This window comes from Aeromonas sp. FDAARGOS 1403 (genome assembly GCF_019047325.1).
Taxonomy (GTDB): domain Bacteria; phylum Pseudomonadota; class Gammaproteobacteria; order Enterobacterales; family Aeromonadaceae; genus Aeromonas; species Aeromonas dhakensis.
Genome location: NZ_CP077249.1, coordinates 3,794,017 through 3,909,359 on the forward strand (window position 1 = coordinate 3,794,017; position 115,343 = coordinate 3,909,359).

94 protein-coding genes and 2 tRNA genes (1 of these 96 running past the window's edge) are annotated in these 115,343 nt (G+C 62.4%); 45 read left to right on the top strand and 51 right to left on the bottom strand.

What is annotated here, in order from left to right:
- Positions 1–150, top strand: the 3' end of a protein-coding gene (locus I6L33_RS17535) for a nucleobase:cation symporter-2 family protein (protein WP_216973017.1). The gene continues 1,266 nt to the left of window position 1, outside the view; 150 of the gene's 1,416 nt are visible here — the last part of the coding sequence; its start codon lies beyond the left edge, outside the window; the stop codon is at positions 148–150.
- 52 nt (positions 151–202) lie between these two features.
- On the opposite strand, the gene I6L33_RS17540 is transcribed toward I6L33_RS17535, so the two are convergent.
- The 4 genes from I6L33_RS17540 to I6L33_RS17555 all read right to left on the bottom strand — a co-directional run bounded on the left by I6L33_RS17540 (position 203) and on the right by I6L33_RS17555 (position 5,122).
- On the bottom strand, positions 203–2,011 hold the full coding sequence (locus I6L33_RS17540; RefSeq protein ID WP_216973018.1) for a M3 family oligoendopeptidase: 1,809 nt from the start codon (positions 2,009–2,011) through the stop codon (positions 203–205).
- Positions 2,012–2,103: 92 nt separating this feature from the next.
- Positions 2,104–3,882: a M3 family oligoendopeptidase gene (locus I6L33_RS17545; RefSeq protein ID WP_216973019.1), complete on the bottom strand. Its 1,779-nt coding sequence runs from the start codon at positions 3,880–3,882 to the stop codon at positions 2,104–2,106.
- Positions 3,883–4,062: 180 nt separating this feature from the next.
- The gene (locus tag I6L33_RS17550) at positions 4,063–4,980 is read right to left on the bottom strand and encodes a DUF808 domain-containing protein (RefSeq protein ID WP_216973020.1); all 918 of its coding nucleotides are present in this window, start codon (positions 4,978–4,980) and stop codon (positions 4,063–4,065) included.
- 1 nt (position 4,981) lies between these two features.
- On the bottom strand, positions 4,982–5,122 hold the full coding sequence (locus I6L33_RS17555) for a hypothetical protein (protein WP_017764238.1): 141 nt from the start codon (positions 5,120–5,122) through the stop codon (positions 4,982–4,984).
- Between the two features lie 204 nt (positions 5,123–5,326).
- Between I6L33_RS17555 and I6L33_RS17560 the strand changes: the two genes are divergently transcribed.
- Complete coding sequence (locus I6L33_RS17560) at positions 5,327–5,929, top strand: DUF924 family protein (protein WP_216973021.1); 603 nt, start codon at positions 5,327–5,329, stop codon at positions 5,927–5,929.
- A gap of 49 nt (positions 5,930–5,978) precedes the next feature.
- Here the strand turns inward: I6L33_RS17560 and I6L33_RS17565 are convergent, their stop codons facing one another.
- The 10 genes from I6L33_RS17565 to hinT all read right to left on the bottom strand — a co-directional run bounded on the left by I6L33_RS17565 (position 5,979) and on the right by hinT (position 16,055).
- Positions 5,979–7,598, bottom strand: a complete 1,620-nt coding sequence (locus I6L33_RS17565) for a methyl-accepting chemotaxis protein (RefSeq protein ID WP_017784064.1) — start codon at positions 7,596–7,598, stop codon at positions 5,979–5,981.
- Positions 7,599–7,905: 307 nt separating this feature from the next.
- Positions 7,906–8,820 (bottom strand): protein translocase subunit SecF, encoded by a 915-nt coding sequence (gene secF / locus I6L33_RS17570; protein WP_005302136.1) that lies wholly within the window; start codon positions 8,818–8,820, stop codon positions 7,906–7,908.
- Positions 8,821–8,932: 112 nt separating this feature from the next.
- Positions 8,933–10,735, bottom strand: a complete 1,803-nt coding sequence (gene secD / locus I6L33_RS17575; protein ID WP_216973022.1) for a protein translocase subunit SecD — start codon at positions 10,733–10,735, stop codon at positions 8,933–8,935.
- Positions 10,736–10,882: 147 nt separating this feature from the next.
- Positions 10,883–11,389, bottom strand: a complete 507-nt coding sequence (locus tag I6L33_RS17580; protein WP_254204944.1) for a hypothetical protein — start codon at positions 11,387–11,389, stop codon at positions 10,883–10,885.
- Positions 11,390–11,456: 67 nt separating this feature from the next.
- Positions 11,457–12,314 (bottom strand): DUF6279 family lipoprotein, encoded by an 858-nt coding sequence (locus I6L33_RS17585; RefSeq protein WP_216973024.1) that lies wholly within the window; start codon positions 12,312–12,314, stop codon positions 11,457–11,459.
- A gap of 62 nt (positions 12,315–12,376) precedes the next feature.
- On the bottom strand, positions 12,377–13,231 hold the full coding sequence (locus tag I6L33_RS17590; RefSeq protein WP_216973025.1) for a choline kinase family protein: 855 nt from the start codon (positions 13,229–13,231) through the stop codon (positions 12,377–12,379).
- On the bottom strand, positions 13,221–13,817 hold the full coding sequence (gene lpoB, locus I6L33_RS17595; RefSeq protein ID WP_005302153.1) for a penicillin-binding protein activator LpoB: 597 nt from the start codon (positions 13,815–13,817) through the stop codon (positions 13,221–13,223). Before lpoB ends, I6L33_RS17590 begins: the two co-directional genes overlap by 11 nt.
- Positions 13,817–14,215, bottom strand: a complete 399-nt coding sequence (locus tag I6L33_RS17600; RefSeq protein ID WP_017764229.1) for a YcfL family protein — start codon at positions 14,213–14,215, stop codon at positions 13,817–13,819. Before I6L33_RS17600 ends, lpoB begins: the two co-directional genes overlap by 1 nt.
- A 68-nt stretch (positions 14,216–14,283) precedes the next feature.
- Positions 14,284–15,705 (bottom strand): COG3014 family protein, encoded by a 1,422-nt coding sequence (locus I6L33_RS17605; RefSeq protein ID WP_216973026.1) that lies wholly within the window; start codon positions 15,703–15,705, stop codon positions 14,284–14,286.
- Complete coding sequence (gene hinT, locus I6L33_RS17610; protein WP_005302161.1) at positions 15,705–16,055, bottom strand: purine nucleoside phosphoramidase; 351 nt, start codon at positions 16,053–16,055, stop codon at positions 15,705–15,707. Before hinT ends, I6L33_RS17605 begins: the two co-directional genes overlap by 1 nt.
- 262 nt (positions 16,056–16,317) lie before the next feature.
- Between hinT and I6L33_RS17615 the strand changes: the two genes are divergently transcribed.
- Positions 16,318–18,318, top strand: a complete 2,001-nt coding sequence (locus I6L33_RS17615) for a methyl-accepting chemotaxis protein (protein WP_247656432.1) — start codon at positions 16,318–16,320, stop codon at positions 18,316–18,318.
- 69 nt (positions 18,319–18,387) lie between these two features.
- Here I6L33_RS17615 and I6L33_RS17620 read toward each other — a convergent pair whose 3' ends face one another.
- Entirely contained in the window at positions 18,388–19,272 is an 885-nt protein-coding gene (locus I6L33_RS17620) for a 6-carboxytetrahydropterin synthase (protein WP_216973027.1), read from the bottom strand.
- Positions 19,273–19,351: 79 nt separating this feature from the next.
- Here I6L33_RS17620 and I6L33_RS17625 point away from each other — a divergent pair, with 79 nt between their 5' ends.
- The 4 genes from I6L33_RS17625 (at position 19,352) to I6L33_RS17640 (ending at position 23,078) form a co-directional block, all read left to right on the top strand.
- Positions 19,352–20,695: a dihydroorotase gene (locus I6L33_RS17625; protein WP_213343586.1), complete on the top strand. Its 1,344-nt coding sequence runs from the start codon at positions 19,352–19,354 to the stop codon at positions 20,693–20,695.
- Between the two features lie 226 nt (positions 20,696–20,921).
- A tRNA-Pro gene (locus I6L33_RS17630) sits at positions 20,922–20,998 on the top strand.
- 138 nt (positions 20,999–21,136) lie between these two features.
- Positions 21,137–21,613, top strand: coding sequence for a hypothetical protein (locus I6L33_RS17635; protein WP_048018426.1), 477 nt, complete (start codon positions 21,137–21,139; stop codon positions 21,611–21,613).
- A 205-nt stretch (positions 21,614–21,818) separates the two neighbouring features.
- The gene (locus I6L33_RS17640) at positions 21,819–23,078 is read left to right on the top strand and encodes a dicarboxylate/amino acid:cation symporter (RefSeq protein ID WP_213343587.1); all 1,260 of its coding nucleotides are present in this window, start codon (positions 21,819–21,821) and stop codon (positions 23,076–23,078) included.
- Between the two features lie 72 nt (positions 23,079–23,150).
- On the opposite strand, the gene I6L33_RS17645 is transcribed toward I6L33_RS17640, so the two are convergent.
- Positions 23,151–23,597 carry an isoprenylcysteine carboxylmethyltransferase family protein gene (locus I6L33_RS17645; protein WP_213343588.1) on the bottom strand — a complete coding sequence of 149 codons (447 nt, stop codon included), beginning with the start codon at positions 23,595–23,597 and terminating at the stop codon, positions 23,151–23,153.
- A gap of 190 nt (positions 23,598–23,787) precedes the next feature.
- On the opposite strand from I6L33_RS17645, the gene alr reads away from it, so the two are divergent.
- Positions 23,788–25,014, top strand: a complete 1,227-nt coding sequence (alr, locus tag I6L33_RS17650) for an alanine racemase (RefSeq protein ID WP_005302179.1) — start codon at positions 23,788–23,790, stop codon at positions 25,012–25,014.
- Positions 25,015–25,070: 56 nt separating this feature from the next.
- Here the strand turns inward: alr and I6L33_RS17655 are convergent, their stop codons facing one another.
- The 7 genes from I6L33_RS17655 to I6L33_RS17685 all read right to left on the bottom strand — a co-directional run bounded on the left by I6L33_RS17655 (position 25,071) and on the right by I6L33_RS17685 (position 32,884).
- Complete coding sequence (locus I6L33_RS17655) at positions 25,071–26,015, bottom strand: TerC family protein (RefSeq protein WP_025201519.1); 945 nt, start codon at positions 26,013–26,015, stop codon at positions 25,071–25,073.
- A gap of 295 nt (positions 26,016–26,310) precedes the next feature.
- Positions 26,311–27,306: a murein tripeptide/oligopeptide ABC transporter ATP binding protein OppF gene (gene oppF / locus I6L33_RS17660; RefSeq protein WP_005302185.1), complete on the bottom strand. Its 996-nt coding sequence runs from the start codon at positions 27,304–27,306 to the stop codon at positions 26,311–26,313.
- Positions 27,307–28,287 (bottom strand): ABC transporter ATP-binding protein, encoded by a 981-nt coding sequence (locus I6L33_RS17665; RefSeq protein ID WP_025201518.1) that lies wholly within the window; start codon positions 28,285–28,287, stop codon positions 27,307–27,309. It abuts the gene before it with no gap.
- A gap of 118 nt (positions 28,288–28,405) precedes the next feature.
- Positions 28,406–29,317 carry an oligopeptide ABC transporter permease OppC gene (gene oppC, locus I6L33_RS17670; protein WP_005302192.1) on the bottom strand — a complete coding sequence of 304 codons (912 nt, stop codon included), beginning with the start codon at positions 29,315–29,317 and terminating at the stop codon, positions 28,406–28,408.
- 14 nt (positions 29,318–29,331) lie between these two features.
- On the bottom strand, positions 29,332–30,252 hold the full coding sequence (oppB, locus tag I6L33_RS17675) for an oligopeptide ABC transporter permease OppB (protein ID WP_005302198.1): 921 nt from the start codon (positions 30,250–30,252) through the stop codon (positions 29,332–29,334).
- A gap of 97 nt (positions 30,253–30,349) precedes the next feature.
- Positions 30,350–31,969, bottom strand: coding sequence for an ABC transporter substrate-binding protein (locus I6L33_RS17680; protein WP_201989375.1), 1,620 nt, complete (start codon positions 31,967–31,969; stop codon positions 30,350–30,352).
- 279 nt (positions 31,970–32,248) lie between these two features.
- Positions 32,249–32,884 carry a YchE family NAAT transporter gene (locus I6L33_RS17685; RefSeq protein ID WP_005302204.1) on the bottom strand — a complete coding sequence of 212 codons (636 nt, stop codon included), beginning with the start codon at positions 32,882–32,884 and terminating at the stop codon, positions 32,249–32,251.
- Positions 32,885–33,153: 269 nt separating this feature from the next.
- Here I6L33_RS17685 and I6L33_RS17690 point away from each other — a divergent pair, with 269 nt between their 5' ends.
- The 11 genes from I6L33_RS17690 to I6L33_RS17740 all read left to right on the top strand — a co-directional run bounded on the left by I6L33_RS17690 (position 33,154) and on the right by I6L33_RS17740 (position 47,935).
- The gene (locus I6L33_RS17690; RefSeq protein WP_043169558.1) at positions 33,154–33,786 is read left to right on the top strand and encodes a 2OG-Fe dioxygenase family protein; all 633 of its coding nucleotides are present in this window, start codon (positions 33,154–33,156) and stop codon (positions 33,784–33,786) included.
- A gap of 295 nt (positions 33,787–34,081) precedes the next feature.
- A complete protein-coding gene (gene adhE, locus I6L33_RS17695; protein ID WP_005302211.1) occupies positions 34,082–36,745 on the top strand; it encodes a bifunctional acetaldehyde-CoA/alcohol dehydrogenase in 2,664 nt (887 codons plus the stop codon).
- A 109-nt stretch (positions 36,746–36,854) separates the two neighbouring features.
- Positions 36,855–38,090, top strand: a complete 1,236-nt coding sequence (locus I6L33_RS17700) for an HD-GYP domain-containing protein (RefSeq protein ID WP_042050674.1) — start codon at positions 36,855–36,857, stop codon at positions 38,088–38,090.
- Positions 38,091–38,443: 353 nt separating this feature from the next.
- The gene (locus I6L33_RS17705; protein WP_017782973.1) at positions 38,444–40,114 is read left to right on the top strand and encodes a sensor histidine kinase; all 1,671 of its coding nucleotides are present in this window, start codon (positions 38,444–38,446) and stop codon (positions 40,112–40,114) included.
- Positions 40,115–40,166: 52 nt separating this feature from the next.
- Complete coding sequence (btsR, locus tag I6L33_RS17710; RefSeq protein ID WP_216973028.1) at positions 40,167–40,871, top strand: two-component system response regulator BtsR; 705 nt, start codon at positions 40,167–40,169, stop codon at positions 40,869–40,871.
- A 140-nt stretch (positions 40,872–41,011) separates the two neighbouring features.
- The gene (locus tag I6L33_RS17715; RefSeq protein ID WP_005302222.1) at positions 41,012–42,433 is read left to right on the top strand and encodes a carbon starvation protein A; all 1,422 of its coding nucleotides are present in this window, start codon (positions 41,012–41,014) and stop codon (positions 42,431–42,433) included.
- A gap of 288 nt (positions 42,434–42,721) precedes the next feature.
- Entirely contained in the window at positions 42,722–43,054 is a 333-nt protein-coding gene (locus tag I6L33_RS17720; RefSeq protein ID WP_005302225.1) for a DUF3302 domain-containing protein, read from the top strand.
- Positions 43,055–43,056: 2 nt separating this feature from the next.
- A complete protein-coding gene (locus I6L33_RS17725; RefSeq protein WP_005302227.1) occupies positions 43,057–44,094 on the top strand; it encodes an HlyD family secretion protein in 1,038 nt (345 codons plus the stop codon).
- A gap of 113 nt (positions 44,095–44,207) precedes the next feature.
- A complete protein-coding gene (locus I6L33_RS17730; RefSeq protein WP_216973029.1) occupies positions 44,208–45,968 on the top strand; it encodes a DEAD/DEAH box helicase in 1,761 nt (586 codons plus the stop codon).
- A 124-nt stretch (positions 45,969–46,092) separates the two neighbouring features.
- On the top strand, positions 46,093–47,529 hold the full coding sequence (gene dacB, locus I6L33_RS17735; RefSeq protein ID WP_126881612.1) for a D-alanyl-D-alanine carboxypeptidase/D-alanyl-D-alanine-endopeptidase: 1,437 nt from the start codon (positions 46,093–46,095) through the stop codon (positions 47,527–47,529).
- 142 nt (positions 47,530–47,671) lie between these two features.
- The gene (locus tag I6L33_RS17740; protein WP_010633640.1) at positions 47,672–47,935 is read left to right on the top strand and encodes a GrxA family glutaredoxin; all 264 of its coding nucleotides are present in this window, start codon (positions 47,672–47,674) and stop codon (positions 47,933–47,935) included.
- A gap of 57 nt (positions 47,936–47,992) precedes the next feature.
- Here I6L33_RS17740 and I6L33_RS17745 read toward each other — a convergent pair whose 3' ends face one another.
- Positions 47,993–48,205, bottom strand: a complete 213-nt coding sequence (locus tag I6L33_RS17745) for a DUF1653 domain-containing protein (protein WP_065017984.1) — start codon at positions 48,203–48,205, stop codon at positions 47,993–47,995.
- Positions 48,206–48,582: 377 nt separating this feature from the next.
- Here I6L33_RS17745 and I6L33_RS17750 point away from each other — a divergent pair, with 377 nt between their 5' ends.
- Complete coding sequence (locus I6L33_RS17750) at positions 48,583–49,797, top strand: pyridoxal phosphate-dependent aminotransferase (RefSeq protein WP_126881611.1); 1,215 nt, start codon at positions 48,583–48,585, stop codon at positions 49,795–49,797.
- Between the two features lie 130 nt (positions 49,798–49,927).
- Here I6L33_RS17750 and I6L33_RS17755 read toward each other — a convergent pair whose 3' ends face one another.
- The 3 genes from I6L33_RS17755 to fabV form a co-directional block, all read right to left on the bottom strand.
- Entirely contained in the window at positions 49,928–51,559 is a 1,632-nt protein-coding gene (locus tag I6L33_RS17755; protein ID WP_139397835.1) for a mechanosensitive ion channel family protein, read from the bottom strand.
- A 432-nt stretch (positions 51,560–51,991) separates the two neighbouring features.
- On the bottom strand, positions 51,992–53,467 hold the full coding sequence (locus I6L33_RS17760; protein WP_054544673.1) for a YfcC family protein: 1,476 nt from the start codon (positions 53,465–53,467) through the stop codon (positions 51,992–51,994).
- 163 nt (positions 53,468–53,630) lie between these two features.
- Positions 53,631–54,824: an enoyl-ACP reductase FabV gene (gene fabV, locus I6L33_RS17765; RefSeq protein WP_017764212.1), complete on the bottom strand. Its 1,194-nt coding sequence runs from the start codon at positions 54,822–54,824 to the stop codon at positions 53,631–53,633.
- Between the two features lie 325 nt (positions 54,825–55,149).
- On the opposite strand from fabV, the gene I6L33_RS22150 reads away from it, so the two are divergent.
- Positions 55,150–56,448: a PAS domain-containing methyl-accepting chemotaxis protein gene (locus I6L33_RS22150; RefSeq protein ID WP_005302254.1), complete on the top strand. Its 1,299-nt coding sequence runs from the start codon at positions 55,150–55,152 to the stop codon at positions 56,446–56,448.
- Positions 56,449–56,543: 95 nt separating this feature from the next.
- On the opposite strand, the gene I6L33_RS17775 is transcribed toward I6L33_RS22150, so the two are convergent.
- A complete protein-coding gene (locus I6L33_RS17775; RefSeq protein WP_216973030.1) occupies positions 56,544–57,440 on the bottom strand; it encodes a DMT family transporter in 897 nt (298 codons plus the stop codon).
- A gap of 112 nt (positions 57,441–57,552) precedes the next feature.
- Here I6L33_RS17775 and rsxA point away from each other — a divergent pair, with 112 nt between their 5' ends.
- The 8 genes from rsxA (at position 57,553) to gloA (ending at position 65,140) form a co-directional block, all read left to right on the top strand.
- Positions 57,553–58,134 carry an electron transport complex subunit RsxA gene (rsxA, locus tag I6L33_RS17780; RefSeq protein WP_005302262.1) on the top strand — a complete coding sequence of 194 codons (582 nt, stop codon included), beginning with the start codon at positions 57,553–57,555 and terminating at the stop codon, positions 58,132–58,134.
- A gap of 4 nt (positions 58,135–58,138) precedes the next feature.
- Positions 58,139–58,702: an electron transport complex subunit RsxB gene (rsxB, locus tag I6L33_RS17785; protein WP_005302265.1), complete on the top strand. Its 564-nt coding sequence runs from the start codon at positions 58,139–58,141 to the stop codon at positions 58,700–58,702.
- A gap of 2 nt (positions 58,703–58,704) precedes the next feature.
- Complete coding sequence (gene rsxC / locus I6L33_RS17790) at positions 58,705–61,398, top strand: electron transport complex subunit RsxC (RefSeq protein ID WP_216973031.1); 2,694 nt, start codon at positions 58,705–58,707, stop codon at positions 61,396–61,398.
- Between the two features lie 3 nt (positions 61,399–61,401).
- Entirely contained in the window at positions 61,402–62,454 is a 1,053-nt protein-coding gene (rsxD, locus tag I6L33_RS17795) for an electron transport complex subunit RsxD (protein WP_216973032.1), read from the top strand.
- A 112-nt stretch (positions 62,455–62,566) separates the two neighbouring features.
- Positions 62,567–63,199 (top strand): electron transport complex subunit RsxG, encoded by a 633-nt coding sequence (gene rsxG / locus I6L33_RS17800; RefSeq protein WP_010633633.1) that lies wholly within the window; start codon positions 62,567–62,569, stop codon positions 63,197–63,199.
- Positions 63,200–63,215: 16 nt separating this feature from the next.
- Positions 63,216–63,974 (top strand): electron transport complex subunit E, encoded by a 759-nt coding sequence (locus I6L33_RS17805; RefSeq protein ID WP_017764207.1) that lies wholly within the window; start codon positions 63,216–63,218, stop codon positions 63,972–63,974.
- 14 nt (positions 63,975–63,988) lie between these two features.
- A complete protein-coding gene (gene nth, locus I6L33_RS17810; protein ID WP_017778817.1) occupies positions 63,989–64,630 on the top strand; it encodes an endonuclease III in 642 nt (213 codons plus the stop codon).
- Between the two features lie 96 nt (positions 64,631–64,726).
- On the top strand, positions 64,727–65,140 hold the full coding sequence (gene gloA / locus I6L33_RS17815) for a lactoylglutathione lyase (RefSeq protein ID WP_021467004.1): 414 nt from the start codon (positions 64,727–64,729) through the stop codon (positions 65,138–65,140).
- A gap of 68 nt (positions 65,141–65,208) precedes the next feature.
- Here gloA and I6L33_RS17820 read toward each other — a convergent pair whose 3' ends face one another.
- Positions 65,209–66,084 (bottom strand): OmpA family protein, encoded by an 876-nt coding sequence (locus tag I6L33_RS17820; protein WP_005302285.1) that lies wholly within the window; start codon positions 66,082–66,084, stop codon positions 65,209–65,211.
- Between the two features lie 68 nt (positions 66,085–66,152).
- Positions 66,153–68,126 carry a methyl-accepting chemotaxis protein gene (locus I6L33_RS17825; protein WP_216973033.1) on the bottom strand — a complete coding sequence of 658 codons (1,974 nt, stop codon included), beginning with the start codon at positions 68,124–68,126 and terminating at the stop codon, positions 66,153–66,155.
- Positions 68,127–68,274: 148 nt separating this feature from the next.
- Between I6L33_RS17825 and rnt the strand changes: the two genes are divergently transcribed.
- Both rnt and I6L33_RS17835 read left to right on the top strand, forming a co-directional pair.
- Positions 68,275–68,934: a ribonuclease T gene (gene rnt / locus I6L33_RS17830; protein WP_010633628.1), complete on the top strand. Its 660-nt coding sequence runs from the start codon at positions 68,275–68,277 to the stop codon at positions 68,932–68,934.
- Positions 68,935–69,204: 270 nt separating this feature from the next.
- Positions 69,205–70,527 (top strand): Na+/H+ antiporter family protein, encoded by a 1,323-nt coding sequence (locus I6L33_RS17835; RefSeq protein WP_216973034.1) that lies wholly within the window; start codon positions 69,205–69,207, stop codon positions 70,525–70,527.
- Positions 70,528–70,907: 380 nt separating this feature from the next.
- On the opposite strand, the gene I6L33_RS17840 is transcribed toward I6L33_RS17835, so the two are convergent.
- From I6L33_RS17840 to I6L33_RS17855, 4 genes are all read right to left on the bottom strand, one after another.
- Positions 70,908–72,803, bottom strand: a complete 1,896-nt coding sequence (locus I6L33_RS17840) for a DEAD/DEAH box helicase (RefSeq protein ID WP_005302298.1) — start codon at positions 72,801–72,803, stop codon at positions 70,908–70,910.
- Positions 72,804–72,983: 180 nt separating this feature from the next.
- Positions 72,984–73,445 carry a hotdog fold thioesterase gene (locus tag I6L33_RS17845; RefSeq protein ID WP_017784872.1) on the bottom strand — a complete coding sequence of 154 codons (462 nt, stop codon included), beginning with the start codon at positions 73,443–73,445 and terminating at the stop codon, positions 72,984–72,986.
- A 126-nt stretch (positions 73,446–73,571) separates the two neighbouring features.
- Positions 73,572–74,060: a hypothetical protein gene (locus I6L33_RS17850; RefSeq protein ID WP_201883668.1), complete on the bottom strand. Its 489-nt coding sequence runs from the start codon at positions 74,058–74,060 to the stop codon at positions 73,572–73,574.
- Positions 74,060–77,116 (bottom strand): FAD-binding and (Fe-S)-binding domain-containing protein, encoded by a 3,057-nt coding sequence (locus I6L33_RS17855; protein ID WP_208200967.1) that lies wholly within the window; start codon positions 77,114–77,116, stop codon positions 74,060–74,062. The genes I6L33_RS17850 and I6L33_RS17855 overlap by 1 nt, the downstream gene beginning before the upstream one ends.
- A 169-nt stretch (positions 77,117–77,285) precedes the next feature.
- Here I6L33_RS17855 and I6L33_RS17860 point away from each other — a divergent pair, with 169 nt between their 5' ends.
- The 3 genes from I6L33_RS17860 (at position 77,286) to I6L33_RS17870 (ending at position 81,353) form a co-directional block, all read left to right on the top strand.
- Positions 77,286–78,212 (top strand): cation diffusion facilitator family transporter, encoded by a 927-nt coding sequence (locus I6L33_RS17860; protein WP_010633622.1) that lies wholly within the window; start codon positions 77,286–77,288, stop codon positions 78,210–78,212.
- A 297-nt stretch (positions 78,213–78,509) separates the two neighbouring features.
- The gene (locus tag I6L33_RS17865) at positions 78,510–80,045 is read left to right on the top strand and encodes a TerC family protein (RefSeq protein WP_017764197.1); all 1,536 of its coding nucleotides are present in this window, start codon (positions 78,510–78,512) and stop codon (positions 80,043–80,045) included.
- Positions 80,046–80,231: 186 nt separating this feature from the next.
- The gene (locus I6L33_RS17870; protein WP_216973035.1) at positions 80,232–81,353 is read left to right on the top strand and encodes an alkene reductase; all 1,122 of its coding nucleotides are present in this window, start codon (positions 80,232–80,234) and stop codon (positions 81,351–81,353) included.
- 81 nt (positions 81,354–81,434) lie between these two features.
- Here the strand turns inward: I6L33_RS17870 and I6L33_RS17875 are convergent, their stop codons facing one another.
- Positions 81,435–82,454, bottom strand: a complete 1,020-nt coding sequence (locus tag I6L33_RS17875) for an adenosine deaminase (RefSeq protein ID WP_216973036.1) — start codon at positions 82,452–82,454, stop codon at positions 81,435–81,437.
- A gap of 212 nt (positions 82,455–82,666) precedes the next feature.
- Between I6L33_RS17875 and I6L33_RS17880 the strand changes: the two genes are divergently transcribed.
- The 5 genes from I6L33_RS17880 to I6L33_RS17900 all read left to right on the top strand — a co-directional run bounded on the left by I6L33_RS17880 (position 82,667) and on the right by I6L33_RS17900 (position 88,089).
- Positions 82,667–83,416: an HAD-IIA family hydrolase gene (locus tag I6L33_RS17880; protein ID WP_005302324.1), complete on the top strand. Its 750-nt coding sequence runs from the start codon at positions 82,667–82,669 to the stop codon at positions 83,414–83,416.
- A gap of 56 nt (positions 83,417–83,472) precedes the next feature.
- Positions 83,473–85,047, top strand: coding sequence for a cation:proton antiporter family protein (locus I6L33_RS17885; protein WP_010633618.1), 1,575 nt, complete (start codon positions 83,473–83,475; stop codon positions 85,045–85,047).
- A 125-nt stretch (positions 85,048–85,172) separates the two neighbouring features.
- Positions 85,173–85,538, top strand: a complete 366-nt coding sequence (locus I6L33_RS17890) for a cupin domain-containing protein (protein WP_216973037.1) — start codon at positions 85,173–85,175, stop codon at positions 85,536–85,538.
- Between the two features lie 206 nt (positions 85,539–85,744).
- Positions 85,745–87,409 (top strand): asparagine synthase B, encoded by a 1,665-nt coding sequence (gene asnB / locus I6L33_RS17895; RefSeq protein ID WP_216973038.1) that lies wholly within the window; start codon positions 85,745–85,747, stop codon positions 87,407–87,409.
- Positions 87,410–87,588: 179 nt separating this feature from the next.
- Entirely contained in the window at positions 87,589–88,089 is a 501-nt protein-coding gene (locus I6L33_RS17900) for a thioredoxin family protein (RefSeq protein WP_017782993.1), read from the top strand.
- An 81-nt stretch (positions 88,090–88,170) separates the two neighbouring features.
- On the opposite strand, the gene maiA is transcribed toward I6L33_RS17900, so the two are convergent.
- The 6 genes from maiA to I6L33_RS17930 all read right to left on the bottom strand — a co-directional run bounded on the left by maiA (position 88,171) and on the right by I6L33_RS17930 (position 93,760).
- The gene (gene maiA, locus I6L33_RS17905; RefSeq protein WP_041203201.1) at positions 88,171–88,809 is read right to left on the bottom strand and encodes a maleylacetoacetate isomerase; all 639 of its coding nucleotides are present in this window, start codon (positions 88,807–88,809) and stop codon (positions 88,171–88,173) included.
- A gap of 73 nt (positions 88,810–88,882) precedes the next feature.
- Complete coding sequence (locus tag I6L33_RS17910) at positions 88,883–89,881, bottom strand: fumarylacetoacetate hydrolase family protein (RefSeq protein WP_216973039.1); 999 nt, start codon at positions 89,879–89,881, stop codon at positions 88,883–88,885.
- Positions 89,882–89,892: 11 nt separating this feature from the next.
- Positions 89,893–91,053, bottom strand: a complete 1,161-nt coding sequence (locus I6L33_RS17915; protein ID WP_216973040.1) for a homogentisate 1,2-dioxygenase — start codon at positions 91,051–91,053, stop codon at positions 89,893–89,895.
- A 47-nt stretch (positions 91,054–91,100) separates the two neighbouring features.
- A complete protein-coding gene (gene hppD, locus I6L33_RS17920) occupies positions 91,101–92,198 on the bottom strand; it encodes a 4-hydroxyphenylpyruvate dioxygenase (protein ID WP_005302356.1) in 1,098 nt (365 codons plus the stop codon).
- 237 nt (positions 92,199–92,435) lie between these two features.
- Positions 92,436–93,104 carry an HAD family hydrolase gene (locus I6L33_RS17925; RefSeq protein WP_216973041.1) on the bottom strand — a complete coding sequence of 223 codons (669 nt, stop codon included), beginning with the start codon at positions 93,102–93,104 and terminating at the stop codon, positions 92,436–92,438.
- Positions 93,101–93,760: a TIGR01621 family pseudouridine synthase gene (locus I6L33_RS17930; protein ID WP_216973042.1), complete on the bottom strand. Its 660-nt coding sequence runs from the start codon at positions 93,758–93,760 to the stop codon at positions 93,101–93,103. Before I6L33_RS17930 ends, I6L33_RS17925 begins: the two co-directional genes overlap by 4 nt.
- Before the next feature lie 86 nt (positions 93,761–93,846).
- Between I6L33_RS17930 and I6L33_RS17935 the strand changes: the two genes are divergently transcribed.
- On the top strand, positions 93,847–95,430 hold the full coding sequence (locus I6L33_RS17935; RefSeq protein ID WP_216973043.1) for a GGDEF domain-containing protein: 1,584 nt from the start codon (positions 93,847–93,849) through the stop codon (positions 95,428–95,430).
- Positions 95,431–95,496: 66 nt separating this feature from the next.
- Here the strand turns inward: I6L33_RS17935 and I6L33_RS17940 are convergent, their stop codons facing one another.
- The 4 genes from I6L33_RS17940 to I6L33_RS17955 form a co-directional block, all read right to left on the bottom strand.
- Entirely contained in the window at positions 95,497–97,050 is a 1,554-nt protein-coding gene (locus I6L33_RS17940; RefSeq protein WP_216973044.1) for a PAS domain-containing methyl-accepting chemotaxis protein, read from the bottom strand.
- A gap of 156 nt (positions 97,051–97,206) precedes the next feature.
- Entirely contained in the window at positions 97,207–97,893 is a 687-nt protein-coding gene (locus I6L33_RS17945) for a virulence factor (RefSeq protein ID WP_216973045.1), read from the bottom strand.
- 9 nt (positions 97,894–97,902) lie between these two features.
- The gene (gene mprF / locus I6L33_RS17950) at positions 97,903–100,452 is read right to left on the bottom strand and encodes a bifunctional lysylphosphatidylglycerol flippase/synthetase MprF (RefSeq protein ID WP_211029994.1); all 2,550 of its coding nucleotides are present in this window, start codon (positions 100,450–100,452) and stop codon (positions 97,903–97,905) included.
- A gap of 455 nt (positions 100,453–100,907) precedes the next feature.
- Positions 100,908–102,533, bottom strand: coding sequence for an MCR-3-related phosphoethanolamine--lipid A transferase (locus I6L33_RS17955; RefSeq protein ID WP_216973046.1), 1,626 nt, complete (start codon positions 102,531–102,533; stop codon positions 100,908–100,910).
- A 398-nt stretch (positions 102,534–102,931) separates the two neighbouring features.
- On the opposite strand from I6L33_RS17955, the gene I6L33_RS17960 reads away from it, so the two are divergent.
- Together I6L33_RS17960 and I6L33_RS17965 are read left to right on the top strand one after the other, a co-directional pair.
- Positions 102,932–103,711, top strand: coding sequence for a hypothetical protein (locus I6L33_RS17960; RefSeq protein WP_216973047.1), 780 nt, complete (start codon positions 102,932–102,934; stop codon positions 103,709–103,711).
- A 121-nt stretch (positions 103,712–103,832) separates the two neighbouring features.
- Positions 103,833–105,047: an MFS transporter gene (locus tag I6L33_RS17965; RefSeq protein ID WP_216973048.1), complete on the top strand. Its 1,215-nt coding sequence runs from the start codon at positions 103,833–103,835 to the stop codon at positions 105,045–105,047.
- Positions 105,048–105,116: 69 nt separating this feature from the next.
- On the opposite strand, the gene I6L33_RS17970 is transcribed toward I6L33_RS17965, so the two are convergent.
- Positions 105,117–105,204: transfer RNA gene (locus I6L33_RS17970), tRNA-Ser, on the bottom strand.
- A gap of 184 nt (positions 105,205–105,388) precedes the next feature.
- Between I6L33_RS17970 and I6L33_RS17975 the strand changes: the two genes are divergently transcribed.
- The 3 genes from I6L33_RS17975 (at position 105,389) to I6L33_RS17985 (ending at position 108,727) form a co-directional block, all read left to right on the top strand.
- Positions 105,389–106,045, top strand: a complete 657-nt coding sequence (locus I6L33_RS17975) for a Bax inhibitor-1/YccA family protein (protein WP_010633601.1) — start codon at positions 105,389–105,391, stop codon at positions 106,043–106,045.
- A gap of 163 nt (positions 106,046–106,208) precedes the next feature.
- On the top strand, positions 106,209–108,362 hold the full coding sequence (gene yccS, locus I6L33_RS17980) for a YccS family putative transporter (RefSeq protein WP_025201498.1): 2,154 nt from the start codon (positions 106,209–106,211) through the stop codon (positions 108,360–108,362).
- 20 nt (positions 108,363–108,382) lie between these two features.
- Positions 108,383–108,727: a TusE/DsrC/DsvC family sulfur relay protein gene (locus tag I6L33_RS17985; RefSeq protein WP_011706490.1), complete on the top strand. Its 345-nt coding sequence runs from the start codon at positions 108,383–108,385 to the stop codon at positions 108,725–108,727.
- A gap of 57 nt (positions 108,728–108,784) precedes the next feature.
- Here I6L33_RS17985 and dedD read toward each other — a convergent pair whose 3' ends face one another.
- From dedD to I6L33_RS18010, 5 genes are all read right to left on the bottom strand, one after another.
- The gene (gene dedD, locus I6L33_RS17990; protein ID WP_216973049.1) at positions 108,785–109,585 is read right to left on the bottom strand and encodes a cell division protein DedD; all 801 of its coding nucleotides are present in this window, start codon (positions 109,583–109,585) and stop codon (positions 108,785–108,787) included.
- Positions 109,586–109,659: 74 nt separating this feature from the next.
- Complete coding sequence (gene folC, locus I6L33_RS17995; RefSeq protein WP_216973050.1) at positions 109,660–110,919, bottom strand: bifunctional tetrahydrofolate synthase/dihydrofolate synthase; 1,260 nt, start codon at positions 110,917–110,919, stop codon at positions 109,660–109,662.
- A 2-nt stretch (positions 110,920–110,921) separates the two neighbouring features.
- Complete coding sequence (gene accD / locus I6L33_RS18000) at positions 110,922–111,785, bottom strand: acetyl-CoA carboxylase, carboxyltransferase subunit beta (protein ID WP_005302503.1); 864 nt, start codon at positions 111,783–111,785, stop codon at positions 110,922–110,924.
- Between the two features lie 119 nt (positions 111,786–111,904).
- On the bottom strand, positions 111,905–112,714 hold the full coding sequence (truA, locus tag I6L33_RS18005; RefSeq protein ID WP_029305766.1) for a tRNA pseudouridine(38-40) synthase TruA: 810 nt from the start codon (positions 112,712–112,714) through the stop codon (positions 111,905–111,907).
- Between the two features lie 163 nt (positions 112,715–112,877).
- Positions 112,878–115,073, bottom strand: coding sequence for a FimV/HubP family polar landmark protein (locus I6L33_RS18010; protein ID WP_216973051.1), 2,196 nt, complete (start codon positions 115,071–115,073; stop codon positions 112,878–112,880).
- Between the last annotated feature and the right edge of the window lie 270 nt (positions 115,074–115,343).

A 115,343-nucleotide genomic window follows, 5' to 3' on the forward strand; every position in this document is an offset into this window, starting at 1 on the left:
AGTGGCATCCTCTTGGCCACCCTCAGCTCGGTGCTGCTCAACCTCTTTTTCAACGGCTACCAGCCAGATCTGCGCCACCAACCGAGGCCCCTGCTGGTGGGGCCGGTGCGCCCTCCCGTTCAGCCGCAGCCAGGCAAACCCGCCCCATAAAAAAACCGCCGGACAGCATGGCTGCCCGGCGGTTCCATTCAGCAAGCCAGTGTTAACCGCGGGTCTGGGCGAAGCGCTCCACCGCCGCTTCCACCAGCGCCAGGCTCCCCTGCCAGAAGGCGGGCTCGCGAATGTCCTCCCCCAGGTGCTTGGCCACCAGCTCTTCTGCGCTCATGCGGCCGGTATCGCGCAGCAGGTCGCGGTAGGCCTGGGCCACATTCTGTTCTCCCGCCTTCTGGCGATGCATCAGCTGCTGATAGACGCCGAGGCTGAACAGATAGCCGAACAGGTAGGGGTAGTTGTAAAAGCCAAACCCGGCGATGGAGAAGTGCGCCTTGGCCGCCCAGAACAGGGGGTGATAGCGGCACAGACTCTGCTCGTACCAGCGGCCCCAGGCCTCGTCGGTCAGCGCCTTGAGCCGGGCCGGCGAGACATAGCCAGACGCCCGTTCCGCCACCAGGGCGCGCTCGAAATCGAAGCGGGCCGGGATGTTGACCAGGAAGGTGGCGGCGCCATCGGCTTCGGCCCAGGCGATGGCCTGCTGCTCTTCCGAGCTTTGCGCCTGCTCGAACAGGGCGCTGCGTACCAGGGTTTCGGCGAAGATGGAGGCGGTCTCCGCCAGCGTCATGGGGTAACGACGCTGGCTCATGGGCAGATCGCGAATGAGCCAGTTGTGCCAGGCGTGGCCCAGCTCGTGAGCGAGCGTGATGACGTTGTCCATGGTGCCGGCATAGGTGATGAAGACCCGCGGCTCCACCGGCTCGGCAAACTTGGTGCAGTAGGCCCCGGTGCGCCGGTTGGGGGTGGGCGCAGCATCGATCCACCCCTTCTCGGCCATCATGCGGGCAAACTCGCCCATCTCGGGATCAAAACGAGAGAACGCCTCGGCGATGATCTCGATCGCCTCCTCGAACGGGATCTCGCGGCTCACCGCGGCCGGCGGCGGGGCAAACAAATCCTCCGGCCCCAGCTCCTCGATGCCGAGGCGCTCGGCCATCAGCCCCAGCGCCCGCTGACCCAGCCCGCGTGCGCGCCAGGTCTCCTGCATCAGGGTATCCAGGGTCGCCCGCTCGATGTGGCTCTGGTGACAGGAGAGGTCGAGCGCATCGAGCTGGCGGCTGCGGCCGCGCTGGCGCGAAAGCTCAAGCCGCCAGCCATTGAGGGCGTTCAAGATGGCGGCCACCGTCTCCTGCTCCCCCTCCCAGCCGGCACTGATGGCATCGAACGCTTCCCGGCGCAGGGCCCGCAGCGGGCTGGAGAGCAGGTTGCTCGCCTCGGCCAGCCCCATCTCGCGGCCATCGATCAGCAGCCGGATCTTGCCCACCAGATCGTTGTAGAGATTGCCCCAGGCGTGCAAGCCGTCGGTGCCAAGGCCGATCACCAGCTGCTCCGCCTCCACCGGCAGGCGCTGATCCTGCAAGAGGCGCTCGTGGCGCAGCCGGTACGCCTCCTCCCCCAGCAGGGAGTCAGCCATCAGCTGTTCAAATTCGGGTTCCGGCAGGGCCAGCATCAGATCCTCGACCGGCGCCAGGGTCTTGAACAGATCGGCATTGAGGGCGCGGGCACGGGAGGCCAGCTGCTTGGCCAGCTCGTCGCGGGCATCCTGACTGCCACGGCAGGCCGCCAGCACGGCCAGGTTCCAGCCAATGTTGTGAATGTCCCGAGTCCGCAGCCGCACCTCGCGCAGGAAATCCTGCAGCGCCTGCGCATTGGCCCGGGCGGCGCCAAGCCCCTCGATAAACTGGCCGAGCTCGTCCAGACTGGCGCGCGCCAGGGCGAGATCCGCGCTCACCTGCGGGCAGTCGAGGGCGGGATAGATATGCTGGTTTTGCCACTGTTGTGGGTAGATTCGTTGCTGCATCAAACGCTCGTCATCAGGTTGCGGGGCCGGGCCCCGTTGAATGCGCGTGGCGAGCCACAGGCCCGCCACCAGGATAAAAACGGCCGGGCTACCTACACCAGCCGCTCGAGGCGGGCGACCGCCTCTTCCACATAATCGAGGCTCTCCTGCCAGAAGGCGGGCTCACGAATGTCGACCCCCAGGTGCTTCTCCACCAGCTCTTCTGCGCTCATGCGGCCGGTGTCGCGCAGCAGCTCCCGATAGGCGTGGACGAACTCGCGCCCCGCCCGCGCCTGCTGGGCATAGAGCCCCAGGCTGAACAGGTAGCCAAACAGATAGGGGTAGTTGTAGAACCCGAGCTCGGCGATGGAGAAGTGGCCCTTGCTGGCCCAGAACAGCTCGTCATATTGACTCAGGGTGTCACCATACCACTGCTGCTGCGCCGATTTCATCATCTGCCGCAGCTGGCCGGCCCCCACGTAGCCCTCCTCCCGCGCCGCCACCAGGGCCCGTTCGAAGGTAAAGCGGGCCGGCACGTCGAGCAGCAGGCTGGCGGCCCGCTCCCCGTCCAGCCAGGCGATAGCCCGGCGCTGCTCCATGTTGTCGGTGGCCGCCAGCAGGGCATCGCGCACCAGCGCCTCGGCAAACAGGGAAGCTGTCTCCGCCAGCGTCTTGGGGTAGTCACGCTGCTCCAGCGGCAACTCCCGCATCAGCCAGCTGTGCCAGGCGTGCCCCAACTCATGAGCGAGCGTGATGACGTTGTCCAGGGTCCCCTCGAAGGTGAGAAACACCCTTGGCTCGGGCGGCTCGGCATACTCGGTGCTGTAGGCGCCGCTGCGCCTCTGTTCGCTCGGGGCAGCGTCAATCCAGCCATTGGCCGCCATCATGCGGGCAAACGCCCCCATCTCGGGATCAAACCCGGCGAAGGCATCGGCCACCAGGGTCAGCGCCTGCTCGAAGCTGATGAGGCTGCTCGCCCCGACAGGCGCCGGGGCATAGAGATCCCAGGGGGCGAAGTCGTTGATCTGCTGGGCGCAGGCCATGGCACGCAGGGCGCGCCGCCCCAGCTCCTTGTGCTCGCCGGCCGCCGTCATCAGGGTCTCCAGGGTGGCCCGCTCCAGGTGCCCCTGATGGCAGGAGAGATCGAGCGCATCCCACTTGCGTTCCTTGCCGCGCTGGCGAGCCAGCTCGTTGCGCCAGCCGTTGATGGCGTTGAGGATGGCGGCCACCGTCTCCTGCTCCGCCTCCCAGGCCGCCTGGATGGCGTGCCAGGCCGCGGCGCGCCGAGACCGCTGCGGGTGGGCCAGCAGGTTGTCCGCCTGGGCCAGCCCCATGGGCTGCCCCTCCACCACCGGCCTGAGCCTTCCGACCAGGCTACCGTAGAGATCCCCCCACCCCTGCAGGCCATCCACGCTCAGCCCCGCGATCAACTGCTCGCTCTCGAGCGACAACCACTGATCTCGCTGGCGCCGGTCGTGGCGAATGGCGTAGGCGAGCTCGAACAGCTCGGGATCCTGCAGCAGGGCGCGCACCTGCTCCTCGGAGGCACGCACCCAGAACAGGGCCACCGGTTTGCAGAGCTGGGCCAGGCTTGCCTGCAACTGCTGGCCGCGGGAGAGCAGCAGCCGGGCCGCCTCGTCGCGCCCGTCCCGGCTGAGCCGGTTGTAACCGTAGGTCTGCCAGTTCCACTCCAGCAGGCGTACCTCGCGCCAGCAGGCCCGGATGGCCCGCAGCAGATGGCGCAAGGCATTGATGTCGTTGGTCTTGGGCAGTTCATCCAGCAGGGGTTGCAGGCGCTTCATGGCCTCGCTGACACGCTGAAAATCGGCATCGATCGCCGGGCAGTCGGGGGCGGCATAGATGTGATCATCCTGCCAAACGGGTGGTTTCATGACGTTCCTTGTCTGTTTGCATCCATGTGGGTTGACCCCGCCTCTGTGAGCGGGTGTCAACCGGATAGTACGAAAGGAGGCCGGCCCTTGCCTAGCCCCCATCCGAGGCAACAGACGAGACAGTATCTGACGGGATGACCCGCTATCGCGGAAATGCCCGCTGACAGTCAGGCCCCGGCACTATTTGGCGGGCTTGAGCTTACTCACCAGGGTCATGGCCAGCACCAGCACCAACCCGGCCACCACGCCGGCCACGGCGTTGAGCAGGGTCGGCGTCACCAGTGCGAGGGCGGCGCCGACCGCAGGCAGAGTGGCCACGGCAGCGGCAGCCCCTTCAATCAGGTGGTGCACGAAAGGCCAACCATGCACCAGGATGCCGCCCCCCACCATGAACATGGCGATGGTGCCGACCAGCGCCAGCAGGTGCATCAGCCGTGGCGCCGTCACCAGCAGCCCCTGCCCCACCGCCCGGCGCAGGGCGCCACCATCGGGCTTTTGCAGCAGGTGCAGGCCGATGTCGTCGAGCTTGACGATGAGCCCCACCAGGCCGTAGACCCCCACTGTCATCAATACGGCAATGCCCGCCACCACCGACAGTTGCAGTGCCAGGCTGGCTCCCTGCACGGTGCCGAGGGCGATGACGATGATCTCGGCCGAGAGGATGAAATCGGTGCGAATGGCCCCCTTCACCTTCTGCTGCTCAAAGGCAACCAAATCATCGGGAATGAGTGCAGTGTGCGCCTCCCCCTCGCTCGCCTCATGGGGCAGAAACTTGTGGGCCAGCTTCTCGGCCCCCTCGAAACAGAGGTAGGCGCCCCCCAGCATCAGGAGCGGGGTGATGAGCCAGGGCACCAGGGCGCTGATGGCGATGGCAGCAGGCACCAGAATAAGCTTGTTGCGAAACGACCCCTTGGCCACCGCCCACACCACCGGCAGCTCCCGCTCGGCGCGCACCCCGGAGACCTGCTCGGCGTTGAGAGCCAGATCGTCCCCCAGCACCCCGGCCGTCTTCTTCGCCGCCACCTTGGTCATCAGCGCCACGTCGTCAAGTACGCTGGCTATATCGTCGAGCAGGGCCAACAAACTGGTTCCGGCCATATCAGAGAATCCTTATGTCAGTAGAAGAGAGCTTCCCGCGGCACACCACGCCCTTGTTGGCCACGACGTTGGTCATCAACGCCACGTCGTCGAGTACGCTGGCAATATCGTCAATCAGGGCCAACAAACTGGTTCCGGCCATATCAGAAAATCCTCATCAGGGTAGTCAGGGTCCCACGGTTCACCGGCGGCAACTGCCGATGTCGAGAGCGATGCCGGCCGAAGGGGGATCCCTATTGCGGGAAAAGATGGCACAGTGTAACCAGAAGCCGCCCGTTCGGCAGCAACCACATCAGGGTCATTTGGCCTTGTTTCATCCGGTGCCCGCAGGCCCAAGGAGTGTTTCATGCAACCCTGGCAACCGCTGCTCACATTCTGGTTTGGCGAAGAGAGTGACGACGTCACCCGCGCCAAACGCCAAGCGCCCCTCTGGTGGGGCAAAAACAGCGATACCGACGCCCTGCTCGCCAGCCGCTTCGGTGACCTGGCCGCGGCAGCCGCCGCCGGTGAGCTCGCCCACTGGGCCGACGCGGCCGAGGGCCGGCTGGCCCTTATCCTGCTGCTGGACCAGCTGCCGCGCAACATCCATCGGGGCACCCCAGCCGCCTTTGCCCAGGATGCCAAGGCGCGGGATCTCTGCCTCAAGGGGCTCTCGCTGGGAGCGGATCTGGCGCTGCCACCGCTGGAACGGGTCTTTTTCTACCTGCCGCTGGAGCACGCCGAATCCCGCGAGCAGCAGGCCAGAAGCGTGACCCTGTTCGAGGGACTGGCAGCCGAGCAGGCAGCCGGCCCGGCGCGGGAAACCTTCGCCGGCTTTGCCGACTTTGCCCGCCGCCATCAGGTGATCATCGAACGTTTTGGTCGCTTCCCTCACCGCAACGCCATCCTGGGCCGCGCGAGCACAGAAGAAGAGGCCGCCTTCCTGCTGCAACCGGGTTCAGGTTTCTGACCCATAAAAAAATCCCCGCCAAGTGGCGGGGAGCTAGCACCCATCGTGATCACTGGATGCGATAACGAGAGATCTGCTGGTGAATATTCTCGGTGGTCACATTCAACTCTTCCGCCGCAGCCGATGTCTCTTCCGCCGTGCTGCTGGTCTGCTGAACCACCTGGGCGATCTGCTCCACCTGATGGGCAATGGACTCCGCCGCCGAGCTTTGTTCGCGAATCGCGATGGTGATCTCACCGACCTGATCCATGACGCGATGGGAAGCATGACGGATCTGGGTAATAATCTCCCCGCTTTCAGTGGCCATGGCCACCCCCTGCGCCACTTTCTCTTCCACCTGAACCATCTTGGTCACCGTGAGCTGGGAGCCCTGTTGAATCGCCTCCACTGTCTCCGAGATCTCCCTGGTCGATTGGGCCGTCCGCTCCGCCAGTTTGCGTACCTCGTCAGCCACCACGGCAAAACCTCGACCTTGTTCACCCGCTCGCGCGGCTTCAATGGCCGCATTCAACGCCAGCAAGTTGGTCTGCCCCGCCACATCGCTGATCACGTTCACCACGCCACCGATCCGGGAAATGCCATCACCCAATGCCGACACTTCACTGGAAGCCTGACGAATGGCCTCTGCGATCTCGTTGATGGCTTTCACCGTTCTGTCTATCGTGGTCCCCCCATCGCTGGCGAGCTTGCCGGATTCATTGGTGATGCGGCTGGCCTCCTGGGTTCGCTGGGAAATATCCGTGATGCTCACCGTCATCTCCTCCACCCCGGCGGCAATGAGACTGGTGGCATCGTTGGCCTGGCTCGCCGACGAGGCAAGGTGATGAGCCGCCTGGGAGAGCGACTCGGCCGTGCTCTTTATCTGCAGGCTGCCCACTGAAAACTCGGTAAAGGTTTGCTGCAAGGTGTCCAGCAGACGGTTGACGGCCGAGAGGGTCAGGCCAATCTCATCTTGCTGGGCCACCTTGGCCCGCAAGGTAAAGTTCAAATTGTGCTGAATATCGGAGAGCGTCGCCATCGCCAGCCGCAGTGGATTGGCGACCTGTCTGAACAACCAGATAAACAGCACCAGGGTCAATATTCCGGTACCGCAAGAAATAAACAGCATGGTCTGGAGGCTATTGTCGTAGTTCTTTTCACCCTGCAGTTTGACTGCAGCCCCCAAATCAATGTTGAATTTCACATGTTTATCTATGGCCTTGGAAAACTGTTCGAACAGTGGCATGACATTGCTGGCGATAAAGTCTCTGGCCTCGGTGTTTTTATTATCGCGAGACAATATCAGGACCTTTTCTATCTCCTGATAATATTGCTCAATGATGCGCTGATCATCCGTCGTCAGTTGCCGATCCTCTTCATTGGAGAGCATCTCTGCTTGGTATTTTTGCAACAGAGAGCGGATTTCAGTACGCAGATCTGCAATGCCCGTCTCAATCTGATTCATCTTGCTGTTGTCGGTATTGAGCACATGGGTCTGGATCAAGGCGTGCAATGCGTAAAAATCGGCTTGTACCTGTTTGATGAGGGAGATGCTGGGCACCGTATTGTCGGTGACATAACCGAGATCAGTGTCGGCAGCAGAGAGTCGATTGATGCTGAACCAGCTGAGAAAGGTCAGGGCCAGCATAACCAGCAGGGCAATGAGTTGAAGCCGGCGAGCAATGTTCATAAAGGCATACTCCGTTAATAAACTCCATTGCAGTGTAGACGATGGGCAACCTCCGGATGGCCCGTAAAATGTGCGCTTCCTTGCACATCTGTCACTGCTGCCAGCCCTCGCGCTTCACCCGCTGCCGATGGTCAGATCCAGGCCCGAAAATAACCTCGCTGGCTGAATGTGAATGCGAAAAAGACCCGGCTACGACTGCGCCGGCCAGCCAATAAAAAAGAAGGAAGACATGTCGTCTTCCTTCTCGCTACTTATATCCACTCGGGATGACCCGGCCGGCCCACGGTGTGACGGCCGTCGATGAAGGTCACGCCGCCTCCGCCAGCTCCTCTTCTTTTTTCTGGTAAGCCTGCGGCGTGAGCCCCAGCAGCTCCTGCACGGTGGAGGCCACGGTGATGGAGGAGATGGTGCCCACCAGGATGCCGGCAAACAGGGTGAAGGAGAAACCGTAGAGAGCGTCGCCGCCGAACAGCAGCAAGGCCCCCACCGTGAACAGGGTGGTACCCGAGGTGATCATGGTGCGGCTGAAGGTGGCCTTGATGGCCACGTCGGAGCAGTCGTGGATCCCCATCTGGGTGCGCGAACTGAGCAGGTCCCGCAAGCGGTCGGAGATGACGATGCTGTCGTTGAGGGAGTAACCGATCACCGCCATCAGGCCGGCGATGACGTTGAGATCGAACTCGATGTTGAACAGCGCAAGCAGCCCCAGCGCCACCAGACCATCGTGCAGCACCGACACCAGGATGCCGATGGCTTGGCGCCACTCGAAGCGCACCGCCAGGTAGGCGGAGATGGCGAGCGAGGCCACCAGCACCGCCAGCATCCCCTGCTGGAACAGCTCGGCGCCCACCTGGGGGCCGACAATGGTGGTGCGCAGCAGCTCCACCGGCAGGTTGAGCTGCTGGCCCAGCATCACCGCCAGCTCCTCGGCCGGCCAGGGCAGCTCGTGGGGCGGCAGCTTTATCAGCCACTCGCCGGGCACGCCGGCGCCATGCAGCTCGACTACGCCCGCCAGGGGGGCCGTCAACAGGGCGTTGAGCTCATGGGCCTCCTTCAGGGTCTGGATGCGAAACTCCAGCAGGATGCCGCCGGTGAAGTCGAGACCGAGGGAGAGGCCGTTGATGGCAAGCACCGCGATGCTCGCCACGGTCAGCAGCACGGAGGCCCACAGGCCGATGTAACGCCAGCGGGTCAACCCCATGGCAATGATCATTCTCAGCATTCTTCTTCCCTCGACAGCAGATGGCTCTGGCTTCCCGCAGGGAAGCGCGTGACGCGGGCGCGGAGCAGGCTCGAACGCGCGGCGCGATGACACAGGTGGTGATCCGTCATGGTCACACCCTCAGCAGCTTGGCGCTGCTCTTGCCCCACAGGGGGTTGATGATGGCGCGCGTGCCCCAGATGCCGGTCACCATGCTGGAGATGAGGCCCAGGATCAGGGTGATGGAGAAGCCCTGCAGCGGCCCGGAGCCGATGGCATAGAGCACCACGGCGCAGATCAGGGTGGTGATGTTGGCATCGAAGATGGTGCGAAACGCCGAGCGATAACCAAAGTCGATGGCGTTGGCCAGCGAGCCCCCTTCCCGCAACCGGTCCTTGATCCGCTCAAAAATGAGCACATGGGTATCCACCGCCATGCCAACGGTGAGCACCAGGCCGGCGATCCCCGGCAGGGTCAGCACGGCCCCCGGCAGCACTGCCAGCATCCCAACCTGCATCAAGAGGTTGGCGATGAGCGCGGTGATGGCGACCCAACCGAACTTGCGATACCAGGCCATCATGAACAGCATCATGCCCGCCATGCCAAACGCCAGCGCGGTGAAGCCCGCCTCTATGTTCTGCAGACCCAGGGTCGGGCCTATGCTGCGCTCTTCCAGGATCTTGAGGGGCGCGGTGAGGGCGCCGGCCCGCAGCAGCATGGCAAGCTCCTGGGCTTCCGGTACGCTGCCAATCCCGGTGATGCGGAACTGGTTGCCAAGGGCGGTCTGGATGGTGGCGACGTTGATCACCTCGCTCTGGGCCCGCAGTTTGCCCTGGGCGTTGGTCTTGTACTCGGTGAAGACGGTGGCCATCGGCTTGCCCACGTGCTGGCGGCTGAACTGGTTCATCTTGCTGCCGCCCAGGCTGTCGAGCACGATGTTGACCTGGGGTTGCCCCATCTCGCCCATGTTGGCGCGGGCATCGACGATGTGCTCGCCGGTCAGCACCGGCTTGCGGGCCAGCCCCACCGCCTGACCGCTGCGATCCGCCATGAAGAAGCGGCTGTCGGCCTGGGCTTCGTAGAAGGCCAGCGAGGCGGTGGCCCCGATCACCTCTTTCGCCTGCTTGGGATTGTGCACCCCCGGCAGTTCGATGCGAATGCCGTCCTGGCCCTGGCGCTGTACCGAGGCCTCGACGATGCCAAGCTCGTTGATCCGCTTTTTCAGGATCGACAGGTTCTGGGTCACCGCGTTGTTGGCCAGCAGGGTGCGCTCGGCCTCGCTCATCACCAGCCGCAGCTCGTTGCCGCTGCGCTTGAGGGTCCACTGATCCTGGCGGGTGCCGGCGGAATCCTTGATGATGGTGAGCCAGGGCGCCTGATCGGCCACCTCAGGCAAAATCACCCTCACCTCCCCTTCGCTCACCCGGGCCACGTTGGCGCCGCGCAGGCGCGCCTCGCGAAACTGGGTACGCAGCATGTCCACCAGGTTCTTGGTCTGGTTGTCGATAACGAAGCTCAGATCGACCCCGATCAGCAGCTGGGAGCCGCCGCGCAAGTCCAGTCCGAGCTTGATGGGGGCGGCGCCGAGCTGGCTGATCCAGCCGGGGGCGTTGGAGTAGAACTCCAGGGTCAGCGCCGAGCTGTCATAGCCCTGCTGCTCAAGCAGCTGCTTGGCGCGCTGCTGCTCGGCCTGACTGGCAAACACCAGCTCGACCCGTTCGCCCTGCTGCACCAGCTTCTGCGGCTCGATGCGGTTGTCGGCCAGCAGGGTACGCTGCGCCTCGGTCAGGCTGGTCTGGCCGTGCAGACCGAGGGAGGGCTGCTCACCGAAGAAGGTGGGCAGGGAGTAAAAGGTAAAGGTGAGCAGCATGAGCAGCAGCAGGGCGTACTGCCACATGTTCATGCGGTTCAAGGTGATACGACTCTTTTTTCTCATGAAATCAGCCTCTGTCAGGAGAAGGCGGCGCACTCGCCACGCTGGCGGCACGCAAAAAAACAGGAATAAGACAGTGGCCCGTTCACGCGCGGTGAGCAGGCATCAGGAGGCGATGAGGTGGTGCGAAAGGACCGGACCCCATCGGGATCAGGCGAGGTAACTCTGACAGAAACGGTATTGCAGGTGCTGGCGTTGCAACCGGTGCCGATGGATGGTGGCAAACCGATCGCGGAAACTGTGTCTGCGATAGAAGAGGGCGGCATAGAACAGCAGGCCGCACAGCAGCAGCAGGATCGCCTGCTGGGACCAGCTGGTGACAAGCTCGTACACCACGCTGCCGGGCTGGTTATCGCTGCGCAGGGAGTGCTCGAGCCGCAGCAGGTGATTCTGGTACGAGCTGACAAACTTGACGATGCCGTCGTCGCTGTCGCTGGCACTGTGGATCACCTGGCCTGCGTCGGACGGCGCCGCGGCGTCATCCATCAACTGACCATGCTGGGCGTGATGCTGGGATACGGGCAGGGAAAACCCCTCCACCGAGAGGGTGGAGAACAACAGAGCGAGGGTGATGAGCAGGGTCATCAGCGCCAGTTTCACTTTGTCGGTCAGGTTCAAAAAGTTAATTCCCGCATAATAGAAAGGGCAAACTACCACAGGGGGTCCGTTGGAACAAGGATGAAGGGGGTCGCCAACCCCCTTCCCCACAGGCTGGCCGCAACCATTACCCCTCAGACATCTGCCTGAAATCGCGGGCATATCCCTTGAGCAGGCTGTAGAGATGGGCCCGCTGGGAGATGTCCAGCGACTGGCTGAGATCGCTCAGCCAGTTGACGGTGCGCTGGCGCGACTGATCGGTATAGCCGGTGAAGCGACCATCCATCAGACCGTCCCCCTGTTGCAGCAGGGCGGCGAGCTGGGCGCCGAAGTCCTGGCTCTGGCGCTGCTTCATCAGCCGGTCCAGCTCCTTGGTCCAGGCGGTCTGAAACTCAAGCCAGGGGGCCTGCAGTTCGTACTGCCACTGGGCCCACTGGGCCACCAGCGGAGCCTGGGCCGGTTTCACCTCGCCAATCCAGAACACCAGCCGCTCGTTCATCTTGTCGCGAAACTCCTTGAGCATCTCCTCCCTGGGCTTGTCGGCAAACTCCTTTTCCCGCTCGGCCTGACGGGTCAGCCTGTCCTTCATGAACATGGCCACCTGCGCCTCGGTCAGGGTGCGCGCCAGCCGCACCGCCCGCGGCACCGTGTCCTCCAGGGTACGGGTCAGGCTTTGCTGGGCCGCATCCAGATGGCGGGAGACCTGGGCCGGGGTCATGGGGCTCGCCACCGCCTTGGCCAGCGCATCGAGATCGTTGGCGTAGCGCGGCACCTCATACTGGCGGTGCCAGGCCATCAGCCCCTTCACTTCGTTGTCCAGCAGCCGCTTCTGGCTGCGATCCAGCGAGAAGTAGTCGTCCAGCTGCCAGACGATGGCCACGTCGAGCCAGTAATAGACGACCCGGGTGGAGCAGCCGGCCAGCAGCAGACAGAGCAGCAGCAGACTCCAGCTACTGGGCTTGCGCCAGGAAAAGGTGGTCACCATGCAGGGCTCCAATGTTGATGAAACAAAGTTGACGAAACGGATGATTCACAATGCCTGACCCTCTACTCCAGCCGCTGCCGGTTGAGATCGATCAGCGCCTGATAGTCGGGCCCCGGCTGCTGCTCGGCCATCAGCAGCGCCCACAGCAGACCTATGTAGTCGACCCAGGGCAAAAAGGCCCGGCTCTGAAAGCCGCGCGGGCCGACTGGCTGCCCTGCCCGCTCGCAGTAGGCCTGCTCCAGCGCCTCGCGCTGGGCCTCCTGCCAGTTGTGGGTGCGCTGGATGCTGGCCACCTCGAAACCGGGATGCCCGGCGGCGCCATACTCCCAGTCGATGACCCAGGGCCGGCTCCCCAACAAATTAGCCGGATTGAGATCATGATGGCAAGGGAGCCAGCAATCGGCAGGCTCGCGGCTGGCCAGCAGCCCCCGCTCCAGCGCCGGCAACCAAGCCGGCACCCGGGCCAGCCGGCCACGATAGCCGGCGCTGTGAGCCCGCACCGCCATCACCACGCTCGGCACCGGCAACCGGTGCAGCCGCGTCAGCACCCCGGCCAACAGCGCTGGCTGCACCTCGGCCGGGGGCGGCGCCACCAGCCAGTTCGGCTCGTCGCACCAATCCAGCAGCATCAGGCCAGTGGCGGGATCGCTGTGATGGCAGGGCAAGGCCAGCCCCTGTCCCACGGCCCCCTGATAGAGCTGCCATTCGGTGGCCCGATCGATGCCAAGGCGCACCGGATCTGGGTGGCCCTGGCGCAAAAAGTGACTGCGCCCCGAGGGGAGGCGCAGTCGATAGTTGCAGTTGGTCAGGCCACTGGCCAATGGCGCCAGCCGGCCCGAGCGCCAGGGTGGCGGCAGACGGGCCAGCAGGGCGCGCTCGGCGGCCTCCGGAGAGGCCTCGCTCGACTTACCAGCCAAAGGTGGACTTCTTGGCCTGCTTGCGGATCTCCTTCTGATCGGCCCACAGCAGCTCGCCGTTTTGCAGATCCATCAGGTTCATGGTCATCTGGTAGTAGACATCCTTCACCTTGCCGTTGTCCTTGACGATGCTGGCGAGGTTGCCATAGACCATGTAGCGGGCGCCGGTCTGCTTGCCCAGGCGCACCATGGAGGCAGGATCCACCATGCCGCTGCTCTGCTGATATTCGAGCTGCTGCTTGACCGCCGCCACCTTGCTCATGTCGACGAAGCGGAACTTGCCGGCGCGCAGCAGCTTGGTGCGGATGGTGTCGGTGATGGCCTCGGTGTCGATGTGCTCGGAGGTCTTGTTGCGGATGGAGTCCATGAACATCACCGGACGGCCGCCGGCGGTGATCTCGCTGGTGGCCGGCGACGCCAGCATGGAATCCGCCATCTTGTCGGCGATGGCCTGCAGATCGCTTGAACCGTAATCGACGGTCACCGTCTCGGTTTCGGTCGGATCGCCATAGCTGACGGTGGTGCTGGAGCAGCCGCCCAGCAGCAGGGCGCCAGTCAGGATCAGCAGGGCATGATTCATTTTCATCAGTAGGATTCCTCAATTACTTCGCGTACGTAAATCCGGTAGCCCCGGGCGGCCGGGCTCGGCGCCAGGGCAGACAGGGTGCGGGTCTGATAGCCGTGCAGCTTGAGCGGCGTCCAGCCGCGGCCATCGCTGGCCACCTCCTGCCCCGCCTCATCATACCAATAGAACAGGTACTGCAGCTTGTTGTCACCGCGCTGGGTGCTGGCCGCCGCCACATTGACCTGCAGCAGGCCGTTTTGTTCGCGCCGGCTGAGCTCGGTCAGGGTGACATTGACGTTTTGATGCTGCTCCGCCACTGGCGCGGCGCCCGGTGCCCCATAGAGCGCCACGCCGGAGGTATTGGTGGCGCAGCCCGCCAGCAGCAGAACTAGGCCCAGAGCCAACCCGTGTGCTTTCATCTTGCTCTCCTTGCCGGCGACCCCGATGGGCCCGACCGGTCACTCATGTGTATTGCCATCGTTCGCCGTTACAGCGGCATCACCCGCGTCGTCAGCCCGGCACCGAGCCGCTGCACCCACACCAGGGTGGTACGTCCCTGGTGAATGGTGAGCGGCAATTGCCGCTGGGCTGCCCCCGCCCCCAAGGTGAGCTTCACCTCGCCCGCCGGCAGCATCCCCTGCCAGCTCGCTGCCTGGGCCGGCAGCGTCAGCCAGCTGCGGGTATCCGCCCGCTCCGAGAGGGTATTGAAGATGCCGACCAGAATATTGCCCACATCGCCCCCCTCCTTGGCGGCGGTACGCCGCACCTGCTCCTTGGCCACCAATCGCAGCGCCTGGCGGGTCAGCATGCCGGGCAGCCGCTCCTGCAGATCTTTGGCCGCCAGCGCCTCCAGCCTGACCAGCTCGCTGGTCTGCTCGACCCGCTTGCCCACCGACACCGTGAGCGGCCCGGTGTCGCTGGCCCGATTATCGTAATAGGGGATGGCGACGGTAAAGGTGCGAAAATCGCCGCCGGAGGTGGAGATAGGCAGCGGCAGGAACAGCTCGCGCCGTGCCGGGATCAGCCCATCTTCAAACAGTACCACCAGCTGGCCCTGATCCTTGGCCAAGGGCGGTGCCTTGCGGCCCACCTTTTTCTCGGTTTCTCGTATCTCGTCCGCGGCACCACGAAGCACAGCCAGGCGCAGCAAGGCATCCTGCAGGCTCCGGTTGTCCGGTGCTATCTGGTAGCCACGCTGATAGTCGACCCAGGCATCGTTGAGATCGCCAGCCGCCTCATAGAGCACGCCGGAGAAATAGAAGGTGTAGGCGTTCTGGAAACCGTTCTTGACCCGCCCGATCAGCCGGTCCAGCTCGGGGGCGCCGCGCGACATCAGCTGGCGCATCTCCCCTTCTGCCTCGGCCTCTTCGCTCTTTTGCTTTGCCTTGCGCACCTCGTCGGCTCGCCGTTTGAGGGCCTGCTCCTGCACCTGGTTGGCACGGCGCACCTCCACCAGGGCGCCCTCGGCATCCCCGCGCTGCAGGTAGTTGAGAGCCAGATAGTGGTGCAGCATGGTGCGCTCGTAATCGGGCGCCCGGTAGGCCATGGTCTGGTCGTTGGTGAGCAGGCTGCCCGCCTGGGCCAGCCCCTGGCTGACCCGGTACTCGGCCTGATTGTCTTCCCACGCCAACCGGCTGTCAGCGGCTGCAAAGGCCTGCTTGCTGGCGGCATCCTGACTCGCCAGCCAGGCGATACGCCCCTGCTCCAATCGGTCCAGCACATAGGTATCGTCCCCCGGCGTGGAGTCGCGCACCTCGGGCAGCGCCTCGGCGGCATGACCCAGCAACAGCTGGTTGCGCAGCGGCACCATCTGATCGGAATAGGAGACGAACATGTCTTGCCAGTGGGAGGCACAGCCCCCCAGCAGGGAACCGGCCAGCAGCAGACCGGCCAGTGGCAGGCGCGGCATCACAGGCTGAGCAGGGGTCCCAGCGGCTGGCCGCCGACCAGATGCAGGTGGATGTGGTAGACCTCCTGCCCGCCGTGGCGGTTGCAGTTCATGATGAGGCGATAGCCATCCTCGGCAATGCCCGCCTCGCTGGCCAGCTTGCGGGCCACGGTGAACATCCGGCCCAGCGCCAGCTCGTGATCCGGCTCCACGTCGTTGACGGTGGGGATCAGCACGTTGGGGATGATCAGGATATGGGTCTTGGCCTTGGGCTGGATGTCGCGAAAGGCGGTCACCAGGTCGTCTTGATAAAGGATGTCGGCGGGGATCTCTTTGCGGACGATTTTGCTGAAAATGGTTTCTTGCGCCATGGATAACTCCTTTATATGAAAAAGAAAATTCAATGCCTGTCTCAAGCGGTTCCAACGCCCATCATCGAGGCCCGGCAAGTGTGACACAAGCCGACATTTGACACAGCCGTTGTCCCATTCTCTTCAGTTATTGTTAAAAATACCGATAGCCGGAAGACGTCTGCCGACGTTGCTCGCCCACAGTGGTAGCAGGGTATCAAATGGACGGGGTATTCAGGCAAGGGACTTTTGCATATACAGCGGGACAATAATGAAACAAACAATGTCAGACCTCTCCATCTTGCAGAGGGTCTATCTTGGCTTTGCCATCCTGGTGGCCGTGATGGCGGCCACCTCGGTACTCACCTTCCGCAGCCAGAGCGAGCTCAATCAGGCGCTGGATCAGGTTACCCGGCAGACCATGCCGCTGGTGATCGCCAGCAGCCAGACCCAGATCAGCCTGCTCAGCGCCAACAAGTGGCTCACCGACGTGCTGACCGAGCAGGATCTCAAGCAGATCCCGGCCGAAGTGGCCGAGCTGCAGCAGGCCAAGGCGCAGGTCGACAAGACTCTCGCCACCCTCGCCCAACAGGCGGCGGAACACCCGGAGCTGCAGAGTGAGCTCGGCGCGCTCAACCAGCTGGTCAAGGACTACCTGCAGCTGACCGAGACCCTGCCCACCGAACACCAGGCCCTGCTCACCCGGCTCTACAAGGTGAACCAGGCCAAGGGCCAGTTCCAGGTCAGCCTGCCCCAGTTCAAGAAGAACCTGGGAGACATGATGATCACCATCGACGACAGCTTCATCAAGATGCTCTCCGAGACCCTGACCACCAAGCTCTCCGCCATTGAACTCTCCACCATGGATGCCCTCAACCAGAGCATCCCCGCCCCCATCGAGGCGGCGCTCAAGCGCAACAAGATGCAGATCGAGGGCTTCAACAGCACCATCAAGGATCTGCAGGGGGAGCTCAAGGATTTTGACAACAACATGGGCCACTACGTGCATGGCTTCGTGCGCGACACCACCGCCAGCGACGGCGTGCTGGCCCAGTACCTGGCGCTGATGCAGCAGCAGGAGCGGATGCGCGAGCAGAGCAAGCAGGCCGGCAAGCTCATCGTCAACATCCAGAGCAAGCTCGAGCAGATCACCGCCCAGAGCCAGCAGCTGATGAACAACAGCATCCGCGCCTCCGGCAAGGTGCAGACCCAGAGCACCCTCACCCAGGGGGTGGCGCTGGTCATCGCCATCACCATCGCCATCCTGGTGGCCTACACCCTCGGCAAGGCCATTCGCCGTCCGCTCAAGGAGCTGCTGCGGGTGCTGACCGAGGTGACCCAGGGCGACATGACCCAGCGCATCGGTTTTCGCAGCAACAACGAATTTGGCCGGCTCGGCAGCCAGGTCAACCTGCTGATCGAGCAGATGGGCGAAGTGCTGAGCCAGCTCTCCCAGGCCTCCAACCAGCTCAACAACGCCGCCCATGACAACCGCCACACCACCGAATCGGTGCGGGCGGATCTGGAGAAACAGCGCCAGGAGACCGCCTCGGTCGCCGCCGCCATGACCCAGATGGAGGCCTCGGTGCGCGAGGTGGCCCAGGCCGCCAACCAGACCCTGGAGCGGGTGATGGACGTGGAGAAAGCCTCCGAGACCGGCCGCAAGGTGATGGCCGGCAACATCACCACCACCCACCAGCTGGCGGGCAAGCTGCAGCAGACCGGCAAGGTGATTGGCGATGTGAGCGCCATGAGCGGCCAGATCGGCAACATCCTCGACGTCATTCGCGGCATCGCCGAGCAGACCAACCTGCTGGCCCTCAATGCCGCCATTGAAGCGGCGCGGGCCGGCGAGCAGGGGCGTGGCTTTGCGGTAGTGGCCGACGAGGTGCGCAGCCTGGCCGGGCGCACCGCCCAGTCCACCAGCGAGATCCAGACCATGATCGAGAACCTGCAGCAGGGGGTCGCCAAGGCGGTCACCGTGATGCAGGAGTGCTCCCGCGAGATGGACAGCTGCATGGATCAGAGCTCCCACGCCAACAACGCCATGGAGGAGGTGCAGGGCATAGTGGTGCTCATCAGCGACATGTCGAGCCAGATTGCCTCCGCCGCCGAGCAGCAGCAGGCCACCAGCGCCGACATCGCCACCAACCTCAACCGCATCTCCGATATCTCGGATCTCAACTACCAGGGGATCGAGCGGGTGGCCGAGACCAGCCAGCAGCTCGACTCGCTGGCCGAGCAGCAGGAGAGCCTGGTCAAGCGCTTTAGGCTCAGCGCCTGACGCCAACCCCGGCAACGACAAGGCCCCGCAGATGCGGGGCCTTGTTTTTTACTGGCAAGCGGTGGGGGATCAGGCGTAGGCGATGGCGCCCTTGCCCACCCCCTCATAAGCCACGATCTTGACGAACTTGTCGCCCACGCTCTTCTTCACCTCGCGGGCGATGTAGTGGGCCAGCAGCTCGATGGTGGTGTCGGTGTCGATCATCTCCACCTCCGCCGCCGGCATGGCCAGCTGGAACAGCCCTTGCGGCGCCACATACTTGAAGCCGACGTAGTGTTCGCCAGCCTCTTGCAGGATGGCCCTGGCCTGCTCGCTCAACGCTAGATCGCCGAGGGCCACCCGATCCTCGTCGGTCCCCAGATAGATGTCGGCCCAGCGTTCGGCCCAGTTGAGCTCAAGCTCCTGGTCGCGCTCGCCGTCCACGTGGATCTCGATGGGAGAGCGGTGGCCGTGGGCGATGCGCTGGCAGTTACCGTCGTGCTTCTTGAGGCCGTGGCTGTAGTGATAGAAGGCGCCGTCGATGGCCTCCTGGCGCAGGGTCAGCGACAGATCCTTGATGTTGCCAGGCAGCCGCTTGGCCAGCACCGCCAGCAGATAGCGGGTGACGGACTCCTTGTCCACCTGGGGCGCCGGAATGAAGGCGAAGCCCTGGCTCGGGCAGCGCAGGTGGATGGAGCGACCGGGCCGCAGCAGATCGACGGTGCTCTCGTCATCGTCCAGCTGGGCCACCTGCACCAGGGGGCACTCGGTCGGCACCAGCAGCTTGTGATCCACCTCGTCGTCGATGATCGACTTGATCAGCTTCTTGACCCGGCCGAAGTCCAGCAACATGCTCATCTCGTTGAGCTCGCCGCTCATTTCGATGTCCACCAGCCAGCTCTCCCCCACCATACCGCGGCGTTCGCACAGGTAGCTGGAGTCGATCACGGTCAAATCTTTTACAAATAACTTCATCAGTCAGGCCTTGCTACAGAGAAAGGGCGGTTTGCGCTATTATGACCCGCGATTATCGGCAAAGGAACTGGAACCCCCCATGAACAAATTGCTTATCAAGAATGCCACCCTGGTCAACGAAGGCCGCATCTATGCCTCCGACGTGCTGATCGAGGGGGAACGGATCGCCCGCATCGCCCCGGATATCCAGGCGCCCGATGCAGTGGTGATCGATGCCGCGGGCCGTCATCTCATCCCAGGAATGATCGATGATCAGGTCCATTTCCGGGAACCGGGGTTGACCCACAAGGGGACCATCGCCAGTGAATCCCGGGCCGCCGTGGCCGGTGGCACCACCAGCTTCATGGAAATGCCCAACGTCAATCCCCAGACCACCACCCTCGACGCCCTCGAAGCCAAATACCAGATAGCCGCCAACTCCTCCGCCGCCAACTACAGCTTCTACCTCGGCGCCACCAACGACAACCTGGAAGAGATCAAGAAGCTGGATCCCAAGCAGTCCTGCGGCATCAAGATCTTCATGGGTGCCTCTACCGGCAACATGCTGGTGGACAACCAGGAGACCCTGGCTGCCATCTTCCGCGAGAGCCCGGTGATGATCGTCACCCACTGCGAGGACACCCCCACCATCAAGGTGCTGGAAGACGAAGCCCGCGCCAAATGGGGCGAAGATGTGCCGATGCGCGAGCACGGCCTCATCCGCAGCGCCGACGCCTGCTACAAATCCTCCAGCCTGGCGGTCTCCCTGGCCAAGCAGTACGGCGCCAAGCTGCACGTGCTGCACCTGACCACGGCGAAAGAGCTGTCGCTCTTTACCGCCACCCCGGATCTGAAGGATCTCAAGGACAAGAACATCACCGCCGAGGTGTGCGTTCACCATCTGTTCTTCAACGAGGCGGACTACGACACCCTGGGCAGCCAGATCAAGTGCAACCCGGCGGTGAAGAGCGCCGCCGACCAGCACGCCCTGCTGGATGCGGTGCGCAATGACGTGCTCGACATCATCGCCACCGACCACGCCCCCCACACCTGGGAAGAGAAGCAGAACAGCTACTTCAAGGCGCCGTCCGGCGTGCCGCTGGTGCAGCACTCCCTGCTGGCCCTGCTGGAGCTCTACCACAACGGGGTATTCTCGCTGGAGACCATCGTCAAGAAGACCTCCCACGCGGTAGCCGAGCGCTTCCAGGTGCAGGATCGCGGCTACATCCGCGAGGGTTACTTCGCCGACCTGGTGCTGCTGGATCTGGGCAAGCCCTACGTGGTCAACGACAGCAACCTGCTCTACCTGTGCGGCTGGTCGCCCTTCAACGGCTACCGTTTCCACAGCACGGTGGAGATGACCCTGGTCAACGGCCAGATCGCCTGGCAAAACGGCCAGGTCACCAACGAGGTGCTGGGCAAGCGGCTCACCTTCAACCGCTGATCCCTCTCAATCGGTGCCACCGTCACCATCACAGGCCGCCCACCCGGGCGGCCTGCTTGTTTTAAGGGGTTCTCAACCCCGCGATGGGCGGTTTTTGGGCAAGTGGCGGCACTTTGAGCGCCGATTGTTCGCAAAGCAGGCGAACGCACCGCCGCCGCGGTTTCCTTGTTGACAGGTCGGGTCCATCTCCATAAACTCAGCCCCCGTCAGCTCAGACTGACTTCGTCGGCGTGTAGCGCAGCCAGGTAGCGCACTGTCATGGGGTGTCAGGGGTCGGAGGTTCAAATCCTCTCACGCCGACCATCATTCCCCGAGAAAGGCCTTGTCAAACGACAAGGCCTTTTTTCTTTCAGGCGCGCCATCGTAGGAAGCGGCCCCCCGATTGTGCCCCCCATGGCTTTGTGCTGTAGTGAAGCCCTCTGCTGCCAACCGGTGATCGAGATGCCCTCTCCCCGTCCCTCCGTGCCCGTCCTGCTGCTGGCCTGCCTCTGCGCTGCCCTGCTGCTCGGCTGTGCCACCCCCTATCACAGCAAGCCCTCGTTCTGGAACGGCCAGACTGGCTTCTCCCAGACCCGGCTCGGGCCGGACAAGTGGCAGCTGGAGTTTGTCGGCAACGATCTGGTGAGCCGGGAAACCGCCCGCAAGTACGTGCTGAAACGGGCGGGTGAAGTGGCGCAAGCCGAAGGTTATCAGTGGCTTGAGGTCAATGAATTGACCCTGCAGCGGGATGCGGTCAGGGTAACCCCGAGCCGCCCCCTGTTCGGGTTCGATGATGACGAACCGGACCCCTTTCTGGATCAGCGCACCGTGGAGCATCGCATCTCGGCGCTGCTGGTCTTCACCCTCGCCAAACGGGCAAGAAACGACCAAAGCCTGAAAGCTGATTATCTTGCCAATATCAAAATAAACAGCGATTAATATAGACAAATTGCAAGATCCATATCACATACACCTAATGACAAGATAAAATTCTGCTACAAGGCGCTGGATTTACCCCCCCGGATTAGGCATGCTGCCAGCACACCGGCTGTCAGGAATCTACGGCTCGGATCACAAAAACGGACTGAAGTGGCACCCTTGCCGCTTGAAATGCGCTGCACTTATCAAAACTGGGACCCACCCCATGAAAATGAACAAACTGACGGTTGCCATCCTCATCGCAATGCTGGTTGGCATCCTCACCGGTCAGGGCTATCGGATGTTTGCCCCTGACCAGGCCGCCGGCTTTGCCAGCGACATCACCCTGCTGACCGACATCTTCCTGCGTCTCATCAAGATGATCATCGCCCCCCTGGTGTTCACCACCCTGGTGGTCGGTATCGCCAAGATGGGCGACACCCGTACCGTGGGCCGCATCGGCGTCAAGACCCTCGGCTGGTTCATGCTCGCCTCCCTGCTGTCGCTGACCCTGGGGCTGGTGATGGTTCACCTGATGCAGCCTGGGGTGGGGCTCTCCCTCTCCCTGCCCGATGACACCGCCAACTCCGGCGTGGTCGCCAGCGCCATCTCCCTCAAGGACTTCGTCACCCACGCCATCCCGAAAAGCGTGGTCGAGGCGATGGCCACCAACGAGATCCTGCAGATCGTGGTGTTCTCCCTCTTCTTCGGGCTGGCCGCCGCCGCCCTGGGGGACGCCGCCAAGCCAGTGGTGATGCTGATGGCCAGCGGCGCCGAGATCATGCTCAAGGTGACCGGCTACGTGATGAACTTCGCGCCGTTCGCGGTGTTTGGCGCCATCGCCGCCATGGTCGCCAAGGAGGGGCTCGGCATCCTCGCCACCTACGGCACCTTCATGGCCCAGTTCTACCTGGCACTGGGTTGCCTCTGGCTGCTGCTGATCGCCATGGGCAGCCTGTTCATCCGCCGCCGCATGCTGACTCTGCTGGCCCTGATCCGCGAGCCCATCCTGCTGGCCTTCTCCACCGCCAGCTCCGAGGCCGCCTATCCCAAGACCCTGGACAGGCTGGAGAAGTTCGGTTGTGACAAGCGTATCGCCAGCTTCGTGCTGCCCATGGGCTACTCCTTCAACCTGGACGGCTCCATGATGTACTGCACCTTCGCGGTGATGTTCATCGCCCAGGCCTACGGCATCGAGCTCTCCATGGCCCAGCAGATCACCATGCTGCTGTTGCTGATGGTCACCTCCAAGGGGATGGCCGGCGTACCGCGCGCCTCTCTGGTGGTGATTGCCGCCACCCTCAACCAGTTCCAGATCCCGGAAGCGGGCATCCTGCTGCTGCTCGGCATCGACCACTTCCTCGACATGGGCCGCTCCGCCACCAACGTGCTGGGCAACGCCATCGCCGCCAGCGTGGTGGCCAAGAGCGAAGACAGCCTGGGGGAAACCGCGCCGCTCGGCGAAGTGGATACCGCCAAGGCGTGATCCCCGCCATCCCATCAAAACGGCCCGCATCTGCGGGCCGTTTTCTTGTGCCTCATGGCAACAGCACGCTCCCTAGCACCAGCGCCGCACCCGCCGGCAGTAATCGGCATAGGCCTCGCCAAAGCGCCCCTGCAGCGCCCGCTCCTCCGGCACTATCTGCCAGCGGCTGAGCCAGCCCCACAGCAGCAGCGGACCGAGCCACACCAGCAGCCCGCCCAGATAACAGGCCAGCGCCATGGTCCAGCAGAGCAGCCCCAGGTACATGGGGTTGCGGCTGACACGAAAGATCCCCCCGGTGACCAGTGCACTAGCCTGCGCCGGGCGCAGCGGCGTCACCGTGGTGCCCTGGCGGCGAAAGCGCAGCACGCCTCCCAGCCCGAACAGGCTGCCGAGCATGGCCAGCAACAGGGCCGGTAGCGGCCAGCCACCGTTCACGTCACCCGCGCCCCATCCCAGCATGGCCGCCACGATCAGGCCAAACAGCAGCAACGGTGGTACCCGACACTCAAGACTCATCATCTATTGGCTCCCGGAAGGTGCCACGATCGGCACCTTGCGTTACACTCCCCGGCGGGAAAGCGCCGTGGAAAATTGACAAAGTTCATAACGATAACAATGCCTTGGCTACACTTTATCCCATCTGCATGAAAACGGTCACCCGCTGACCGTCATGCACCTCAACCCAAACAATAAAGAAAGGAACCACCCCATGCACAAGAAGACACTGCTGGCCACCCTGATCCTGGGCCTGCTGGCCGGTCAGGCCGTCGCAGCCCCCTATCTGCCGCTCGCCAGCGATCACCGCAACGGCGAAGTGCAGACCGCCAGCAATGCCTGGCTGGAAGTTGATCTCGGCGCCTTCGAGCACAACATCCAGACCCTCAAGGATCGCCTCGGCGACAAGGGGCCGAAGATCTGCGCCATCATGAAGGCGGACGCCTACGGCCACGGTATCGACCTGCTGGTCCCCTCGGTGGTCAAAGCCGGCATCCCCTGCATCGGCATCGCCAGCAACGAAGAGGCCCGTGTGGCGCGCGAGAAGGGCTTCACCGGCCGCCTGATGCGAGTGCGTGCCGCTACCCCGGATGAGGTTGAGCAGGCCCTGCCCTACAAGATGGAAGAGCTGGTTGGCAGCCTGGTGAGTGCCCAGGGCATCGCCGACATCGCCCAGCGCCACCACACCAATATCCCGGTGCACATCGCGCTGAACTCCGCCGGCATGAGCCGCAACGGCATCGATCTGCGTCTGGCTGATTCCAAGGAAGACGCGCTGGCCATGCTCAAGCTCAAGGGGATCACCCCGGTCGGCATCATGACCCACTTCCCGGTGGAGGAGAAAGAGGACGTCAAGATGGGTCTGGCCCAGTTCAAGCTGGACTCCCAGTGGCTGCTGGAAGCGGGCAAGCTGGATCGCAGCAAGATCACCATCCACGCCGCCAACTCCTTCGCCACCCTGGAAGTGCCGGACGCCTACTTCGACATGGTGCGCCCGGGCGGCCTGCTGTACGGTGACTCCATCCCCTCCTACACCGAGTACAAGCGGGTGATGGCGTTCAAGACCCAGGTTGCCTCCGTCAACCACTACCCGGCCGGCAACACCGTCGGTTATGACCGCACCTTCACCCTCAAGCGCGACTCCTGGCTCGCCAACCTGCCGCTGGGCTACTCCGACGGCTATCGCCGGGCGCTGAGCAACAAGGCCTATGTGCTGATCCAGGGCCAGAAGGTGCCGGTGGTGGGCAAGACCTCCATGAACACCATCATGGTGGACGTGACCGATCTGAAGGGGGTCAAACCCGGTGACGAGGTGGTGCTGTTCGGCCGCCAGGGTGAGGCCGAGGTGAAACAGGCGGATCTGGAGGAGTACAACGGCGCCCTGCTGGCGGACATGTACACCATCTGGGGTTACACCAACCCCAAGAAGATCAAACGCTAAGCTACTCTTTGCCATAAAAAAGGGCTCCCGCGGGAGCCCTTTTGCTTGTTTGCCAATTATGCCGTTTTCTTGCGGGTCACCCAGAGGCTCAGCCCCATGGAGGCCAGCAGGATCAGCGCGACCACGCCGAGCGCGATGCCGGTGGGGATCTTGAACACATCCAGCAGCAGCATCTTGACCCCGATGAACATCAGGATCAGCGCCAGGCCGTATTTCAGCAGAGCGAAGCGCTCGGCCACACCAGCCAGCAGGAAGTACATGGCACGCAGACCCATGATGGCGAAGATGTTGGAGGTCAGCACGATGAAGGGATCCGTGGTCACCGCGAAGATGGCCGGGATGCTGTCCACCGCGAAGATGAGATCGCTCACCTCCACCAGCACCAGAATGAGCAGCAGCGGCGTGGCGTAGCGCACCCCATCGCGCCAGACGAAGAAGTTCTCCCCCTCCAGGGTCTCGGTCACCTTGAAGCGGCGACGCATCCAGCCCAGCAGCGGGTTGTTGGCCAGATCGGGCTCCTTGTCGGCCGCCCACAGCATCTTGACCCCGGTCAGCAGCAGGAAGGCGCCAAACAGGTAGAGGATCCAGTGGAACTGCTCGATGAGCCAGCTGCCGGCGAACACCATGCCGGCCCGCATCACGATGGCACCCAGAACCCCGTACAACAGTACCCGGCGCTGCAGCTCGGCCGGAATGGCAAAGTAGCCGAACAGCATCAGCCAGACGAAGACGTTGTCCACCGCCAGTGCCTTCTCGATGAGGTAGCCGGTGAGGAACTCCAGCCCCTTCTGGTTGGCAATCTCACGCCCGGCACTGTGATCCAGCCAGAACCAGATGGCCAGGTTGAACAAGAGCGCCACGCTGATCCAGATGAGGGACCAGATGCCTGCCTCTTTCAGCGACACCTTGTGCGCCTTGCCACCGCCGACAAAGCGGATATCAATCCACAGCAGGACCAGCACTATGCTGAAGAAACCGGTCCACATCCACCATTCACCCATTTTCACTTCTCCCAAAAACGACAAAACCCACGGCCGGGAGGCAGTGGGTTCGCGTCTGGAGCAGATACACCTTGCCTCTCGGCAAGGTCTCACTTACAGCCGATTTTCATCGACTGCCCGGCTGCCGGGTGCACTGCAGGATATGGGTGCACCGTAATGACGACAAACCGGCGAGAAGTTACTCCCCTTGTTGCGCGGATAGTAACAGCGGAAAAAGATAACGCCAAGAGGCATCTTCATGCCGGCTGCAAAAAAACAGGGCGCCACCCGGGCGCCCTGTTTTGCCTGCTCATCCTCAGAGCGGATCTGCCTTGAGGCAGGAGACCGCATGGTCGAAGTTGCCCTCGAGCTGGGGCCGGGTCTTGGCACACTCCGGACCGGCCACCGGACAGCGGGTACGAAACACGCAGCCTGAGGGCGGATTCATCGGCGATGGCAGCTCCCCTTCCAGGATCTGGATGGTCTTGCTGCGCTCCAGATCCGGATCCGGAATGGGCACCGCCGACATCAGCGCCTTGGTATAGGGGTGCAAGGGGTTGGCGAAGATCTCCTTGCCGGTCCCCAGCTCCACCGCATTGCCCAGATACATCACCAGCACCCGATCCGAGATGTGCTTGACCACCGACAGGTCGTGGGCGATGAAGATGAGCGACAGCCCCATCTCCTTCTGGATGGATTTGAGCAGGTTCACCACCTGGGCCTGGATCGACACATCCAGCGCCGACACCGGCTCGTCACAGATGATCATCTTGGGCTCTAGGATCAGCGCCCGGGCGATGCCGATGCGCTGGCACTGGCCACCGGAGAACTCGTGGGGGTAGCGGTTGACCAGGTTGGGCAAGAGCCCCACCTTGCTCATCATGGCGCGCACCTTCTCCTTCACCTCCTCCTTCGGCAGAGCCGGGTAGAAGGTGATGAGGGGCTCGGCGATGATGTCGCCGATGGTCATGCGCGGGTTGAGGGAGGCCAGCGGATCCTGGAAGATCATCTGGATCTCCTTGCGTTTTTCGCGCAGCGCCTTCTGGTCGAGCTTGGTCAGATCATTGCCAAGCCACACCACCTTGCCGTCGGTGGCCGGCACCAGGCCGATCAGCGCCCGAGCAAAGGTGGACTTGCCGCAACCCGACTCCCCCACCACGCCCAGGGTCTCCCCTTCGTAGAGGCGCAGAGTCACCCCGTCCACCGCCTTCAGGGCGGAGGGTTTGGCCCAGGGCCAGGCCTTGTCACTCTTGATGCTGAAGTGGACCTTGAGGTCAGACACTTCCAGCAGCAGTTTCTTGTCAGTCCCCATTTAGTTCACTCCCTTGATAATGGCATCCGATACCCAGTGGCAGGCCCGCTCCCGGCCGTCGTTGAACGGCGTCAGAACTGGAGATTGCCGGCCGCAAATCTCGCTCACCCGATGGCAGCGCTCCTGGAAGGGGCAGCCGGTGGGCAGACGCAGCAGGTTGGGCGGGTTGCCCGGGATGGTGGGCAGCACTTCCCCTTCGGTATCGAGGCGGGGAATGGCGCGCAGCAAGCCTTCGGTATAGGGGTGGCTCGGGCGATAGAAGATGTCGTTGACCTTGCCGTACTCCATGGTACGGCCGGCGTACATCACCAGCACCTTGTCGCAGATGCCGGCCACCACGCCAAGGTCATGGGTGATCATGATGATGGCGGTGTTGAACTCGCGCTTGAGCTCGTTCATCAGGGTCATGATCTGGGCCTGTACCGTCACGTCCAGCGCCGTGGTCGGTTCATCGGCGATGAGCAGTTGCGGCCGGCACAACAGCGCCATGGCGATCATCACCCGCTGGCGCATGCCGCCGGAGAACTCATGCGGATACATCTCCATCCGCTTGCGCGCCTCGGGGATCTTCACCGCATCCAGCATGCGCACCGACTCCTCGAACGCCTCGGCCTTGCTGACCCCCTTGTGCAGCATCAGCACTTCCATCAGCTGATCCTTCACCTTCATGTAGGGGTTGAGCGAGGTCATGGGGTCCTGGAAGATCATGGCGATCTTCTCGGAGCGGATCTTGTTGAGCTTGTGCTCCGGCAGATTGAGGATTTCGTCGCCCTGAAACTTGGCAGACCCTGTGATGATGCCGTTCTTGGCCAGCAGCCCCATGATGGCGAACGCGGTCTGGGACTTGCCCGAACCGGATTCCCCGACGATACCCAGGGTCTCGCCGGCAGAGAGGGAGAAGTTGAGGTCGTTGACCGCCACCACATTGCCGTCTGGGGTCTTGAACTCGACCCGCAGATCTTTTACATCCAGTAACTTCATAAAAACTCCTTATCGATCTTTCGTGACGTTTTCCTGTCGATCCGATGCGCTGTCCGCCCGATTGAGCCGCACTGTGCGGCCCTTCGGCGCGTTGTTCCAACGCTCTTTCGCCGCTTTCTCAGCGATCCTTCGGATCGAGGGCGTCACGCAGACCATCCCCGAGGAAGTTGAAGCAAAACAAGGTCACCACCATGAAGCCGGCGGGGAACAGGAGTTGCCAGATGGCCACTTCCATCGACTTGGAGCCTTCATCCAGCAGGGCGCCCCAGCTGGTCATGGGCTCTTGCACCCCCAGCCCCAGGAAGCTCAGGAAGGATTCGAACATGATCATGCCCGGCACCAGCAGGGTGGCGTAGACCGCCACTATTCCCAGCACGTTGGGCACGATGTGACGGGTGATGATCTTCCACTTGGAGACGCCGCAGACATGGGCCGCCTCGATGAACTCCTTGCTCTTGAGGCTCAGGGTCTGACCACGGACGATCCGCGCCATGTCGAGCCAGCTCACCGCACCGATGGCGATGAAGATGAGCGCCAGGTTGCGGCCGAAGAAGGTCACCAGCATGATCACGAAGAACATGAAGGGGAAGGCGTTGAGGATCTCCAGTACCCGCATCATCAGGCTGTCGACCCGACCGCCGATGAAACCGGATGCCGCGCCATACAGGGTGCCGATGATGACGGCCACCATGGCCCCCATGATGCCGACCATCAGCGAGATGCGCCCGCCAAGCAGGGTGCGCACGAACAGATCGCGCCCCAGGCTGTCGGTGCCGAACCAGTGGCCGGTCTCCATGTCGGGGCCGGTCTGCATGGCGCCCCAGTCAGGATCGTCGAAGGTGTACTGGGACAGATGGGGCCCCACTATTACCGCCAGGCCGATGATGGAGAGAATGATAAGGCTGGTCAGGGCCGCCTTGTTGCGCAGGAAACGGCGACGGGCATCCTTCCACAGGGAGCGTCCTTCCACCACTTCCACTTTCTGGGCGAACGCCTCGATGGCTTCGCGTTTTTCAGTTGTGACAACCATGATGTACTCCCGACTTAGTAACGGATCTTGGGATCGATAAAGGCATAGAGAATATCGACCACGGCGTTAAAGGTGATGGTGAGGGCGCCGACCAGAATGGTCAGACCGAGCACCATGGAGTAATCACGGTTGAGGGCACCGTTGACGAACAGCTGGCCAATCCCCGGCAGACCGAAGATGGTCTCGATCACCACGGAACCCGTGATGATGCCGACGAAGGCCGGGCCCAGGTAGGAGACCACCGGCAGCATGGCCGGGCGCAGCGCGTGTTTCAGGATGATGTGGCGCAGCGGCAGTCCCTTGGCGCGGGCGGTACGGATGAAGTTGGAGTTCATGGTCTCGATCATGCTGCCCCGCATGATCCGCGAGATGGCGGAGATGTAATACATCATCATGCCGAACACAGGCAGCACCATGAACTGCACGCCACCACCCTGCCAGCCACCGGCCGGGAACCAGCCCAGATGGATACTGAAGAACAGCACCAGCAGGGGCGCCAGCACAAAGCCCGGGATCACCACCCCGGCCATGGCCGACGACATCAACAGGTAGTCGATGACGGTATTCTGTTTGAGGGCGGCAATGGTGCCGAAGGTGACCCCCAGCGTCACCGCAAACAGAAAGGCGAAGGAGCCTATCTTGGCGGAAACCGGCAGTGCCTGGCTCACCAGATCATTGACGGTGAAGTCCTTGTACTTGAAGGAAGGACCGAGATCCCCCTGCACCAGGTTGCCCAGATAGGTGAGATATTGCACCCCGATCGGCTTGTCGAGGCCATATTTGGCTTCGATGTTGGCCATCACTTCGGGTGGCAGGGTGCGTTCGCTGCTGAAGGGGTTACCCGGCGCGAAACGCATCATGAAGAAGGAGACGGTGATCAAGACCAGCAGAGTCGGGATCGCTTCCAGTAGACGTTTAAAAATGAATTTCAACATAGACAATTCCTGTCCTGTACTGCTTCCAAAGGGTCGCGGTTGTAATAAAGGCCCGCCGTCTGGCGGGCCCTGCTTGTTATGCGACTTGTAACGAAAATCAGTGGGCGATGATGTACATGTCTTTGCTGTACAGGTTGTCCAGCGGGTTGGCCGGATAGCCGCCCACGTAGGGCTTGACCATACGGGAAGTCACGTACTGATAGATGGGGGCAATCGGCATGTCCTTGGCCAGGATCTCTTCAGCCTGGACGTAGAGCTTGTTGCGCGCCTCGGCATCCACCTGGTTGCGCGACTCGTTCATCAGCTTGTCGAACGCCAGGTTGGAGTATTTGCCGTCGTTGTTGCCGTGGGTGGTCTGCATCAGATCCAGCATGGAGGAGGCTTCGTTGTAGTCGGCGATCCAGCCGGCACGGCCCACGTCAAACTGACCCTGTTTCTTGGTCTCCAGATAGGTTTTCCACTCCTGGTTGACCAGGCTCACCTGCACGCCCAGCTTCTTCCACATGGAGGCCACGGCAACCGCCACCTTCTTGTGGTTGTCGTCGGTGTTGTAGAGCAGCTCGAACTTGAGCGGTTTGCCCGGGCCGAAACCGGCTTCGGTCAGCAGCTCTTTCGCCTTGGCATCACGCTCTGCCTGGGTCAGCTTGGACCAGGCCGGCGCCACCGGCTTGAAGCCATCCACGAAATCAGGGACCAGGGTGTAGCCCGGGGTTTCCCCCTTGCCCATCACCTTGTCGGCGATCACGTTGCGGTCGATGGCATAGGAGAGCGCGGTACGCACCCGTACGTCATCAAACGGCTTCTTCTTGAAGTTGTACTGGTAGTAGTAGGTACCGACGTAGCCGCTCACCTTCACCTCGTTCGGCAGATCCTTCTTCATCTGCTTGAAACGCTCGATGGGCATGTTGTAGGTGAGATCCACTTCGCCGGCCAGATAGCGGTTCAGCTCGGCGTTGGTGGACTGGATCGGCAGATAGGTCACCTTGTTGATGACGGTATTGGAGTCGTTCCAGTAGTTTTTGTTGCGCTCGACGTCGACGCGCTCGTTGACCACCCAATCCTTCAGCACATAGGCGCCGTTGGATACCATGTTGCCGGGCTGGGTCCACTTGTCACCGAACTTCTCGATCACCTTCTTCGGTACCGGGTAGGTGGTGGTGTGGGAGAGCATGCTGACGAAGTAAGGCACCGCCTTCTCCAGCTGCACCTCGAAGGTGTAGTCGTCCACCGCCTTCACGCCCAGCGTATCTGACGGCTTCTTGCCGGCAATGATGTCGGAGGCGTTGACGATGGTCGGGATCTCCAGATACCAGGAGTAGGGAGATGCGGTTTTCGGATCGACGGCCCGTTTGAAGGCATATTCGAAGTCGTGGGCAGTGACCGGATCACCGTTGGACCACTTGGCGTTTTTACGCAGGTGGAAGACGAAGTGTTTGTTGTCCTTGGTTTCCCAGGACTCGGCCATGGCGGGGAGCACTTCACCCTTGGGGCCGGAGGAGACGAGACCTTCGAACAGGTCACGCAGAATATTGGATTCAACCGTTCCTTCGGTTTTATGCGGGTCGAGAGTTGCGGGCTCGGAGCCGTTGCCTTTCACCAGCTGCTGAACCTCAGCCAGCTTGGTACCTGCGGGCACATCGGCGGCTTGTGCCGCGTTGACACCGCCAAACAGAGCTGCCACCAATAGGGTATTAATCATTGTTTTTTTATGAGTCATTTCCATACTCCACAAGAACATTCCATGCATTTTTCCATCAACGAGATAAGTACCCCGCTGCCAGCATAATTCCCTGACATTTCTGATAATGCAATAGATATCGTCAGGCAGGACTGGACTTCATGGTCAAAAAAGCAGCTTTTGACCAATTATTCAGAATTTAAATATCCCATGATGGACGTTTTTTATACAAACCCGCTCGATTCTAGGAAATGACCAACAAAAAAGAAACAATAAAAAGCCGGTCACAAGGACCGGCTCCAACAAAACAGACCTGAATCACATCAATCCGGGGAAGACCCCCTTGATCCCCGCCACCATGATCTCGATGCCCAGCGACATCATGATGAGACCCATTATCCGGGTCACCACGTTGATGCCGGTGTTGCCCATCACCTTGAACAGCAGGGGGGCGGCGCGGAATATCAGCCAGGAGCAGAAGGCAAACACCATCACCACCAGCGACATGCCCAGCATCTGGGACCAGGTGCTCTGGCTGGCGTAGACGATGGAAGAGGAGATGGCACCGGGGCCCGCCATCAACGGCAGCGCCAGCGGCACCACAGCGACAGATTCCCGCGCGGCCAGTTCCCCTTTCTCCTGTTTGTTGTGCTTCACCTCCCCCAGCTTGCCCTGCAGCATGGACCAGGCGATCAGGGTGATGAGCGAGCCGCCGGCGATGCGAAAGGAGGCCAGCGAGATGCCAAACCCGTCCAGGATCAGTTGCCCCATGGACATGGAGACCAGCAGGATGATCATCACCGCAATGTTGGCGGTGGTGTTGGTCTTCATCCGCTCTTCCGGCGTCTGATGGCTGGTCAGGCTGACGAACACCGGCAGCAAGCCGAGCGGGTTGATGATCGCAAACAAACCGATGAAAAACTTCAGATATAAAGAGACGTCAATCGCTGCCATAGGCGCCATCCAGAAGTAGTACGAGGCCCTGTGGGCCACCCCGATAAACCGAGCGTAAATTTACATCATGCCCGAAACCTTCACCAATCAAATAATCTCACCCTTTCCGTGGCTTTTCAGTTAGTTCCTCTAATGCATCGACAAAATTCGACAGATTGAGTTGTTAATAAAGATTGTCGCGATTTAACACTCTGATAAAATCGCTTCGAGTTTTATCTGGCCATGGAGTTTGGCCGCAACATTTCATCTCAGCAAACAAGGATTTCGTGATGATTGATACGGACATCGAGTTGCAGTGGCACCTGGATGCACTGCCCGCAGGCACCCTGAACCCATTGCTTAGCTTCTTCGGGCGACTGCCGGTTGATCCCTACATTCAGGGCAGCTTTCGCCAGCGCCGCTACGGCCGGGTGGAGAAGGAGGGCTCCCGCTTTCAGCCCCTCGACAACGGCGTCTTCTTTCAGGCGGCCGCCATCAACAAGTTTCTGGGGGATGTGCCCAGAACCTATGCCGAGCTGGAGCCTGCCTTCGTCGCTCACCCCTCCTTTATACAGCTGCTGAAACTGTTCGCCCGCCACACCCGGCTGGAAGACGGTCAGGCCATCGGCATTCACCAGATGCGCATCGTCACCGGCGAAGGGGAGAGCGTCCCGCCCGCGCCGGAGGGGGTGCACCAGGATGGCTTTGACTTCATCGGGGTCTTCTTCTGCGGCAGTGAAGGGGTCAGCGGCGGCGCCTTGCAGCTCTATCATGGATTAAAAGAACAACCATTTTTCCAACAACAATTAAACGTCGGTGAGTATCTGATCCTGGATGATCGCCGTTTCTATCACAATGCCGCCCCCATTCTGCCCCTGGGCCCGGACCGGGGACATTGGGACGTGATCGTGCTAACTGCTTGAAAAATGGTGCGTGAACCCCTGTTCACGCACCATTCATCCCACCTCTGGCTCACTAAACAACCGCGCAACATCTGGCAAACATGTATTGTGAAACAAAATTTCTTTTGTTCTTTTGTTACACATGATCCAGATCAAGTTTTTCTGAGTCAGCCCCGCTCTATAATCGACTCAGAAAGCGATTTAGTAAGGCATGTAAATACCCCGTTGTGGTGATTCTGTTCTTGACAGGGCATCTATAATTGCCGGGCATTGCCAAGGTCTTACTAAACAGTTTTCAAATCATCAGGAGATAAACATGGCAGTAACCAATTTGGCTGAACTGGATGCACTGGTTGCCCGCGTCAAAGAAGCGCAGCGTGAATTCGCCAGCTTCTCGCAAGAGCAGGTAGACAAGATCTTCCGTGCCGCCGCCCTGGCCGCCAACAACGCCCGTATCCCCCTGGCCCAGATGGCCGTGGAAGAGTCCGGTATGGGTATCATCGAAGACAAGGTTATCAAGAACCACTTCGCCTCCGAATACATCTACAACAAGTACAAAGAAGAGAAGACCTGCGGCATCCTCAGCGAAGATGACGAGATGGGTACCATCACCATCGCCGAGCCGGTAGGCATCATCTGCGGTATCGTACCGACCACCAACCCGACCTCCACCGCGATCTTCAAGTCCCTGATCTCTCTGAAGACCCGCAACGCCATCATCTTCTCCCCGCACCCCCGCGCCAAGAACTCCACCAATACCGCAGCCAAGCTGGTACTGGATGCAGCCATTGCCGCCGGTGCCCCGAAAGACATCATCGGCTGGATTGACCAACCCTCTGTTGAGCTCTCCAACGCCCTGATGAAGCACAACGACATCAACCTGATCCTGGCCACCGGTGGCCCGGGCATGGTGAAGGCCGCCTACTCCTCCGGCAAACCCGCCATCGGTGTAGGTGCCGGTAACGTACCGGTCGTCATCGACGAAACCGCCGATGTGAAGCGTGCCGTCGCCTCCATCCTGATGTCCAAGACCTTCGACAACGGCGTGGTCTGTGCCTCCGAGCAAGCCGCCATCGTGGTCGACTCCGTCTACGACCAGGTGAAAGAGCGTTTCGCCACTCACAATGGTTATGTGCTGTCCAAGGAAGAAGCCGACAAGGTCCGCAAGGTCATCCTGATCAACGGCGCCATGAACGCCAACATCGTGGGCCAGCCTGCGGTCAAGATCGCTGAAATGTCTGGCGTCACCGTGCCTGCCAACACCAAGATCCTGATCGGTGAAGGCGTGAAGATCTGTGAAGAGGAAGAGTTCGCTCACGAGAAGCTCTCCCCGACCCTGGGTCTGTTCCGTGCCAAGAACTTCGAAGAAGCCGTCGAGATGGCCTGCGACATGGTCAACCTGGGTGGTATCGGCCACACCTCCGGTCTCTATACCGACCAGGATCGCAACGCCGACCGCATCAAGTACTTCGGCGACAAGATGAAGACTGCCCGTATTCTGATCAACACCCCGACCACTCAGGGTGGTATCGGTGACCTGTACAACTTCGCGATGGCACCGTCTCTGACGCTGGGCTGCGGCTCCTGGGGTGGCAACTCCATCTCCGAAAACGTGGGTCCCAAGCACCTGATCAACAAGAAGACAGTCGCAAAACGGGCAGAAAACATGCTGTGGCACAAACTTCCGAAATCCATCTACTTCCGTCGTGGCTCCCTGCCGATCGCCCTGGGCGACCTGGAAGGTAAGAAACGCGCCATGATCGTGACCGACCGCTTCCTGTTCAACAACGGCTACGCCGACGAAGTGGTTCGTCTGCTCAAGGGCCTGAAGATGGAAGTGGAAGTGTTCTACGAAGTCGAAGCCGACCCGACCCTGTCCGTGGTGCGCAAGGGTGCCGAAATGGCCAACTCCTTCAAGCCGGACGTGATCGTCGCCCTGGGCGGTGGTTCACCGATGGATGCGGCCAAGATCATGTGGGTGATGTACGAGCACCCGAACACCGCGTTCGAAGATCTGGCCATGCGCTTCATGGACATCCGCAAGCGTATCTACAAGTTCCCGAAAATGGGCGTGAAGGCCGAACTGGTCTGCATCACCACCACGTCCGGTACCGGTTCTGAAGTGACCCCGTTTGCGGTCGTGACCGACGACGCCACCGGCGTGAAATACCCGCTGGCCGACTACGAGCTGACCCCGAACATGGCCATCGTCGACGCCAACCTGGTGATGGGCATGCCCAAGTCCCTGTGCGCCTTCGGTGGTATCGATGCCGTGACCCACGCCATGGAAGCCTATGTTTCCGTGCTGGCCAACGAGTACTCCGACGGTCAGGCACTGCAAGCCCTGAAACTGCTGAAGGACTACCTGCCCTCCAGCTACCTGAACGGTGCCAACGACCCGATCGCTCGTGAGAAGGTACACAACGCGGCCACCATCGCCGGTATCGCGTTCGCCAACGCCTTCCTGGGTGTGTGCCACTCCATGGCCCACAAGCTGGGTGCCGAGTTCCACATCCCGCACGGCCTGGCCAACGCCCTGCTGATCAGCAACGTCATCCGCTACAACGCGAACGACAACCCAACCAAGCAGACCGCGTTCTCCCAGTACGACCGTCCGCAGGCTCGTCGTCGCTACGCCGAAGTGGCCGACCACCTGGGTCTGACCGCCGCCGGTGACCGTACCGCCGCCAAGATCGAGAAGCTTCTGGTATGGCTGGACGAGCTGAAGGCGACCCTGGGTATCCCGGCCTCCATCCGTGAAGCCGGCGTCGCCGAGGCCGACTTCCTGGCCAAGGTTGACCAGCTGGCCGTGGAAGCCTTCGATGACCAGTGCACCGGCGCCAACCCGCGCTACCCGCTGATCAGCGAGCTGAAAGCCATCCTGCTGGACACCTACTACGGCCGTCCGTTCACCGAGGAGGCCCAGGTTGCCGCCAAGGTTGATGCCAAAGTAGAAGGCAAGAAGAAGTCCAAAGCCTGATAAGCTGAGTCGACTCGAGAGCCCGCGCACATGCGCGGGCTTTTTTGTTTGTCTATCTGCTTAATTTTGCTAGCTTGTTCATAGGCATTCATGAAATGCGAGCGAGCGTATGGCGCTGATACAGGCATCCATAGAACAGTTGCGGGTCGGTCACTATATCCATCTTCCCACGGGATGGACCAATCACCCTTTTATGTTCAATGCCTTCAAGATCAAGGATCAACAGCAACTCGACATCATCCGCCACCTTGACCTCAATCTGCTGATGGTCGACCCCGACAAGAGCGACCTCCCTCTCGAGCCCCTGTTGCGTGGCGATATTCCGAGCCCAGGCCCCGATCTCTCCGTTGTCGAAGAGCCGGAGGATAGCGGCCCTCCCCCGTTTGACGAGAAGGCATTTCGCCGCTCCCTGCGCGCCGCCGACAAGGCCTTCGGCCAGTCCATGTCCGAGCTGCGCGATGCCCTGGGCGCCCTCAACCTCAAGCCGGACGAAGGGCTTGCCAACACGGCGCAGATAGTGCGCAACGCCGCCGCCCGCATCAGCGCCCACGAGGGCCCCCTCGGGCTGCACCTCATTCGCAGCCCCCATACCGACATCCTGCTGCAGCACAGCCTGAACGTGGCCTTCATCGCCATGTTGATGGCACGGGAGCTGGGCATGACTCCCATCGAGATCGAGGAGACCGGCCTGGCCGGGCTGGTGCACGACATTGGCGAGCTGAAGATCCCGACCCAGATCACCCAGAAGCGGGGGGAACTCAACAAGTCGGAGCAGAACTTCCTCAAGATGCACCCCCAGTACGGACTGGAGATGCTGACCCAGTTGCAGGCCTTCGAGCCCAAGATCCGTCAGGTGGCCCACCTGCATCACGAGCGGCTCGACGGCAGTGGCTTTCCCCTTGGCATCAAGGGGGGGGAGATCCCGCCGCTGGCACGGATCATCGGGTTGGTGGATTACTATGACGAGCTGCTGCACCCGCGCAACAGCGCGACACCGGCGGCGCCGAGCCAGGCCATCAGCCAGCTCTACAAGCTGTCGCAAAAGAAATTCGACCAGGATCTGGTCAAGCTGCTGATCAAGGTACTGGGGGTCTATCCGCCGGGCTCGCTGGTGCAGCTCTCCGACGACTCGGTAGCTCTGGTGCTCTCCACCGAACCCACCATGCCCCTCAAGCCCAAGGTGTTGCCCTACATCAAGGCACAACGACCGGAAGGAGTGGCCATGGTCGACCTGCGGGAGGATGAGCGCACCATCAAATCCTTTCTCAAGCAGGAAGATCTGGACGAAGGGCAGCGGCTGTTTTTCAACCTGACCCGACGCTTCTGTTACTATTTTGCATTCTGAGTTATCCCCAGAAGCTGGGGATAACTCATTGGACAAACCTGAATAATTGCCCGATTACCCTCAAAATGGTTTGCCACGTCCCCTGGATAAAAAACGCCCGACCTGCTGGTCGGGCGGAGCATGCCACCTCCGTGTGGCGTATCCAACGGATACATTCATGCTCAATTCAGCAATATCAATCCTTGGGCAATTACACAAATATCAATTTAACATGCTGATTTGATATGGTTTTATTCCGCGTTTCTGGCACACTTCGCCGGCGTTATGGCCAGAATGGCCCACAGAACAAGATCCTGATCACATTTATTCAAGACTGCCGCTTTTTTCGGCACGGACTCTGAGGAACGTTTTTTATGCAGTTGGTCCTCTCCCTGCTTCAACAGATGAGCGTCAGTCTGGTCATCGCCTACCTCTTTTCCAAGAGTCCGCTGCTGCGCCCACTGACCAACTATTCGGTCAGGCTGCCCCACAAGGTACTGATCTACCTCATTTTCTCCTGCTTCTGCATTCTGGGTACCTATGTGGGGCTGGATATCGACGACGCCATCGCCAATACCCGCGCCGTGGGCGCCGTGCTGGGGGGGCTGCTGGGGGGCCCGCTGGTGGGATTTCTGGTGGGACTGACCGGCGGGATACACCGTTATACCCTGGGGGGGTTCACCGATCTCGCCTGCGCCATCTCCACCACCTGCGAAGGCTTGCTGGGCGGGCTGGTGCACTGGCGACTGATGCGGGCAGGCAAGATGGATGCGCTGTTCGAGCCACGCATCGCCTTCTTCACCACCCTCTACGCCGAGATCATGCAGATGGTGATCATCCTGCTGGTGGCCAGCCCGTTCGACAAATCCCTGCTGCTGGTGCGCACCATCGCCACCCCCATGATCCTCGCCAACTCCTGCGGTGCGGCCCTCTTCATCAGCATGATCCGCGACCAGCAGCGGATGTACGAGAAGTTCTCCCGGGTCTTCTCCGCCAAGGCGCTCACCATCGCCAACCGCACCGTGGGGATCATGAGCCAGGGCTTTACCCCCGAGGCCAGCACCCGCATCGCCCAGATAGTGCAGGAGGAGACCGGGGTCGGCGCCGTCGCCATCACGGATACCGACAAGATCCTCGCCTTCATCGGCATCGGCGAGGATCACCACAAGCCGGGGACCCCCATCACCTCCGCCATCACCATGCAGGCCATCGCCCAGAACAAGGTGCTGTTTGCCGACGGCAACAGCCAGCCCTACCGCTGCAGCATCTCGCCCCAGTGCCAGCTCGGCTCTGTGCTGGTGATCCCGCTGCACGGCGACGAGGGGGTGATCGGCACCATCAAGCTCTATGAACCCAAGAAGCGGCTGTTTCTCAAGATCAACCACACCCTGGGGGAAGGGATCGCCAACCTGCTCTCCCAGCAGCTGCTGACCGGCCGGCTGGAGCAGCAGCAGCGGCTGCTGGTGCAGTCCGAGCTCAAGCTGGTGCAGGCCCAGATCAACCCCCATTTTCTGTTCAACACCCTCAACACCATCAGTGCCATCACCCGGCGCGAGCCCGAGCGGGCGCGCCAGCTGCTGCTCCACCTCTCCCTGTTCTTTCGCAAGAACCTCAAGCGCCAGAGCGGGCTGGCCACCCTGCAGGAGGAGCAGGAGCACTGCCAATCCTATCTGGAGATCGAGCTGGCCCGCTTTGGCGACCGGCTGACGGTGCAAAACGACATCCCGCCCGACCTCGCCGGCCTCAAGCTGCCGAGCTTCACTCTGCAGCCACTGATTGAAAATGCCATCAAGCACGGCATCTCCACCCTGCTGGAGCAGGGGCGCATTCGCCTCTACACCGAGCAGACGACGGATCGGGTTACCATTCACGTCGAAGACAATGCCGGCACCTGGCAGGAGAAACCGGCCGGTGACGGGCTCGGCATGACCCTGGTGGATCGGCGCCTCAAGAGCGCTTTTGGCAACCGTTATGGCCTGAGCGTCAGCTGCGAGCCCGACTGCTGGACCCGGGTCTCCGTCACCCTGCCCAGGGAGGCGTCATGATCCGGCCGTTGCACCAAGCCAGCTTTGTCCCCCAGCCACGCAGGAGAACCCCATGATCCGCACCCTCATCGTCGATGACGAGCCGTATGCCCGCGAGGAGCTGATGCAGCAGCTGGCCGCCGAGTCCGATATCGAGCTGCTGGGGACGGCCGCCAACGCCATCGAGGCGCTGCCGCTCATTCAGCGGCTCAGACCCGACGTGGTGTTTCTCGACATCCAGATGCCAAAGCTGAGCGGCATGGAACTGGTGGCCATGCTCGATCCCCTGCCCCGCATCGTCTTCGTCACCGCGTTTGACGACTACGCCATCCAGGCGTTCGAGGAGAACGCCTTCGACTACCTGCTCAAGCCGGTGGAGCCGGCCCGCCTCGCCAAGACGCTGGCGCGGCTGAGACAGGATCTCAGCCCGCAGCCCATGACGGCGATCGCCCCCGCCATTCGCCACATTCCGGGCTACCTGCACAACCGGGTGCGGCTGCTGCCCATCGAACAGGTGGAGTACGCCTTCTCCGATCTCGGCGGCGTGCACGTCGCCAGCCAGGGTGAGCTGTTCCACACCCAGCTCACCCTCAAATCGCTGGAAGAGAAGACCCCGCTGCTGCGCTGCCACCGCCAGTATCTGGTGGCCCCGACCGCCATCTTTGAAATCCGGCTGCTGGAGAATCAGCTGGCGGAGATAGTGACCCCGAGCGGTGCCCAGGTACCGGTCAGCCGCCGCTACCTGAAGGAGTTGAAGGAGCAGCTCGGGCTGGAGTGAGCCGCGTGGTGTGAGCCGGATCACGAGCGCCAACCACTCGGGTCGCCATACGGCCGCTCGCCCTTTTTTACCTGCCGTTAACAGTGCAAGCCCCTACACTGGCCGCGCACACCAAAAAATAACAAAGCAGGAGCGTAGCAATGATCTGGTTCTTCCTCTGTGTCGGCTTACTTGTGGCCGGCTACTTCGTATACGGCAAATTCATCGAGCGGATATTCGGGCCAAAACCCGAGCTGAAAACCCCCGCCATCACCATGGCGGACGGGGTGGACTATGTCCCCATGTCGGACAAGAAAGTCTACCTGGTGCAGCTGCTCAACATCGCCGGCGTCGGCCCCATCTTCGGCCCCATCCTGGGTGCCCTCTACGGCCCGGTCGCCATGCTCTGGATCGTCTTCGGCTGCATCTTCGCCGGCGCGGTTCACGACTACTTCTCCGGCATGCTGTCGGTACGCGCCAAGGGCGCCTCTGTACCGACCGTGGTTGGTGAGCACCTGGGCACCGCCGCCAAGCACTTCATGAACCTGTTTGCCGTGGTGCTGTTGATGCTGGTGGGCGTGGTGTTCGTGCTGAGCCCGGCGGGCCTCTTGGCCAACCTCACCTCCACCGACCTGGTCTACTGGATTGTGGCCATCTTCGCCTACTACATCTTGGCGACCATAGTCCCCATCGACAAGATCATCGGCCGCTTCTACCCCATCTTCGGCGCCCTGCTGGTGTTCATGTCGGTCGGCCTCATCATTGGCCTCATCGTCTCCGGCAAAGGCTTCTACAACACAGGGATGGACTTCTCCAACCTGCACCCGACCGAGCTGCCGCTCTGGCCGCTGCTGTTCATCACCATCGCCTGCGGCGCCGTGTCCGGTTTTCACGCCACCCAGTCCCCGCTGATGGCGCGCTGCATGCAGAACGAGAAATCCGGCCGCTTCATCTTCTACGGAGCCATGATCGGTGAAGGCATCATCGCCCTCATCTGGTGCACCCTGGGGCTCTCCTTCTACGACAGCACAGAAGCGCTCAACGCCACCCTGGCGAGCGGCGGCCCCTCCGCCGTGGTACACGAGGTCTCCACCAGCCTGCTCGGCACCGTTGGCGGCATCCTGGCCATCCTCGGTGTGGTGATCCTGCCCATCACCTCCGGTGACACCGCGTTTCGCAGCGCCCGCCTCATCGTGGCGGACTTCCTCAACCTGACCCAAAAGCCGATGGCCAAGCGACTGCTCATCGCAATCCCCATGTTCATCCTCGGTTTCATCATCTCCAAGGCCGAATTCGGGGTGATCTGGCGCTACTTCGGCTGGGCCAACCAGACCACCGCCGTGATGATGCTGTGGGCCGCCGCCGCCTACCTCGCCAAAGAGGGCAAGCTGCACTGGGTCTGCACCCTGCCGGCCATGTTCATGACCGCCGTGGTGTTCACCTATCTGGCCAACGCCCCCATCGGGTTCGGGCTGGAGATGGGCGTCTCCACCCTCATCGGTCTTGCCAGCACCCTGGTGGTGACCGTCGCCTTCCTGATGAAGTTCAGACCCGCCCTGATCGGCAAGGCCAGCGAAAGCTGATCCACGCCAAACATGTCAGAAAAGGAGCCATAAAGGCTCCTTTTTTTGCTGCTAATTTCCCCTCACTGATGCCATACTCCCTGCGTAAGTCCTTGTCATGGATACGACTTTATGGACTCGCCCCAATAATACCGTCATCTATCTTGACGATTTCGAAGCCACTTAAGCTTCAGTACAACAAGATTGCTTAAGATTTCGGGCCCAACAGGATGGAAACCCGGTTGCTGGTTGTGTTGCAGAACCCGGGATCCAATGACAATGCTGTGCGTCACGCCGGTGGAGGCATAAATGACACTCGATTATTTTGCTCTTGGTCTGCTTTTTTTTGTGGGTTTGGTCATCTTTTACGGGGTCATCGTCATTCACGACATTCCCTATGAAATAGCCAAGCATCGTCAGCATCCCCATCAGGATGCCATTCACGTGGCCGGCTGGGTCAGCCTGTTTACCCTGCACGTGCTGTGGCCCTTCCTCTGGATCTGGGCGACCCTCTACCGGGAGGATCGGGGCTGGGGCTTTACCCAGCGTATCGAGCGCGACGAGAAGCATCTCGCCGAGCTCAAGGATGAGGTCGCCGCCCTGCGCAGCCGCCTCGATCAGCTGACCCAAGAGAAGGAGTGATCATGGATCTCTTGCTGGTACTCACCTACACCGCCATCTGTGTAGCTGTCTTCAAAATCTTCCGCATCCCACTCAACAAGTGGACCGTGCCCACCGCCGTGCTCGGCGGCGTGCTGCTCATCGGCACCCTCATCATGCTGATGAACTACAACCACCCCTACTCCGAGATGGCGCGCAACTACTACGTCTCCACCCCCATCGTTCCCCTGGTCAAGGGCCGGGTCAGCGAGGTCGCGGTCAAGCCGGACCAGAAGGTGAAGAAGGGTGACGTGCTGTTTCGTATCGACGACGAGCCGTTCCGCCAGCGCGCCGCGAGCCTGGAGGCCAGGGTCAGCTCCAACGAGGAGCACCTCAAATCCATCGAGGCGCGCATGCGCTCGGCCAAGCTCGACCGGGATCGCGCCGCCGAACTGATGCGCCGCGGCATCGGCAAGCAACGTGATCTGGACGTGACCCAGGCCAATGTCGACGATCTGGTCGCCCAGCTCGATCAGCAACAAGCCACCCTGGACGATGTACGGGCCCAGCTGCGCGAAGCCAAGTATCAGCTCGACCAGACCGTGGTCTATGCCCCGAGCGACGGCCATGTGGTACAGCTGGCCCTGCGCCCGGGCATGATCGCCACTCCCTTCATGTATCGCCCTGTGATGACCTTCATCCACGAGGACGACAATGCCTACGTCGGCTGGTTCTGGCAAAACAGCATGCAGCGCCTGGCGGTAGGGGACGAGGCCGAAGTGGTGATCGACGGCATCCCCGGCAAGATCTTCAAGGGTGAAGTAGAAGCAGTGATCCCCGCCATCGCCTCGGGCAACGTGCAGGCCAATGCCGCACTGATCGACCAGAGTTCGGCGGTGATCCCCGGCCGCCTGCCGGTGCGCATCAAGATCACCGACCCGCGCTGGCAGGAGTATCAGGTGATAGCCGGCTCCAGCGGTCAGGCTGCCATCTACACCAAGCATTTCCATCACGTGGCCATCATGCGCAAGGTACTGCTGCGCATGGCCAGCTGGATGAACTACATCTTCCCCTTCCACTAAGCCGCAACGACGCAGCCAGCGGGCCGGCACCATGCCGGCCCGCTGTTTTTTGGCGCCAAGTTCCCTATAATGGCGCCACCCTGCTCCGCCCCTCGTCGATGTACCCAGCCTGCATGTTCGTTCTCAGACCCTACCAGACCGACGCCGTCAACGCCGTCATCAGCCACTTTCGCAAACACCCGGATCCCGCCGTGGTGGTGCTGCCCACCGGGGCCGGCAAGAGTCTGGTGATCGCCGAGCTGGCCCGCAAGGCGCATGGTCGGGTGCTGGTGCTGGCTCACGTCAAGGAGCTGGTGGAGCAGAACCACGCCAAGTACGAAGCCTGGGGGCTCAAGGCCGACATCTTCGCCGCCGGGCTCAATCGCAAGGAGGCGGGTGCCCAGGTGGTGTTCGGCTCGGTGCAGTCGGTGGCGCGCAATCTGGACGCCTTCGACGGCGCTTTTTCGCTGCTCATCATCGACGAGTGCCACCGGGTCTCGCTCGATGATGACAGCCAGTACCATCAGGTGTTAGGCCACCTCAAGGCCGCCAACCCGGCCCTCAAGATCCTCGGCCTCACCGCCACCCCCTATCGGCTCGGTCTGGGCTGGATCTACCGGCGCCACTACCACGGTATGGTCAAGAGCCACGGCGAGCGGCTGTTCGGCGACTGCGTGTTCGAGCTGCCGCTGCGCTTCATGGTCAAGAACGGCTACCTGACGCCGCCGCGCATGGTGGATGCCCCCATCGTCCACTACGACTTCAGCCGGCTGGTACCGCGGGAGAATGGCCTCTTCAGCGAGGCGGATCTCAACGGCGAGCTCAAGCGTCAGGAGCGGGTCACCCCCCATATCCTGAGCCAGGTACTGGAGTATGCCCGCGAACGGCAGGGGGTGATGATCTTCGCCGCCACCGTCGAGCATGCCCGGGAAATTCACGGCCTGCTGGGTGCCAGAGGGGAGCAGGCGGCCCTCATCACAGGTGACACCCCGGGGCCGGAGCGCGATGCCCTCATCAGCGCCTTCAAGGCGCGCAAGCTCAAATTTCTGGTCAACGTGGCGGTGCTCACCACCGGCTTCGATGCCCCCCACGTCGACCTCATCGTGATGCTGCGCCCCACCGAGTCGGTCTCCCTCTACCAGCAGATCGTGGGCAGGGGCCTGCGCCTGTCGCCCGGCAAGACCGATTGTCTGGTGCTCGACTATGCGGGCAACAACTTCAACCTGTTTGCTCCCGAAGTGGGGGAGCCCAGGCCCCATGCCGGCACCGAGCCGGTGCAGGTGCCCTGCCCCGCCTGCGGCTTTGCCAACACCTTCTGGGGCAAGACCGACGAGGATGGCAAGGTGATCGAGCACTACGGCCGCCGCTGTCAGGGGCTGTTTGAAGATGACGAGGGCAACCGCGAGGAGTGCGACTACCGCTTTCGCGCCAAGATCTGCCCCGCCTGCGGCAGTGAAAACGACATCGCCGCCCGCCGTTGCCAGAGCTGCGATCAGTTGCTGGTGGACCCTGACGACAAGCTCAAGGAGGCGCTCAATCTCAAGGACTGCATGGTGATCCGCTGCGCAGGGCTGACCTTGACGGCCGGGCGCGGCAAACAGGGGGAGCGGCTGGAGGTGGTCTATCACGACGAGGATGGTCTCACCCTCAATGAGTACTTCGGATTTCACTCGGCAGGCGCACGGCGCTTGTTTCAACAGCACTTTGTGCGTCATCATTGGCCCGCCCCGGGGCTGGAGCCCGAATTTGCCACCCTGGCGAGCGTGCTGGCGGCAGAAAGCCAGTTTCGCTACCCCGATTTTGTCATCGCCCGCAAGTCAGGGCGCTTCTGGCAGATCAAAGAGAAGATTTTTGATTATGACGGCCGCTATCGCACCGCCAATTCACTGGCGTGATGGCGACCGGCATAAGGCGTATGAATTGCGTTGCCACGGCCGAACAGGCATCGGCGGGTACAACAAGGTTTGAGTTATTAGGGCCGGCCCACTGCCGGGCCCCTTCGTCACGTTAGAGGATGTTATGCAGCGGCTGTTGATTGGTTTTTGTGCTCTCTTTTCCCTGGCGGCCCAGGCCGCCCCGCTGACGCCCCCCCAGGGGGGCCAGTACGCCATCGTGGTGCAGGGCAACAACGGCATCGAGTTTGCCCGCCATGCGGATCAGATGATCGCCCCCGCCTCCACCATGAAGGTGCTCACCGCGCTGGCGGCCCGTCTCGAGCTCGGCGCCGACTTCCGCTTCGCCACCGACATCCAGGCCCAGCCTGGCGCCAAGCAGGGCAGCGTCATCAACGGCGATATCTGGATCAACTTCGTCGGTGACCCCACCCTGTCACGGATGGATCTGCTGGCCCTGTTCAAACAGCTCGGGGTCAACCAGATCAAGGGCAACGTCTACGTCAACACCGGCGCCTACAACGGCTACGAGCGCGGCAACGGCTGGTCCTGGGGGGATCAGACCCTCTGCTTCGCCGCGCCCGTCTCCTCGGTCATCATCGACAAGAACTGCGCCTACGCCACCATCACCGCCACCCAGATCGGCAAGCCGGCGGTGGGCAACGTGGCCACCGGGGTCCCTATCGGGGTCGGTGCCGACAACGTGGAGGTGATGAGCTATGGCGACATGGCGCGCCAGTTCTGTGCGCTGGAAGTGGACATGGCCAAGGGCAACTTCTACGAGCTCAAGGGCTGCATCACCCCGAACAAGGAGCCCCAGGGGCTGCGTTTCGCCATCCACGACGTGGAAGCCTGGGGCTGGGACAACATCCGCTGGGCCATGGACCGGGCCGGCATCAAGCATGACGGCCTGCTGCGCGTTACCCACAAGTCGCCGGACAATGCCGAGACCCTGGGTACCCACTACTCGGTCTCCCTGCCGGTGATGCTGGCCAAGATGTTGAAGAAATCGGACAACCTCTACGCCGATACCTTCCTCAAGACCGTCGGTCGTCACTACTACAACAAGCCGGGCAGCTATCGCAGCGGCACCATGGCGGTGCGCGCCATCCTGACCAAGCACGGCATCGATCTGGGCAACGCCACCCTGGCCGACGGCTCGGGCCTCTCCGCCCACAACCTCATCAGCGCCCGCCAGATGCTGTCGGTGCTGAACTTCATCCAGAAAAATGACGCGGAGCTCGGTCTCATCAAGCTGCTGCCAAGCTCCCAGGTGGACGGCACCCTGGCCTGGCGGCGCAGCGTCACCGCCCCCATGATGAAGAACAAGGTGCACGCCAAGACCGGCACCATCACCGGCACCTCCAACCTGGTGGGCTTCATCGACACCGCCGGCGGCCAGCGCAAGGCGTTCGTGATGTTCCAGCGCGGCCTGTCGCAGGATCCGGCTACCCACGAGCGTTACCGCGCCAGCAAGGCCCCCTGGCCCTGGACCGTGTTCGAGAAAGGGGTGCTGGAGAGCATCTACCAGCAGCAGCCGATCCAGATCGCCGATGAGGGGTGATCCGCTGCGAGGTGAGTGACGATGACGGCCGGCGCAGTGCGCCTTATCGAAGATGGCGAACGGCCGTATCGACAATTTCCACTTTGACTAGCCACGAGGCGGGGCTATCCTGTGCCCAGCCTCAAATGAATGGAGAGAGAACATGTTTGCAGTGATTTTTGGTCGTCCCGGTTGCCCCTATTGTGTCCGTGCCAAGCAGATTGCCGAGCAACTGGTCGAACAGCGTGACGATTTCAAATTCCGCTACGTGGACATCCACGCCGAGGGCATCACCAAGGAAGATCTGGCCAAGAGCGCCGGCAAGCCGGTCAATACCGTGCCGCAAATCTTCCTGGACGAACAGCACATCGGTGGCTGCACCGATTTCGAAGCCTATGCCAAAGAGAACCTGGGTCTCTACCAGTAAGCTCACGTTGTAAAAAAGGCGCCATCAGGCGCCTTTTTTCATGGTCGTTCCCCAGCGTCACTCCGCCACCGGGCTGAAGCGGCTCACCACCTGACCCTGATGCTCGATCCACTCCATGAACATGACCATGGGACGGGCATAGACGGCGCCATCCTGCTCCGATTGATAGACCACCAACTGCTCCCCGGTCTCGGTGTGCAGGGCCAGGGTCAGCACCTGATAATAACCACCCTTGAAGTGACGATAACGACCGGCAGCGGGGGCTTGCATGATGACTTCTCCATGGTGTGGGTACGGGGTCCGGACAGGCCTGGCAGCGCGCGTCAGCTCCTGTTTTTGGCCGCCGTGGGCAAAAAGAACGGCATTTTTCACGCAAGCCAATCGTGCCAGCGAGCGTGAATATTTCAACACAGTCGGGTAGCTTTGTTAATGAGCCCCTCATCTTTCACTGGATAACCTTGGTTAACACAAACGATCGTGCTGAATTTAACGTTTTAGCAACCCTGTTTCAGGGCTAAAAATCAGGGAATTCTACTAAAAAGAGGATTGTTCTAGCATTCAATTCTGTGAAGAATAGGGGCAGAGAAATTTGATACTAAAAACAGCTTTTCTGCCAACGCGCCCCACGGGGAAGGAATCACGCTCACATGTTCACCATCGACAAGTCGCACAAGCTCGACGATGTCTGCTATGACATCCGCGGCCCGGTGCATAAAGAAGCCCGCCGTCTCGAGGACGAAGGGCACCGCATCATCAAGCTCAACATCGGCAATCCGGCACCGTTTGGCTTCGAAGCACCGGAGGAGATCATCAAGGATGTGATCCTCAATATGCCCCAGAGCCAGGGCTACTGCGACTCCAAGGGGCTCTTCTCGGCCCGCAAGGCGGTGATGCAGTATTACCAGCAGAAAGGGATGCGCAAGGTCGACATCGACGACATCTACATCGGCAACGGCGCGAGCGAGCTCATCGTGATGGCGATGCAGGCGCTGCTCAACAACGGCGACGAGATGCTGGTGCCCTCCCCCGACTACCCGCTCTGGACCGCCGCCGTCACCCTCTCCGGTGGCCATGCGGTGCACTACCGCTGCGACGAAGGGGCCGACTGGTATCCGGATCTCGATGACATCCGCGCCCGCATCACCCCGCGCACCCGCGGCCTGGTGCTGATCAACCCCAACAACCCGACCGGCGCCGTCTACGGCAGCGAGTTCCTGCTGGAGGTGATCGAGATCGCCCGCCAGCACAACCTCATCATCTTCGCCGACGAGATCTACGACAAGATCCTCTACGACGACATCGCCCACACCAGCGTTTGTACCCTGTGTGACGATGTCATGGTGGTGACCTTCAACGGCCTCTCCAAGGCCTACCGCGCCTGCGGCTTCCGCCAGGGCTGGATGGTCATCACCGGACCAAAGGGCCGTGCCAAGGGCTATATCGAAGGGCTGGAGATGCTGGCCTCCATGCGGCTCTGTGCCAACGTGCCCATGCAGCACGCCATCCAGACCGCCCTGGGTGGCTACCAGAGCATCAACGAGCTGATCCTGCCGGGCGGGCGCCTGCGCCGCCAGCGTGACAAGGCCTGGGAGCTTTTGAACGAGATCCCCGGGGTCTCCTGCGTCAAGCCCAAGGGGGCGCTCTACATGTTCCCGCGCCTCGATCCCAAGGTGTATGACATTCGCGACGACCAGAAGATGGTGTTCGACCTGCTGCAGCAGGAGAAGCTCTTGCTGGTGCAGGGCACCGGCTTCAACTGGCCGGCGCCGGATCACTTCCGGCTGGTGTTCCTGCCCCGGGAAGAGGAGCTGGAAGAGGCCATCGGCCGCCTCGCCCGCTTCCTCAAGGGTTACAAGCAGTAACCGCAACGCGGCGTCTGCCCCGGCCTGCGGCTCGCCAGCAGCAGGCCGATCATAAAAAATCCGAAGCGGTCTGCACCGCTTCGGATTTTTTTATGGCGAGAGAGTCCCGTCGCAAGGCCCGCGTTGTGGGCTATTTCTCCCCGGTGGCCACTTCGACAGGCGGCACGGCGGGGGCCTGATACCACTGATCCCGAGGCACCAGCACGGCCTGCTCCGGCTGAGCCACGAAATTGGGGGACATGATCTGCACCCCGAACTCGTTGAACACATCCTGGATATGGCCGTGCAGCTCGGTTCTGACCGGGCCGGGCAACAGCCCCTCTTTCATCCGTACCTGCAGCTCGTACTCCACGTACCAGTCCTGCAGATTGAGCTGGCGTACCAGCGGGGCCTGCTCCTGATTGATCAGCTGGCAGCGCCTGGCCGCCAGCTCCAGCATGGCGTGCACCTGACGCCAGGGGGTGTCATAGCCGATGGTGACCTTGGTGAGCAGGGCAATGCCCTTGTCGCTTGCCAGTCGGCTCAGGTTGGTCACCTTGCCCCCCACCACCACGGCGTTGGGCAGGGTCACCTCGTGATCGTGGCGGGTCACCAGCTTGGTCGAGAGGGCGCTCAGCTCGGTGACGACCCCCTCCACCTCCCCAATCTGCACCAGATCCCCCGGCCGCAGGGCCCGCGAGTAGATCAGCACCAGGCCGCTCATGGCATGATTCATGATCCCGGCCGAGCCCAGGGTCACCATCAGACCGAAGAAGACACTCACCCCCTTGAAGGCGTCCGAATCGGCCCCCGGCAGATAGGGATAGGCAACGGTCAGGGCAAACAGCCAGATCACCACCGAGAGCAGACGGCGGGTCGCCCCTATCGTCTCGGAGTGCAGCCCCTGCACCCGGAAATGGCCGCGCTCGATGCGCGCGAAGATGACCGCCAGCATGCGGATGAACAGCTTGGTCAGCACGAAGATGACCAGCACGGTCGCCAGCCCCGGCATGGCGGCGATGATCCCGCCCAAGATGTTGCTGCACAGCTCCAGCAGGGAGGAGCCCAGCTGATCGCTCCAGATCCGGGTATGCGGGAACAGCCCCAGCACATAGGTGAGCCAGCCATAGGTGAGCAGCAGGATCACCAGCCAGGTGAACACGCCGATGACGCGGATCTCCAGGTTGCCGAGCACCTGGCGCCATTGATGGGGGATCAGCCCCTTCTGTTGCAGCAGGTTGTTGGCGAACCAGCGACGTGCCCGCTGGAGCCCCCGTCGCAGCAGCTGGACCACCATCAGAAACAGCAGAGTCACCAGCAGCGTCTTGCCCGCCGCCTTGAGCAGGTAGGTATTGGAGTGCAGCTCCAGCACTTTGACCCGCACATTTTCCAGCCGCAGCCGCACCCGCTCTGCGGCCTGATCCAGGGTCAGCTCATCGAGCCACTCCAGATCTTTTTCCAGCAACACCAGCAGGTGCTTGTCATTGAGTCTGAACTCTCTGGCCTCCTGACCGAGGCGGGTCGAGCTGACCACGGTCACCGGATGGGTCAGATCCTCGGGCTGCAGTTGCCTTACCCGCTCCTTGACGATCCGCACCCGGGCCGCCCCGTCCAGGCGACCAAACTTCGCCTGCAGCATCACTATGGGTTCGTGAAACAGGGTCAGGGTCTGGGCCTGCTCCTGCTCGGTCGGCTCCAGTCTCGGCTCCGCAGCCCACCCGCTATCGACCATGAGCAGGGCCAGCAGCATCCCTGCCAGCCTGATGATCCCTCTGTGCCCCATAACCTCTCCCTCGTGACCGTCCGGTTTCATCATGATGACCACGTTCGGCAACGGACGGGGCAACGGCCCCCTATCCCTCTCCTGGCGTCATCCATGACACATAGGGCTCATCGCCCTCGCTTGCAAAAAATCGAGTCATAACAAAGATCACCAGCAGTAATAGCACTGCCGTCGCGGCGGCGAAAGGGGCGACATCGCATTCTGCCACTGTGCTCACTTCGCCTGTCTGGCGCCTCAGTCAGGACTCATATTGGTATGCTGCCAGAGGCACGCATAAAAATGAACGCCATGGCATCCTCTTCCTGATCCATCGCGCGTCAAGGTGGCGAGCCAGCGGCTGCCTCTCTCTCTGCTCTGCGCGACATGAGTAAACAACAGGGCCGCTCAACCCTGGCTGAGCGGCCCTGTTTCATCGAGACGGTGGTCTGCTTATCACCCCTGCAGCAGGGCCCCGGACACCAGCACCGCCATGGTGATGAGGGCCACCCCTATGATGAAGGGCAACACCCAGCGCACGAAGCGATCGTAGGGGATCCTGGCGAGCGCCAGCCCCGCCACCAGGTGGGCGGCGGTGGGGGCGAACAGGTTGATCCAGCCGGAGGCGGACTGGTAGGCGGTGATCACCAGATCCCGCGAAATGCCGGAGAAGTCAGCCAGCGGCCCCATCAGCGGCATGGAGACAGTCGCCAGCCCCGAGGTGGAGGGGATGAAGAAGCTCAGGATGATGTGCACCAGATAGGCCATCAGGATGAACACCGACGAGGAGAGCCCGCTCACCAGCCCCTCGGCCCAGTGCAGTATGGTGTCGATGATGACCCCATGCTCCATCACCACATAGATGCCGCGCGCCACCGCTACCACCAGCGCCACCCCGATGAGATCCCGCGCCCCGTTCAGGAAGGTTGCCACATAGTTGGACTCCGGCATCCGGTTGATCAACGCAATCAGGATGGAGGCGCTGAAGAACAGGGTGGAGAGCTCGTCGAACCACCAGCCCAGGGTAGGCAGCAGGTCGATCCCCAGATCCGACCAGGGCACCACCGCATAGATCATCAGCAGGAAGGTGCCGAAGAAGACCAGCATGGTGAGCTTCTGCTTGCCGCTGAAGGCGAGGTTGCCGCTCTTCATCTGGGAGAACTCGTCGTCATAGGCGATGTCGGCCAGCACGGAGCGGGACTTGTCCTGCTGCACCTGCTTGGCGTAGCGCATCACGAACCAGGAGGCGAAGATCACCAGCAGCAGCCATTGCACGACCCGCAGGCCAATCCCCTCACCGATGGGGATGCCGGCAAAACCGGAGGCGATGCCGGTGGCAAACGGGTTGACGGTAGAGGCGAGCACCCCGACCCCGGAGCCGAGCAAAATGATGCCCGCCGCCACCATGCGATCGAAGCCCGCCGCCATCATCACCGGCACGATCAGCGCCCAGAAGGCCACCGTCTCCTCCGCCATGCCGAAGGTGGAGCCGCCAAGGGCAAACAGGGCGATCAGTACCGGGATGAGCAGCCGCTCGCGTCCGGCAAAGGCACGGACGATGGCCCCTACCCCGGCATCCAGTGCCCCGCTCTGCATGGTCACCGCCAGAAAGCCGCCGATGATGAGCACGAACAGCGCCACGTCCGCCGCCTTGTGAAAGCCCTGAATGGGTGCCTTGAGCACATCGAATACCCCCTGCGGCTGGGAGGGGAGCTCGGTGTAGCTGCCTGGCACCGGCAACAGCCGCTCATCGCCGCTGTAGTCGGCCACGGCCGCCGCCGCCACCGGCTGCTGGCTCTTGGCAGTCACATAGTTGTATTTGCCCGCCGGCAGCACCCAGGTAAGGGCCGCCATCAAGGCGATGATGATGAAAAGCAGGGTGTAAACCGTGGGGAGTTGGCGCTTCTTGGGTGCGTCATTTGGAGTGGTCATAGCTTCCGTACCTCGGCAATGCCGTCATGTGATCCGATCACCGCCAGACTAGCGGGTTTGATATGGGAAAAAGGTGATCGTGGATAATAAAATTTCGCAACCTGGCGGGATTTTTGCCAAAAAAACAGGGCCCCGCGGGGCCCCGTTTTCACTTGGGTCAGACTCAGAGTTCGACCACGTCGAACTGCACGTCCGGATTCACGTCCGCGTCGTAATCCACCTCGTCCAGCCCGAAACCGAACAGGCGCAGGAACTCCTGCTTGTAGCCGGTGTAATCGGTCAGATCCGAGAGGTTCTCGCTGGTGATGGACGGCCACAGGTCGCGGCAGGTCTGCTGTACGTCTTCGCGCAGCTCCCAGTCATCCATGCGGATGCGGGCCTGCTCGTCCAGCGCCAGATCGGCGCCGTACAGACGGGTGCGCATCATGCGATCCACCTGCTCCATGCAGCCCTCGTGAATGCCCTTCTCCTTCATGATCTTGAAGGCCATGGAGATGTAGAGCGGCATCACCGGAATGGCGCTTGATGCCTGGGTCACCACGGATTTGAGCACGGCCACGTGGGCGGTGCCGCCCTTGGCGGCCAGATCGCCACGGATGGCGGCGGCGGCGCGGTCCAGATCTTCCTTGGCGCGGCCCAGGGTGCCATGCCAGTAGATGGGCCAGGTCAAGTCGGTACCGATGTAGGAGTAGGCCACAGACTTGGCGCCGTCGGCCAGCACGCCCGCATCGCGCAGGGCCGCCATCCACAGCTCCCAATCCTGACCGCCCATGACGGTGATGGTGTTCTGGATCTCTTCCTCATTCGCCGGCTCGACGGTGGCGGTGATGATCTGATCCTTGTTGGTGTCGATGGCGGTGGTGGTGTAGACCTCGCCGATGGGTTTGAGGGCGGAGCGCACCACTTCACCGGTTTCCGGCATCTTGCGCACCGGCGAGGCCAGGGAGTAGACCACCAGATCAATCTGACCCAGATCCTGCTTGATGAGCTCGATCACCTTGGCGCGGCATTCGTTGGAGAAGGCATCGCCGTTGACACTTTTCGCGTACAGACCTGCCTCTTTGGCGGCCTTGTCGAAGGCGGCGGAGTTGTACCAGCCGGCGGTACCGGTCTTGGTTTCGCTGCCCGCTTTTTCAAAGAAGACGCCGAGGGTGGCGGCGCCGGAGCCGAAGGCGGCGGCAATGCGAGACGCCAGGCCATAACCTGTGGAGGCACCGATCACCAGCACCTTCTTGGGACCATTCTCGATGGTGCCCTTGGCCTGGGTATAGGCAATCTGACGACGAACATTGGCTTCGCAACCGACCGGGTGAGTGGTGGTGCAGATAAAGCCGCGAACCTTGGGTTTGATGATCATGTGTTGTCTCTTATCCGTTTGATGGATGAAATCGGGGCATAAGATACCTCATCTTGCCGCGATAAGGTGCTCTGATGTGTTGAATCGCAGGGAAAATGAGCAAATGGAGGGACAAAAACCGCCGCCGCCCCTCCTACCGTCACGCCCTCAGGCGGACTTGCCCCATTCCCCCTGTTGCCGCTCCCCCACATGGAACAATAAATAACGACAAAACAAGCAGTTCCCCCCAATGGCCAAGGCGATGGCCAAAGAACCTGTACTAGTATTCAGACGGTCGGTTATTGTCATGAAGAGCCTCACAGGGGTCTTAACAAGGAGCTCCGCCATGTTTTGGAATCGCACGGGAAATCACGACAAGAGTGAACAAGCGGCAAAGATCGCAGCACTCGGCGCCTTTGAGCAAGCCATCCAGTCACGGCTGCCCTATATCGAATTCACCCCGGAGGGGGTCATCACCTTCGTCAACGATCGCTTTCTCGCCATCGTGGGCTACGGCCGGGAGGAGGTGATCGGCAAGCACCACAGCTCCCTCTGCTTCCCCGACGATGTCAACACCCGGGAATACGAGCAGCTATGGCAGGAGCTGCGGCGGGGAGAGTCGCGCAGCGGCCGCTTCATTCGTCAGGCCAAATCGGGCAAGGCGGTCTGGCTCGAAGCCAGTTACTTCCCGATCCTCCTCGATGGCAAGGTGAGCAAGGTGGCCAAGGTCGCCTCCAACGTCAGCGAGCAACAATCCACCCTGGAGCGCACCCAGGCGCTGCTGACGGCACTGGACAAGTCACTGGCCGTCATCGACTTCCAGCCCGATGGCACCGTCATCACCGCCAACCAGAACTTCCTGCACTGTTTTGGCTACCGGCTGGACGAGGTGGTGGGTCAGCCCCACCGCATGTTCTGTGACGAGGAGTTTTATCAGCAGAATCCCAACTTCTGGCGGGATCTCGGATCCGGCGCCATCCAGTCCGGGCTCTTCATGCGCCGCGGCCGCCACGGCGAGAAGATCTGGCTGGAGGCCACCTACAACCCCATCTTCAACCACGAGCGCAAGGTGGTGAAGATCATCAAGCTGGCGAGCGACATCAGCGAGCGGGTGGAGAAATCCATCTCGGTGCGCGAGGCGGCCCAGAAAGCCTGCGCCATCGCCGGTGAGACCGTTTCGAGCGCCGCCAAAGGACGGGAGGTGATCGACAAGGTGCTGGAAACCTCGGCCCACATCAACAGTTCGGTCAGCGAGGTCACCCGGCAGATAGAGAACCTCAACCAGCAGTCGAGAAGCATAGAGTCCATCATCTCCACCATCAGCAGCATCGCGGATCAGACCAACCTGCTGGCGCTCAACGCCGCCATCGAGGCGGCCCGCGCCGGCGAGCAGGGGCGCGGATTTGCGGTGGTGGCCGATGAAGTGCGCCAGCTGGCGGCCAGAACCTCCACCTCCACCGGCGAGATCGTCTCCGTCATCCGGCTTAACTCTGACATCACCTCCAGGATCACCCAGACCGTCTCTGTGGTATCGGACAAGGCGATGGCAGGTCAGGCCCAGGCCGACATCATCGCCGGCGTCATTCAGGAGATCATCGAGGACGCCAACTCCGTCTCGGAGACGGTCAAAGGGCTCTCAATCTAGCCATTTCGTCCACAACAGACAGGCGACGCCGGTGCGTCGCCTGTTTGCTTTGTCTCCTGTGTTACCCGCCTGCATTCGATGGGGTGCTCCGCCCGTTACCCCTCGGCGGTGACGGCCTGCGCCCCCTTGCGCCTGGCCGGCAGTTGCCCCAGCGCGATGCCCAGCAGCACGGCGCCGCAGGCCACCCATTGCAGGGCATTGAGGGTCTCCCCCAACAGCAGGTAGGCCAGCAGCAGGGTAAACACCGGGATGAGATTGACGTAGGCTGCCGCCAGCGTCACCTTCACCTGGGTCACCGACCAGTTGTAGAGCAGGTAGGCCCCGAGCGTCACGCAGGCACCGAGAAAGACGATGACCGCCATATCCTGCCAGGCCCAGCCTGCAGGCCAGGGCTCGCTGAGGGCGAAGGGGGCAAAAAAGAGGGTGCCGACAAAGGCCTGCAGGGCGGTCAGGGTCAGCACGCTGTAGCGGCTGCAGAGCTTCTTGAACACCACCGAGTAGGTGGCGGCGCAGAACATGGCCGCCATCTCCAGGCTGTTGCCAAGCAGGGCGTTGGGGGCAAACTCATCGGCTCCGCTGCCAAAACCGAGCAGGGCAATGCCGAAGATAGCCACGGCAAAGCCGAGCAGTTGGCGGCGGCTCACCCGCTCCCCGATCAGCAAAAAGGCGACCAGGGCCACCACCAGCGGCAGCAGGGCACAGACCATACCCGCCTGGCCGGCGCTGGTGTAGCGCAGGGCGTTGACCTCCAGCAGAAAATAGAGACAAGGCTCCAGCGCCCCCATCAATGCCAGCCAGCGCCAATCCCCTGGCTGGTAGCGAAAATTGCCGAGATAGCGGTAGCAGCACAGCCAGCAAAAGGCCGCCACGCTCATGCGCATGAAGAGCACCTGGCCGAAACCCCAGACCCCCAGCACGTGCTTGAGCGCGATGAAGGAGCTGGACCAGAGCAGCATCGCCAGAGTCAGGGTAAAAATGGGTAAAGGGCGCACGTTTCCTCCATGAAATTGGCTATTTGAATAATAACCATGCGGCCTTGCGGTTGTTAAAAGGCACCTAAAATCAGATAATACCGCCGCCTTCAAACCGGATAACCAACCTGCAATGACTGAGTACCTGCTTTTACTGGTCGGCACCGTGCTGATCAACAACTTCGTGCTGGTGAAGTTTCTTGGCCTGTGCCCCTTCATGGGCGTCTCCGGCAAGCTGGAAACCGCCATCGGCATGGGGTTGGCGACCACCTTCGTGATGACCCTGGCCAGCGCCTGTTCCTATCTGATGGAACACTATATCCTGATCCCGCTGAACATCGCCTACCTGCGCACGCTCGCCTTCATTCTTGTGATCGCCGTCGTGGTTCAGTTTACCGAGATGGTTATCCGCAAGAGCAGCCCCACCCTCTACCGTCTGCTTGGCATCTTCCTGCCGCTCATCACCACCAACTGTGCCGTGCTGGGGGTGGCGCTGCTCAGCATCAACGAGCACCACAACTTCATCCAGAGCATCATCTACGGCTTTGGTGCCGCCACCGGCTTCTCGCTGGTACTGATCCTGTTTGCCGCCATGCGTGAGCGCCTGGTGGCCGCCGATGTTCCCACCCCGTTTCGCGGCGTCTCCATCGCCATGATCACCGCCGGCCTGATGTCGCTGGCCTTTATGGGCTTTACCGGCCTCATCAAGATATAGCGCTATGATTCACATTCTTTTTGCCGTTCTGGTGTTGGCTCTGCTGGCCCTGGCTTTCGGCATCATTCTGGGCTTTGCCGCCGTCAAGTTTCATGTGGAAGCCGATCCCATCGTCGATCAGCTCGACGCCCTGCTGCCACAAACCCAATGCGGCCAGTGCGGCTACCCTGGCTGCAAACCCTACGCCGAGGCACTGGCCAACGGCGATCAGATCAACAAGTGCGTGCCCGGTGGCGATGCCACCATGCGCAAGATTGCCGATCTGATGGGGGTCGAACCCCAGCCGCTGGGCGGCGCAGAAGCCGCCGTACCGGTCAAGAAAGTCGCCTTCATCCATGAAGATCAGTGTATCGGCTGCACCAAGTGCATCCAGGCCTGCCCGGTCGATGCCATCGTCGGTGCCACCAAGGCGATGCACACCGTGATCAAGGACGAGTGCACCGGCTGCGATCTCTGCGTCGATCCCTGCCCGACCGACTGTATCGAGATGATCCCGGTGCCCACCACGGTCGACAACTGGAAGTGGGATCTCAACAACGTCACCATTCCGGTCAAGATAGTGGAGTAACCATGCAGTCCTTACTCGAACGCATCAAAGCCGGCACCCTGTGGGATTTTCACGGCGGCATTCATCCTCCCGAAAACAAGGAGCAGTCCAGCCTCACCCCAGTGGTGGACGCGGGTCTGCCGCCCCAGCTCATCATTCCGGTGCGCCAGCACGCGGGCCCGGCCGGCGATCTGCTGGTGCGGGTCGGCGACCGGGTCAAGAAGGGTCAGCCACTCACCCGTCATGAGAAGGGGCGGATCGTGCCGGTGCACGCCTCTACCTCCGGCACCATCACCGCCATCGGCCACCATACGGTGGCCCACCCCTCCGGTCTCGACGATCTCTGCATCACCCTCACCCCGGATGGCGAAGATGCCTGGGGCGAGCGCAAGGGCCAAGCCGACTACTGGAATCTGGAGCGGGGTGAACTGCTCGAGCGCATTCAGCAGGCCGGTATCGCGGGCCTTGGCGGCGCCGTGTTCCCGACTCACAGCAAGCTCGATGGCCGCGGCCAGCTCACCGAGATCCTCATCGTCAACGGCCTCGAATGCGAGCCCTACATCACCACCGATGACCGGCTGATGCAGGAGTATGCCGACGAGATCATGGACGGCATCCGGGTGCTCAAGCACCTGCTCAAACCCAAGCTGACCCTGATCGGGGTGGAAGACAACAAGCCGGCCGCCATCGGCGAGCTGACCCGTCACGCCACCGACGAAGACGTACTGGTCAAGACGGTCCCCACCAAGTACCCCTCGGGCGGCGCCAAGCAGACCATAGAGCTGCTCACCGGTCGTCAGGTACCCAAAGGCGGCCGTGCGGTAGACATGGGCATCATGGTGCTCAACGTGGCCACCGTGTTTGCCATCAAGCGCGCCATCATCGATGGCGAGCCGCTCATCTCCCGCATCGTCACCCTCACCGGCGACGCCTTCAAGAAGCCGGGCAACGCCTGGGTGCTGCTGGGCACGCCGGTGCGCTGGCTGCTGCAGCGCTTCGAGCTGCAGCCCGAGGCGGATCAGCGGGTCATCATGGGGGGCCCTATGATGGGCTTCACCCTGCCCCACGCCATGGTACCCGTGGTCAAGGCCACCAACTGCCTGCTCTCCCCCACCCGGGCCGAGCTGCCGCCGCCCGGTCCGGAGCAGGCCTGCATTCGCTGCAGCGCCTGTGCCGACGCTTGTCCGGCCAACCTGCTACCGCAGGAGCTCTACTGGTACAGCCGGGCCAAGGAGTACGACAAGGCCGAAGGGCTCAACCTGTTCGACTGCATCGAATGCGGCGCCTGCGCCTGGGTCTGCCCGAGCGAGATCCCGCTGGTGCAGTACTACAAGATTGCCAAGGATGACATCCGCGAAGCTCGCGCCGAGGCCGAGAAGGCCGAGCGCGCCAAGCAGCGCTTCGAGGCCAAGCAGGCCCGCTTCGAGCGGGAGAAAGCCGCCCGCGAAGCCCGCCATGCCGAGGCAGCTGCCCAGCGCCGCCAGGCCATGACAGCGGCCGGCGGAGAGGATCCGGTGGCTGCGGCCCTGGCCCGTCTCAAGGCCAAGCAGGAGGCTCCCGTCACGGCCGTTGCCGCCACTGCCGAAGGTGGGCCCGACAACAGCGCGGTGATCGCCGCCCGTGAGGCCCGCAAGCGGGAGGCGGAAGCCCGCCGCGCCGCCAAGGCGCTCGACACGGCGCCAGCCATGCCGGGCGATGCCACTGCCACCACAGAGGCGGATCCGAAAAAAGCGGCCATCGCCGCCGCACTGGCGCGGGCCAAGGCCAAGAAGGCAGCCCAGAGCGGTGACACCGAAGCGGCACAGGCCACCCCGGAGGATGCCACAGCGTCAACCAGTGCTGCTGCCCAGAGCGATCCCAAGAAGGCCGCCATCGCGGCAGCCATTGCCCGCGCCAAGGCGAAGAAAGCGCAAGCTGGCAGCGAGGCAGATGCCACCGAACCAGGCGCTGGCAGCAGTGCGGCAACAGCCGAGCCGACCGGTGCGGGGGACGATCCCAAGAAGGCGGCCATCGCCGCAGCTATCGCTCGTGCCAAGGCCAAGAAGGCCGCGGCTCAGGCGCAAGGCGACACAACCGTGAGCGAGGGTGAAGAGGCCGTTGCGGCGGCCCCTGCTACCGCCCCGCAACCTGACGCTGCCGATGTGGATCCCAACAAGGCAGCCATTGCCGCCGCCATCACTCGGGCCAAGGCCAAGAAGGCCGCGGCTCAGGCGCAAGGCGACACCGCCGTGAGCGAGGGTGAAGAGGCCATTGCGGCGGCCCCTGCTACCGCCCCGCAACCTGACACTGCCGACGCAGATCCCAAGAAGGCAGCCATCGCCGCCGCCATCGCCCGCGCCAAGGCCAAGAAGGCCGCGGCTCAGGCGCAAGGCGACGCAGCCGTAAGCGAGGGTGAAGCGGCTGTTGCAGCCGCCCCTGCCGCCGCCCCGCAGCCTGATGCCGCCGAGGTGGATCCCAAGAAGGCAGCCATTGCCGCCGCCATCGCCCGCGCCAAGGCCAAGAAGGCTGCGGCTCAAGCGCAAGGCGACACAGCCGTGAGCGAGGGTGAAGCGGCTGTTGCGGCGGCCCCTGCTACCGCCCCGCAGCCTGATGCTGCCGAGGCGGATCCCAAGAAGGCGGCCATCGCTGCCGCCGTGGCCCGTGCCAAGGCCCGGAAACTGGCGGCCGAGGCGGCAGCCCAGGCCTCCCCTTCTCCATCGACCGACAAGAGCCACTGATCCATGTTCAATATCGCGAGTGCGCCGTTTGCCCATAACCGCAGACAGACCCAAACCCTGATGTTGCTGGTGATGCTGGCCTGTCTGCCCGGTTTTCTGGCGCAGAGCTGGTTCTTTGGCTGGGGCACCCTGATCCAGATCCTGCTGGCCCTGGTCACGGCGCTGGCCTCCGAAGCCTTGGTGCTGCGCGTGCGCCAACGCCCCGTCAAGCCAGCCCTGCTGGATGGCAGCGCGGCGCTCACCGCCGTGCTGATCGGTCTCTCCCTGCCGCCGCTGCTGCCCTGGTGGATGCTGGTGCTGGGCACCGCGTTTGCCATCATCATCGCCAAGCACCTCTACGGCGGACTGGGCCAGAACCTGTTCAACCCTGCCATGGTGGCCTACGTGCTGCTGCTGGTTTCCTTCCCGGTGCAGATGACCAGCTGGCTGCCGCCGTCTAGCATCGCCGCCTACGACATCGGCTTTGGTGATGCGGCCTCGGTGATCTTCACCGGCTTCAGCCTGGATGGCTACAGCATGGCCCAGCTCAAGCAGGGAGTGGACGGACTGACCATGGCCACACCGCTGGATACCCTGAAAACCGGGCTGACCCAGAGCCTCACCGCCGGCGAGGTGATGACCCACAAGGTGTTCGAGGGCTGGGGCGGCATCGGCTGGAGTTGGGTCAACCTCGGCTACCTGCTGGGCGGTCTGTTCCTGCTGCAACAGAAGGTGATCAACTGGCGCATCCCGGGGGCCATCCTCGGCGCCCTGCTGCTGGCCGCCACCCTGGGTTATCTGGTGACGCCGGATGCCACCGCCACCCCCATGTTCCACCTGTTCAGCGGCGCTACCATGCTGGGGGCCTTCTTCATCGCCACGGATCCGGTGAGTGCCAGCACCACACCGCGCGGCCGCCTGGTCTATGGCGTGCTCATCGGGGTGCTGGTCTACCTCATCCGCCGTTTTGGCGGCTACCCGGATGCCTTCGCCTTTGCCGTGCTGCTGGCCAACCTGTGCGTGCCGCTGATCGACAGCCTGACACGCCCCAAAGTCTATGGAGCCCGCCGCAAATGATCTCGACAGCCAACGCCTGCATGGCTTGCTGGACAGACAGCCTGAGCTGTCCCAGCGCCCATGGCGCCCGTCGTATGAGCGTCGCGCACACCTCACTCTCAGGAACGATGCAATGTTAAAGAGCATGCGCAAGAACGGCGTCACCCTGGCCATGTTCGCCCTGGCCTGTACCGCCCTGGTGGTGCTGACCAACGAATTGACCCAGGGCCGGATCGCCCATCAACAGCAGCTGGAGAAGCTGCGCACCCTCTCCGCCCTATTGCCGGAGGGGAGCTATGACAACGATCTGGTGGCCAGCTGCAAGCTGGTGCAGAGCAAACGCTATCTGGGCAGCGACCAGCCGATGCCCCTCTACACCGCGACCCTGCAGGGCACCACCACCGGCTATGCGCTGGAAACCGTGGCCCCCGACGGCTACAGTGGGGCCATTCGCCTGATCGTCGGCACCGACGCCAAGGGCACCGTCAGCGCGGTGCGGGTGTTGACCCACAACGAGACGCCCGGTCTTGGCGACAAGATAGAGTTGAAAAAATCTGGCTGGATCAACAGCTTCGTCGGCAAGTTTCTCAACCGCGACAACGAATCCAGCTGGGCCGTGAAGAAGGATGGCGGCGAGTTCGACGCCTTCACCGGCGCCACCATCACCCCCAGGGCCGTGGTCAAGGCGGTGAAGAACCTGCTGTTGCTGCAACAGGAGCACCCCGAGCTGCTGCGGGACGCCCCCGCCTGTGACGCCACCCCCTAACGCCGGAGCACAAGCTATGGAACAAGTTGATGTGATTGACGGGCAGAGCCCGATCAGCGAGAGCAATGGCCGCCGTGAAGAGCTCAAGGAGCTGATGCTGCAGGGGCTGTGGAAGAACAACCCCTCCCTGGTGCAGGTGCTGGGGCTCTGCCCCACCCTGGCGGTCTCCTCCACCTTCACCAATGCGCTGGGGCTCGGCCTTGCCACCATGGCGGTACTGGTCAGCTCCAACCTCGCCATCTCCCTGGTGCGCAACTGGGTGCCCAAGGATATCCGCATCCCGGTCTACGTGATGATCATCGCGGCCCTGGTGACCAGCGTGCAGCTGTTGATGAACGCCTACACCTACGGCCTCTATCAGGCGCTCGGCATCTTCATCGCCCTCATCGTCACCAACTGCGTCATCATAGGCCGGGCCGAGGCCTATGCCTCCAAGAATCCGCCACTGCTGGCGGCCATCGACGGCTTCATGATGGGACTGGGCTTTACCCTGGTGCTGCTGGTGCTGGGGGGCCTTCGCGAGATCATCGGCATGGGCACCCTGTTTGACGGTGCCGACCTGCTGCTGGGTGAGTGGGCCAAGTCCCTGCGCATCGAGCTGTTCCACGCCGACGCCAGCCTGCTGCTGGCGATCCTGCCCCCTGGCGGCTTCATCGGCCTCGGCCTGATGATCGCCGGCAAGAACGCCATCAACGACTGGATGGGCCGCAAGCAGAGTGCCGAAAAGGCCCATTGCAGCGTGCCGGCCGCGGGCGCCCGCGCGACCCAGCTCTGAGCCAAGAGGGAGCCATGAACAACCAGAAACGCAGACTGATCCTGGAGCGACTGCGGGACGACAATCCCCACCCCACCACAGAGCTCAACTTCACCACGCCGTTCGAGCTGCTGATCGCCGTGCTGCTGTCGGCCCAGGCCACCGACGTGAGCGTCAACAAGGCCACCGACAAGCTCTACCCGGTGGCCAACACCCCGCAGGCCATGCTGGATCTGGGGGTGGACGGGCTCAAGGAGTACATCAAGACCATTGGCCTGTTCAACACCAAGGCCGAGAACGTCATCAAGACCTGCGCCATCCTGCTGGAGCGCCACGGCGGCGAGGTGCCGGAGAATCGCGAGGCCCTCGAGGCCCTGCCCGGTGTCGGCCGCAAGACTGCCAACGTGGTGCTCAACACCGCCTTCGGCTGGCCCACCATCGCCGTCGATACCCATATCTTCCGGGTCTCCAACCGCACCGGTTTTGCGGTGGGCAAGAACGTCGATCAGGTGGAGGAGAAGCTGCTCAAGGTGGTTCCGGCCGAGTTCAAGCTGGATGTGCACCACTGGCTGATCCTGCACGGGCGCTACACCTGTCTGGCCCGCAAGCCGCGCTGTGGCTCCTGCATCATCGAAGATTTGTGTGAGTACAAAGAAAAAGTCTACCCCGAGAGCTGATCCGCAGGGCGAGGCCTGGCTCACAGGCGTCTGCGGACCCAGGCCGAGGGCCATGGATTCAAGGCAGTACCAATCACCAACCCGGAGAATTGAGCAATGAGAATTCTGCATACCATGTTGCGCGTCGGCGATCTGCAACGTTCCATCGACTTCTACACCCGTGTGCTGGGCATGAAACTGCTGCGCAAGAGCGAGAACAGCGAATACAAGTACACCCTGGCCTTCGTCGGCTACGGCGACGAGAAGGATGAGGCCGTCATCGAGCTCACCTACAACTGGGGCGTGAGCGAGTACGAGCTGGGCTCGGCTTACGGCCACATCGCGCTGGAAGCGGACGACATCTATGCCACCTGCGATGCGCTGCGCGCCGCCGGTGCCAAGATCACCCGCGAGCCGGGTCCGGTCAAGGGCGGTACCACCGTCATCGCCTTCGTCGAGGATCCGGACGGTTACAAGATTGAACTGATCGCCAAGAAAGATGCCGGCAGCGGCCTTGGCGAGAGCTTCTGATCCAGGCTTGTCCCCGAAAAAACCAAAAAGAGCGCCGAGGCGCTCTTTTTTTATGGCAAAGATATCACTCAGATGGCGCCGTTGCGGCCCATGTTGATCACCACCCGCCGGTTCTTGGCACGGCCACCCTCGGTCTCGTTGGAGGCGACGTGCTGCTTCTCGCCGTGCCCTTCCACCGAGATCTTGCCGGGATCGATGCCCAGATCCACAAACACCTTCTTGATGGCATCGGCCCGCTTCTCCGAGAGCTTCTGGTTCGGCCAGCGGCCGCCATAGCTGTCGCTGTAGGCGTCGATCACCACCACGTCGATGCTCTTGTCCACCTTCACATACTCGCCGATCATCGCCAGCCGCCGCTTGGAAGCCAGCGACAGCTGATCGCTGTTCTTGTCGTAGGTGAGCACGCTGAAGGCGATGTCGTTGAAACTGTAGGGCAGCAGGCCGTTCACGCAGTCCATGAAGGCCTGGTACTTGACCCGGAAATTGACCGAGGAGAGGGAGACCCGCACCGGCCGGTTCTGGCGATACCAGTCGCGATACTGGAAGGTCGGCATGCGCCCCCCCTCCAGCTCGTCCAGCATGGTCCAGGCGGTCTGCCCCTCCACCAGGCCATCAAACTGCTGGTAAAAACGCAGTTGGCTTATCTCCCGACCGGCCAGACCAGGGCGCCAGATGGGCGGCATGATGCCCAGACTCACCGTCTGGGTCTGGGCCTGCTGGCGCAGCCCCTTGAGCTCGAAATCCAGATTGATCTTGCGACCGGCGCGGCTGACGAAGGCTCCCGTGCCCCAGCTGGGGATGGGATGCTCGAGCCGGCACTCCACCTGGGTATCAGAGGTCAACCGCCAGACGGATTGATCCAGGCCGGCACCGAATTCGGTGACCCCCGCCTGCAACTGCATACTCACTGATATGCTGACCAACCCCAACACCCAAGCGTTCAACTGCCTGCCCTCCACACGATCTCTGGTTAGGTATCGGCAGGGGCAGGACAAGCTTTAGGTCAAAGCGCTCAATGGGGTGAAGATCCGCCCATCAGCTTGAAGCTGGCGATGCGGCCCGCCAGCTCTCGTGCCAGCTGATCCAGCTCAACGCTGTTCTGCTGCAGGGTCTCCGAGTGCTGGCGATGCGCCTCGTATACCTCGCGGATAGTCATCACGTTGTGCTGGATATCATCGGTGACATAACGCTGCTCCTCGGTGGCGGTGGCCACCTGGGCTGTCATGTCGCTCACCTTGCGCACCTCGTTGACGATGTCGGTCAGCTCGCTGCCCGCCCGTTTGGCTTCGGTCACGCTCAGCCCCGCCTGCTCGGTTCCCAGGTGCATGGCCGTCACCGCCTGATTGGCCCCCTGACGCAGACGCGCCAGCATCCGTTCGATGTCGTCGGCGGCCTGCTGGGTGCGCGATGCCAGCGCCCGCACCTCTTCCGCCACCACCGCAAAGCCGCGGCCGGATTCACCGGCACGGGCCGCCTCGATGGCCGCGTTGAGGGCCAGCAGGTTGGTGCGATCCGAGATCTGCTTGATCAGGTTGAGGGCCTCCCCCACCGACTCGGTATCCTGATGCAGGCTGTCCACCAGCTGCTGGGTATCGCTCAGGGTACCCGCCACCAGCTGGATGGCGTCTATGGTCTGATCCACCTCCTTGTCCCCCTGCCGGGCCCGGCCGATGGCCTGCTGGGTCGCCAGCGAGGTCTGGGTGGCGTTGCGCGCAATCTCTGCCACCGTTGAGGCCATCTCGGTGGCGGCGGTCGCCACCAGGTCCACCTGACCAAAGCCCTTGGCCACCCCGGCGTTCACCTCGGAGATGACGTTGGCCGAGGCGGCGGCACTGCGGGTCAACACCTCGCAGGAGCGGCGCACCGCCAGCAGCAAGCCTTCCAAGTGTTCGAGGAAGTGGTTCAGATCCCGCGCCAGTGCCCCCAGCTCGTCGCCGGATTGCCAGTTGACCCGCACCGTCAGGTCGTTCTCCTTCACCAGCCGCTTGAAGGTCTGATGCAGCGCCGTGAAGCCCAGGTGCAGATCCCGCACCACCCGCCAGCAGACGAAGGTGGTCAGTGCCACGCACAGCAAGACCCCGATGGCAGCCCACCAGAAGTCGCTGGCACTCTGGGCCCGCATCTGGTCGACCCGCTCGGACAGCTGCTGATAGAGACGATCCTCACTCTGTTTGAGCAGGCCTATCTTGTCGGTACTCAAGGCAAACCAGGCTTCGGCATCCACCCCGAAGCCGCCAGTGGCCGCCTTGTCGAGCGCCAGTTTCTCCATGGCGGCCACCTTGGCTACCACAGGCGAGGCCAGGCTGTCGGCCAGCAGCTGGCGCTGGGAGGGGCTCGCCACCGCCTGGAAGCGTTCAAGATAAGTATTCTGGGCCGCCAGCAGCGAGATAAACTGCTGCAGCAGCGCTGGCGTGAAGCTGTCTCGGCCGAACACGTTGCTTAAAGTCGCCCGCTCCAGCCCCATCCGCTCCTTGCTCTGCAAGAAGGCGGCATAGGCGTTGGTCTGCAGCGCTATGGTGGCATCCCGGCTGTGGATGCTGATCTGATCCACCACCGCTAGCAGGCGGGAGATGATCCGGCTGTAGACGCCGACCTGCTCCGCCACCTCCACCCCCAACGCACTGACCCGCTCGCGCATGGCCGTCAGCCCGGCCAGCTCCTGCTGCACCTCGCTGAGCGCCAGCAGGGCCGGATCCTGCGCAAAACGCTGCAGCAGGCCATCCACCACCTTGCGCTGGGCCGGCAGGGCATCGCGGAACTTGTTGCCGCCGGAGCCAAGGAAGCCGGCCGACATGCCGCGCTCTTTTTGCAGCTCGTGGGCCAGTTGCGCCGCTTCCCGAACCACATCCAACGCGGCCTGGGCCTGGCTCATCTCCTGTTCGACCCGATAGCGTTCATACACGTACCGGCCGGAGAAAAACAGCAGGGCCAGCAGTGGCAGGCAGACAACCAGCAACATCTTGTGCGCCAATCCCAGCTTCTTCATCCTTGCTCTCCATTCCATTGATTGAGTGGTCAATTATAAGCTCGCGTGTCGATAATAGAATCGGCTAGCGCCTGAGGGGCGGCGGAGATGGGACAAGGGCCCGCTTTTTTGCCATAATGCCGCCTCATTTCACGCCGACCGAGATACCATGACCGACGCAGTTCACACCCTCAAGGGCCGTTTTCGTGGCTTTTACCCCGTCGTCATCGATGTTGAAACCGCCGGGTTCAATGCCAGAACCGACGCTTTGCTGGAGATCGCTGCCCATACCCTCAAGATGGACGAGCAGGGCTGGCTCGTGCCCGATCAGATCTTCCATTTTCATGTCGAACCGTTCGAGGGCGCCAACCTGGAAAAGGCGGCGCTCGACTTCACCGGCATCGACCCCTTCAATCCCCTGCGTGGCGCCGTCAGCGAGAAAGAGGCGCTGACCGAGATCTTCAAGGGCATTCGCAAGGGGATGAAGGAGCAGGATTGCGGCCGCGCCATCATAGTGGCCCACAACGCCACCTTCGATCACGGCTTCGTGATGGCCGCCGCCGAGCGGGCCGGCCTGAAGCGTAATCCGTTCCATCCGTTTGCCACGTTCGATACTGCGGCACTCTCCGGCCTGGCCCTGGGTCAGACTGTGCTGGCTAAGGCGTGCCAGAGTGCCCGCATCCCGTTCGACAACAAAGAGGCACACTCCGCCCTCTATGACACCGAACGCACCACAGAGCTGTTCTGCCACATCGTCAACCGCTGGAAGAGCCTGGGTGGCTGGCCACCCGCTCACCCGGACAACGAGAGTGACGATGGGGGCGAATAAACCCCGATCTCAAGCAGGCTGCCACGGCAGCCGCTTTTCTTTACACGGTTTGCCTCTGCTCGTTTATTCCTGATCTGGTTTGACCAGAATAGATAATAAAGTGCCATCCAGCGCCTTTTTTCACGCCTCCGACCCCGTTGTCGGCAGCAGAGCGCCGTGAATGCTGCAGATAGGCCATCTGCCTGATTTTTTACTCGACATTTGTCACATTTTTCGCAAACTAACTGCCTTTCACACGACAGACAGCAACACAAACTATAAGGAAATCAAATGAATCCTGTTGTTATCGCAGTGGCGCTGATGCTGGTGCTCAGCCTGCTGCGGATCAATGTGGTGGTCTCCCTCGCCATCGGCGCCATCGCGGGCGGTCTGATCGGGGGGCTCACCCTTGAGCAGACGCTCTCCACCTTCACCGGTGGCCTGGGTGGCGGCGCCGAGATCGCCCTCTCCTACGCCATGCTGGGTGCCTTCGCCGTCGCCATCTCCCGCTCTGGCATCACCGATCTGCTGGCCCGCAAGGTGATCAGCCAGCTCGGCAAGGATGCCAGCAGCACCCGCATTCTCTGGGTCAAGAGCCTGCTGCTCGCCTCCGTGCTCGCGGTCTCCGTCTCTTCCCAGAACCTGATCCCGGTCCACATCGCCTTCATTCCCATCCTGATCCCGCCGCTGCTGCACGTCATGGCCCAGATGCAGATCGACCGTCGTCAGGTGGCCTGCGTCATCACCTTCGGCCTGACAGCGACCTACATGCTGCTGCCGGTGGGCTTTGGTGGCATCTTCCTCAACAACATCCTGGCCAAGAACCTGATCGACAACGGCGTGCCGGTCGAGCTCGGCCAGCTGCCGATGGCGATGGCCATCCCGGTGCTTGGCATGTTCTGCGGCCTGCTCATCGCCGTCTTCTTCAGCTACCGCAAACCGCGCCAGTACGATCTGGAGAAGATCCTGGCCGCCGAGCCGGAGACGGTCGAACTCAACCTCAGTCACATCTGGGTGGCCCTGCTGGCCATCGCCGTGGCGCTGGGGCTGCAACTGATGACCAACAGCATAGTGCTGGGGGCCCTGGCGGGTTTCGTCATCTTCACCTGTGGCGGCGTCATCAAGTTTCGCGAGAGTCAGGATGCCTTCACCCAGGGCGTGCGCATGATGTCCCTCATCGGTTTCATCATGATCTCCGCCGCCGGCTTTGCCGCCGTGATGAAGGAGACCCACGGGGTCGACAGCCTGGTGCAGTCCGTAGCAGGCATGATGATCGGCCACAAGGGGCTGGCCGCCCTCCTGATGCTGCTGGTGGGCCTGCTCATCACCATGGGGATCGGCTCCTCCTTCTCCACCGTGCCCATCATCGCCACCATCTATGTGCCACTGTGCATCCAGCTCGGCTTCTCGCCCATGGCCACCATCGCCCTGGTAGGTGCGGCCGGCGCGCTGGGGGACGCGGGCTCGCCCGCCTCGGATTCAACCCTGGGCCCCACCTCGGGTCTCAACGCCGACGGCCAGCACGACCATATCTGGGACAGCGTGGTGCCGACCTTCATCCACTACAACATCCCGCTCATCCTCTTCGGCTGGATTGCCGCCATGGTGCTCTAAGCCGGGCAGCGAGACACACCAAAACAAAAAGGCGACCTACGGGTCGCCTTTTTGCTGCCTTCATAGTGCCATGTATACGCCGGAATATACGAGCGGACAGGCGAGGTACTTTTCCTTCCTGGCTGCGCTGTCGGCCCTCTCTTGTTCTGCTTCGCTCTCCCCTTCGCGCAGGTTCTGCTCGCAACGGCACAAGGCGGCTTATGGGCTGGCAACCTTAGTTACCATCTTGCACCTTGCAGCCGATGCCGATGCCGATGCCGGGCAGCCTGTCGGCGATATCAATGGCGCTCAATGGATGAGCCCCACCAGCACAGCGTTGGTAAACCACAGGCAACAAAAAGGCCGCTCGATGAGCGGCCTTTTTAGATAACAATCAGGGCTTAGCTGTCGCGGCGCTTGCCACCGAACTTGCGACCCTTGTCGAAACCGCCTTCACGGCGATCCTTGTTGAAGGGACGGTCACCCTGCGGACGGCGATCCTTGTTGAAAGGACGGTCGCCACGGAACGGACGATCACCGCGCGGCGGACGGCTGCTGGTGTTGCCACCGGCCGGCACCTCGGTGTAGCGGCTGATCTGCAGCGGACGCTGGCAGACACGGGCCTTCTTGATCACTTCCAGCACGTCCGGGCTGATGCCCTTGGGCAGATCGACGGTGGAGAAGTCGTCAGCGATGTCGATGTTGCCGATGAAACGGCTCTCGATGTTCGCTTCGTTGGCGATGGCGCCCACGATCTGGCCCGGCTTGACGCCGTGATGGGCACCCACGTCTACGCGGTAACGCTCCATCTCCACGTCCGGGTTGTCTTTGAGCGGACGCGGCTCCAGAGACGGCATACGACGGGCCGGACGATCGCCACGGTCACCGAAGTCACGACCGCCGCGGTCGTTGAACTCACGACGCTCGAAACCACCGCGATCGTTGTTGTTGCTGAACAGCGGATCCGGGATGGAGTCATCCAGCAGCAGCGGCTGATCACCCTGTACCAGCTTGGCCAGTGCGGCAGCCAGCTCCAGCGGATCGGCAGAATCCTCTTCGATCAGCTCGTTCACCAGGTTCACGTAGATCTCGAGCTCTTCGCCCATCATGGTTTCGCGGATGCGCTCCTTGAACTTGGCCAGACGGTGCTGGTTGATGTCCTCGGTGCTCGGCATCTTCATCGGCTCGATGGCCTGACGGGTAGCGTGCTCGATGGCGCGCAGCATGCGGCGCTCGCGCGGAGCCACGAACAGGATGGCCTCGCCCTTGCGACCGGCACGGCCGGTACGGCCGATACGGTGAACGTAGGATTCGGTGTCGTACGGAATGTCGTAGTTCACTACGTGGGTGATACGCTCAACGTCCAGACCACGAGCAACCACGTCGGTGGCGATCAGGATGTCCAGCTGGCCCTGACGCAGCTTGTCGACGGTACGCTCACGCAGCTTCTGCGGGATGTCGCCGTGCAGCGCTTCACAGGCGTGACCACGAGCAGCCAGCTTGCCGGCCAGCTCTTCGGCGGCGTTCTTGGTACGCACGAACACCAGCAGCGCTTCGTAGGGTTCCACTTCCAGCAGACGGGTCATGGCGTCCAGTTTGTGCAGACCGGTCACCTGCCAGTAGCGCTGGCGAATGGTGGTGGCGGTAGCTGTCTTGGAGGCGATCTTGATCTCTTTGGGCTGCTTCAGGTGCTTCTGGGCCACACGACGGATCTGCTCCGGCATGGTGGCAGAGAACAGGGCAACCTGACGACCGGCCGGGCACTGATCCATGATCCAGTCCACGTCGTCGATGAAGCCCATGCGCAGCATTTCGTCCGCTTCGTCCAGCACCAGGGCTTTCAGACCGGAGAGGTCCAGGTTCTTGCGACGGATCAGATCCATCACACGGCCCGGAGTACCCACAACAACCTGAGCACCGCGACGCAGGGCGCGGGTCTGGGTTTCGTAGGAGGCGCCGCCGTAGATGGGCAGCACGTGGAAGTCAGGCATGTGGTGGGCATAGCGTTGGCACGCTTCAGCCACCTGCAGGGCCAGTTCGCGGGTAGGCGCCAGCACCAGGATCTGGGTGTTGCGGTTACCAGCTTCCAGACGAGACAACAGAGGCAAGGCAAAAGCAGCGGTCTTCCCTGTACCGGTTTGCGCCTGCCCCAGCAGATCGTGGCCCGCCATCAGGTGGGGAATTGCTGCGGCCTGGATGGGGGACGGGCGCTCATAGCCCACGTCCTGCAGCGCTTTCAGTACAGGCGCGGCCAGTCCAAGCTCACTAAAAAGGGGCAGTTGTTCGGTATCAGACATAGATTCTTCCAGATTAAGGCAGGCGGCTAACACCGCGGAATAGCAAAAAGGCGGCGATTATAGCGCCACTTTGTTCTGCTGTCTTGAAAAATGTGATAGGCCTCTCAAGACGTTGGCAATTATAGAGGGATCTGACGACTATGGCTTGCTTATTTTTCACTCATGGTGCGTGATTGCGGATCACGCTTCGCCAGAGTCCTTGTCCCGCTTGTGCTTGAGCACCGCCATGGTCAACCGGCTGGTGCACAATAAACGACCACGTTCATCGCGAATTTCTATCTGCCACACCTGAGTGGTCGCCCCCAGATGCAGCGGCGCGCAGCGCCCCGTCACCACCCCTTCCCGCTTGGCCCTCAAGTGGTTGGCATTGACCTCCAGCCCCACGCAGTAACTGTCCGCCCCGACCGCCATGTTGGCCGCCAAGGAACCCAGCGTCTCCGCCAGCACCACGGAGGCGCCGCCGTGCAGCATGCCGAGCGGCTGATGGGTGCGGTGATCCACCGGCATGGTGGCCTCCAGCCAGTCAGGGCCAAAGGCGGTGTAGACGATGTCGAGGTGGGCCATCAGGGTGTTGCGGGAGCTGGCGTTGAGCCCCTCAAGGCTCATGGGCTTGCGCCAGATGGGGGCGTTCTCTTGACTCATGACGAGCTGACTCCTTCTGTGATCAATGGGTTATCGCTGCGCCGTAGCGGCAAACCAGCAGTGTCGGCGAAAAAGGCATAAAAAAAAAGATGCCCACGCTGGGGCATCTTGCATCGAGGTTGATCCTCACCAGGGATAGGTCACCCCGGGCCATTCGGCCCAGGGGACGTCCCGCCCAGGCAGACTCGGCTCGGGCCACTGCCACACCTTGCCAAGCCAGGCGCGCAGTTCGGCCTCCAGTTCGACATCGGTGAGCGGCGCCTCAGCCACCTTCCAGAAGAAGAGCTCCACCGCCACCTCCGGCAGCACCGAGGGGTAGAGGTAAACCCCGCCCCAGAACTCGGGTTCCCGCGCCGGGCTCCAGAGGCCATAGGCAAAGGAGCGCTTGGCCAGGAACTCGGAGCGCTGCCACTCCAGATCGGCCTCGTGCTGGCTCAAGCTGAAATTGGCGGAAGGCCACACATCATCCGGGCGAAACAGCTGATGGAGCTGCTCGCGCTCGCGCAGCATGGCGACGAACTCCACCACCGCCTGGGCCGGGCTGACCGGCAGCAGCAGGAAGTGCGGGTGCCGATAGGCTTGCGGCACCCGAAACCGCTTGGGTAGCGTCAGCATCAGAGCAGTTCCAGCAGGGCCTGCAACGGGTGCTTGAGCTTCTCCCCTTCCATCCGCTTGACCTGGCTGCGGCACGAATAACCGGTGGCCAGGCAGCGCTCCTTGGGCAGGCGCGCGAGGGGCTCGGCCCAGCTCAGACCATAGATGCCTTTGGAGTTCTCCACCTGTTTAGCGTCGTGGCCATAGGTACCGGCCATGCCGCAGCAGCCCACCGAGACCGGTTGCAGGGTGGCACCGAAGCGGCGGAACAGGGTGCTCCAGTCACCGTGGGTGGTGGGCTTGGCGGTCTTCTCGGTGCAGTGAGCGAACAGATACCAAGGCTCGCTGCCGGCCTCTTCCCGCACCGGCAGCGCCTCGGCCGGCAGGGAGAGCAACCACTCCTGAGGCAACATCACCTGGAAGTCCCCGCGAGCGGGGCCGAGCGCCTTCACGTATTCATCCCGATAGCAGAGCACCAGGGAGGGATCGACCCCCACCATGGGGATGCCAAGCGCCGCCACCTTGTTGAGGAACTGGGCGCTGCTGGCCGCGGTACGGGCAAAGGCGCGCAGGAAACCCTTCACGTGCTGGGGCTTGCCGTTGGGCTTGAACGGCAGCAGATAGGGCTGCAGGCCGAGCTTGCTGGCCAGCTTCACCAGGTCCCGCACCACGGGGGCGTCGTAGTAGCTGGTGAAGGGATCCTGCACGATGAGCACCACTTTTTGACGCTGCTCGGGGCTCATGGCCTCCAGCCCCGGCAGGTCGAAATAGCGGGCGCGATGGTCGCGCAGCTCCTCGGCCAGGGTCGGCACGCTCAAGAGCGGCACGTCCACCATGCCGATACTCTTCTCGGTCGCCTTCTGGGCCCACTCTTTCTCGAGGAAAAAGTTGACCAGTTTCGGCGCCTTGGCCAGCAGAGGAGCGTAAGCTTCCACCGTGCCGACGAAGTAATCCTTGGGTCCACGCAGATAGCGGCTGTGATAGAGCTGCATGAAGCGGGCGCGGAAGGTGGGTACATCCACCTTGATGGGGCACTGGCTGGTGCACGCCTTGCACGCCAGGCACCCCTCCATCGTCTCCATCACCTCGTGGGAGAAGTCATACTGGCCGCGAGCGCGGGCCACCGTATTGCGGAACTTGTCGACAATCTGCTTGAAGCGCAGACCGCCGCTTTGCAGCGCCACCTCTTCGGCAAGAGGGTCGAAGCCCTGCTCCGCCAGCTGGCGCAGCCATTCGCGCATCAGGCCGGCCCGCCCCTTGGGGGAGTGGCGGCGATCGCGGCTGATCTTGACCGAGGGGCACATGGGGGAGTCAGTCTCGAAGGTGAAGCACAGGCCATTGCCGTTGCAATCGAGCGCCCGGGTATAGCTGGTGCGCACCGCCAGCGGGATCTGGCGGTCAAACTTGCCGCGCTTGGGCCCATCCACCGAGACAAGCTCGGCACCGCTGCCGTAAGGCATGCAGATCTTGCCCGGGTTGATGCGATTGGCCGGGTCGAACGCCCCCTTGACCCGTTGCAACTCCTCCCACAGCTCGCCGAAGAAGGCGGGGCTGTATTCGGAGCGAAAGCCCTTGCCGTGCTCCCCCCACATCAGGCCGCCATATTTGGCGGTCAGCGCCACCACCTGATCGGAGATGCGCCGCAGCAACACCTCCTGCTCGGGGTCGCACAAGTCCAGCGCCGGGCGCACGTGCAGCACCCCGGCATCGACGTGGCCGAACATGCCGTAGTCGAGGCCATGGGCGTCCAGCAGGGCACGAAACTCCATGATGAAATCGGCCAAGGATTCCGGCGGCACGGCAGTGTCTTCGGTGAAGGCCACCGGCTTCTTGCGCCCCTCGGCGTTGCCGAGCAGCCCTACCGACTTCTTGCGCATGCCGTAGATGGTCTCGATGCTCGGCAGGTGGTCGCACACCTGATAGCCGATGACCCCGGCTTCACCACGCGCCAGCAGGCCGTCGATGCGCCGGCACAGCTCGGCCACCTTGGCCTTGTGCGCATCCTCGTCGGTGTCGGCAAACTCGACGATGTTGAGCCCCTGCAGATCCTTGCCGGGTACGTCCTGGATGAGATCCTTCACCGAGTGCCAGATGATGTCGGCGCGGGCCAGCCCCAGCACCCGGGAGTCCACCGTCTCCACCGACAGGGCGTGGGCCTCCACCATAAAGGGGGCGTTGCGCAGGGCCGAGGGGAAGCTGTCGTACTTGACGTTGACGAGCGTGCGGTAGCGCGGGATGGGGGTGATGTTGAGCCTGGCTTCGGTGATAAAGCCCAGGGAGCCTTCCGAGCCGCACAGCACCCGGCTCACGTCCAGGGTGTCGCTCTCTGGAATATAAAGGTGCTTGAGATCGTATCCGGTCAGAAAGCGGTTGAGTTTGGGGAAGGTGGCCTCGATGTCGGCGCGCCGCTCGCGGCCTATGCGATAGAGGGTGCGATAGATCTCCCCTTCACGACTCTCCAGCGCCAGCTTGTCAGCCAGTCGCTCACCGGTCACCGGCTCGGTGGCCATGAGTTCGCCGTTTTCCAGCACGGCCTTGAGACCCAGCACGTGATCCGAGGTCTTGCCGTACACCAGCGACCCCTGCCCGGAGGCGTCGGTGTTGACCATGCCTCCCAGGGTGGCGCGGTTGGAGGTGGAGAGATCCGGCGAGAAGAAGTAGCCATGAGGCTTCAAATAGGCGTTGAGCTGATCCTTCACCACCCCGGCCTGGGCTCGCACCCAACCCTCTTCCAGATTAATTTCCATGATCTGGTTCATATGGCGCGAGAGATCGACGATAATGCCGCCGCCCAAGGATTGACCATTGGTGCCGGTACCGCCGCCGCGAGGGAAGAAACTCAAGGCTGCGTACTCGGGCCCCTGGGCCAGCTTGAGCATCACCGCTATATCGTCCGCGCTGCGCGGATAGAGAACCGCCTGAGGTACGACCTGATAGACGCTGTTATCCGTCGCCATCGCCAACCGGCTTGCATAAGACTTTTCGATATCACCACGAAATGCTGATCGCGCCAGCAACTCAAGAAACTGCAGGGTTGTAGGTGACAAACTGTCCTGGTAATCGAGTCTCGGGATCATGAATCCTTGTTCCCATCCTTTGCTTGATGCCGGCATTCCGGCGACAACGACCGTTCGGGCCAGCCTCTTCGCGGGCCCCCGAACCAGTCCGCTCACATGTGAGCGGGCAGTATATCAGCTAGAAAACCGCTTGCGCGCGCAATCTTCACCATTTGAAAGGAGGACTTTTATGGCTCACTACAGCCATGTTATCAGTACGCTTATCCGCACCGAAAAACAGGCGCTGACCCTGTCGCTGTTTGGTTGCATCACCTTTGCTATTTTCGGCATCGGCTATGGCCTCTTCGTCGGATCCAACGCCATCATGCTCGACGGCATCTTCACCCTGTTCAGCATGGGCATGACGGGCCTCGGGCTCATCACCGCCTACCTGGTCACCCGCCCCTCCGACGCCCGTTTTCAATACGGCTACGCCCACTTCGAACCCATCGCCAACGTCATCAACGGCACCATCATTCTGCTGCTCTGTCTGGCGGCGCTCTACAACGGCCTGACCACCCTGCTGGCGGGGGGACGGGAGATCGATCTCGGCCACGCCCTCATCTATGCCGTCGTCTCCACCTTCTTCTGCGGCATCATCTATCTGGTCGAGGCCAACGTGGCCGAGCGGGTCAACTCAGAGCTGGTGCGGGTGGACTCCAAGGAGTGGCTGGTGGACACCCTGCTCAGCACCACCCTGCTCATCGGCTTCGTGGTCGCCATTGGCCTCGATGCCATCGGCTACGGCCACTACAACCGCTACATAGACCCGCTGCTGGTCTCTCTCTTGGCCCTGTGCGCCACCCTCATTCCCATCAAGGTGCTCGGTCGCAACCTGCGGGAAGTGCTGAAAATTGCCCCCAAGGGGGATGTCTCCCGGCTGGTGGCAAACGAAGTCGAGGCCCTGCGCCTGCGCCATGGCGTCGAGTGCTACAGCCATCTGGCGAAAAGCGGCCGCCGCTTCGATCTCGAGCTCAACATCCTGGTGGCCCCAGGTCAGGAGTGGCCCATCGAGCGCCAAGATGCCCTGCGCCAGGAGCTCTGGTCCCGCCTCGGCGATACCCTGGGGGACGCCTGGCTGTCGGTCTGCTTCACCCGCGAAAAGCGCTGGCTGTAACCGCCGCTTGAACTGCCGTTTGGGGGAGGCCAGCCGCCGCCTCCCCCTGTCATCACATCTTCATGGCTTCCCTCTTGCCAAAACGACGCCAACCGCTATCATCAGGGCTCACTTTTAACCCGAGGTTTTATTGCCCATCATGGACAATCCCCGAAGTTGCCCTTCGTTTCTTCCCGTCAAAACCTATCTTTACCTGCTTAATCAGCGCCTCTGAATAACGTCATAGCCTTGCTGTCACTACGGCCGTCGTGCGCCGTGATCACTCTTTGCTCTGTCTGTTTTTATTGAGGTCACTACATGGAATTGCTGCTGGATCCCCACATCTGGATCGGTCTGTTTACCCTGATCGTTCTGGAAATCGTGCTCGGGATCGACAACCTGGTCTTCATCGCCATTCTGGTGAAAAAACTGCCCCCCGCCCAGCGGGACAAGGCCCGCATCATCGGCCTGTCGCTGGCCCTGCTGATGCGCCTGGGGCTCCTGAGCGTCATGTCCTGGCTGGTCACCCTGACCACCCCCATCCTGCACATCTGGGATCACCCCTTCTCCGGGCGGGACCTGATCCTGATGGGGGGCGGCCTGTTCCTGCTGTTCAAGGCCACCTCCGAGTTGCACGAGCGGCTGGAGGCCAAGCCGCCCGAAGAGGGGCCGGTCGGCGTCTACGCCAGCTTTGGCGTAGTGATCACCCAGATCCTGGTGCTGGATGCCATCTTCTCGCTGGACTCCATCATCACCGCCGTCGGCATGGTAGAACACCTCGGCGTCATGATGGCGGCCGTGACCATCGCCATGGTGGTGATGGTGCTCGCCTCCAAGCCGCTGACCCGCTTCGTCAACGCCCACCCCACAGTGGTGGTGCTCTGTCTGAGCTTCCTCTTGATGATCGGCTTCAGCCTGGTGGCGGAAGGGTTCGGTTTCCATATTCCGAAGGGCTACCTCTATGCGGCCATCGGCTTCTCGGTGCTGATCGAGTTCTTCAACCAGCTCTCCCAGCGCAGTGCCGAGCGCCACGAGGCCAAGCTGCCCCTGCGCGAGCGCACCACAGCCGCCATCTTCAAGCTGATGGGCAGCAAGGCGTATCAGGACAAACCGGACGACGATCTGGATGCCCCCGCCCCCGAGCCGGTGAGCTTTGGCGAGGAGGAGCGCTACATGGTGACCGGGGTGCTGTCGCTGGCCGATCGCTCCATCCGTACCATCATGACCCCGCGCTCCGAGATGGCCTGGATCGACGTCAACGACACCGATGACGAGATCCGCGCCCTGCTGAAGCAGGAGCCCCACAGCCTGTTCCCGGTCTGTGACGGCGATCTGGACGAGGTGATCGGGGTGGTCAAGGCGCGCGATCTGCTGTTTGCCCTCAACGAGGGGCAGTCCCTGAGCGCGCTGGCCAAACAGAACGACCCCATTATCGTGCCGCAGACCATCAACGTAATTAAGCTGCTGGCGGAGCTGCGACAGGCCAAGGGCAGCCTCATCCTGGTGGCCGACGAGTTCGGCATCATCCAGGGGCTGGTCACCACCCACGACCTGCTGGAGGCCATCGTCGGCGAGCTGCCCGATGAAGATGAGACACCGGACATGGTCCGCGACGGGGCTGGCTGGCTCATCAACGGCAGCACCAACATCCACCACGTGGAGCAGGTGCTGGAGCACGAAGGGCTGGTGAGCGAGAGCGACGAGTACGTGACTCTCGCCGGCATGCTGCTCTCCCACTTCGGCACCCTGCCCGCCCCGGGCCAGCAGCTGCAACTGCAGCAGCTCTGCTTCGAGGTGGTCGAGGTGAGCGAGCGGCGTATCGAGCGGGTGCGCGTCATGCCGCTGGCGGCCTGACGCCATCTCGTGAACCCTGCTGCAAAAGGGGACCTTGTCGGTCCCCTTTTCTATTTATCCTCCTCCTTTCTCCTCTCTCATTTCGCCATTGCTGTCATCAGCGCAATTCTCATCTGCAATTACCCCTCTTTTTCGCAAGGGATGCCGGCACTAGAGTGAGCCCATCATCACCATGAGGAATTCACCATGCACCACGATCACCTGTTCTGCCCCCTGCGCCTCGGCCAGCTGCACCTCAACAATCGCATCGTCATGCCCCCCATGACCCGCTCCCGCGCCAGCCAGCCCGGTGACGTGGCCAACGCCATGATGGCCACCTACTACGCCCAGCGCGCAGGGGCCGGTCTCATCATCAGCGAGGGCACCCAGATTGACCCCATGGGCAAGGGCTACTCCTGGACGCCGGGGATCCACAGCGCCGAACAGGTGGCCGGCTGGAAGCTGGTGACCGACGCCGTGCACGCCAAGGGCGGCACCATGTTCGCCCAGCTCTGGCACGTGGGCCGGGTCACTCACCCTGACAACCTCGGCGGCGCCCAGCCCATCTCCTCCTCCGCCATTCAGGCCAAAGGGGTCAAGGTGTTCGTCGACAACGGCAGCGACGCCCCCGGGTTTGTCGAGACCGTCACCCCGCGCGCCATGACCCAGGCCGACATCGACCAGGTGGTGGGGCAGTTTCGCCAGGCGGCCCACAACGCCATGCTGGCCGGCTTTGACGGCATCGAGCTGCACGCCGCCAACGGCTACCTCATCAACCAGTTCCTCGACTCCGAGTCCAATACCCGCACCGACGGCTACGGCGGTTCGCTCGAAAATCGGCTGCGCTTCTTGAAAGAGGTGACCGAGGCGGTCTGCAGCGAGATCGGGGCCGACCGGGTCGGGGTGCGCCTCGCGCCGCTCACCACCTTGAACGGCACCGTGGATGCCAATCCGCAGGAGACCTATCTGGCCGCCGCCCGCCTGCTGGGCCGGCTCGACGTGGTCTACCTGCACGTTGCCGAAGCGGACTGGGACGACGCCCCGCTGATGGCAGAGAGCTTCAAGCAGGGGCTGCGCGATGCCTTCCCCAACACCCTCATCTACGCAGGCAAGTACGACGGCGAGCGCGCCAGGGCGGCGCTCGAGGCGGGCTGGGCCGACATGATAGGCTTCGGTCGCCCCTTCGTGGCCAACCCAGACCTGCCCGAGCGGCTGCGCCACGGCTATCCGCTGGCCCCTCACGATCCGGCTACCCTGTTCGGCGGCGGCGAGAAGGGCCTGACCGACTACCCGACCTATCAGGCGGCCCCCCAGCCCCACTCGGCCTGAATCAAACCCGCCCAGGCATAAAAAAACGCGCCCACCATCACTGGTGGGCGCGCCGTTTTTGCTTTTCACGCGTGCCAATGCTCAGTAGAGGCTGACCCCGTAGCAGGCGGCGTAGCTTCTGATCTCCCGGGTCAGCCGCGCCTTGTCGGCCAGGCTCAGCCAGCTCGCCTCGACGGCATTGAGTGACAAGCGGCAGAGCTGGTTCATGCTGGCCCCCAGCTCATGGGCCAGGGCGTGGAAGTTGGCGTTCATGTAGCCGCCGAAATAGGCGGGATCATCCGAGTTGATGGTGACGCACAGCCCTTGCTCCAGCAAATTCAGTACGTTGTGGTGGGCCATCTGGTCAAACACCTTGAGGCGGGTGTTGGAGAGGGGGCAGACGGTGAGCGGCAGCCGGGTATCGGCGAGATAACGCAGCAGTTCGGGATCGTCGACGCAGCGTACCCCGTGATCGATGCGCCGCACCTCCAGCTCCCGGATGGCCTGCCAGATGTACTCCGCCGGCCCCTCCTCGCCGGCGTGGGCCACCACCGGCAACCCCAGCTCGCGGCAGCGGGCAAACACCCGGGTAAACTTGCCGGGCGGGTTGCCCTTCTCCCCCGAGTCGAGGCCGATGCCGTGAATGCGCGACAGGAAGGGCTCCGCCTCTGCCAACGTGGCGAAGGCCTCCTCTTCGCTCAGGTGGCGCAAGAAGCTCATGATGAGCCGCCAGCTGATGCCAAGCTCCTTCTCCCCGCGCTGCAGCGCCCGCTCGATGCCGCCCAGCACGGTGGCAAAGGGAATGCCGCGAGCGGTGTGGGTCTGGGGGTCGAAGAAGATCTCCACGTGCACCACCTTGTCGGCGGCGCAGCGCGCCAGATAGGCCCAGGTCAGATCGAAGAAGTCCTGCTCGGTGACCAGTACGCTGGCCCCCAGGTAGTAGAGATCGAGGAAAGATTGCAGGCAGTCGAACTCGTAGGCGGCGCGCACGCTGGCCACGTCTGGCCAAGGCAGGGCCACGCCGTTGCGCTGGCCCAGGGCAAACATCAGTTCCGGCTCGAGCGAGCCTTCGATATGGAGGTGCAGCTCCAGCTTGGGCAGACCGGCAATAAAGTTATCCATGATGACGGCTCCATCAGTGCACAGACAGCGGGACCCGCCAGTGGCAGAGCGGCTCCCTCCCCTGCAATTGATTGTGCACCTATCTCTGTTTATGGGGGAGACTTGTCATCAAACAGACTTATAATGGCGTCACAAAAACAACATAACTATTTGAAGATCTTGAGAGTTGGCGCAACTTTCCGCCGCCTCTTGCGCCTACACAAGGAGTCCCCATGAAGAAAAGCGTCATCTGCGACATCGACGGCGTCATCCTGCACAACAACGATCTGGTGCCGGGCGCCGACCGTTTCGTCCACCGCCTGCTGGAGCAGGGCAGCAAGCTGCTGTTTCTGACCAACTACCCGGCCCAGACCCAGAAAGATCTGCAAAACCGCTTCCGCTCCGCCGGGATCGAGGTGCCGGAGGAGTGCTTCTACACCTCCGCCATGGGTACCGCCGACTTTCTCAAGCGCCAGGACGGCAAGAAGGCCTATGTGATCGGCGAAGGGGCGCTGACCCACGAACTCTACAAGGCCGGTTTCACCATCACCGACATCGACCCCGACTTCGTGGTGGTGGGCGAGACCCGCAACTACAACTGGACCATGATGCAGCTGGGGGCCAAGTTCGTCGATCAGGGGGCCCGCTTCATCGCCACCAACCCGGATACCCACGGCCCCATGATGCACCCGGCCTGCGGCGCCCTGTGCGCCCCCATCGAGCGGATGACCGGCAAGAAGCCGTTCTATGTGGGCAAGCCGAGCGCCTGGATCATCCGCGCGGCGCTCAACCGGATGGAGGCCCACTCCGACGACACCATCATCATCGGCGACAACCTGCGCACCGACATTCTGGCGGGCTTCCAGGCCGGCCTCGAGACGGTGCTGGTGCTCTCCGGGGTGAGCAAGGTGGCCGACATCGACCGCATGCCATTTCGGCCGAACCACATCTTTGACTCAGTAGTGGACATCGACATCGTCTGACCCGCTACCCAGGATAGAGAAGAGGGCAGGCCGGCCCTGCCCTCGCAGGAAACAACATGGAACCCATTCTTATCGCCGTGGCCTTCGGCTGCGGCATGCTGGTCAACCTCATCGGTCTGCCGCCCCTGCTGGGCTTTCTGGCCGCCGGCTTCATCCTCAACGCCATGGGCTATCACAACACCCCGGCCCTCAGCGAAGTGGCCGATCTCGGCGTCACCCTGCTGCTGTTCACCATCGGCCTCAAGCTCAACGTCAAGATCCTGATGCGGCGTGACGTCTGGGGCACCACCAGTTTGCACCTGCTGCTCTCCACCCTGCTCTTTACCGTAGTGCTGCTGGTGTGCAAGGGGCTCGGGCTGGCGCTGGCCATGTCGCTGGACTGGAAGCTGGCGCTGCTGCTGGGCTTCGCCCTCTCCTTCTCCAGCACAGTATTTGCGGTCAAGGTGCTGGAGGAGCGCAGTGACATGAACGCCCTCTATGCCCGCCTCGCCATCGGTGTGCTGGTGATGCAGGATCTGTTCGCGGTGGCCTTCCTGGCGGTCTCCAGCGGCGAGTGGCCCAGCATCTGGGCGCTCTGGATCCTGGGGCTGCCGCTGCTGCGCCCCTTGCTGCTGAAACTGCTGGAGCGGGCCGGCCACGGCGAGCTGCAGGTGCTGTTCGGGATCTTCCTGGCGCTGGTGGTGGGGGCCGCCGGCTTCGAGGTGGTGGGGCTCAAACCGGATCTGGGGGCACTCATCATCGGCATGCTGATCGCCTCCCACCCCGCCTCTGCAGGGCTGGCCAAGTCGCTGTTCAACCTCAAAGACTTGTTTCTTATCTGCTTTTTTCTCACCATCGGCCTCAACGGCCTGCCGACCCACGACACCATGTTGCTGGCGCTGGCACTGGTGCTGGCCCTGCCGCTCAAGAGCGCGCTCTACTACCTGGTCTACAGTGGCGCCCACCTGCGGGTGCGCACCGCCCTGCTCTCCACCCTGGCGCTCACCAACTTCTCGGAGTTCGGCCTCATCGTCGCGGCCATCGCCGCCAAGGCGGGCTGGATCTCCCACGAGTGGCTGGTCGCCCTCTCTCTGGCGCTGGCGGCCAGCTTCATGATCTCGGCCCCCCTCAACGGCCAGAGCGAGCGAATTTACCATCGGCTCGGCAACTGGCTGCGCGGCATGCAGGCCACCACCCTGCACCCGGAGGACAGGCCCATCGAGCTTGGCGATGCCGAGGTGATCATCCTCGGCATGGGGCGGATCGGCCAGGGCGCCTACTTCGAGCTGGAGAACAAGTACGGCACCGTGATCCTCGGTGTGGAGAACGACAGCGACAAGCTGCCCACCCTGCGCGCCCAGGGGATGAACGTCATCGAGGGTGATGCCACCGATACCGACTTCTGGGACAAGGTGCTGCTCTCCAACCAGGTCAACCTGGTGCTGCTGGCCATGCCTCACCACTCGGGCAACCTCTACGCCATCGAGAAGCTGCGCAGCCACGGCTTTGCCGGCAAGATTGCCGCCATCGTCCGCTTCGAGGACGACATCGCCTCCCTGAAAGAGCAAGGGGTGGATGCGGTGTTCAACGTCTACGACGAAGCGGGCAGCGGCTTCGCCCGTCACGTCATCAAGCGGCTGCAGCCACGCTGACGGGCGGGAGCAGCCCCTTGGCAAGGAGGGCGCTATCGTTTACGTTATGCGCAACCTCGTTTAATAAAACGAACAATCACGGGGCCTGGATGGCCCTGTTTTTTATCCCTTGCCAAGGAGGCAGCATGAAGACCCTCAACGACTGGATTTTGCTAGACCGCCACGAGGCGGCCCCCATCCCGCTCATGCCCGCCCCCGAGCGCCTGCGCGCCGGCAACCCGCGCCAGACGGTATGGAACCACTACTCGGATCCCAGCCAGCAGTTTCACGTGGGCTTCTGGCACTGCGAGCCGGGCCGCTGGGCCATCCACTACACCGAGCACGAGTATTGCCAGCTGCTGGAGGGCGAGGCGGTGATCCACGACGGCCAGGGCGGCAGGCTGCCCCTCAAACCCGGCGATCAGTTTGTCATTCCCGCCGGCTTTGTCGGGGAGTGGGAGACCCTCACCCCCTGCCGCAAGCTCTATGTGATCTTCGAGCCCACCAGCTGACGTTCACGTCAATCTCCCCTCTTTTTTCCGGCGGCCGGACGGGTCGCCGCACTCCCCTACCTGCTTGATGCTTATGGCATGATTTTCTGCGGTTTTCCCGCTTGCAAAAGGTTTTTGCACTAGGCATTGTGATTGGCGAGGAATGTAAATGGAATTTCGAGCCCGAACGTGGGGGGCTCATATAAAAATCAAGAGGATTACCGCCAATGTGTTCTATTTTCGGCATTCTGGACATCAAATCCGATGCGGCCGCCCTGCGCAAATCGGCGCTGGAGATGTCCAAGCGATTGCGTCACCGCGGTCCTGACTGGTCCGGCGTCTACAGCTCCGACAAAGCCATTCTGGTGCACGAGCGCCTGGCCATCGTCGACCCGGGCAACGGCGCCCAGCCGCTCTACAACCCCGAGCGCACCCATGTGCTGGCCGTCAACGGCGAGATCTACAACCACAAGGAGCTGGAGAAGAACCTCAAGGTCGACTTCCGCTTCCAGACCCACTCCGACTGCGAAGTGCTGCTGGCCCTCTACAAGGAGAAGGGCCCCGCCTTTTTGGACGATCTCAACGGCATCTTCGCCTTCATCCTCTATGACGCCGAGCAGGATGCCTACCTGATTGGTCGCGACCACATGGGGATCATCCCCCTCTATACCGGCCGCGACGAACACGGCAACTTCTACGTCGCCTCCGAGATGAAGGCGCTGGTGCCAGTGTGCAAGAGCGTCGAAACCTTCCCACCGGGACACTACCTGTGGAGCAAGGATGGCGAGCTTAAAACTTGGTACAAACGTGACTGGATGGAGTACGGCGCGGTCGAGCACAACGTCAGCGACAAGGCCGAGCTCAAAGCCGCGCTGGAAGCGGCGGTCAAGCGCCAGCTGATGTGCGATGTGCCCTACGGCGTGCTGCTCTCCGGCGGGCTGGATTCGTCCGTCATCTCCGCCATCACCAAGCTCTATGCTGCCCGCCGGGTTGAAGACGATGGCAAGAGCGAGGCCTGGTGGCCCCAGCTGCACTCCTTCGCCGTTGGTCTGGAAGGCTCGCCGGATCTCGCCGCCGCCCGCAAGGTCGCCGATCACCTCGGCACCATCCACCACCAGATCCACTTCACCGTGCAGGAAGGTCTGGATGCCTTGCGGGATGTCATCTATCACCTCGAGACCTATGACGTCACCACCATCCGCGCCTCTACGCCGATGTACCTGATGGCGCGCTACATCAAGGCGATGGGGATCAAGATGGTGCTCTCGGGCGAAGGCTCCGACGAGCTGTTCGGCGGCTACCTCTACTTCCATAAGGCGCCCAACGCGCGCGAGTTCCACGAAGAGAACGTGCGCAAGCTCGCCTCTTTGCACCTCTATGACTGCCTGCGCGCCAACAAGTCGATGGCCGCCTGGGGGGTGGAGGGTCGCGTGCCCTTCCTCGACAAGGAGTTCATGGACGTGGCGATGCGCCTGCAGCCTGCCGACAAGATGTGCGGCAAGGGCAAGATCGAGAAGCACATCCTGCGCGAAGCGTTCGAGGATCTGCTGCCCCATGAAGTGGCATGGCGCCAGAAAGAGCAGTTCTCCGATGGCGTGGGCTATTCGTGGATCGACAGTCTGAAAGCCATGGTCGAGCAGGAAGTGACGGATCAGATGTTCGAGGCGGCAGCCTTCCGCTTCCCCGTCAACACCCCGCTCACCAAGGAGGCCTACTACTACCGCGCCATCTTTGACGAGCACTTCCCGCTGGAGTCCGCCGCCCGTACCGTGCCCTACGGCAAGTCGGTCGCCTGCTCCACTCCGACTGCGCTGGAGTGGGATGCCAAGTTCAAGGAGATGGCCGACCCGTCCGGTCGCGCCGTGATGGACGTCCACCAGCAGGGTTACTGATCTGCCGGCGACCTCCCTTGCCTCAATGCCAAGCCCCTCCTGCGAGGGGCTTTGTTTTTTCCCGTCGACCCATTCCCGCTTTTTGCATAACAAGGGCCCATCTCGCCCTTGGCGGCCGGGCTCGCTCGTGTCACATTGTTGCGGCTTGGAAGCAACCACAACAACACAAGGAGCACGTGATGAACCGACTGCTATTGCCGCTGGTGCTTGGCACCGCCCTGTTTCATGGCGAGGTGTACAGCGCCGACCACCTCTGGAGCCAGACCCTGCCCGATTACAGCCAGGGCTATGACGAGCAGCGGGACCCGGCCCGCGATCTCGCCGCCGCCACCGCCAAGGCCAGTGCAGAGGGCAAGAAAGTCCTGCTGCTGGTAGGTGGTGAGTGGTGCAGCTGGTGCCAGGAGATGAACCACTTTCTGGACCGGGAGCCCAAACTCGCCGGCCAGTTCAACCGCACCTTCGTGGTGGTCAAGGTGAACGTCAGCAAGCAGAACAAGAACGAATCCTTCCTCAAAGATTATCCCGAGTACCTGGGGGTGCCCCACTTCTACGTGCTGGATAACAAGGGCAAGCTGCTCGAATCCTTCAACACCGGGCTGCTGGAGAAGGGTGACAGCTACGACGGGGAGAAATTCGGCAAGTTCATCGCCTATTTCCAGCCCAAGCCCACCCGCGGCTAGCGCGCCCCTGATATGAAAGCCCCGCACGGTCGGCTGACGGTGCGGGGCTCGATAATTGGAACCTGGCAGGAGGGCGCAGCCTCAGGGCTGGGCATCCGGCTGATTGGCGGGGGCGGCCTTGATAAAGGCCTGCAGCTGCTCGCAGTTGGCGACGATGCGGTTGATGGTGGGATAGTCTTCCAGCGACATGTCGTAGCGGCGGGCGTTGTAGACCTGGGGCACCAGCATGCAGTCCGCCAGGGTCACCTCGTTGCCGACGCAATAGATGCCGGCGGTGGTCATCAACAGCTGCTCCAGCGCGCTGAAGGTTTCGTCAATCCAGTGGCGATACCAGGCCGCTTCCTGCTCCTTACCCGCCCTGAGGTGCTCTCCCAGGTAATTGAGCACCCGCAGGTTGTTGAGGGGATGGATGTCGCAGGCGATCATGTTGACGATCTGGCGTACCCGGGCCCGCTCCTCGGGGGCGGACGGCATCAGCGGGTGAGCGGGGTAGGTTTCGTCGAGGTACTCCATGATGGCCACCGACTGACCCACCTGCACCTCACCATCCACCAGAAACGGCACCAGCCCCTGGGGATTGAGCCGGCGATAGGCCTTCTCGCGCTGCTCGCCCTGCCGCAGATTGACCGGATGCTGCTCGTAGTCGAGCCCCTTGAGCTGCATCACGATCCGTACCCGATAACTTGCCGATGAACGCCAATATCCAAACAACTGCAACATACTTTGTCCCTGTGTTGACAGGTGCATGGACACCTGCCGCTCACCCGTCGGCCTCGTGTCCATGCCGGCCCCTTCACTTCGTCTGACTGGCGTCTGCCGGCGTGACCCGCTGCAAAATGGTGCCAAACAGACTCATCCCGTTGCGATCCTGCATCGCGATGGACACTGTATCACCAAAGCGCAGAAAGGGTGTAGTGGCTTGACCTGACTCGATAATTTCCAGCATTCGCAGCTCGGCGAGGCAGGATGAGCCACGACTTCTGTCGTAGTTGGAGACGGTCCCCGAGCCGATGATGCAGCCCGCCCCGAGCGGCCGGGTCTTGGCAGCGTGGGCGATCAGCTCATAAAAGTTGAAGGTCATGTCCACCCCGGCATCGGGGGCCCCGAACAGGGCGCCGTTGAGGTGGGTCTCGAGGGGCAGATGCACCTTGCCGTCGCGCCAGTCATCCCCCAGCTCGTCCGGGGTGATGGCCAGCGGCGAGAAGCTGCTGGAGGGCTTGGACTGGAAGAAGCCAAAGCCCTTGGCAAGCTCACCCGGGATGAGGTTGCGCAGGCTCACGTCGTTGACCAGCATCAGCAGCTTGACGTGGCCGGCGGCCGCCTGCGGGCTGGTGCCCATCGGCACGTCGTCGGTGATGACGGCGATCTCCGACTCGAAATCGATGCCCCACTCCTCCGACCCCATCGGGATGGTGCCACGCGGCGGCAGGAAGCTGTCCGAGCCTCCCTGGTACATCAGGGGATCGTGCCAGAAGCTTTCTGGCATTTCGGCGCCGCGCGCCTTGCGCACCAGCTCCACATGGTTGACGTAGGCGCTGCCGTCGGCCCACTGGTAGGCGCGCGGCAGCGGGGAGAGACAGGCCGTCTCGTCGAACGGGAAAGCATCGGCGCAGGCGCCATCGTTGAGCTGCTGATAGACGGCGGTAAGCTTGGGCGCAAGCTCGGTCCACTCGTCGAGGGCCGCCTGCAGGGTGGCGGCAAGGTGCGGCACGCGCACCGCGCGGCTCAGATCGCGACTCACCACCACCAGGGCGCCGTCCCGTTTGCCATTGTTCAGGGTTGCCAGTTTCATAGGGATTCCTTTTATTTGCCGTTGGTGGCTGGTGTGAGTTCCGGGCGCAACCAGCTGGTGACGTAACGCGGATTCTCTACCCCGTCACACAGGCTGCCGACGTTGAGCGCATCGCGGGTATCGAGCATCACCGCCACCTCGTCGGTGAACTTCTTGGCGTAGGCCTGACCCGCCGCAAACGCCTTGGGATGGGGACCGTGGGTAAATCCGGCGGGATGGAAGGTGACCATGCCCCGCTCGATGTTGTCCCGGCTGAAGAAATCCCCGGCGTGATAGAAGAGCACCTCGTCGTAGTCGTCGTTGCTGTGGTAGAAGGGCACCTTGAGGGCGCCGGGATCGCTCTCGATGGGGCGCGGCACGAAGGTGCAGACCACGAACCGGCTCGCCACGAAGGTGGAGTGAGCCGACGGTGGCAGGTGGTAGCGGTGGCTCATCAGCGGGCGGATGTCCCGCCAGTTGAGGCGCACCACGCACAAGTCCCCGTGCCACCCTTGCGCATCCAGCGGATTGAACGGCCAGGTGATGACCGACACCTGGTTGTGGCGCTTCACCTGCAGCGACCAGGGACTCTCATCCTGCTGGGCCAGGAAGCGCTCGTTGATGGCCGGCACGTCAAGCGCCGCCGGGTCGAAGATGGCGTGATTGCCCACCAGCCCCTTGTCCGGCAGCTGGTAGCTGTCGTTGGTCGCCTCGATCATCAGGATGAACAGGGGCGCCGTCGGCTCGATGCGCCACATGGTGCCGCGGGGGATCACCAGGTAGTCGCCGTCGCGCAGGGTCAGGTGACCGTAGTCGCAGTAAAACTCGCCACTCCCCTCGTGGATGAACAGGAGCTCGTCACCATCGGCGTTGCGCACCAGAAACGGCATGGGCTCATGCAGGCGCCAGATGCGGTAACGGCAGTGGGGGTTGCTCAGAATATCCGGCATCACCCAGGGGGAGAGGGAGCTCACCTCCTCGCCGAGGGCGTTGAGATCGAACAGGCGCGGGCGCAGCGGCCCCTCCCAGTTGACCCAGTCGGTGGGGGCATGCTTGTGGTGCATGTGGGTGGCCGGCCCGAAAAAGCCGGAGCGGCCCAGTTCACGCTCATAGATGGCCTGCTCGGGCAGGTCGGCATGAGCCTGGCGGGAGTGTGTCCCCTCCCGGTGGGGAAAGTTAATCCAGTTACGCATTGCCAACCTCCCTTGCCTGACCGACAACCTGCACGTGGCGGCGTTCGTTACGCATCATTGAGCACCCCGCGGCGGATCTGATCCAGCTCGATGGATTCGAACAGTGCCTGGAAGTTGCCCTCACCAAAGCCTTCGTTGCCCTTGCGCTGGATGATCTCGAAGAACACCGGGCCGATGACGGTATCGGTGAAGATCTGCAGCAGGATGCCGTCCTTGGTGGGAGAGCCGTCGATGAGAATGCGCAGCTCTTTGAGCGCCGCCAGATCCTCCTGGTGCCCCTCGACCCGGCTGTCCACCTTCTCGTAGTAGGTGTCCGGGGTCGGCATGAAGCCGGTACCACGGCCGCGCAGGGTACGGATGGTGTGGTAGATGTCGCTCGACGCCATGGCGATGTGCTGGATCCCCTCCCCCTTGTACTGGCGCAGGTACTCTTCAATCTGGGACTTGTCGTCGGAGGATTCGTTGATGGGGATGCGAATTTTGCCGCAAGGGGCGGTCATGGCGCGGGAATGGAGCCCGGTCAGCTTGCCCTCGATGTCGAAGTAGCGGATTTCGCGAAAATTGCCGATCCGCTCGTAGAAATTGGACCAGACATCCATGTTGCCGCGCTGCACGTTGTGGGTCAGGTGGTCAATCTCGTAGAGCCCTGCATCCACCTCGGCCATGCGCGCCTGCCAGTCCGGATAGAAGACGAAGTCCACGTCATAGATGGAGCCCTTGTCGCCGTAGCGGTCGACAAAGGAGAGGGTGCTCTCGCCGATGCCGTAGATGGCGGGGATGTTGAGCTCCATGGGGCCAATCTTGCCGACGAACGGCTTGGCGCCCTTGGCGATGGCGTACTGCTGGGCCTTGCCGGCATCGCTCACCCGAAACGCCATGCCGCAGACGCTCGGCCCATGCAGGCTGGCAAACTGCTCGGCCTGGGAGTGGGGCTCGGCATTGACCACGAAGTTGATGTCCCCCTGACGGTAAAGCCAGCACTGCTTGTGCTTGTGCTTGGCCACCTCGGCAAAGCCCAGCGAGACGAACAGCGCCTTGAGGGCGGCAATGCCCTTGGCATCGGGCGCCGTGTACTCGACGAATTCGAAACCATCGGTGCCGAGCGGGTTGATGGTGTGAGTACGGGCAGAAGAAGTGGTCGTCATGATGCGCTCCTTGCGATTGACTGATAACGAAACGGGTCACACCGGGGCGCTGCAGGCAGCTGCCACCGGCGTTGTTAACAACTTGTTTCATTAGAGGCAGGGGCGTAGCGGAAGAAAAGAGGCGGCGTTCAGATAGTTTGGCGGGGGGCGGCGCCAAAAGATGTAAATAGATTGTGACATTTAAGCCGCAGCCTTGTGGCGCGCTCGGTGGCGACCCACAAGGCTGTCAGTTTTGCCTTACAGGGACCAGTATCTGGGCTCGATGCGGGGCAGTGACTGCCTCGCTCGTTGCAGCCGCGCCGGGGGGGGGTTGATGAGCCAGGCCGCCTGCCCCTCTGCCAGCAGTGGCAAGTCGTGCAGGCTGTCGCTCAGGGCCAGGGTGGCGCCGAGGGCCTGGATCTCGGGCAGGATCTTGTGGCGGCCGTGACAGTAAAAACGTGGCATCAGGCCGCCGAGGCGATAGTGCATGCGCGACCCCAGAATGCGATGAGGCTGCTGGCCGGGCAACTGCTGATGGAGCTGACCCCGCACCAGGGCGCGGGGGCTGGCGGAGAGCACCCAGCAGCGCTGCCCTTCGGCCAGCAGCAGGGCGCGCGCCTCCTGAAACAGCCCAGGTCTCGTGCGGCAATAGGCCCGCACCAGCCGGCGCCACGCCAACGGCGAGAGCCCGAGGGTGATAGCCCACCAGATCAGTGAAATGCCGCGCCGACGCTGGCTTGGCAGCAGATAGACCAGCCCCCCCAGCGCCATCACATGCCACAGCAGCAGCGGCCAGATGCGGCGGCGCAGGATGAAGCGCAGCAAGCCAGCATGGCTGTCATCCGGTGCCAGGGTGTCGTCAAAATCTGCCAGGATCCAGCCGCTGGCGGGCAGATCCGAGGCCCCTTGCATGGCAGCCCCCTTCATTCGGCCAACCCCGCGATGGCGGCGTGCAACTCGGGCAGCACAAACAGCGTGCCTTCGTCGGGTGGGCAGACAAAGTCGAACGCCTCCCCCGCCAGGGTGAAGGCGAGGCGCCAGGCATGCAGATAGCCGCGATCGGCCGCCGTGCCGCCGTAGCGCTCATCCCCGAAGATCGGCGCCCCCACGCTCTTCAAGGCCACCCGGATCTGGTGGGTCTTGCCGGTCTGAGGCTTGATGCGATAAAGGCGCAACCCCTCGCGCACCGAGACCGAGTCGAACCAGCTGATGGCGGGGTTGTCGAGTGTGCGGGTCAGCATCCAGCTGCCCCCCCGCCCCTTTTGCATGTCCCCCTTCACCCAGCCCTGTTTCTTCTTCGGCTTGCGATCGGAGAGGGCCAGATACTGCTTGCTCACCTCCCGCGCGGCAAAGGCCATGCTGAGGGCCCGGTTGGCCTCGGTGGTGCGCGCCAGCAGCACCAGTCCGGAGGTCATCTTGTCGAGCCGATGCACCGGATAGAGCAGCAGACCCGTGTCAGCCTTGACCCGGCTGACCAGGCCCGGATGGAGCAGACCGGACTCGTCGGTCTCGTCGTGCATGCCGAGCCCGGGTCCCTTGTTGATAACCATGAAATCTTTGTGCTGCGCTAGTATCCGGTACATCAATAACCCTTTAGAATGTTTTTAATTACAAGAAGATGACCCTGCGGGGTCGCACCCCATGAACACTCAGAACAAGACTCGCACGGATGAAGAGATGCTTGCTTTGGCTGCTGCTGATCGGTATCAGCCATGCTGTTCCCCTGCGGGCCAGCGAATCCCCCCTTGAAGCCCCGGAGCGGGTGGTGCTCCAGTTGCGCTGGCTGCACCAGCCCCAGTTCGTTGGCTATCACATGGCCAAGGCCAAAGGCTTCTATGCCAGTGCCGGGCTGGACGTCGAGATACGGCCCGGCGGCAAGGGCATCAGCCCGGTAGAAGAGGTGCTGAGCGGACGAGCCGACTTCGGGGTCGGCAACACCGAGGTGCTGACCAGCTATGCCAACGGCAAGCCGCTGCTGGCGCTCGCCAGCGTCTATCAACACTCGCCGTCCATCTTTCTGGCACGCCGTGACAGCGGCATTCTCACCGTTGATGACATGCGTGGCAAACGGATCATGATGTTTTCGGCCCATCAAGACGCCGAACTGCTGGCCACCCTCTTCTATCAGGGGCTGAGCGAGCGTCAGCTCATCCCGCTGCCCACCTCGGTCAACATCGAGGATCTCATCGAGGGCCGGGTCGACATCTTCAATGCCTACCTCAGCAACGAGCCCTTCTATCTGGAGGAGCGCGGCATCCCCGTCTCCGTCATCAATCCGCGCAACTACGGCATCGATTTCTACAGCGACATCCTGTTCACCACCCAGGCCCAGGAGCACGCCCATCCGGATCGGGTGGCCCGCTTTCGGGCCGCCAGCCTGGCCGGCTGGCGCTATGCCCTGGCCCACCCGCAGGAGGCCATCTCCCTGCTGCGCAAAGAGTATGGCGTCAACCGCAGTCAGGCCCACATGGAGTACGAGCTGCAGGTGAGCAAGGAGATGATCCAGCCGCTCTATGTGGAGATCGGGTATATGAATCCTGACCGCATGGCCCACATCATGCAGCAGCTGGTGGAGATCGGGTTGGTGCCAAAGCCGGTCTCCTTGAGCGACTTTCTCTATCAGGCCCCCTCCGAGCAGTGGATCTTCTGGCGCCCCTGGTTCCTGCTGAGCCTGGCAGCCAGCGTGCTGATCATGCTGCTGGCCCTCTATCTATTGATGTGCAACCAGCGGCTCAACCGCGAAATTGCCCTGCGCCGTCAGCGGGAAGAGGAGATCTGGCAGTTGGCCCGCCGCGACCCCCTCACCAACCTGCCCAACCGGCTGAGCCTGATGGAGCGGCTCGATGCCCAGGTCAAGGGGCTGGCGCCAGGCTGCCTACTGTTTTGCGATCTCAACGACTTCAAGCAGGTCAACGACAACTTCGGCCACAGCCACGGCGACGCCCTCCTCTGCCAGCTGGCGGAGCGGATCAGCCGCAGCCTCGGGCCGCAGCACTTCTTCGCCAGGCTGGCCGGCGACGAGTTCGTGTTGCTGTTGCCGGGCCATGATCAGGCGCAGGCCGACGCCATCGCCGAGCAGATCAGGGCCACCATGCAACCGCCATTCGAGGTGGAGGGAGTCCCGCTGTCGGTCGGCATCAGCGTCGGCATCAGCCAGTACCAGCCGGGCTGGCGCCCAGAGCAGTGGTTGATCCAGGCCGACCGCGCCATGTACCACGACAAGGGGAACCCGCTGGGCCAGGCTGCGATCTGATCGATACGCCTGAGAGAACAAGGCCACCCGTGGGTGGCCTTGTTGTTGTATGGATGTCAGCGGCGGCTAGCCGAAGGTCTGCCCCAGGGATTTGAGCTGTCTGGCCTTGGTCAGCAGGATCTCGCTCGACTCGTCCACGTCCTGCATCTTGTTGCTGTTGGCGTGGGAGTGCTGGGAGATGAGGTTGACGTTCTGGCTGATATCCTCCACCACCGCCTGCTGCTGCTCCGCCGCCGCCGAGATCTGGGCCGAGAAGTCCATCACCAGCTCGATCTCCGCCAGCACCTGATGCAGGCTGTCCGACCCCATCCGGGTCATCTCCACGCAGGCCTGGGTCTGTTGCAGGTTGTTCTGCATCATCCCCTTCCAGCCGTTCAAGGTACGCTGGATCTGGCCGATGCTGCCCTGGATCTGTTCGGTGGCCTTGTGGGTGCGGGTAGACAGGGTGCGCACCTCGTCAGCCACCACCGCAAAGCCGCGCCCCTGCTCGCCAGCCCGCGCCGCCTCGATGGCGGCGTTGAGCGCCAGCAGGTTGGTCTGATCGGCGATGCCCTGGATCTCCCCCATCAGCACCCCGATGCGATCCGACTCGCTGGCCAGCGCCACCGCCGAGGCAAAGGCGTGCTCCGCCTCCTTCGCCAGATCGGTGATCTTGTGCTCGGTCTCGATCAACTGCTGATCCGTGTGCTGGCAGTGAGCCTTGGCCTCGGCGATCTGGCTGTTGGTATCCTGGATGTTGCGGGCGATCTCCTGCGCCGTGCTCGCCATCTCGGTGATGGCGGTCGCCATCTGCTGGGTCTGGGCATCCTGCTCGGCAATGTCCGAGCTAGCCTCGCTGGAGGCGCTCTTCAGATGCACCGCCAGATCCTGCAACGAGTGCGTGGCGTCGTCCACCCGGCCAAGCACGGTGCGGATACGGGCCTGCAGCAGCTTGATGTGAAAGTCGGCGATGGCGCTTGGCTCCTGCCCCGAGTAGATGAGGCGGGTCAGGCTGTCATACTCGCCGGCCAGTTGCTGCAAGTAACGGGGGGTGGTGATGAGCTCGTGGCGATAGAGCAGCCCCAGCAAGATCAGCGGCAACGCCATGTAAAGAGCGGCCCAGCCACCCAGTTCTACTGTGCCGAGCCAGGCCAGTGCCAGCAGCCCGACCACAGCCACCCCGTGACGCAGCCGCGCCAGCGAAATTCTGGGCCTGCCGCCCCCCTGCTCAGCCGCCCGCAGCCGCGCATAGGTGCGGGCAGCGATCTGCTTCATTTGAGGATCGGCGCGGCAGCGCACCGACTGGTAGCCGCTGATCTTGCCCTGCTCGAAGATGGGGGTGACATAGGCATCCACCCAGTAGTAGCGACCATCCTGGCAGCGATTTTTCACCATGCCGCGCCATGGCTGGCCCTGCTTGAGCTTGCCCCACAGGTCGGCAAATGCCGCCTTGGGCATGTCGGGATGGCGCACCATGTTGTGGTGCTGCCCCACCAGCTCGGCTCGGCTGTAACCGGCGACCCGGCAGAAGTTGTCATTGGCGTAGGTGATCACGCCCCGCAGATCCGTGGTGGACACCAGCTGTTCATCGGCGGTGAAATCCACTTCCTGATCAACTAGATGAGCTCTTTGTTCGCGCATGCAGCCCCCTCTACTGTTTTATTACTCAGTAGAGTGTTGGGAAGCAATCCACAGCTGTAAAGGCGAAATCAAAAAGAAACAGGCCGGCTGCGCGCAATCCGGCCTGATAGGGCATGAACTTTGATTTACATCAAGTTTTTCTACCCGCGTTCACACTTACTGCAGGCTGAGATGGCTGGCGATGGCCTGGTACAGCACAGGGTAGTCATCCTCGAAATGGTGGGATCCCGGCAGGGTCACCGTGGTCACGTTGGGCTGCTGCAAGTGGGGGCAGAGCCGTACCGGCGAGTCGTCTGCCGCCCCCTGCAGGCAGAGCATCGGCAGGGTGTGAATGGCGTTGACCTCGGGCTGGGTGGGATAACTGCCCGCCTTGTCGCGGGTCACCATGTCGCTGACGTGGATCTCGAAGTCGGAGGCGGTCGAGGGGGAGAGCATCACGGCCCCGATCAGGCTCTTGCGGTAGGGTTCGGGCAGCCGGTTGATGACGAAGGGCACGATCTCCGCCCCGAAGGAGAAGCCCACCAGCAGCCAGCGCTGGCGCCCCCAGCGGGACTGGTAATCGTCCAGGATCCGCACCAGATCGGCGGTGACCTGCTCTGGATCCTTCTTCTTCCAGTAGTAGGTGAGCGAGCTCCAGCCCACCACCGGCATGCCGTGCTGCTGCAACTGGGCGCTGAGCCCCTTGTCCAGCGCGGCCCAGCCGCCGTCACCGCTCAGAAACACCACCATGGGGGCACTCGAGGCTTGCGCCACCGGCAGCTCCACCAGCCCGAGATCTTCTTTCACCGGCGCGGCCGAAAGCGAGAAGGCGCAGCACGCCAGCAGCAATAACAGGATCCTCATGAACGACTCCTACTTTTTGATGAGCCCGAACGGGCCTCGGCTGATCAGGGAGATCAGGTTGGTCAGCACCCGCGGCAACACCAGCTTGCTGGCGCAGAGCAGGTAGCGCGGCTCCCAGTCCGGCGAGAACTTCTCCTTGTAGCGCCTGAGCCCCTGAAAATTGTAGAAACGGCTGCCCCGGGTGAAGATGGTGTTGCCAAGCTTGGTCCAGTAACCGCTCAGGGGGTGATCGTTGAAGCCGGACATGGGCGCCATGCCGAGGTTGAAGCTGGCGTAGCCCTCGCCCTTGCCCCACAGCAGCAGCTCGACGAACAGGAAATCCATGATGGGGGCCGTGCCCGTGTCCAGGCTGTAGCGCATCAGGTCGATGGAGAGGCTCGCCTTGTTGTCGCTGACCCAGAGGTTGGCAAAGCCGACGATCTGACCCTCGTGCCACACCAGGGCGGCCGGGCTCAGACTGAGATAGGCCGGCTCGAAACTGCCCACCGAGAAGCCCTTCTCCTTGCCCTGCTTGCTCTGCAGCCAGGTGTCCGACACCTCCTTGAGGCGGGGCAGCAGCGCAGGCACGCACTCCGGCGCCACCACCTCGAACGACAACCCCTCCCGCTTGCCCTTGGCATGGCTCTGGCGCAGGTTGCGCAGCCGGCTGCCGGCCAGCTCGAAGGCTGCCAGATCGACGATGGCCTCCTCCCCCAGCTTGAACGGGATCAGTCCCAGCTCCAGATAGAGCGGCAGGTAGCGGGCCGACACCTGGTAGAACACCGGGCTGGCATCGTGCTGGTCGCACAGCTCGCGAAACTGCCAGAGCAGCTCCTCGATGAGCTCAGACTGACCGATGGGATCTCCCATCACGATCCAGCCATTGCCCTCGACGCCGTACATCAGAAACGCCTCGCCGCCGGGGTGAAACAGCAGCGACTTGTCGCCAAGCTGGGCCAGGTAACCGTGACCGCCCCCCTCGCGCAGCACCAGGGCATGAGCACGGGCCAGCTCGTCCGGCTCCGGCTTGCGCCCGGAGACCCGTAGCGGCGCCAGCAGCTGGGCTACCCCCACCACCGCCAGTACCGCCACCACGCTGCCCATGGCCCGCAGCCCGCGGGAGGCAGCGCCATGGGGCGAGAAGTGGAACCAGAGGGCGTGGTCATATTCCACCTGACGGTAGGAGAAGAGCAGCAGCCAGAGCGCCCCCAGCAGCACGGCCCCCACCGAGATGAGCCAGCCCGGGGTGAACTGGGCGTGCAGCAGGGAGCCCTTGCGATAGAACAGTGATCGGCAGGGGGTGATGATGAGCAGGAACAGCCCGAGCAGCAGGGCCGACTCCCAGTCGAACCCCTTGAGCAGGGAGAAGATCATCCCCAACCCCAGCAGCAGCTGGGTGATGCGAAACGCCGCATCGTGGCGCCGGTAGAGGCTGCGAGCCAGCAGGATCAGCAGCACACCGCTGACGCTGCCCAGCACATGGGAGAGCTCCAGCAGGTGCAGCGGCAATACCTGCAGGAACATCTCGATGCGCCCGCGCATGGTGGGGATCATCCCCGAGCAGAGCAGCAGACTGCCCGCCGCGAACGCCCCCAGGCTGATGAGGGCCGGCAGGAACTCGCGCACCGCGCTCATGATGCCCTGCAACCGGCTCCAGCGCGCCTTCTGCTGCAACAGCTCCTGGCTGGTGAACAGCAGCAGGGCGCACAGGAAAGGCAGCACATAGTAGATGCAGCGATAGAGCAGCAGGGAGGCCAACAGCTTGTCCACCGGCAGGTATTTGGCCAGCAGCAGGCTCATGCTCGCCTCGAACACCCCGATCCCGCCGGGCACATGGGCCAGCACCCCGAGGAAGCTGGCCAGCACGAAGGCACTGAGCAGCACCGGATAGGAGACGCTGTCCGCCGGCAGCAGCACATAGAGCACGGCGGCGGCGGCCATCCAGTCCAGCAGCGCCACCAGCAGTTGCAGCAACCGGGTTCTGAATACCGGCAGCACCAGCTCGTGGCCGCGCCAGACCAGCACGGGCTTGGGCCAGAACAGGTAACCAAGCACCGCCAAAAGCGCCAGCCCCCCCGCCAGGTTGAGCAGTTGATCGGCCCACAGCGGCCAGTCCGGCAACAGGGTGGTGGCCTGCCCCACCAGCAGGGCCGAGCCCCCCCAGGCCAGCAGGCCGAGGAAGAAGGTCACCGAGCAGAAGAGAATGATCCTGGCCACCTCCCCGGTGTTGAGCCCGAGGGCCGAGTAGATGCGATAGCGCACCGACGAGCCGGTCAGCAGGGCGAAACCCAGGGTATTGGAGAAGGTGTAGGCGATAAACGAGGTGACCCCCACCTGCTGCCAGGGCAGCCGCTTGCCGAGGGCATGCACCGCCAGCATGTCGTAGCAGCAGAGACAGCCATAGCTGAGCAGGGTCAGCAGCAGGGCCCCCCCCAACAGCGGCAGCGGCAAAGACCAGATGGCCAGCCGGATGTCGTGCCAGTGCCAGAGGTGGGTCAAACGATAGAGGACGACCAGCGCCGCCCCCAACAACAACAAGCTACATAACGGGCCTAACCAGATAAACAGATGACGCCGCATTGCCAATCCCTACCGACGCGGCTCATGGCTGCCTGCGTCATGTTGCTGAACATTGCACCGATGGCGGGCAGTGCCCCTGGCACGTACTCGCCCCTTGCTCTTTGATTGCTGTGTGATGCGCCATGACGGACGAGCCCGGAAGGTGAGCGTGACGGCCTGTTCCTCCGGCAAACCAGCGCGCCCCAGCATGGCATCCCACTTTATATCGACTCTTTTGCAAAAGACGAGTCTCGCCGCGAAAATAAATTACTCAGCCCTGGCCGGATTAATTCCCCGGCGACACAGGCCCGCATCCCGCCATCGCTCTGAACAATTAATAAACAGAAACATCATACACCAGATAAAGGGATCCGCCCGCCCCATCTGGTCGGTGCGACAAGTCGCTCAAAGGATAATCATAGTGGCGCGCTAAAATAAAAAAGGGGAGCCTGGCTCCCCTTTATCTCACTATGGTGTTATTGCACGCTGCGACACTGGCTGAAGATATCCAGCGGCTGTTCATATACGGCCGTATTCACATCCCAGATCCCCAACATGGAGGAGAATAGGTTGTCATGAGAATAACGGGTATTGGCCGCCTTCTGCTGCAAACAGTCTAGGTTCATCCCCTTCTCTTTGGCAAAACCCGATGACATCCACACCTGCATGGGGACCCGGGTCTGATCATCCGGCGCAAATTTATAAGGGGTGCCGTGCAGATAAAGTCCCAATGCCCCCAGTGACTCACCGTGGTCGGAAATATAGACCAGCGCCGTATTGTATTTGTCCTCGTACTTTTTCAAGCGCTCGATCATGCTGGCAATCACATAGTCGGTATAGCGAATGGTGTTGTCGTAGGTATTCTCCAGCTCCTGATCGGTGCAGTTCTCGATGTCGCTGCGCTGGCAATCCGGCAGGAAGTGGCGGTGCGAGCCCGGATAACGCTTGTAATAGGTCGGGCCATGGCTGCCGATGAGGTGGAAGCCCACCAGCTTGTCCCCCTTCATGCCCGCCAGTTCGTCGTCCAGCCCCTCCAGCACCACCCCGTCATAACAGGTGTTCTTGTCGCAGAACTTGGGGTGATCCTTGGGGTTGACCACCATGTTGGGCACCCGATCGCACACCCCTTTGCAGCCGCCGTCGTTCTCCTTCCAGAAGATGGAGACGCCGCTCTTTTGCAGCACATCCAGCAGCCCTTCGCTGTTGCGGGCCTGGTTGCCGTCGAACTGGTTGCGCCCCATGTTGGAGAACATGCAGGGCACCGAGACCGCGGTCGCCGTGCCGCAGGAGCGCACGTCGTTGAAGGAGATGATCCCCGCCTGCTTGCTGGTGAAGGGGTTGGTCTCCTTGTGATAGCCGTTCATGGAGAAGTTCTTGCCGCGCGCCGTCTCCCCCACCACCAGGAACATCATGGTCGGCTTGTCCGCACCGGCCACCCGCCTGGCGTCGTCGCCCAGGCGCTGGAACGGCACCGGCTCTGTCAGATAGCGTTTCTGCAGATACCTGGCGGTGCTGTACATGTAGTTGGCCGGCACTATCTCCCGGTTCAGGGTCTGGTTGTTGCGCCCGACCGAGGCGTAGTCCTGGTAGTAGGCTGCGGCGATGAGCCCCAGTACCACGAGGGAGGCCAGCATGGAGAGCCCGCGCTGCAGCAGCCCCTGATACCATCTGGCCGGATACTCTATCTTGACGAAGAACAGCAGCACCGCTGGCAATACCCCGGCCAGCAATACCCAGATCACAATGGGCACGCTCAGATAGGAGTGCGCCTCGCTCTGGTTGGTCTCAAAGATGTTCTGGATCATGTCGCCATCAAACAGCACCTTGTATTTCATCATGGTGTAGCTGGCAATGGCACCCGTGATAAACAGAAAGGCAAAGAAAGGCTTGATGAAATAACGTACAGAGAATGGCATGAAGACAAAGTTCAATGCCGCAACCAGCACGATGGGAATAGAGATGGCAAACCCGATTTTAAAATGTTCAAGCTGCGTCAATATTTCATAAAAATGCAGCAATACTGGCCAGTTCAGCAAGAAGGCAAAGATGAATGCCAGCAAAAACACAAATGGAACAATTCTTATTCTAAGAAAAGAAGGCATGTATATCTCCCTGTTACACTTCTTTATTACACCTTGAAATACCTGCTCCGGAGTCGACACGCCGATATTTGGCGCCGGATATTAACAGTGTGTTGAAAACACCAAATGCGATATTTTCAGATATTTTCAGATATTTTCAATAATGTGATAAATATCAACAATCACAGCAAACCGACAGCCTAACCGGCAAAACTTAAGGAAGAATTAAGCAATCCGTGTTATGTGATTGCTCAAAAAACCGGCTCGCTGTCATATTGAATGACAACGCCCTCCCATCGGCACGTCGTTACCACCATTTTTCAGGTCCCTCTCCCGCGCTTAAGTTTTGCTTAAGAGTGCTCGGCGACGCTGTCTCCTGACGAGTCCTCGTCATACGACAGATACGAGAGAGGGTTAACATGCACGACAACAGCAAGGCAGCGATCAGCAAGGTGCCAGAGATCACACTGGCGTTCTGGGCCATCAAGATCCTGGCGACCACCCTGGGGGAGACAGGGGGAGACGCCGTTTCCATGTCGATGGAGCTCGGTTATCTGGTAAGCACAGGCATCTTTGCCGTGATCTTCTTCGTCTCGGTCAGCGCGCAGATCGCGGCAACCTCCTACAACCCCCTCCTTTACTGGACCACCATCATCGCCACCACCACGGTCGGCACCACCCTGGCAGACTTTGTCGATCGCTCGCTCGGGCTGGGCTATGCCGGCGGCTCCACCCTGCTGCTGGCCTTGCTGATGGGCTCCTTCCTGCTCTGGTATCAGCTGCAGGGCAGCATCTCCACCGGCAGCATCACCACGCCACGCACCGAGCTGTTCTACTGGGTGACCATCATGTTCTCCCAGACCCTGGGCACCGCACTGGGCGACTGGATCGCTGACGAGGCCGGCTTTGGCTATGCGGGCAGCACCCTGCTGTTTGGCGGCATGCTGGCCGCCATCGTTGCCGCCTACTACCTGACCCGGGGATCGCGCACCCTGCTGTTCTGGGCCGCCTTCATCCTGACCAGGCCCCTTGGCGCCGTGGTGGGGGATTTTCTGGACAAGCCGCTCAGCAAGGGCGGGCTTGAACTGAGCCGTTACTCCGCCTCTTTTGCCCTGCTGGCCGCCATCGCCACCCTGGTGCTCATCTCGACCCTGCGCAACCGGCAACCGGTTCGGGCCGAACTCGACATCGAGCAATGATGCCGTGACCGCAGGCAACCGTCTGCGGTCACGCTGGCAGACATGACCAGCCAGCCCGGCAGCCTTGTGGCGGCCGGGCTGGCTATGCTCTGGGTGAATCGATGCAAGACAGGAGAACCCCATGACCACAATAAGCCGCCCCCCCGCTCCCCAACCCGCCGGCCGGATCCCGGGTGGCGTCTGGGTGCTGGGGTTTGTCAGCCTGCTGATGGACATCTCTTCTGAAATGATCCACAGCCTGCTGCCTCTCTTCATGGTGACCGTGCTTGGCAGCAGTGCCCTCACCATCGGCCTCATCGAAGGGATGGCGGAGGCGACGGCCCTGATGGTCAAGGTCTTCTCCGGCACCCTGAGTGACTATCTGGGACGTCGCAAGGGGTTGGCCCTACTGGGCTACGGGCTGGGGGCGCTGACCAAGCCGCTGTTTGCCATCGCCACCGGCAGCGGGCTGATCCTGACCGCCCGCTTGCTGGACAGAGTTGGCAAGGGCATCCGTGGCGCCCCCCGCGATGCACTGGTGGCCGACCTCACCCCCCCTGAACTGCGCGGCGCTGCCTTCGGCCTGCGCCAATCCCTCGACACGGTCGGCGCCCTGCTGGGGCCGCTGCTGGCGGTGGGGCTGATGCTGCTCTGGCACGATGATTTTCGTGCCATCTTCTGGCTGGCGGTGGTGCCTGGGCTGGCCTCGGTCACCCTGCTCGCCATCGGCCTGCGTGAACCCAAAGAGAGCGATGGGCGCGAGCGCCGCAACCCTCTGCGACGCGACAACCTGCAACGGCTGGGTAAACCCTATCGCTGGGTGGTACTCATCGGCGCCCTGTTTACCCTGGCCCGTTTCAGCGAAGCCTTTCTGGTGCTACGCGCCCAGCAAAGCGGCATGGCGCTGGCGCTAGTGCCGCTGGTCATGGTGGCGATGAACCTGGTCTATGCCCTCAGCGCCTATCCGTTCGGCCGCCTCTCGGATCAGATGAGTCACCGCACCCTGCTGGTCTGGGGGTTGCTGGTGTTGGTGGCCGCCGATCTGGTGCTGGCGGCCAGCCCCCACTGGGGGTCATTGCTGTTGGGGGTGATGTTGTGGGGCATTCATCTGGGGATGACCCAGGGTCTGCTGGCCGCCATGGTGGCCGCCAGCGCCCCCGCGAAACTGCGCGGCAGTGCGTTCGGCTTCTTCAATCTGGTCTGCGGCCTCGCCATGTTGCTGGCCAGCCTGCTGGCCGGGCTGCTGTGGGACACTCTTGGCGCCGCTTGCACCTTCTACGCCGGCGCCGCCTGCAGCCTGCTCACCCTGCTGGTGCTCGGCAGATACCCGCAGCCCTCCCCCGGCAGCCAGCCATGAGCAGCACATCCCGCTTGCTGCAGACAGCAAAAAGCCCCGGCAACCAGGTTGCCGGGGCTTTTCTGAAGATGGCGGAGGAGGTGGGATTTGAACCCACGGATGGTCGCCCATCGCCGGTTTTCAAGACCGGTGCATTCAGCCGCTCTGCCACCCCTCCGAACGGCGTGCATACTACGTCAGCCCCTTGTTCATATGCAATACATATTTGATTTGGGATAGTAGGGGGCAACAGGCTGGGGTGGGGCTTGAAATCAGCGCTCGTCATCCCGACATTCAGTGCATACAATGCGTTAACGAGGCGGCGTTGCCGCCTCACCCCGGAAATCAAGAGGACACCCAAGATGGATACCCGTTCTATCTATACCGGCACCCAGAGTGCCGCGCGCGATACCAACAAGGTACTGCGCAACACCTATATGCTGCTCTCCCTCACTCTTGGCTTCTCTGCCGTGGTGGCCGGGGTAGCCACCGTGATGAACATGCCGCCCCTGCACTGGGCCATCTTCCTCATCGGTGTCTACGGTCTGATGTTCCTGACCGAGAAGAATCGTGACAACGGCATGGGGCTGGTGTTCACCTTCGCCCTGACCGGTCTGCTGGGCTATAGCCTGGGCCCCATCATCAACATGTACATGAACAACGGCGGCGGCGAGATCGTGATGACCGCGCTCGGCGGCACCGCGCTCACCTTCTTCGGTCTGTCGGCCTATGCCCTGACCACCAAGCGTGATCTTTCTTTCATCGGCGGCATGCTGTTCGTCGGTTTCTGGGTGCTGCTGGTGGCCATGATCGCCAACATCTTCCTGCAGATGAGCGCCCTGAGCCTGGCCCTCTCCGCCATGTTCATGCTGTTCTCCTCCGGCGCCATCCTGCTGACTACCCAGCAGATCGTGCGCGGCGGCGAGACCAACTACATCTCCGCCACCGTCACCCTGTACGTCTCCATCTACAACATCTTCCTGAGCCTGCTGAGCCTGCTTGGCGGCAACCGCAACTAATCAAACACCCCGCTTCGGCGGGGTTTTTATTGGTGCCTGTTTCTGTCAGGATAAGTTGCAAATCAAGGATATGAAGCGAAGTGGCCCTGATCCAAATCAGGGCCGTTTCGTTGTTGACCGGTTATGCTCTCGCTTTCGTTTCGCTCAAGGGTTGCGCTCTCCCATGCCCACGGATTTCTCTGGCCTGCTGCGCCGGCTGCTGACTGACAGTCATATCTATTTCGCCCTCAAGGTGTTGCTGGCCATCATGGGGCTGCTCGCCTTCACCCTGGCGACCGGCGACATCCAGCTCACCGTGCTGCTCTCCCTCGGGGTGGTGGCCGGCGCCATCGCCGAGACCGACGACAGCCTGTGGGGCCGGGTCAAGAACCTCGCCATGACCCTGCTCTGCTTCCTGTTCGCCTCCCTGTGCGTGCAGTATCTCTTCCCCACCCCCTGGCTGTTCGCCATCGGGCTGGCGGGCTCCACCTTCATCTTCGTGATGGTGGGGGCGCTCGGTCAGCGCTACGCCACCATCAGCTTTGGCTCCCTGCTCATCGCCATCTACACCATGCTGGGGGCCGCCAAGGCGCCGGATCTCTTCTATCAGCCGCTGGCGCTGGGGGCAGGGGCACTCTGGTATGGCCTGGTGTCGCTGATCTGGCTCTGGCTGCTGCCCTACAAGACCCTGCACGAGCAGCTGGCCCAGAGCTACTTTGCTCTCTCCCGCTATCTGCTGGAAAAATCCCGCTTCTTTCCGGCCGACGAGCACGGCGCCCAGGCCATTCGCCACAACCTGGCCCAGCTCAACATCAATCTGGTCAATGCCCTGACGCTCACCAAGTCGGCCCTCAACGCCCGCCTCAGCACCCGTCACCGGGCCTCCCCCGAGCTGGCCAGCCTGCTGCGCCTCTACCTGCTGGCGCTGGAGATCCACGAGCGGGCCACCTCCAGCCACTACCCCTACAGCAAGCTGGAAGCCGAGCTCAAGCAGGGCATCGTGCTGGATGGCTTCCAAGAGGTGTTCCTGCAACTCTCCGAGGCGTGCCAGCGGCTCGGCTACGCCATCCTGGTGCACAAGCCCTATGCCCACAACAAGCGCATCCACTGGACGCTGGAGGCCCTCGGCGATCAGCTGGAGTTCACCCACCTCAAGCAGCACTACCCGAAAACCCTGCTGACACCGATGAAGTTTCTGCGCCGCAACCTGGCCAGCATCAACCAGCTGCTGCAAAGCGCCGAGGAGCTGCAAAACCCCGAGCAAGCCCCGCAGAGCCTGCCGCCCCTGGCCAGGCCCGCCCGCCTGCCACTGCTGACCCAGCTCAAGCAGCATCTCACCCCCAACTCCATGGTGTTTCGCCATGCCCTGCGGCTGTCGCTCGGGTTGGTGGTGGGCTACGGCATTCTGCAGGCCTTCCAGCTGGACAAGGGCTACTGGATCCTGCTGACCGTATTGTTCGTCTGCCAGCCCAGCTACAGCGCCACCCGCCGCCGGCTGGTGCAGCGCATGCTCGGCACCTTCGCCGGCCTGCTGGTGGGGATCCCGGTGCTCTGGCTCTTCCCCGAGCTGCACGTGCAGCTGGTGGTGATGGGGTTGGCCGCCTTCCTGTTTTTCACCCAGGTGCGCAGCAACTACAGCGCCGCGGTCTGCTTCATCACCCTCTACGTGCTGATGGCGTTCAACCTGCTGGACGGCATCGGCTTTGCCATTCTGGGGCCGCGCATGCTCGATACCCTGCTCGGCTGCCTGCTCTCCTACGCCCTGGTGGCCTGGCTCTGGCCGGACTGGCAGTACAAACGGCTGCCGACCCTGATCGCCAATTCGCTCTCCGCCAACGCCCGTTACCTCTCAGCAGTGCTCGCCAGCCTGCAGCAGCAGCGGGATGAGTCACTCGACTACCGGGTGGCGCGCAAGAGCGCCCATCTGGCGGACAGCGAACTGGCCATGGCCTGGCAGAGCATGCTGGTGGAGCCGCAAAAGCGCCGTCGTTTCCTCGACCTCTGCTTCACCCTCACCTGGCGCAACCATGCCCTGCTCTCCTACATCTCGGCGCTGGGCGCCCATCGCGACAAGCTGGAGGCCATCGGTGAGCTGGACGAGATCAGCCGCCACCTGAGCCACACCCTGGAGCGGGCCGCGGGCCATCTGGCGGGAGAGATGCCGGAGCAGATCGAGGGGCAGTGCCCTGTCATCACCCCGGACAGCAGCGAGGAGCAGCTGATGCTGACCCAGCAGCTCAATCTCATCAGCCAGCTGGCGGATGAGTTGCTCGCCCTGGCCAACGAGAGCCGGTTGCTCACCCGGGAACAAGGCGCTACCATGCCCGCCCAATCCTGACAGGCCACAAGGAGCCCACCATGTCCGAGCACCACCAGCTGGAATTCAACGGCCAACTCATCGAAACTGATGCCAAGGGTTATCTGCTCAACAGCAACGACTGGAGCGAGGCGCTGGCACTGGTACTGGCCGAGCAGGAAGGCATCGTGCTGGAGGAGCCGCACTGGGAAGTGGTGCGCTTCGTGCGCGCCTTCTATCTGGAGTTCAACACCTCCCCCGCCATTCGCGCCCTGGTCAAGGCGATGGAGAAGCAGTACGGCCCCGAGAAGGGCAACAGCCGCTACCTCTACAAGCTGTTCCCGGAAGGCCCGGCCAAGCAGGCCACCAAGATTGGCGGCCTGCCCAAACCGGTGAAATGCATCTAAAAAAATACCGCGCCCATCCAGAATGAAGCGCGGTATTTTTTTATCTTGTGGTCTCTCTTAAGGGTTGTAAGCCACCACGGAACCACTCAGACCGGTCATCTGGCCGATGCGGCTCTGCATGCCCTGCAGCTTGGTCTTGGAGACATCCGGTCCGATGAAGACCCGGTTGAGCTGACCCTGCACCGGCGTGCGCGGCGAGGTGTGCGCCGAGTAACCCGCCGCCCGCAGCTTGCCCACCAGCGCGTTGACGCTGTCAACATTCTTGAAGGCGCCGAGCTGCAGGATCCAGCTGCCCTGGGCCGGGGCCGTCGCGGCAGGCGCCGGGGCTGCGGTCGTGGTCGCTTGCCCCATCTTGCTGGCGATGAGATCGTCCATCGACCTGATCTGGCCCGCCTGCGGCTTGCTCTCCACTGGTTTTTGCACCTCTACCGGCTTGGGCGGCACCACCTTGGGCTTGGGTTGCTCCACCGGTTTCTTGGCGATCACTTCGGGCTTGGGCTGAGGCTTGACCGCCGGAGGTGTAACGGGCTGGGTCACCGGCTTGGCGGCCGGCTGCTGCACCTGCGGCTGGCCCTGCTTGGCCCCCAGGGTGACCGGCTCGGGCACCTCTTCCACCTGCCACTGCTCGGCAGCCGACGCCTGCTGCTGGCTGGCCAGGTGCTCCGCCGGCAGGGTGCTGGCGGCCGATACCTGCAAGGCTGGCTTGGCGGGTTCCAGCTCGGGGCGCAGCGGGATCTTGGCAAACGCCTCTTCCTTCTGCTCCAGCTTGTGGCCGTCCATCAGATCCGGCAGAAAAATGACTACCAGGGCCACCAGGATGACGGTCCCCACCAGACGGTTTTGAAACTTAGAGGCCAAGTTGAATCCTACCTTTACGTAACTCAATATGCGATTCGGCTCCCCGCCAAAGGGCCGGGGAGCCGGGGTGTGGCCTAGACGGCGACACCCGCCAGAATGTCGGCGACAGTGTAAAACGAACCAAACACAATGACCATATCATCAGGACTCGATGCGGCCAACGCGGCAGCATAGGCCTGCCCCACGCTGTCAAAGGTGGTCGCCGGCCCCCGCTCGCAGCCAAGGGCCGCCGCCAGCTGGGCCGCGCTCGCCGCCCGCGGGCCGGTCAGGCTCGCCAGATACCACTCGCCGATGAGGCCATCTAGCTCGGCCAGCGACCCCGCCATGTCCTTGTCCTTGAGCATGCCGACCACGGCGCGGCGCACGCCGCTGCAGGGCAGCTTGCGCAACTGGGCTGCCAGATAGGCTGCCGAATGGGGATTGTGGGCCACATCGACGATGACCAGCGGCGCGCTTTGCAACTGTTGCATCCGGCCAGCCAGCCTGGCATTGGCCAGTCCGTCACGGATGGCGGACTCCGGCAACGGCAGGCCGAGGGACTCCAGCGCCGCCAGCACGGTGACCGCGTTCATCAGCGGCAGGGCCGGTTTGGGCAGGTCGCACCACTGGTGGAAGCCGTGATAATCCCAGCCGGTTTCGTGCTCATCGCCATGAAAATCGATGCCGACCTGACGCAAGCAGGCACCGAGGCGCGCCGCCTCGCTGGCAATGGTGACGGGCGGGTTGGGCTCACCGCTGATGGCGGGTTTGCCGGCGCGATACACGCCCGCCTTCTCCACCGCCACCGCCTCGCGGGTATCCCCCAGCCAGTCGCAGTGATCGAGCGCAATGGAGGTGATCATGGCGACATCGGACTCCACCACATTGGTGGCATCTAGCCGGCCGCCCAACCCCACTTCCAGCAAGAGCACATCCGGCGCGGCGCGGCGAAACAGCCACAAACCGGCCAGGGTGGCGAACTCGAAGAAGGTGAGAGCAATCTCGCCGCGGGCTGCTTCCACCTCGGCAAAGGCGGTGCAGTGATCGCTGTCGGTCAGCTCGGCCCCGTTGATCCGCACCCGCTCGGTGAAGCGCAGCAGATGGGGAGAGGAGTAGACGCCGACCTGATAGCCGGCTTCTATCAGTATGCTGGCCGCCATGGCGCAGCTGGAGCCCTTGCCGTTGGTGCCCGCCACCGTGATCACCTTGAACGGCAGTTGGGTAAGATTCATGCGGCGGGCCACGGCGCCGACCCGATCCAGTCCCATGTCGATGTTGACCGGGTGGATCTGCTCCAAATAAGAAAGCCAGTCGACCAGCGACCGGCTTTGGGATTGTTGCATGTTGGAACTCATCTTCACTCTTCGATGACGTGAGTATTCAGCATTTTGGCGAGCAGGCTGGCCAGACGGTTGCGCATGTCGCGGCGGTCGATGATGAGATCGATGGCACCCTTCTCCAGCAGGAACTCGGAGCGCTGGAAGCCTTCTGGCAGCTTCTCGCGCACGGTCTGCTCGATGACGCGGGGACCGGCAAAGCCGATCAGCGCCTTGGGCTCGCCCACGTTGATGTCGCCCAGCATGGCCAGACTGGCGGAGACGCCACCCATGGTGGGGTCGGTCAGCACCGAGATATAAGGCAGGCCGGCTTTGGAGAGTCGGTCCAGCGCCGCACTGGTCTTGGCCATCTGCATCAGGGAGAACAGCGCCTCCTGCATGCGGGCACCACCCGAGGTGGAGAAACAGACCAGACCGCGCCCTTCCTTGATGCTCTCCTCGACGGCGCGCACGAAGCGGGCGCCCACCACGGAGGACATGGAGCCACCGATGAAGGAGAACTCGAACGAACAGGCGACGACCGGCACCCCCTTGAGGGTCCCCTTCATCACCACCAGCGCATCTTTCTCGCCCGTATCCTTCTGGGCGGCTGACAAACGATCCTTGTAGCGCTTGGAATCCTTGAATTTCAGTACATCCTGCGGCTCCAGCTCGGCACCGACTTCGGTGCGGCCCTGCTCGTCGAGAAAGCTCTCGAGGCGGGCACGAGCGCTGATGCGCATATGATGATCACACTTGGGGCACACTTCGAGATTGCGCTCCAACTCTGCCCGGTAGAGCACCTGTTCACAAGCACTGCACTTGGTCCACACCCCTTCCGGAATGTTGTGGCGACGCGGGGCAGTGATCTTGCTCTTGGGAAGGATCTTCTCAAGCCAGCTCATGGAATTCCTTAATGCTTTTGTGCCTGACAAAACGCATCGAGCCTAGATTGTTCAATGACTTAATAGCTCGATGGCAATAAATGACGGATCATTAAACCACAAATTTTCGGGCCCAGTTACTAAAAACTGGTCGTACCCGGTGCCGAGTCCGGCAGCCACAACGGACCGAGCGGCACCCGCGGCAAGCCCAGTTCCAGCGGGTAATCCACGTCCACCAGATAGAGTCCCCCCGCCTTGGCGGTGGGGCCTGCCAGGTTGCGATCCCGGGCCGCCAGCACCTCGGCCACCCACTCCACCGGTTTGAGCCCCTGCCCCACCAGCAGCAGGGAGCCGGTGATGTTGCGCACCATGTGATGCAGGAAGGCGTTGGCCCGGATATCCAGCACGATATAGGGGCCCTGGCGGCTGACGCACAGGTGGGTCACATTGCGCCACGGGGTCTTGGACTGACAGCCGACGGCCCGAAACGAGCTGAAGTCCTGTTCGCCCAGGAGGCACTGGCCCGCCTGGTGCATCAGCGTCGCGTCGATCGCTTCGTGGTAGTGGCTGACGCCGCTGCCGAGGATGGCCGGCCGGTAGTTGTGGTTGTAGATGACGTAGCGGTAGCGACGGGCGGTGGCGCTGAAGCGGGCGTGAAACCCCTCGTCCACCTCCTTGACCCAGCGCACCGCGATGTCGGGCGGCAGGTTGGAGTTGAGCCCCAGGGTCCAGGCCCCTTCGGCACGGTTCGCATCGGTATCGAAGTGGATGACCTGGCCGGTGGCGTGGACGCCGGCATCGGTGCGTCCTGCACACTGGATGGAGACGGGGTGATTGGCGATCCGGCTGAGGGCCTTCTCCAGCTCCTCCTGTACGCTGATCACTTCGCGCTGACGCTGCCAGCCGAAATACCGGCTGCCGTCGTATTCAATACCTAGGGCAATTCGCATGGATAAACTTGTCTTCTGATGAAAGGATGCGGTGAAAGAAACGGGGCGGATTATACCCATCTCGCCTCAAAAATCCCAAATCGCAGCGCCCAGGCCAGACCAGACGCCAAAAGAAGGGGCAGCCCATCGGCTGCCCCTGCTGTCATCATGGTGCTGTGGTTACCTAGCCAAGGCGCTTGAGCAGCTTCTCGGCCTCGGCCCGCTGATGCTCGGTGCCCTGCTCCGCCGCCTCCTGCAGCAGCTCGCGGGCGCTGTCCTTGTCGTCGATCTCGAGGTAGGCGCGCGCCAGATCCAGCTTGGCCCCCACTCCGCCATCGTCGGCATCCACGTCAAATCCGGTGGACTCCGGCAGCACCTCGGGGAAGCCATCCAGCCCCACATCCAGCGAGAAGCCCTGATAGGGTTCCTGCTCCGTGGTGGTGGCATCGGCCTCGGCCAGCAACTTGTCGATCTCGACATAACCGCTCTCCTGGGCCTGCTCGCGCGGCTTGACCTCACCCTGATGGGGTTCCACTTCGGCGAAGGCATCCTCAAAATCGGAGAGGGCCATCTCGTTGGGATCCCAATCCGGTTCTACCTCTTTTTTACCTTTGACCGGCTCGGGTTCCAGCCCCAGCTCAGCCAGCATCTCGTCGGCGCCGGCAGCGGCTGCCTGGTCGGCACCCGGCTCGGCAAAGGCGGTCTCGAAGTCGCTCAGATCGAAGGAGGCGAGATCCTCATCGCTCACCACCGCCTCGGCGTCCGGCTGGCCGTCATCGGCGCCATCCAGCGTCAGGTCGGCCTCCAGATCCGCATCCAGCTCGGCGAACAGGGCAGCCTGCAGCTCCTCTTCGCTCATGACCTCGTTGTCGGCCTTGGGCTTGGGATTGAACTCGCTGGCGAGATCGAGATCCGGCTCGGTGTCGAGGGTGATGGGGTCGTCATGGGCCAGATCCAGATCGGGCACCAGGTCCGGATCCCGGATGGCGGCCTTGGCGGCTGGTGCCGGCTCGGCATCGAAGCTGGCCAGATCCATCTCGCCATCGTCGCTAAACACCAGATCGGCCGGCGCGGCGGGCTCTTCCACCGCCATGTAGCCATCGGGCGTGTTGAGATCCGGTGTCGGCCGCATCGGCTCCTCGTCGGCGATGCCGACCGTCATCAGCTCGTCAAACTCGCTGCTCTCCTGATCCATCACCATGGCGGTGGATTCGGACAGGCTCTTCTCCTGCTCTTCCAGCTCGCGGCGAGCCCGAGCCCGCAGCCACAGAGTCACCAGCGCCAGCACCAGCAGCACCGGCAACAGGATGATCATGGCGAGGTTGAGCGGCGAGGAGAGCAGGTCCATCAGCCAGTTCTGCTTGGGCTCGGGAGCCGGCGCCGCCGGCGGAACCGGCTTGGCCTTGAGCTCGGCAATCTCTTTTTGCAGGGCGGTCTGATCCTGCAGCTGGGCCTTGAGGGTCTCCACCTCTTCGGTCAGCGACTGCAGTCGCAGCTTGAGCCTGTGGTTCATCTCGGTGACCTGACCGAGCTGGGCATTGGCATCTTCCAGCGCCAGCGCCATCTCGGTGGAGGGCTTGCCGACCGGCTTGTCGAGGTCGGCCGGCAGCGGTGCCGGTGCACTGGCGGTGGCACCACTGGTTGCCGCGGCCTGGCTCGCGACCGGCTCGGGGGCCTTGGCGACCTCCTTGACCTCGGTGGCCGGCTGGGGCGCCTCCACCTTGGGTGCCGGAGCCGGGATGGGCGCCGCCTTGGCGGGCGCTACCTTGGCAACCTCGGGCTTGGTCGGCTCGGCTGCCTTGGTGGGGGTCGCCTTGGGCTGGGCCGGCTTGGTGGCCACCGGTTTGGCAGGTTGAACATGCTTGTTGGCCAGATATTTCGGGCTCAGCCCTTTCCAGCTGGCGTTGTCACTGCGGAATTTGGCGCGGGCCTCGGCATCCGTGATGACGCTGGCCTCGGCGGCGGTGGGCAGCAGGATGCGCGAGCCCACCAGAATGTGGTTGATGTTGCCGTCAGCGAAACTGCGGGGGTTTTTCTCATAGATCGCCACCATGGTCTGGTAGACGCTGACACTGCTGGAGGGACGGTACTTGCTCGCCAGGCTCCAGAGGGTGTCGGTGGGACGAATGGGACCATAACTACCGGCATTGCTCGCAACCTGCCGCACGATGGGCTGGGCCGTCGCTCGGCTGGGCTGGGGCGTGGCGCTGGGAGTGGCGACGGGTTGTGCCAGCGGCTGGGAATTGACGGCGGGCGGAGCCGGCTCGTCCGGGCCTTTGAGCTCAACAAAAAAGGGCTCCCGCGTCGAGTCTTCGGCCTGGGCCATGCCCAGCAGACCCAATGCGAGTAGCGTTGCCAATGTTATGCGGGAATGTCCCATATTCGTTCCTTCGTATGACGGCCCTATCACATTGAAAAATCTGGATAGTTACCCCAAAACAGTCGGTTCAATATAAATCAGGCTCAGGTTGCAAGCCAGCAGTCCGACACATTTAGCACCCAACTTGCCCCTGAGTGTAGGAAAAAACTTAATCAGTTGATATCGCGAAACATTCCAGAATGTCGCACTGTGCGCCCCCGGTCACATCTGCCTCGCGCTCGGCGGAGCCATCTCTGACGGGCATCCCTCCCCGCCAGACCCATGGACTCG

What these genes read in the sequence shown, in the direction of transcription:
- I6L33_RS17680 (WP_201989375.1), bottom strand. Translation starts at nt 31,969, where the DNA reads ATGACTCATAAAAAAACAATGATTAATACCCTATTGGTGGCAGCTCTG.
- I6L33_RS17960 (WP_216973047.1), top strand. Translation starts at nt 102,932, where the DNA reads ATGCACGACAACAGCAAGGCAGCGATCAGCAAGGTGCCAGAGATCACA.
- I6L33_RS17965 (WP_216973048.1), top strand. Translation starts at nt 103,833, where the DNA reads ATGACCACAATAAGCCGCCCCCCCGCTCCCCAACCCGCCGGCCGGATC.
- I6L33_RS17930 (WP_216973042.1), bottom strand. Translation starts at nt 93,760, where the DNA reads ATGTACCGGATACTAGCGCAGCACAAAGATTTCATGGTTATCAACAAG.
- rsxG (WP_010633633.1), top strand. Translation starts at nt 62,567, where the DNA reads ATGTTAAAGAGCATGCGCAAGAACGGCGTCACCCTGGCCATGTTCGCC.
- I6L33_RS17945 (WP_216973045.1), bottom strand. Translation starts at nt 97,893, where the DNA reads ATGAGGATCCTGTTATTGCTGCTGGCGTGCTGCGCCTTCTCGCTTTCG.
- I6L33_RS17700 (WP_042050674.1), top strand. Translation starts at nt 36,855, where the DNA reads ATGGCGCTGATACAGGCATCCATAGAACAGTTGCGGGTCGGTCACTAT.
- btsR (WP_216973028.1), top strand. Translation starts at nt 40,167, where the DNA reads ATGATCCGCACCCTCATCGTCGATGACGAGCCGTATGCCCGCGAGGAG.
- nth (WP_017778817.1), top strand. Translation starts at nt 63,989, where the DNA reads ATGAACAACCAGAAACGCAGACTGATCCTGGAGCGACTGCGGGACGAC.
- I6L33_RS17745 (WP_065017984.1), bottom strand. Translation starts at nt 48,205, where the DNA reads ATGCAAGCCCCCGCTGCCGGTCGTTATCGTCACTTCAAGGGTGGTTAT.
- I6L33_RS17935 (WP_216973043.1), top strand. Translation starts at nt 93,847, where the DNA reads ATGAAGAGATGCTTGCTTTGGCTGCTGCTGATCGGTATCAGCCATGCT.
- I6L33_RS17555 (WP_017764238.1), bottom strand. Translation starts at nt 5,122, where the DNA reads ATGGCCGGAACCAGTTTGTTGGCCCTGATTGACGATATTGCCAGCGTA.
- I6L33_RS22150 (WP_005302254.1), top strand. Translation starts at nt 55,150, where the DNA reads ATGTTTTGGAATCGCACGGGAAATCACGACAAGAGTGAACAAGCGGCA.
- I6L33_RS17655 (WP_025201519.1), bottom strand. Translation starts at nt 26,015, where the DNA reads ATGGGTGAATGGTGGATGTGGACCGGTTTCTTCAGCATAGTGCTGGTC.
- I6L33_RS17550 (WP_216973020.1), bottom strand. Translation starts at nt 4,980, where the DNA reads ATGGCCGGAACCAGTTTGTTGGCCCTGCTCGACGATATAGCCAGCGTA.
- folC (WP_216973050.1), bottom strand. Translation starts at nt 110,919, where the DNA reads ATGAGTTCCAACATGCAACAATCCCAAAGCCGGTCGCTGGTCGACTGG.
- I6L33_RS17805 (WP_017764207.1), top strand. Translation starts at nt 63,216, where the DNA reads ATGGAACAAGTTGATGTGATTGACGGGCAGAGCCCGATCAGCGAGAGC.
- I6L33_RS17645 (WP_213343588.1), bottom strand. Translation starts at nt 23,597, where the DNA reads ATGATGAGTCTTGAGTGTCGGGTACCACCGTTGCTGCTGTTTGGCCTG.
- I6L33_RS17915 (WP_216973040.1), bottom strand. Translation starts at nt 91,053, where the DNA reads ATGCGTAACTGGATTAACTTTCCCCACCGGGAGGGGACACACTCCCGC.
- secF (WP_005302136.1), bottom strand. Translation starts at nt 8,820, where the DNA reads ATGCTGAGAATGATCATTGCCATGGGGTTGACCCGCTGGCGTTACATC.
- I6L33_RS17835 (WP_216973034.1), top strand. Translation starts at nt 69,205, where the DNA reads ATGAATCCTGTTGTTATCGCAGTGGCGCTGATGCTGGTGCTCAGCCTG.
- I6L33_RS17640 (WP_213343587.1), top strand. Translation starts at nt 21,819, where the DNA reads ATGAAAATGAACAAACTGACGGTTGCCATCCTCATCGCAATGCTGGTT.
- I6L33_RS17955 (WP_216973046.1), bottom strand. Translation starts at nt 102,533, where the DNA reads ATGCCTTCTTTTCTTAGAATAAGAATTGTTCCATTTGTGTTTTTGCTG.
- I6L33_RS17880 (WP_005302324.1), top strand. Translation starts at nt 82,667, where the DNA reads ATGAAGAAAAGCGTCATCTGCGACATCGACGGCGTCATCCTGCACAAC.
- rsxB (WP_005302265.1), top strand. Translation starts at nt 58,139, where the DNA reads ATGATTCACATTCTTTTTGCCGTTCTGGTGTTGGCTCTGCTGGCCCTG.
- oppF (WP_005302185.1), bottom strand. Translation starts at nt 27,306, where the DNA reads ATGGGGACTGACAAGAAACTGCTGCTGGAAGTGTCTGACCTCAAGGTC.
- I6L33_RS17690 (WP_043169558.1), top strand. Translation starts at nt 33,154, where the DNA reads ATGATTGATACGGACATCGAGTTGCAGTGGCACCTGGATGCACTGCCC.
- I6L33_RS17725 (WP_005302227.1), top strand. Translation starts at nt 43,057, where the DNA reads ATGGATCTCTTGCTGGTACTCACCTACACCGCCATCTGTGTAGCTGTC.
- oppB (WP_005302198.1), bottom strand. Translation starts at nt 30,252, where the DNA reads ATGTTGAAATTCATTTTTAAACGTCTACTGGAAGCGATCCCGACTCTG.
- dacB (WP_126881612.1), top strand. Translation starts at nt 46,093, where the DNA reads ATGCAGCGGCTGTTGATTGGTTTTTGTGCTCTCTTTTCCCTGGCGGCC.
- I6L33_RS17540 (WP_216973018.1), bottom strand. Translation starts at nt 2,011, where the DNA reads ATGCAGCAACGAATCTACCCACAACAGTGGCAAAACCAGCATATCTAT.
- I6L33_RS17635 (WP_048018426.1), top strand. Translation starts at nt 21,137, where the DNA reads ATGCCCTCTCCCCGTCCCTCCGTGCCCGTCCTGCTGCTGGCCTGCCTC.
- rsxA (WP_005302262.1), top strand. Translation starts at nt 57,553, where the DNA reads ATGACTGAGTACCTGCTTTTACTGGTCGGCACCGTGCTGATCAACAAC.
- I6L33_RS17585 (WP_216973024.1), bottom strand. Translation starts at nt 12,314, where the DNA reads ATGGTGACCACCTTTTCCTGGCGCAAGCCCAGTAGCTGGAGTCTGCTG.
- I6L33_RS17685 (WP_005302204.1), bottom strand. Translation starts at nt 32,884, where the DNA reads ATGGCAGCGATTGACGTCTCTTTATATCTGAAGTTTTTCATCGGTTTG.
- adhE (WP_005302211.1), top strand. Translation starts at nt 34,082, where the DNA reads ATGGCAGTAACCAATTTGGCTGAACTGGATGCACTGGTTGCCCGCGTC.
- I6L33_RS17565 (WP_017784064.1), bottom strand. Translation starts at nt 7,598, where the DNA reads ATGAACATTGCTCGCCGGCTTCAACTCATTGCCCTGCTGGTTATGCTG.
- gloA (WP_021467004.1), top strand. Translation starts at nt 64,727, where the DNA reads ATGAGAATTCTGCATACCATGTTGCGCGTCGGCGATCTGCAACGTTCC.
- I6L33_RS17985 (WP_011706490.1), top strand. Translation starts at nt 108,383, where the DNA reads ATGTCCGAGCACCACCAGCTGGAATTCAACGGCCAACTCATCGAAACT.
- alr (WP_005302179.1), top strand. Translation starts at nt 23,788, where the DNA reads ATGCACAAGAAGACACTGCTGGCCACCCTGATCCTGGGCCTGCTGGCC.
- I6L33_RS17885 (WP_010633618.1), top strand. Translation starts at nt 83,473, where the DNA reads ATGGAACCCATTCTTATCGCCGTGGCCTTCGGCTGCGGCATGCTGGTC.
- I6L33_RS17865 (WP_017764197.1), top strand. Translation starts at nt 78,510, where the DNA reads ATGGAATTGCTGCTGGATCCCCACATCTGGATCGGTCTGTTTACCCTG.
- I6L33_RS17665 (WP_025201518.1), bottom strand. Translation starts at nt 28,287, where the DNA reads ATGAAGTTACTGGATGTAAAAGATCTGCGGGTCGAGTTCAAGACCCCA.
- I6L33_RS17620 (WP_216973027.1), bottom strand. Translation starts at nt 19,272, where the DNA reads ATGAAGTTATTTGTAAAAGATTTGACCGTGATCGACTCCAGCTACCTG.
- I6L33_RS17705 (WP_017782973.1), top strand. Translation starts at nt 38,444, where the DNA reads ATGCAGTTGGTCCTCTCCCTGCTTCAACAGATGAGCGTCAGTCTGGTC.
- I6L33_RS17860 (WP_010633622.1), top strand. Translation starts at nt 77,286, where the DNA reads ATGGCTCACTACAGCCATGTTATCAGTACGCTTATCCGCACCGAAAAA.
- I6L33_RS17825 (WP_216973033.1), bottom strand. Translation starts at nt 68,126, where the DNA reads ATGAAGAAGCTGGGATTGGCGCACAAGATGTTGCTGGTTGTCTGCCTG.
- I6L33_RS17615 (WP_247656432.1), top strand. Translation starts at nt 16,318, where the DNA reads ATGTCAGACCTCTCCATCTTGCAGAGGGTCTATCTTGGCTTTGCCATC.
- rsxD (WP_216973032.1), top strand. Translation starts at nt 61,402, where the DNA reads ATGTTCAATATCGCGAGTGCGCCGTTTGCCCATAACCGCAGACAGACC.
- hinT (WP_005302161.1), bottom strand. Translation starts at nt 16,055, where the DNA reads ATGGCGCAAGAAACCATTTTCAGCAAAATCGTCCGCAAAGAGATCCCC.
- I6L33_RS17840 (WP_005302298.1), bottom strand. Translation starts at nt 72,803, where the DNA reads ATGTCTGATACCGAACAACTGCCCCTTTTTAGTGAGCTTGGACTGGCC.
- accD (WP_005302503.1), bottom strand. Translation starts at nt 111,785, where the DNA reads ATGAGCTGGCTTGAGAAGATCCTTCCCAAGAGCAAGATCACTGCCCCG.
- I6L33_RS17870 (WP_216973035.1), top strand. Translation starts at nt 80,232, where the DNA reads ATGCACCACGATCACCTGTTCTGCCCCCTGCGCCTCGGCCAGCTGCAC.
- lpoB (WP_005302153.1), bottom strand. Translation starts at nt 13,817, where the DNA reads ATGAAAATGAATCATGCCCTGCTGATCCTGACTGGCGCCCTGCTGCTG.
- I6L33_RS17625 (WP_213343586.1), top strand. Translation starts at nt 19,352, where the DNA reads ATGAACAAATTGCTTATCAAGAATGCCACCCTGGTCAACGAAGGCCGC.
- oppC (WP_005302192.1), bottom strand. Translation starts at nt 29,317, where the DNA reads ATGGTTGTCACAACTGAAAAACGCGAAGCCATCGAGGCGTTCGCCCAG.
- I6L33_RS17750 (WP_126881611.1), top strand. Translation starts at nt 48,583, where the DNA reads ATGTTCACCATCGACAAGTCGCACAAGCTCGACGATGTCTGCTATGAC.
- I6L33_RS17925 (WP_216973041.1), bottom strand. Translation starts at nt 93,104, where the DNA reads ATGAAGGGGGCTGCCATGCAAGGGGCCTCGGATCTGCCCGCCAGCGGC.
- mprF (WP_211029994.1), bottom strand. Translation starts at nt 100,452, where the DNA reads ATGCGGCGTCATCTGTTTATCTGGTTAGGCCCGTTATGTAGCTTGTTG.
- secD (WP_216973022.1), bottom strand. Translation starts at nt 10,735, where the DNA reads ATGAGAAAAAAGAGTCGTATCACCTTGAACCGCATGAACATGTGGCAG.
- I6L33_RS17890 (WP_216973037.1), top strand. Translation starts at nt 85,173, where the DNA reads ATGAAGACCCTCAACGACTGGATTTTGCTAGACCGCCACGAGGCGGCC.
- I6L33_RS17560 (WP_216973021.1), top strand. Translation starts at nt 5,327, where the DNA reads ATGCAACCCTGGCAACCGCTGCTCACATTCTGGTTTGGCGAAGAGAGT.
- I6L33_RS17850 (WP_201883668.1), bottom strand. Translation starts at nt 74,060, where the DNA reads ATGCTGACGCTACCCAAGCGGTTTCGGGTGCCGCAAGCCTATCGGCAC.
- I6L33_RS17975 (WP_010633601.1), top strand. Translation starts at nt 105,389, where the DNA reads ATGGATACCCGTTCTATCTATACCGGCACCCAGAGTGCCGCGCGCGAT.
- fabV (WP_017764212.1), bottom strand. Translation starts at nt 54,824, where the DNA reads ATGATCATCAAACCCAAGGTTCGCGGCTTTATCTGCACCACCACTCAC.
- I6L33_RS17855 (WP_208200967.1), bottom strand. Translation starts at nt 77,116, where the DNA reads ATGATCCCGAGACTCGATTACCAGGACAGTTTGTCACCTACAACCCTG.
- I6L33_RS17910 (WP_216973039.1), bottom strand. Translation starts at nt 89,881, where the DNA reads ATGAAACTGGCAACCCTGAACAATGGCAAACGGGACGGCGCCCTGGTG.
- maiA (WP_041203201.1), bottom strand. Translation starts at nt 88,809, where the DNA reads ATGTTGCAGTTGTTTGGATATTGGCGTTCATCGGCAAGTTATCGGGTA.
- I6L33_RS17605 (WP_216973026.1), bottom strand. Translation starts at nt 15,705, where the DNA reads ATGCCGCGCCTGCCACTGGCCGGTCTGCTGCTGGCCGGTTCCCTGCTG.
- I6L33_RS17755 (WP_139397835.1), bottom strand. Translation starts at nt 51,559, where the DNA reads ATGGGGCACAGAGGGATCATCAGGCTGGCAGGGATGCTGCTGGCCCTG.
- I6L33_RS17720 (WP_005302225.1), top strand. Translation starts at nt 42,722, where the DNA reads ATGACACTCGATTATTTTGCTCTTGGTCTGCTTTTTTTTGTGGGTTTG.
- I6L33_RS17900 (WP_017782993.1), top strand. Translation starts at nt 87,589, where the DNA reads ATGAACCGACTGCTATTGCCGCTGGTGCTTGGCACCGCCCTGTTTCAT.
- truA (WP_029305766.1), bottom strand. Translation starts at nt 112,714, where the DNA reads ATGCGAATTGCCCTAGGTATTGAATACGACGGCAGCCGGTATTTCGGC.
- yccS (WP_025201498.1), top strand. Translation starts at nt 106,209, where the DNA reads ATGCCCACGGATTTCTCTGGCCTGCTGCGCCGGCTGCTGACTGACAGT.
- I6L33_RS17545 (WP_216973019.1), bottom strand. Translation starts at nt 3,882, where the DNA reads ATGAAACCACCCGTTTGGCAGGATGATCACATCTATGCCGCCCCCGAC.
- I6L33_RS17760 (WP_054544673.1), bottom strand. Translation starts at nt 53,467, where the DNA reads ATGACCACTCCAAATGACGCACCCAAGAAGCGCCAACTCCCCACGGTT.
- I6L33_RS17940 (WP_216973044.1), bottom strand. Translation starts at nt 97,050, where the DNA reads ATGCGCGAACAAAGAGCTCATCTAGTTGATCAGGAAGTGGATTTCACC.
- I6L33_RS18010 (WP_216973051.1), bottom strand. Translation starts at nt 115,073, where the DNA reads ATGGGACATTCCCGCATAACATTGGCAACGCTACTCGCATTGGGTCTG.
- asnB (WP_216973038.1), top strand. Translation starts at nt 85,745, where the DNA reads ATGTGTTCTATTTTCGGCATTCTGGACATCAAATCCGATGCGGCCGCC.
- I6L33_RS17600 (WP_017764229.1), bottom strand. Translation starts at nt 14,215, where the DNA reads ATGAAAGCACACGGGTTGGCTCTGGGCCTAGTTCTGCTGCTGGCGGGC.
- I6L33_RS17875 (WP_216973036.1), bottom strand. Translation starts at nt 82,454, where the DNA reads ATGGATAACTTTATTGCCGGTCTGCCCAAGCTGGAGCTGCACCTCCAT.
- rnt (WP_010633628.1), top strand. Translation starts at nt 68,275, where the DNA reads ATGACCGACGCAGTTCACACCCTCAAGGGCCGTTTTCGTGGCTTTTAC.
- rsxC (WP_216973031.1), top strand. Translation starts at nt 58,705, where the DNA reads ATGCAGTCCTTACTCGAACGCATCAAAGCCGGCACCCTGTGGGATTTT.
- I6L33_RS17730 (WP_216973029.1), top strand. Translation starts at nt 44,208, where the DNA reads ATGTTCGTTCTCAGACCCTACCAGACCGACGCCGTCAACGCCGTCATC.
- I6L33_RS17740 (WP_010633640.1), top strand. Translation starts at nt 47,672, where the DNA reads ATGTTTGCAGTGATTTTTGGTCGTCCCGGTTGCCCCTATTGTGTCCGT.
- hppD (WP_005302356.1), bottom strand. Translation starts at nt 92,198, where the DNA reads ATGACGACCACTTCTTCTGCCCGTACTCACACCATCAACCCGCTCGGC.
- I6L33_RS17715 (WP_005302222.1), top strand. Translation starts at nt 41,012, where the DNA reads ATGATCTGGTTCTTCCTCTGTGTCGGCTTACTTGTGGCCGGCTACTTC.
- I6L33_RS17845 (WP_017784872.1), bottom strand. Translation starts at nt 73,445, where the DNA reads ATGAGTCAAGAGAACGCCCCCATCTGGCGCAAGCCCATGAGCCTTGAG.